Annotated in this window: 108 protein-coding genes, 3 rRNA genes and 1 riboswitch (2 of these 112 cut by a window edge); of the genes, 22 read left to right on the top strand and 89 right to left on the bottom strand. The window is 74.0% G+C overall.

The genetic code is table 11. The features are described 5' to 3' along the window. Window positions 1–576, bottom strand: partial view of a branched-chain amino acid aminotransferase gene (locus JOF54_RS18735; protein WP_210058595.1) — the 5' portion only. 510 nt of this gene lie to the left of the window's left edge; only the first 576 of its 1,086 coding nucleotides appear in the window; it begins with the start codon at window positions 574–576; the stop codon falls past the left edge of the window. A 149-nt stretch (window positions 577–725) separates the two neighbouring features. Here JOF54_RS18735 and JOF54_RS18730 point away from each other — a divergent pair, with 149 nt between their 5' ends. Next, window positions 726–1,808, top strand: coding sequence for a 3-isopropylmalate dehydrogenase (locus JOF54_RS18730; RefSeq protein ID WP_210058593.1), 1,083 nt, complete (start codon window positions 726–728; stop codon window positions 1,806–1,808). A gap of 29 nt (window positions 1,809–1,837) precedes the next feature. Here the strand turns inward: JOF54_RS18730 and JOF54_RS18725 are convergent, their stop codons facing one another. Continuing rightward, window positions 1,838–1,993, bottom strand: a complete 156-nt coding sequence (locus tag JOF54_RS18725; protein WP_210058585.1) for a hypothetical protein — start codon at window positions 1,991–1,993, stop codon at window positions 1,838–1,840. Window positions 1,994–2,145: 152 nt separating this feature from the next. Here JOF54_RS18725 and JOF54_RS18720 point away from each other — a divergent pair, with 152 nt between their 5' ends. Together JOF54_RS18720 and JOF54_RS18715 are read left to right on the top strand one after the other, a co-directional pair. Next, window positions 2,146–2,709, top strand: a complete 564-nt coding sequence (locus tag JOF54_RS18720) for an O-methyltransferase (RefSeq protein WP_210058583.1) — start codon at window positions 2,146–2,148, stop codon at window positions 2,707–2,709. 79 nt (window positions 2,710–2,788) lie between these two features. Beyond that, window positions 2,789–3,325 (top strand): hypothetical protein, encoded by a 537-nt coding sequence (locus JOF54_RS18715; protein ID WP_210058581.1) that lies wholly within the window; start codon window positions 2,789–2,791, stop codon window positions 3,323–3,325. Here the strand turns inward: JOF54_RS18715 and JOF54_RS18710 are convergent. The 12 genes from JOF54_RS18710 to hisF form a co-directional block, all read right to left on the bottom strand. Further along, complete coding sequence (locus JOF54_RS18710) at window positions 3,322–4,218, bottom strand: NAD-dependent epimerase/dehydratase family protein (RefSeq protein WP_307804372.1); 897 nt, start codon at window positions 4,216–4,218, stop codon at window positions 3,322–3,324. The genes JOF54_RS18715 and JOF54_RS18710 overlap by 4 nt on opposite strands. Window positions 4,219–4,344: 126 nt before the next feature. Further along, entirely contained in the window at window positions 4,345–5,364 is a 1,020-nt protein-coding gene (gene ilvC / locus JOF54_RS18705) for a ketol-acid reductoisomerase (RefSeq protein ID WP_210059706.1), read from the bottom strand. A 122-nt stretch (window positions 5,365–5,486) separates the two neighbouring features. Continuing rightward, the gene (ilvN, locus tag JOF54_RS18700) at window positions 5,487–6,032 is read right to left on the bottom strand and encodes an acetolactate synthase small subunit (RefSeq protein ID WP_425560605.1); all 546 of its coding nucleotides are present in this window, start codon (window positions 6,030–6,032) and stop codon (window positions 5,487–5,489) included. A 58-nt stretch (window positions 6,033–6,090) separates the two neighbouring features. Next, window positions 6,091–7,845: an acetolactate synthase large subunit gene (locus JOF54_RS18695; RefSeq protein WP_210058579.1), complete on the bottom strand. Its 1,755-nt coding sequence runs from the start codon at window positions 7,843–7,845 to the stop codon at window positions 6,091–6,093. 297 nt (window positions 7,846–8,142) lie between these two features. Next, complete coding sequence (locus tag JOF54_RS18690; RefSeq protein WP_307804371.1) at window positions 8,143–9,081, bottom strand: aminoglycoside phosphotransferase family protein; 939 nt, start codon at window positions 9,079–9,081, stop codon at window positions 8,143–8,145. 98 nt (window positions 9,082–9,179) lie between these two features. Continuing rightward, window positions 9,180–10,355 (bottom strand): winged helix DNA-binding domain-containing protein, encoded by a 1,176-nt coding sequence (locus JOF54_RS18685; protein WP_245361098.1) that lies wholly within the window; start codon window positions 10,353–10,355, stop codon window positions 9,180–9,182. A 15-nt stretch (window positions 10,356–10,370) separates the two neighbouring features. Continuing rightward, window positions 10,371–11,312 carry a hypothetical protein gene (locus JOF54_RS18680; RefSeq protein WP_210058575.1) on the bottom strand — a complete coding sequence of 314 codons (942 nt, stop codon included), beginning with the start codon at window positions 11,310–11,312 and terminating at the stop codon, window positions 10,371–10,373. Between the two features lie 8 nt (window positions 11,313–11,320). Further along, window positions 11,321–13,048 (bottom strand): dihydroxy-acid dehydratase, encoded by a 1,728-nt coding sequence (ilvD, locus tag JOF54_RS18675; RefSeq protein ID WP_210058573.1) that lies wholly within the window; start codon window positions 13,046–13,048, stop codon window positions 11,321–11,323. 68 nt (window positions 13,049–13,116) lie between these two features. Further along, window positions 13,117–14,322: a glycosyltransferase 87 family protein gene (locus tag JOF54_RS18670; RefSeq protein WP_210058571.1), complete on the bottom strand. Its 1,206-nt coding sequence runs from the start codon at window positions 14,320–14,322 to the stop codon at window positions 13,117–13,119. Further along, window positions 14,319–14,741: an HIT family protein gene (locus JOF54_RS18665; RefSeq protein WP_210058563.1), complete on the bottom strand. Its 423-nt coding sequence runs from the start codon at window positions 14,739–14,741 to the stop codon at window positions 14,319–14,321. Before JOF54_RS18665 ends, JOF54_RS18670 begins: the two co-directional genes overlap by 4 nt. After that, window positions 14,738–15,700, bottom strand: coding sequence for a 2-hydroxyacid dehydrogenase (locus JOF54_RS18660; RefSeq protein ID WP_210058554.1), 963 nt, complete (start codon window positions 15,698–15,700; stop codon window positions 14,738–14,740). The genes JOF54_RS18665 and JOF54_RS18660 overlap by 4 nt, the downstream gene beginning before the upstream one ends. Before the next feature lie 14 nt (window positions 15,701–15,714). After that, window positions 15,715–16,488, bottom strand: coding sequence for an imidazole glycerol phosphate synthase subunit HisF (gene hisF, locus JOF54_RS18655; protein WP_210058552.1), 774 nt, complete (start codon window positions 16,486–16,488; stop codon window positions 15,715–15,717). A 69-nt stretch (window positions 16,489–16,557) separates the two neighbouring features. Here hisF and JOF54_RS18650 point away from each other — a divergent pair, with 69 nt between their 5' ends. From JOF54_RS18650 to JOF54_RS18640, 3 genes are all read left to right on the top strand, one after another. After that, window positions 16,558–18,069, top strand: coding sequence for a TldD/PmbA family protein (locus JOF54_RS18650; protein ID WP_307804369.1), 1,512 nt, complete (start codon window positions 16,558–16,560; stop codon window positions 18,067–18,069). Then, entirely contained in the window at window positions 18,066–19,487 is a 1,422-nt protein-coding gene (locus JOF54_RS18645) for a metallopeptidase TldD-related protein (protein WP_210058550.1), read from the top strand. Before JOF54_RS18650 ends, JOF54_RS18645 begins: the two co-directional genes overlap by 4 nt. A 72-nt stretch (window positions 19,488–19,559) precedes the next feature. Then, window positions 19,560–19,976: a hypothetical protein gene (locus JOF54_RS18640; protein WP_210058548.1), complete on the top strand. Its 417-nt coding sequence runs from the start codon at window positions 19,560–19,562 to the stop codon at window positions 19,974–19,976. A 9-nt stretch (window positions 19,977–19,985) separates the two neighbouring features. Here JOF54_RS18640 and JOF54_RS18635 read toward each other — a convergent pair whose 3' ends face one another. Both JOF54_RS18635 and JOF54_RS18630 read right to left on the bottom strand, forming a co-directional pair. Next, window positions 19,986–20,645, bottom strand: coding sequence for a response regulator transcription factor (locus tag JOF54_RS18635; RefSeq protein ID WP_210058546.1), 660 nt, complete (start codon window positions 20,643–20,645; stop codon window positions 19,986–19,988). Beyond that, window positions 20,630–22,159 carry a sensor histidine kinase gene (locus tag JOF54_RS18630; protein ID WP_210058544.1) on the bottom strand — a complete coding sequence of 510 codons (1,530 nt, stop codon included), beginning with the start codon at window positions 22,157–22,159 and terminating at the stop codon, window positions 20,630–20,632. The genes JOF54_RS18635 and JOF54_RS18630 overlap by 16 nt, the downstream gene beginning before the upstream one ends. Window positions 22,160–22,306: 147 nt before the next feature. Here JOF54_RS18630 and JOF54_RS18625 point away from each other — a divergent pair, with 147 nt between their 5' ends. Beyond that, entirely contained in the window at window positions 22,307–22,921 is a 615-nt protein-coding gene (locus tag JOF54_RS18625) for a calcium-binding protein (protein ID WP_210058542.1), read from the top strand. Between the two features lie 112 nt (window positions 22,922–23,033). Here JOF54_RS18625 and JOF54_RS18620 read toward each other — a convergent pair whose 3' ends face one another. Beyond that, window positions 23,034–24,974, bottom strand: coding sequence for a S8 family serine peptidase (locus tag JOF54_RS18620; RefSeq protein WP_210058524.1), 1,941 nt, complete (start codon window positions 24,972–24,974; stop codon window positions 23,034–23,036). 275 nt (window positions 24,975–25,249) lie between these two features. Between JOF54_RS18620 and JOF54_RS18615 the strand changes: the two genes are divergently transcribed. Continuing rightward, the gene (locus tag JOF54_RS18615) at window positions 25,250–25,879 is read left to right on the top strand and encodes a response regulator (protein WP_210058522.1); all 630 of its coding nucleotides are present in this window, start codon (window positions 25,250–25,252) and stop codon (window positions 25,877–25,879) included. Next, window positions 25,876–27,171 (top strand): sensor histidine kinase, encoded by a 1,296-nt coding sequence (locus JOF54_RS22075; RefSeq protein ID WP_210058520.1) that lies wholly within the window; start codon window positions 25,876–25,878, stop codon window positions 27,169–27,171. Before JOF54_RS18615 ends, JOF54_RS22075 begins: the two co-directional genes overlap by 4 nt. Here the strand turns inward: JOF54_RS22075 and JOF54_RS18605 are convergent. The 6 genes from JOF54_RS18605 to JOF54_RS18580 all read right to left on the bottom strand — a co-directional run bounded on the left by JOF54_RS18605 (window position 27,114) and on the right by JOF54_RS18580 (window position 33,262). After that, window positions 27,114–30,041: a DEAD/DEAH box helicase gene (locus JOF54_RS18605; RefSeq protein ID WP_245358196.1), complete on the bottom strand. Its 2,928-nt coding sequence runs from the start codon at window positions 30,039–30,041 to the stop codon at window positions 27,114–27,116. The two genes, JOF54_RS22075 and JOF54_RS18605, sit on opposite strands and share 58 nt — an antisense overlap. 12 nt (window positions 30,042–30,053) lie before the next feature. Beyond that, window positions 30,054–30,965 (bottom strand): diacylglycerol/lipid kinase family protein, encoded by a 912-nt coding sequence (locus tag JOF54_RS18600; protein WP_210058517.1) that lies wholly within the window; start codon window positions 30,963–30,965, stop codon window positions 30,054–30,056. 6 nt (window positions 30,966–30,971) lie between these two features. Further along, window positions 30,972–31,901, bottom strand: coding sequence for a twin-arginine translocase subunit TatC (gene tatC, locus JOF54_RS18595; RefSeq protein ID WP_307804368.1), 930 nt, complete (start codon window positions 31,899–31,901; stop codon window positions 30,972–30,974). A 16-nt stretch (window positions 31,902–31,917) separates the two neighbouring features. Continuing rightward, on the bottom strand, window positions 31,918–32,259 hold the full coding sequence (tatA, locus tag JOF54_RS22155) for a twin-arginine translocase TatA/TatE family subunit (protein WP_210058515.1): 342 nt from the start codon (window positions 32,257–32,259) through the stop codon (window positions 31,918–31,920). A 63-nt stretch (window positions 32,260–32,322) separates the two neighbouring features. Continuing rightward, a complete protein-coding gene (locus JOF54_RS18585; protein WP_210058512.1) occupies window positions 32,323–32,553 on the bottom strand; it encodes a hypothetical protein in 231 nt (76 codons plus the stop codon). A gap of 265 nt (window positions 32,554–32,818) precedes the next feature. Beyond that, on the bottom strand, window positions 32,819–33,262 hold the full coding sequence (locus tag JOF54_RS18580; RefSeq protein WP_210058510.1) for an Hsp20/alpha crystallin family protein: 444 nt from the start codon (window positions 33,260–33,262) through the stop codon (window positions 32,819–32,821). Window positions 33,263–33,368: 106 nt separating this feature from the next. Between JOF54_RS18580 and JOF54_RS18575 the strand changes: the two genes are divergently transcribed. Continuing rightward, window positions 33,369–33,683, top strand: a complete 315-nt coding sequence (locus tag JOF54_RS18575) for a MerR family transcriptional regulator (protein ID WP_210058507.1) — start codon at window positions 33,369–33,371, stop codon at window positions 33,681–33,683. Window positions 33,684–33,685: 2 nt separating this feature from the next. Here the strand turns inward: JOF54_RS18575 and JOF54_RS18570 are convergent, their stop codons facing one another. Both JOF54_RS18570 and JOF54_RS18565 read right to left on the bottom strand, forming a co-directional pair. Further along, window positions 33,686–34,660 (bottom strand): helix-turn-helix transcriptional regulator, encoded by a 975-nt coding sequence (locus JOF54_RS18570; protein WP_210058505.1) that lies wholly within the window; start codon window positions 34,658–34,660, stop codon window positions 33,686–33,688. Further along, a complete protein-coding gene (locus JOF54_RS18565; protein WP_210058502.1) occupies window positions 34,657–35,637 on the bottom strand; it encodes a helix-turn-helix transcriptional regulator in 981 nt (326 codons plus the stop codon). Before JOF54_RS18565 ends, JOF54_RS18570 begins: the two co-directional genes overlap by 4 nt. An 80-nt stretch (window positions 35,638–35,717) precedes the next feature. Here JOF54_RS18565 and JOF54_RS18560 point away from each other — a divergent pair, with 80 nt between their 5' ends. After that, entirely contained in the window at window positions 35,718–36,857 is a 1,140-nt protein-coding gene (locus tag JOF54_RS18560; RefSeq protein ID WP_210058500.1) for a DUF3866 family protein, read from the top strand. A 144-nt stretch (window positions 36,858–37,001) separates the two neighbouring features. On the opposite strand, the gene JOF54_RS18555 is transcribed toward JOF54_RS18560, so the two are convergent. From JOF54_RS18555 to JOF54_RS18445, 23 genes are all read right to left on the bottom strand, one after another. Beyond that, entirely contained in the window at window positions 37,002–38,012 is a 1,011-nt protein-coding gene (locus JOF54_RS18555) for an FKBP-type peptidyl-prolyl cis-trans isomerase (protein ID WP_210058498.1), read from the bottom strand. A 57-nt stretch (window positions 38,013–38,069) separates the two neighbouring features. Next, complete coding sequence (gene pafA, locus JOF54_RS18550; RefSeq protein WP_210058497.1) at window positions 38,070–39,446, bottom strand: Pup--protein ligase; 1,377 nt, start codon at window positions 39,444–39,446, stop codon at window positions 38,070–38,072. A 43-nt stretch (window positions 39,447–39,489) separates the two neighbouring features. Continuing rightward, a complete protein-coding gene (locus JOF54_RS18545) occupies window positions 39,490–40,245 on the bottom strand; it encodes a pseudouridine synthase (protein ID WP_307804366.1) in 756 nt (251 codons plus the stop codon). Further along, window positions 40,242–41,024: an SMC-Scp complex subunit ScpB gene (gene scpB / locus JOF54_RS18540; RefSeq protein WP_210058496.1), complete on the bottom strand. Its 783-nt coding sequence runs from the start codon at window positions 41,022–41,024 to the stop codon at window positions 40,242–40,244. The genes JOF54_RS18545 and scpB overlap by 4 nt, the downstream gene beginning before the upstream one ends. After that, on the bottom strand, window positions 41,024–41,878 hold the full coding sequence (locus JOF54_RS18535; protein WP_210058495.1) for a segregation and condensation protein A: 855 nt from the start codon (window positions 41,876–41,878) through the stop codon (window positions 41,024–41,026). Before JOF54_RS18535 ends, scpB begins: the two co-directional genes overlap by 1 nt. Continuing rightward, window positions 41,875–42,264: a hypothetical protein gene (locus JOF54_RS18530; protein ID WP_210058494.1), complete on the bottom strand. Its 390-nt coding sequence runs from the start codon at window positions 42,262–42,264 to the stop codon at window positions 41,875–41,877. Before JOF54_RS18530 ends, JOF54_RS18535 begins: the two co-directional genes overlap by 4 nt. Beyond that, window positions 42,249–43,082 carry a ParA family protein gene (locus JOF54_RS18525; RefSeq protein ID WP_210059700.1) on the bottom strand — a complete coding sequence of 278 codons (834 nt, stop codon included), beginning with the start codon at window positions 43,080–43,082 and terminating at the stop codon, window positions 42,249–42,251. Before JOF54_RS18525 ends, JOF54_RS18530 begins: the two co-directional genes overlap by 16 nt. Window positions 43,083–43,340: 258 nt before the next feature. Further along, window positions 43,341–44,270, bottom strand: coding sequence for a site-specific tyrosine recombinase XerD (locus tag JOF54_RS18520; RefSeq protein ID WP_210059699.1), 930 nt, complete (start codon window positions 44,268–44,270; stop codon window positions 43,341–43,343). Between the two features lie 78 nt (window positions 44,271–44,348). Further along, window positions 44,349–45,464 (bottom strand): alanine dehydrogenase, encoded by a 1,116-nt coding sequence (ald, locus tag JOF54_RS18515; RefSeq protein ID WP_210058493.1) that lies wholly within the window; start codon window positions 45,462–45,464, stop codon window positions 44,349–44,351. Between the two features lie 140 nt (window positions 45,465–45,604). Then, window positions 45,605–46,231 carry an NINE protein gene (locus JOF54_RS18510; protein ID WP_210058492.1) on the bottom strand — a complete coding sequence of 209 codons (627 nt, stop codon included), beginning with the start codon at window positions 46,229–46,231 and terminating at the stop codon, window positions 45,605–45,607. Window positions 46,232–46,341: 110 nt separating this feature from the next. Then, window positions 46,342–47,016: an NUDIX domain-containing protein gene (locus JOF54_RS18505; RefSeq protein WP_372443496.1), complete on the bottom strand. Its 675-nt coding sequence runs from the start codon at window positions 47,014–47,016 to the stop codon at window positions 46,342–46,344. After that, window positions 47,013–48,680 (bottom strand): CTP synthase, encoded by a 1,668-nt coding sequence (gene pyrG / locus JOF54_RS18500; RefSeq protein WP_210058491.1) that lies wholly within the window; start codon window positions 48,678–48,680, stop codon window positions 47,013–47,015. The genes JOF54_RS18505 and pyrG overlap by 4 nt, the downstream gene beginning before the upstream one ends. 11 nt (window positions 48,681–48,691) lie before the next feature. After that, the gene (locus JOF54_RS18495) at window positions 48,692–49,759 is read right to left on the bottom strand and encodes a glycosyltransferase family 4 protein (RefSeq protein ID WP_210058490.1); all 1,068 of its coding nucleotides are present in this window, start codon (window positions 49,757–49,759) and stop codon (window positions 48,692–48,694) included. After that, window positions 49,746–51,353 (bottom strand): lipid II flippase MurJ, encoded by a 1,608-nt coding sequence (locus tag JOF54_RS18490; protein ID WP_210058487.1) that lies wholly within the window; start codon window positions 51,351–51,353, stop codon window positions 49,746–49,748. The genes JOF54_RS18495 and JOF54_RS18490 overlap by 14 nt, the downstream gene beginning before the upstream one ends. A 22-nt stretch (window positions 51,354–51,375) precedes the next feature. Beyond that, window positions 51,376–52,248: a hypothetical protein gene (locus JOF54_RS18485; protein WP_210058485.1), complete on the bottom strand. Its 873-nt coding sequence runs from the start codon at window positions 52,246–52,248 to the stop codon at window positions 51,376–51,378. Window positions 52,249–52,250: 2 nt separating this feature from the next. Continuing rightward, window positions 52,251–53,177 (bottom strand): copper transporter, encoded by a 927-nt coding sequence (locus JOF54_RS18480; protein ID WP_210058483.1) that lies wholly within the window; start codon window positions 53,175–53,177, stop codon window positions 52,251–52,253. Continuing rightward, window positions 53,174–54,355 carry a putative cytokinetic ring protein SteA gene (steA, locus tag JOF54_RS18475; protein ID WP_210058481.1) on the bottom strand — a complete coding sequence of 394 codons (1,182 nt, stop codon included), beginning with the start codon at window positions 54,353–54,355 and terminating at the stop codon, window positions 53,174–53,176. The genes JOF54_RS18480 and steA overlap by 4 nt, the downstream gene beginning before the upstream one ends. A gap of 88 nt (window positions 54,356–54,443) precedes the next feature. Then, entirely contained in the window at window positions 54,444–56,141 is a 1,698-nt protein-coding gene (recN, locus tag JOF54_RS18470) for a DNA repair protein RecN (protein WP_210058479.1), read from the bottom strand. Continuing rightward, window positions 56,138–57,142, bottom strand: a complete 1,005-nt coding sequence (locus JOF54_RS18465) for an NAD kinase (protein ID WP_307804364.1) — start codon at window positions 57,140–57,142, stop codon at window positions 56,138–56,140. Before JOF54_RS18465 ends, recN begins: the two co-directional genes overlap by 4 nt. 48 nt (window positions 57,143–57,190) lie before the next feature. After that, window positions 57,191–57,967: a TlyA family RNA methyltransferase gene (locus tag JOF54_RS18460; protein WP_210058475.1), complete on the bottom strand. Its 777-nt coding sequence runs from the start codon at window positions 57,965–57,967 to the stop codon at window positions 57,191–57,193. Between the two features lie 3 nt (window positions 57,968–57,970). Further along, window positions 57,971–58,156, bottom strand: coding sequence for a hypothetical protein (locus JOF54_RS18455; RefSeq protein WP_210058473.1), 186 nt, complete (start codon window positions 58,154–58,156; stop codon window positions 57,971–57,973). Beyond that, window positions 58,153–58,791: a polyhydroxyalkanoate synthesis protein PhaF gene (locus tag JOF54_RS18450; RefSeq protein ID WP_210058471.1), complete on the bottom strand. Its 639-nt coding sequence runs from the start codon at window positions 58,789–58,791 to the stop codon at window positions 58,153–58,155. The genes JOF54_RS18455 and JOF54_RS18450 overlap by 4 nt, the downstream gene beginning before the upstream one ends. Continuing rightward, on the bottom strand, window positions 58,791–59,675 hold the full coding sequence (locus tag JOF54_RS18445; protein ID WP_210058469.1) for a GAF domain-containing protein: 885 nt from the start codon (window positions 59,673–59,675) through the stop codon (window positions 58,791–58,793). Before JOF54_RS18445 ends, JOF54_RS18450 begins: the two co-directional genes overlap by 1 nt. Window positions 59,676–59,915: 240 nt before the next feature. Between JOF54_RS18445 and JOF54_RS18440 the strand changes: the two genes are divergently transcribed. Next, complete coding sequence (locus JOF54_RS18440) at window positions 59,916–60,563, top strand: mycothiol-dependent nitroreductase Rv2466c family protein (protein WP_210058466.1); 648 nt, start codon at window positions 59,916–59,918, stop codon at window positions 60,561–60,563. Between the two features lie 24 nt (window positions 60,564–60,587). Here the strand turns inward: JOF54_RS18440 and JOF54_RS21645 are convergent, their stop codons facing one another. After that, on the bottom strand, window positions 60,588–61,229 hold the full coding sequence (locus JOF54_RS21645) for an alpha/beta hydrolase (RefSeq protein ID WP_210058464.1): 642 nt from the start codon (window positions 61,227–61,229) through the stop codon (window positions 60,588–60,590). A gap of 124 nt (window positions 61,230–61,353) precedes the next feature. On the opposite strand from JOF54_RS21645, the gene JOF54_RS18430 reads away from it, so the two are divergent. Continuing rightward, window positions 61,354–62,724: a glucose-6-phosphate dehydrogenase gene (locus tag JOF54_RS18430; protein WP_210058462.1), complete on the top strand. Its 1,371-nt coding sequence runs from the start codon at window positions 61,354–61,356 to the stop codon at window positions 62,722–62,724. A gap of 1 nt (window position 62,725) precedes the next feature. Here the strand turns inward: JOF54_RS18430 and JOF54_RS18425 are convergent, their stop codons facing one another. Further along, window positions 62,726–63,463 carry an MBL fold metallo-hydrolase gene (locus JOF54_RS18425; protein ID WP_210058460.1) on the bottom strand — a complete coding sequence of 246 codons (738 nt, stop codon included), beginning with the start codon at window positions 63,461–63,463 and terminating at the stop codon, window positions 62,726–62,728. Beyond that, window positions 63,460–64,272, bottom strand: coding sequence for an alpha/beta hydrolase (locus tag JOF54_RS18420; RefSeq protein ID WP_210058458.1), 813 nt, complete (start codon window positions 64,270–64,272; stop codon window positions 63,460–63,462). The genes JOF54_RS18425 and JOF54_RS18420 overlap by 4 nt, the downstream gene beginning before the upstream one ends. Window positions 64,273–64,362: 90 nt before the next feature. On the opposite strand from JOF54_RS18420, the gene JOF54_RS22065 reads away from it, so the two are divergent. Further along, the gene (locus tag JOF54_RS22065) at window positions 64,363–65,589 is read left to right on the top strand and encodes an FAD-binding domain-containing protein (RefSeq protein ID WP_210058456.1); all 1,227 of its coding nucleotides are present in this window, start codon (window positions 64,363–64,365) and stop codon (window positions 65,587–65,589) included. A gap of 84 nt (window positions 65,590–65,673) precedes the next feature. Here the strand turns inward: JOF54_RS22065 and JOF54_RS18410 are convergent, their stop codons facing one another. The 3 genes from JOF54_RS18410 to JOF54_RS18400 all read right to left on the bottom strand — a co-directional run bounded on the left by JOF54_RS18410 (window position 65,674) and on the right by JOF54_RS18400 (window position 68,539). Continuing rightward, the gene (locus JOF54_RS18410) at window positions 65,674–66,159 is read right to left on the bottom strand and encodes a pyridoxamine 5'-phosphate oxidase family protein (protein ID WP_210058454.1); all 486 of its coding nucleotides are present in this window, start codon (window positions 66,157–66,159) and stop codon (window positions 65,674–65,676) included. Window positions 66,160–66,248: 89 nt separating this feature from the next. After that, entirely contained in the window at window positions 66,249–67,694 is a 1,446-nt protein-coding gene (locus JOF54_RS18405; RefSeq protein ID WP_210058453.1) for a CYTH and CHAD domain-containing protein, read from the bottom strand. A gap of 56 nt (window positions 67,695–67,750) precedes the next feature. Continuing rightward, window positions 67,751–68,539 (bottom strand): aldo/keto reductase, encoded by a 789-nt coding sequence (locus JOF54_RS18400; protein WP_210058451.1) that lies wholly within the window; start codon window positions 68,537–68,539, stop codon window positions 67,751–67,753. A gap of 83 nt (window positions 68,540–68,622) precedes the next feature. Between JOF54_RS18400 and JOF54_RS21640 the strand changes: the two genes are divergently transcribed. Further along, window positions 68,623–68,985 carry a DUF2256 and DUF3253 domain-containing protein gene (locus tag JOF54_RS21640; RefSeq protein ID WP_210058449.1) on the top strand — a complete coding sequence of 121 codons (363 nt, stop codon included), beginning with the start codon at window positions 68,623–68,625 and terminating at the stop codon, window positions 68,983–68,985. Between the two features lie 3 nt (window positions 68,986–68,988). On the opposite strand, the gene JOF54_RS18390 is transcribed toward JOF54_RS21640, so the two are convergent. After that, on the bottom strand, window positions 68,989–69,984 hold the full coding sequence (locus JOF54_RS18390) for an HAD-IIA family hydrolase (protein WP_210058447.1): 996 nt from the start codon (window positions 69,982–69,984) through the stop codon (window positions 68,989–68,991). Then, a complete protein-coding gene (locus JOF54_RS21260) occupies window positions 69,981–71,447 on the bottom strand; it encodes a hypothetical protein (protein WP_245358194.1) in 1,467 nt (488 codons plus the stop codon). The genes JOF54_RS18390 and JOF54_RS21260 overlap by 4 nt, the downstream gene beginning before the upstream one ends. A gap of 255 nt (window positions 71,448–71,702) precedes the next feature. Here JOF54_RS21260 and JOF54_RS18380 point away from each other — a divergent pair, with 255 nt between their 5' ends. Together JOF54_RS18380 and xylB are read left to right on the top strand one after the other, a co-directional pair. Next, window positions 71,703–72,731, top strand: a complete 1,029-nt coding sequence (locus JOF54_RS18380) for a zinc-dependent alcohol dehydrogenase family protein (RefSeq protein ID WP_210058445.1) — start codon at window positions 71,703–71,705, stop codon at window positions 72,729–72,731. A 135-nt stretch (window positions 72,732–72,866) separates the two neighbouring features. Continuing rightward, entirely contained in the window at window positions 72,867–74,300 is a 1,434-nt protein-coding gene (gene xylB / locus JOF54_RS18375) for a xylulokinase (RefSeq protein WP_210058443.1), read from the top strand. Between the two features lie 130 nt (window positions 74,301–74,430). Here xylB and rrf read toward each other — a convergent pair. The 20 genes from rrf to JOF54_RS18275 all read right to left on the bottom strand — a co-directional run bounded on the left by rrf (window position 74,431) and on the right by JOF54_RS18275 (window position 97,880). After that, a 5S ribosomal RNA gene (rrf, locus tag JOF54_RS18370) occupies window positions 74,431–74,547 on the bottom strand. A 127-nt stretch (window positions 74,548–74,674) separates the two neighbouring features. Next, window positions 74,675–77,795 (bottom strand): 23S ribosomal RNA (locus JOF54_RS18365). Between the two features lie 341 nt (window positions 77,796–78,136). Beyond that, a 16S ribosomal RNA gene (locus tag JOF54_RS18360) occupies window positions 78,137–79,655 on the bottom strand. The 16S, 23S and 5S rRNA genes sit together here, the layout of an rRNA operon. Before the next feature lie 768 nt (window positions 79,656–80,423). Further along, window positions 80,424–81,698 carry a tyrosine--tRNA ligase gene (gene tyrS / locus JOF54_RS18355; protein ID WP_210058441.1) on the bottom strand — a complete coding sequence of 425 codons (1,275 nt, stop codon included), beginning with the start codon at window positions 81,696–81,698 and terminating at the stop codon, window positions 80,424–80,426. Between the two features lie 64 nt (window positions 81,699–81,762). Then, window positions 81,763–83,193 carry an argininosuccinate lyase gene (argH, locus tag JOF54_RS18350; protein ID WP_210058439.1) on the bottom strand — a complete coding sequence of 477 codons (1,431 nt, stop codon included), beginning with the start codon at window positions 83,191–83,193 and terminating at the stop codon, window positions 81,763–81,765. Window positions 83,194–83,198: 5 nt separating this feature from the next. Next, window positions 83,199–84,422, bottom strand: a complete 1,224-nt coding sequence (locus JOF54_RS18345; protein WP_210058437.1) for an argininosuccinate synthase — start codon at window positions 84,420–84,422, stop codon at window positions 83,199–83,201. After that, entirely contained in the window at window positions 84,419–84,988 is a 570-nt protein-coding gene (locus JOF54_RS18340; protein ID WP_210059696.1) for an arginine repressor, read from the bottom strand. Before JOF54_RS18340 ends, JOF54_RS18345 begins: the two co-directional genes overlap by 4 nt. Window positions 84,989–84,990: 2 nt before the next feature. After that, a complete protein-coding gene (gene argF, locus JOF54_RS18335) occupies window positions 84,991–85,938 on the bottom strand; it encodes an ornithine carbamoyltransferase (RefSeq protein WP_210058435.1) in 948 nt (315 codons plus the stop codon). After that, window positions 85,935–87,173, bottom strand: coding sequence for an acetylornithine transaminase (locus tag JOF54_RS18330; RefSeq protein WP_210058433.1), 1,239 nt, complete (start codon window positions 87,171–87,173; stop codon window positions 85,935–85,937). Before JOF54_RS18330 ends, argF begins: the two co-directional genes overlap by 4 nt. Then, window positions 87,170–88,177, bottom strand: a complete 1,008-nt coding sequence (gene argB / locus JOF54_RS18325; protein ID WP_210058431.1) for an acetylglutamate kinase — start codon at window positions 88,175–88,177, stop codon at window positions 87,170–87,172. Before argB ends, JOF54_RS18330 begins: the two co-directional genes overlap by 4 nt. Further along, window positions 88,174–89,349, bottom strand: a complete 1,176-nt coding sequence (argJ, locus tag JOF54_RS18320; protein WP_210058429.1) for a bifunctional glutamate N-acetyltransferase/amino-acid acetyltransferase ArgJ — start codon at window positions 89,347–89,349, stop codon at window positions 88,174–88,176. The genes argB and argJ overlap by 4 nt, the downstream gene beginning before the upstream one ends. Then, on the bottom strand, window positions 89,346–89,753 hold the full coding sequence (locus JOF54_RS22060; protein WP_210058427.1) for an ACT domain-containing protein: 408 nt from the start codon (window positions 89,751–89,753) through the stop codon (window positions 89,346–89,348). Before JOF54_RS22060 ends, argJ begins: the two co-directional genes overlap by 4 nt. Continuing rightward, the gene (gene argC, locus JOF54_RS18310) at window positions 89,750–90,787 is read right to left on the bottom strand and encodes an N-acetyl-gamma-glutamyl-phosphate reductase (RefSeq protein WP_210058426.1); all 1,038 of its coding nucleotides are present in this window, start codon (window positions 90,785–90,787) and stop codon (window positions 89,750–89,752) included. The genes JOF54_RS22060 and argC overlap by 4 nt, the downstream gene beginning before the upstream one ends. Window positions 90,788–90,868: 81 nt before the next feature. Beyond that, entirely contained in the window at window positions 90,869–93,376 is a 2,508-nt protein-coding gene (gene pheT / locus JOF54_RS18305; RefSeq protein WP_210058425.1) for a phenylalanine--tRNA ligase subunit beta, read from the bottom strand. Between the two features lie 64 nt (window positions 93,377–93,440). Then, window positions 93,441–94,550 carry a phenylalanine--tRNA ligase subunit alpha gene (gene pheS / locus JOF54_RS18300; protein WP_210058424.1) on the bottom strand — a complete coding sequence of 370 codons (1,110 nt, stop codon included), beginning with the start codon at window positions 94,548–94,550 and terminating at the stop codon, window positions 93,441–93,443. Between the two features lie 98 nt (window positions 94,551–94,648). Then, the gene (locus JOF54_RS18295) at window positions 94,649–95,431 is read right to left on the bottom strand and encodes a TrmH family RNA methyltransferase (RefSeq protein WP_245360916.1); all 783 of its coding nucleotides are present in this window, start codon (window positions 95,429–95,431) and stop codon (window positions 94,649–94,651) included. 92 nt (window positions 95,432–95,523) lie between these two features. After that, entirely contained in the window at window positions 95,524–95,910 is a 387-nt protein-coding gene (gene rplT / locus JOF54_RS18290; protein ID WP_210058423.1) for a 50S ribosomal protein L20, read from the bottom strand. 51 nt (window positions 95,911–95,961) lie between these two features. Then, entirely contained in the window at window positions 95,962–96,165 is a 204-nt protein-coding gene (gene rpmI, locus JOF54_RS18285; protein WP_210058422.1) for a 50S ribosomal protein L35, read from the bottom strand. Between the two features lie 121 nt (window positions 96,166–96,286). Further along, window positions 96,287–97,018 carry a translation initiation factor IF-3 gene (gene infC / locus JOF54_RS18280; protein ID WP_307804358.1) on the bottom strand — a complete coding sequence of 244 codons (732 nt, stop codon included), beginning with the start codon at window positions 97,016–97,018 and terminating at the stop codon, window positions 96,287–96,289. A 328-nt stretch (window positions 97,019–97,346) separates the two neighbouring features. Further along, on the bottom strand, window positions 97,347–97,880 hold the full coding sequence (locus JOF54_RS18275; RefSeq protein WP_307804357.1) for an SseB family protein: 534 nt from the start codon (window positions 97,878–97,880) through the stop codon (window positions 97,347–97,349). Window positions 97,881–97,989: 109 nt separating this feature from the next. Between JOF54_RS18275 and JOF54_RS18270 the strand changes: the two genes are divergently transcribed. Then, complete coding sequence (locus JOF54_RS18270; protein ID WP_210059764.1) at window positions 97,990–98,469, top strand: hypothetical protein; 480 nt, start codon at window positions 97,990–97,992, stop codon at window positions 98,467–98,469. A 10-nt stretch (window positions 98,470–98,479) separates the two neighbouring features. On the opposite strand, the gene JOF54_RS18265 is transcribed toward JOF54_RS18270, so the two are convergent. The 4 genes from JOF54_RS18265 to pnuC all read right to left on the bottom strand — a co-directional run bounded on the left by JOF54_RS18265 (window position 98,480) and on the right by pnuC (window position 100,965). Then, a complete protein-coding gene (locus JOF54_RS18265; protein ID WP_210058418.1) occupies window positions 98,480–98,983 on the bottom strand; it encodes a PH domain-containing protein in 504 nt (167 codons plus the stop codon). Next, entirely contained in the window at window positions 98,971–99,834 is an 864-nt protein-coding gene (hisG, locus tag JOF54_RS18260; RefSeq protein ID WP_307804356.1) for an ATP phosphoribosyltransferase, read from the bottom strand. Before hisG ends, JOF54_RS18265 begins: the two co-directional genes overlap by 13 nt. Before the next feature lie 62 nt (window positions 99,835–99,896). Beyond that, window positions 99,897–100,166: a phosphoribosyl-ATP diphosphatase gene (locus tag JOF54_RS18255; RefSeq protein WP_210058416.1), complete on the bottom strand. Its 270-nt coding sequence runs from the start codon at window positions 100,164–100,166 to the stop codon at window positions 99,897–99,899. A gap of 79 nt (window positions 100,167–100,245) precedes the next feature. Then, window positions 100,246–100,965 carry a nicotinamide riboside transporter PnuC gene (pnuC, locus tag JOF54_RS18250; RefSeq protein WP_210058414.1) on the bottom strand — a complete coding sequence of 240 codons (720 nt, stop codon included), beginning with the start codon at window positions 100,963–100,965 and terminating at the stop codon, window positions 100,246–100,248. A 97-nt stretch (window positions 100,966–101,062) separates the two neighbouring features. Next, window positions 101,063–101,190, bottom strand: a riboswitch (FMN riboswitch). A gap of 102 nt (window positions 101,191–101,292) precedes the next feature. Here pnuC and JOF54_RS18245 point away from each other — a divergent pair. Further along, window positions 101,293–101,655, top strand: a complete 363-nt coding sequence (locus JOF54_RS18245) for a VOC family protein (protein WP_245360870.1) — start codon at window positions 101,293–101,295, stop codon at window positions 101,653–101,655. A gap of 188 nt (window positions 101,656–101,843) precedes the next feature. On the opposite strand, the gene mshC is transcribed toward JOF54_RS18245, so the two are convergent. The 5 genes from mshC to JOF54_RS18220 form a co-directional block, all read right to left on the bottom strand. After that, on the bottom strand, window positions 101,844–103,088 hold the full coding sequence (gene mshC / locus JOF54_RS18240; protein WP_210058409.1) for a cysteine--1-D-myo-inosityl 2-amino-2-deoxy-alpha-D-glucopyranoside ligase: 1,245 nt from the start codon (window positions 103,086–103,088) through the stop codon (window positions 101,844–101,846). Between the two features lie 148 nt (window positions 103,089–103,236). Beyond that, the gene (locus JOF54_RS18235; RefSeq protein WP_210058407.1) at window positions 103,237–104,037 is read right to left on the bottom strand and encodes an SCO1664 family protein; all 801 of its coding nucleotides are present in this window, start codon (window positions 104,035–104,037) and stop codon (window positions 103,237–103,239) included. Window positions 104,038–104,068: 31 nt separating this feature from the next. Further along, complete coding sequence (locus JOF54_RS18230; RefSeq protein WP_210058405.1) at window positions 104,069–104,653, bottom strand: DUF3090 domain-containing protein; 585 nt, start codon at window positions 104,651–104,653, stop codon at window positions 104,069–104,071. Between the two features lie 21 nt (window positions 104,654–104,674). Continuing rightward, on the bottom strand, window positions 104,675–105,412 hold the full coding sequence (locus JOF54_RS18225) for an MSMEG_4193 family putative phosphomutase (RefSeq protein ID WP_210058403.1): 738 nt from the start codon (window positions 105,410–105,412) through the stop codon (window positions 104,675–104,677). After that, the gene (locus JOF54_RS18220; protein ID WP_307804353.1) at window positions 105,409–105,975 is read right to left on the bottom strand and encodes a flavin reductase family protein; all 567 of its coding nucleotides are present in this window, start codon (window positions 105,973–105,975) and stop codon (window positions 105,409–105,411) included. Before JOF54_RS18220 ends, JOF54_RS18225 begins: the two co-directional genes overlap by 4 nt. 131 nt (window positions 105,976–106,106) lie before the next feature. On the opposite strand from JOF54_RS18220, the gene JOF54_RS18215 reads away from it, so the two are divergent. After that, a complete protein-coding gene (locus JOF54_RS18215) occupies window positions 106,107–106,940 on the top strand; it encodes an undecaprenyl-diphosphate phosphatase (RefSeq protein ID WP_210058401.1) in 834 nt (277 codons plus the stop codon). Window positions 106,941–106,943: 3 nt separating this feature from the next. On the opposite strand, the gene JOF54_RS18210 is transcribed toward JOF54_RS18215, so the two are convergent. Next, complete coding sequence (locus JOF54_RS18210) at window positions 106,944–107,993, bottom strand: LLM class F420-dependent oxidoreductase (RefSeq protein WP_210058399.1); 1,050 nt, start codon at window positions 107,991–107,993, stop codon at window positions 106,944–106,946. A 57-nt stretch (window positions 107,994–108,050) separates the two neighbouring features. Between JOF54_RS18210 and JOF54_RS18205 the strand changes: the two genes are divergently transcribed. Further along, window positions 108,051–109,037, top strand: a complete 987-nt coding sequence (locus JOF54_RS18205) for an aldo/keto reductase (RefSeq protein ID WP_210058397.1) — start codon at window positions 108,051–108,053, stop codon at window positions 109,035–109,037. A 51-nt stretch (window positions 109,038–109,088) separates the two neighbouring features. Here JOF54_RS18205 and JOF54_RS18200 read toward each other — a convergent pair whose 3' ends face one another. From JOF54_RS18200 to JOF54_RS18190, 3 genes are all read right to left on the bottom strand, one after another. Then, a complete protein-coding gene (locus tag JOF54_RS18200) occupies window positions 109,089–109,712 on the bottom strand; it encodes a hypothetical protein (RefSeq protein ID WP_210058395.1) in 624 nt (207 codons plus the stop codon). A gap of 86 nt (window positions 109,713–109,798) precedes the next feature. Then, entirely contained in the window at window positions 109,799–109,996 is a 198-nt protein-coding gene (locus JOF54_RS18195; RefSeq protein ID WP_210058393.1) for a DUF5703 family protein, read from the bottom strand. Between the two features lie 22 nt (window positions 109,997–110,018). Further along, window positions 110,019–111,332: a M20/M25/M40 family metallo-hydrolase gene (locus JOF54_RS18190; protein ID WP_245358191.1), complete on the bottom strand. Its 1,314-nt coding sequence runs from the start codon at window positions 111,330–111,332 to the stop codon at window positions 110,019–110,021. Window positions 111,333–111,389: 57 nt separating this feature from the next. On the opposite strand from JOF54_RS18190, the gene JOF54_RS18185 reads away from it, so the two are divergent. Further along, window positions 111,390–111,885, top strand: the start of a protein-coding gene (locus JOF54_RS18185; protein WP_210058388.1) for an MFS transporter. 818 nt of this gene lie beyond the right edge of the window; 496 of the gene's 1,314 nt are visible here — the first part of the coding sequence; its start codon is at window positions 111,390–111,392; its stop codon lies beyond the right edge, outside the window.

Below are 111,885 nucleotides of genomic sequence, written 5' to 3'. Positions count from 1 at the left end.
CGCTGCCCGGGCGTAGGTGGTCGAGATCCAGATCGAGACCGGGTGCACCCCGCGGGCGAAGTAGGCCCCGGCCGGGCTGGCGATGCAGCAGTAGGTGACGCGCTGCGCCGGGCGGACGCCCAGGAAGGCCTCGGAGGCGAACATGAACGGGCGCAGGTAGAGGCTCTGCTCGCCGTGCACGGGCACCCACGCCCGGTCGGCGGCGACCAGGGCGTCGATGCTGGCCAGGAAGTCCTCCGCCGGCAGCACGGGCAGCGCCAGCCGCTCGGCCGAGCGCGCCATCCGGGCGGCGTTCTGGTCGGGCCGGAACAGGTGCACGCTGCCGTCGGCGTGCTGGTAGGCCTTGAGGCCCTCGAAGATCTCCTGCGCGTAGTGCAGCACCGCGGTGGCCGGGTCCAGGCTGAACGGGCCGTAGGGCACGACGGCGGAGTCGTGCCAGCCGTCCGAGGCGGTCCAGGTGGCCACGGCCATGTGGTCGGTGAAGCTGAGGCCGAACCCGGGGTCGGCCAGGACGGCTCCGCGCTCGGCGTCCGTGCGCGGGTGCGGGTTGGCGCGGAGCTCGAACTGAAGACTCACGGGGCTGCTTTCGACGAGGGCGGCTGCGGGGACGGGGACACCGCGGGGACGGGGGCTGCCCGGACGCCCGGAGAGCCCGGGCGAGACGCTAGCAGGAAGCGCCCTGAGACCCGGCCGGTGACGCCGGGGCGGCTCGCTACGATGCCGCGATGAGCGCTCCGACCCCCGCGACGTCCGCCCGCACCCCCGTGAATCTCGCCGTCATCGGCGGCGACGGCATCGGCCCGGAGGTGGTGGCCGAGGGCCTCAAGGTGCTCGACGCGATCACCGGTCCGGGGACGTTCGCCACCACGCGCTACGACCTGGGCGCCGCCCGCTGGCAGCGGACCGGGGAGGTGCTGCCCGACTCCGTGCTGGGCGAGCTGGCGCAGGCCGACGCGATCCTGCTCGGCGCGGTCGGCGCCGCGCCCGGCGCCACCGACGTGCCCAGCGGGCTGCTCGAGCGCGGCCTGCTGCTCAAGCTGCGCTTCGCCTTCGACCACTACGTCAACCTGCGGCCCAGCCGGCTCTACCCCGGGGTCCCGACGCCGCTGGCCGGCGACGTCCTCGACCGCGGCGAGATCGACTTCCTCGTCGTCCGCGAGGGCACCGAGGGCCTCTACTGCGGCAACGGCGGCACAGTCCGGACGGGCACCCCGCACGAGATCGCCACCGAGGTGAGCGTCAACACCGCCTTCGGCGTCGAGCGGGTCGTCCGCGACGCGTTCGAGCGCGCCACCCGCCGCCGCAACAAGATCACCCTGCTGCACAAGCACAACGTGCTGGTCAACGCGGGCGGCCTGTGGCGCCGGCTCTTCGAGTCCGTGGCCGCCGAGTACCCGGGCGTCACCACCGACTACCTGCACATCGACGCCGCGATGATCTTCCTGGTCACCGACCCGCAGCGCTTCGACGTCATCGTCACCGACAACCTGTTCGGCGACATCGTCACCGACCTCGCGGCCGCCGTCACCGGTGGCATCGGCCTGGCGGCCAGCGGGAACATCAACCCCGACCGCACCTTCCCCTCGATGTTCGAGCCCGTGCACGGCTCCGCACCCGACATCGCGGGCCAGGGCATCGCGGACCCGACGGCGACGATCCTCTCGGTCGGTCTGCTGCTGGAGCACCTCGGGTTCGCCGAGGAGGCCGCGCGGGTGGAGAAGGCCGCCGTGGCCGACATCGCGGCCCGCCGGGGACAGCCGCGCCGCTCGACGAGCGCCGTCGGCGACGCGATCGCCGCCGCCGTCTGACCGGCTGAGCACGCCGGGCCGCCGTCCGCTCAGGCGGAGGGCCGGCCGGGCTCCGCGCTCTCGAGCTGGCGGGCGATGACGGCGGGCAGCACGGGGTGCGGCCGGCGCGGCCGGCGGCGGGGCCGCTCGGCGTCCGCCGGGCGGGCGCTCTCCTGCGCCCAGGTCTGGGGGTACATCTCGTACACGGTGCTGCTCCTCGCGGGGCGGGCACCGGCCCTGCTGGACCGGTCTCCTCGAGATGCTAGGGGGTCCTAGGAGTTCGGGACAGGTCGTGCACGGCGGATACCACATCGTGGACCCGCCGTGCCGCAGGCGCGGGGCTGGCACACTCGACGAGGTGAGCGCACCCCCCGACCTGCCCGAGCTGGTGGTGCGCGCCCTGCGGATGTCGCTGGAGCGCGGCTACGTCCAGGCCTCGCGGTCCGAGACCGGCCGGCTGCTGGCCACCCTCGCCGCCACCCGCAGCGGGACCATCGCCGAGTGCGGCACCGGCTGCGGCGTCGGCGCCGCCTGGCTGCGCAGCGGCGCCCCGAAGACCACGCGGGTGATCACCGCGGAGCTGGACCCCGGTCTCGCGCACGGGGTGATGACGATGTTCGCCGGCGACGACATCGACGTCATGCACGCCGACTGGGGCAGCCTGCGCGAGCACGCCCCCTTCTCGCTGATCTTCCTCGACGCCAGCAGCGCCCGGGAGTGGCCGCGGGAGGAGATCGTCGCCCTGCTCGACGAGGGCGGCATGATCGTCCTCGACGACTTCACCCCCTGCCCCACGTGGCCGCCGCTGGTCCGCGGCCGCGTCGACACGCTGCGCCTGGACTGGCTGTCCGACGAGCGCTTCACCAGCGTCGACGTGATGGTCGCCGAGGACACCTCGGTCCTGGTCGCCGTCCGCCGCTGAGCGCTCGCCCCGCCTCCGGGCGGTGTCCACGGCACCCGCGGTCACCCGGGCGCCCACCCGCGTCGGGCATCCTGGGGGCATGGCGACGCTGCGCAGGAGCAAGGCCGTCCGCGTCCTCGGCGGGACCGCCCTGATGCTGGCCTTCGTGGCCGTGGTGCTCGCGCTGCTGGTGCGGCAGGCCGGGGACTGGGGCGTGCCCTACTTCTCGTTCACCTCCGACAACGGCTCGCCCTGCCGCAACGACCTCACCGGCTTCACCTGCGAGCCGCTGACCCTCGCCGACGTCCAGCTCTTCGGCGACCTCGACCTGCCCGAGGACACCGTGGTGCTCGCCGGCAGCTACCGGGCCACCCACGACTACCGGATGAGCGCCCAGCTGCGGGTGCCGGCGGCGTCGGCGGGCCGCGCGGGGTCGGCGCTCCGCGAGGCCTTCGGCCCGTGCCGCGACGGCGTCTCCACCCCGCTGGTGACGACGGGACTGCGCAAGGTCTGCGCGATGGCCAGCGAGGAGGGCGCCGACGCCTCCGGCGAGCTGCCGAGCCGGCTCTTCGCCGTCGGCTCCGGGCTGGACCGGTCGGGCGACCGGCTCATCGCCCTCTCGGTCCGCTCCCGCTAGGCGGGAGGCAGCGGCGCCGGCTCCACCGGCAGCAGGTGCTCCGCGCGGAAGCCGAGCAGCGTCCGGGCCCGGGTGAGGTCGATCGGCACCTCGCGGCCGGCGAAGGACCGCAGCCGCGGCACCCCGGGGGCGTGCCGGTCCAGCAGGTCGTCGGTCGGGTAGGGCACGTTCGTCTCGTCGGCGGCCACGAAGACGGCGTGCGCGCCGCGGGCCCGGCTCAGCAGGGACAGCTCGACGGCGCGGGCGGCGTCGCGGACGTCGAGGTAGGACCAGCCCTCCGTCGCGCCGTGGTCGAGGTTCTCCACCGCGGCGGCCGCGTGCTCCAGCAGCACCTCCCGCGGGGCCGTCATGGGGAAGCGCAGGGCGGTGACGTCGGTCCCCCAGTGCCGGGCGGCCATCTCGGCGGTGCGCTCGTCGGTGAACTTGCTGAGCGAGTAGGGGTCGTCGAGGTCGGCCGGCAGCCGCTCGTCCAACGGGTAGTAGGCCGGGCGGACGTCGTGGGAGTTGAAGGGGCCGCCGTAGGCGTTGATGCTGCTGGCGATCACCGCACGGCGCACGCCCCGCTCCCCCGCGTGCGCCAGCACCGTGAACGTGGAGACGACGTTGGTGGAGAACACCGTCGTCCAGTCAGCCAGGTCGGGGCTGGGGATGGCGGCCAGGTGCACGACCAGCTCGACGCCCTCCAGCGCCTCCTCCACCGCCGCGTCGTCGCGGGTGTCGCCGTGCAGGACGCGCTCGGCGGCGACCTCGGGGGCGTCGTCGCGCGGCAGCGAGAGGGCCGTGACGCGGGCGCCCAGCCCGCTCAGCCGCTCGCAGGTGGCGGAGCCGATGCGGCCCTCCGCCCCGGTGACGAGGATCCGGCGGCCGGCGAGGTCGGAGGCGGGGGTGCTCACGCGGACGATCCTGCCAGGCGCGCGAGCGGGTGCGCAGCACCCCCTGGCCCGCCCCCGGCCGGCCCCGGACGCGCACGAGGCGCCCTCCCCGGTCGGGGAGGACGCCTCGGCGTCAGCGGGCCGCGGTCAGCGGGCCGCGGTGCCCTCGACGTAGTCGTCGTCGTGGCTCTTGACCCAGGCCATCAGCTCGCGGAGGTCGTGGCCGACCTTCTCGATCGGGTGCGCGGCACCCTGCTCGCGGAGCTTGAGGAACTCCGGCGCGCCGGCGTCCTGGTCGTCGATGAACCGCTTCGCGAAGGCGCCGTTCTGGACGTCGGTGAGGACGGCCTTCATGTTCTCCTTGACGCGGGCGTCGATGACGCGCGGCCCGGAGACGTAGTCGCCGTACTCGGCGGTGTCGGAGACGCTCCAGCGCTGCTTGGCGATGCCGCCCTCGTACATGAGGTCGACGATCAGCTTGAGCTCGTGCAGGCACTCGAAGTAGGCGACCTCGGGCTGGTAGCCCGCCTCGGTCAGCGTCTCGAAGCCGGCCATCACGAGGGCGGACGCGCCGCCGCAGAGGACGGCCTGCTCGCCGAAGAGGTCGGTCTCGGTCTCCTCGGTGAAGGTGGTCTTGATGCCGCCGGCGCGCAGGCCGCCGATGCCCTTGGCGTAGGCCAGGGCGAGGTCCCACGCCTTGCCGGTCGCGTCCTGCTCGACCGCGACGAGGACGGGGACGCCCCGGCCCTCGGCGTACTCGCGGCGGACGAGGTGGCCCGGGCCCTTGGGGGCGACGAGGGCGACGTCGACGCCCTCCGGCGGGTTGATGAAGTCGTAGCGGATGTTGAAGCCGTGCGCGAAGAACAGCGCGTCACCGGGCACCAGGTTGGGCTCGATCGCCTCGGCGTAGAGCTTGCGCTGCGAGGGGTCGGGGGTGAGGACCATGATCAGGTCCGCCTCCTCGCAGGCCTCGAACGGCGTGAGCACCCGCAGGCCCTGGGCCTCGGCCTTGGCGCGGCTCTTGCTGCCCTCGGGCAGGCCGACGCGGACGTCGACGCCGGAGTCGCGCAGCGACAGCGCGTGGGCGTGGCCCTGGCTGCCGAAGCCGAGGATCGCGACGTTGCGGCCCTGGATCAGGGACAGGTCGGCGTCGGAGTCGTAGAACATCGTTGCTGGCACTGGGGAGCTCTCCTTGGAAGTCACGCAGGCGGGTCCTGCGGGTGGGTCGTGCGGGTGGCGGCTCGGGCCGCCGACCATCTTGGCCGATGGCGCGCCGTCGTCGGACCAGGTCAGACGGCGTGGACGGCCTTCGTGCGCTCGGCGCGGCCGGCCCGGTCCGTCATCGAGCGGTTGCCCCGGCCGAGGGCGACGAGCCCGGACTGGACGAGCTCGCGGATGCCGTAGGGCTCCAGCAGGCTGAGCATGGCGGCCAGCTTCTCGGGCTTGCCGACCGCCTCGACGGTGAGGATCTCGGCCGTGACGTCGACGACCTTGCCGCCGAACAGGCCGATGACCTCGATCAGCTGACCCCGGGTCTCGGCGGTCGAGCGGACCTTGACCAGGATGAGCTCGCGGCGGACCGCGTTCTCCTCCAGCTCGACGATCTTGAGCACCTCGATCAGCTTGTTGAGCTGCTTGGTGATCTGCTCCAGCACCTGGTCGTCGACGGTCACGGCGAGGGTGATGCGGGACATCGTCGGGTACTCGGTGGGCCCGACGGCGAGGGACTCGATGTTGTAGCCGCGCCGCGAGACCAGCCCGGACACCCGGGCCAGGACGCCGGGCTTGTTCTCGACCAGCACGCTCAGCGTGTGCGTCGACAGCTCCCCGCTCACAGTTCCAGCCCTCGCTCGTCCGCTGCGCTCACAGGACCGCTGAGCTCGTTCGCTGCGCTCACAGGGTCTCCCCGTCCCAGATCGGCGCCATGTCGCGCGCGACCTTGATCTCGTCGTTGCTGGTGCCGGCGGCCACCATCGGCCACACCATGGCGTCCTTGTGGACCACGAACTCCACGACGACGGGCGCGTCGTCGATCGAGAGCGCCTTGTCGATCACGGCGTCGACGTCGTTCGGGTCCTCGGCGCGCAGCCCGACGCAGCCCATCGCCTCGGCGAGCTTCTGGAAGTCGGGCACGCGGTTGGTCTTGAGGTCGGTGTTGGAGTAGCGGCTGCCGTAGAACAGCGTCTGCCACTGCCGCACCATGCCGAGGCTCTGGTTGTTGATCACGGCGATCTTGACCGGGATGCCCTCCAGGGCGCAGGTGACGAGCTCCTGGTTGGTCATCTGGAAGCAGCCGTCGCCGTCGATCCCCCACACGACGCTGTCCGGCTTGCCCACCTTGGCGCCCATGGCCGCCGGCACGCAGTAGCCCATCGTCCCCAGACCGCCGGAGTTGAGCCAGCGGCCGGGCAGCTCCCAGGGCAGGTAGTGCGCCGACCACATCTGGTGCTGGCCCACGCCCGAGGCGTAGTAGGCGTCCGGGCCCGTCATCTCGCCGATCCGCTTGATGACGTGCTGCGGCGACAGGCTGCCGTCCTCGGGCATCTCGAACCCGGTCGGGTAGCGCTTCTTGAGGTCGGTCAGGTAATGCACCCACTCGCCGATCTCGGGGTGGGTGTCGGTGCTGCGCAGCAGGGTCACCAGCTCGGCGATGACCTCCTTGCAGTCCCCGACGATCGGCACGTCGGCGGTGCGGTTCTTGGAGATCTCGGCCGGGTCGATGTCGGCGTGGATGACCTTGGCGCCCGGCGCGAAGCTGGACAGCTTGCCGGTCACCCGGTCGTCGAAGCGGGCGCCCAGGGTGATCAGCAGGTCGCTGCGCTGCAGCGCGCCGACCGCCGGCACCGTCCCGTGCATGCCCGGCATGCCCATGTTCTGCGGGTGGCTGTCGGGGAAGACGCCCAGCGCCATCAGCGTCGTGACGACCGGGATGCCGGTGAGCTCGGCCAGCTCCTTGAGCTCCTTGGCCGCGCCGGCCTTGACCACGCCGCCGCCCACGTAGAGCACGGGGCGGCGCGAGGCGGTGATCAGCTTCGCGGCCTCGCGGACCTGCTTGGTGTGCGGCTTGGTCACCGGCCGGTAGCCCGGCAGGTCGAGGGTGCGGGGCCACTCGAACCCGGCGCTGGCCTGCAGCGCGTCCTTCGTGATGTCCACCAGCACGGGCCCGGGGCGTCCCGTCGAGGCGATGTGGAACGCCGACGCGATGGCGGCCGGGATGTCCGCAGCCTCGGTGACCAGGAAGCTGTGCTTGGTGATCGGCATCGTGATGCCGCGGATGTCGGCCTCCTGGAAGGCGTCGGTCCCGATGGAGGGGCCGGCGACCTGGCCGGTGATGGCCACGATCGGCACCGAGTCCATGTGCGCGTCGGCGATCGGGGTGACGAGGTTGGTCGCGCCCGGTCCGGAGGTCGCCATGCAGACGCCCACCTTGCCGGTGACCATCGCGTAGCCCTCAGCCGCGTGCCCGGCGCCCTGCTCGTGCCGGACGAGGATGTGCCGGACCTTCGTGGAGTCGTAGAGGGGGTCGTAGGCCGGGAGGATGGCTCCGCCGGGGATGCCGAAGACGACGTCGGCCCCGACCTCCTCGAGGGACCGGACGAGCGACTGCGCTCCGGTCAGCTGGTCGGCGGTGCTCTGCGGCTCGGACATCGGCTGCTCCTCGGCCTTGCTGGGTCCCGACCGGACCCGGGGTGGATGTTACGCCTGTGCTACGCGGACCTCTCCCGACCGCTCACGGCCAGAAAAAAACCCCCGACCGCCCGGAGGCAGACGAGGGAGCGCGTCGGGAGTCAGGTGGACTCAGCCGACACGCTGGCTAACTACGAGGATCTGGGTGCGAGGCACGAGCACACTCTAGGCCGCTCCCCCGCCCCAGCCCAAGGCCCCCCACCGCCGTCTTGCCATGCGGAAGGACCGTCGGGCCTCCTAGCAGTTCCGGCCCGGCCCTCAGAGCAGCAGCGCCGCGGTCCGCAGGAACGGCGCGGCCGCCCGCTCGGCCCCGAAGGAGCGCACGTAGAGCCCGGTGGAGACGCGCTCGAGGAAGCCCCACGCCCAGATCCGGTCGGCGTCGACGCCGCTGCGCTCGGCGAGCAGCGTGCACCAGCCCTCGAGCCGGCGGCGGGCGCCGGGGCCCTCCAGGTGCGCCGACCAGTCGCGCAGCGCGACGCCGAGGTCGTAGGCGCGGTCGGCGACGAAGCCGTCGGGGTCGACGAAGCACCAGCCCGACGCCGCCCCGGCCCGCGGTCGCGGCACCCGGAGCAGGTTGCCGGGGTGCGGGTCGCCGTGCACGACGACCAGCTCGGCCGGGTCGACGACGGCGAGCCGGCGGGCGTGGTCGAGCGCGGTGGTCAGGACCCGCTCGTCGGCCGGTGCCCCCTGCTCCACCCAGAGCCGGGCGACGAGGTCGTGCAGGCCGCCCGCCTTGTCCAGGGGCGGGTCGGGATGGCCGGCCGGCGGCAGCCAGGCCTCGGCGAGGGTGTCGGCCAGCAGCCGGAGCTGCTCGGCCGGCGGCAGGGCCGACTGCGCAAGGCTGGGGCCGAGCGCCTCGAGCAGCAGCGCGTGCCGGGCCGGGTCGTGCGCCAGCAGCCGGGCGTACCCGTGCCCGTCGGCCCGACGCAGGGTGGCGGCCTGGGCCGCGAGCGCCGGGTCGGGGAGGGCGAGCTTGAGCACGGCGTCGGCCCCGTCGGCCGTCCGGGCCCGGACGACGTAGGAGCTGCTGCCGCCCGGGACCGGCCGGCCGGGGGTCAGCGACCACTGCTGCGCCAACGCGTCGACCGCCGCGGGCAGCCCGGCCTGCCAGGCCCGGCCGACCTCGCCCAGGCTGGCCACCCGGGCGCGGGTCAGCGGCTGCAGCCGGATCGGACCGGAGGGGTACGGCGGGTCCACCGGCCGAGGGGCTGGCACGTCCTCCGGCTCCGGCACCCGCCGACCGTACCGGTCGGGGCCACCGGCGACGAGCCGGTGACCGGGGCGGCGGCTCCGGCTCAGCCGGTCGGGCCGCCCAGCAGGCGGGCCTGGACCCGGCCCGGGAAGCGGACGCTGAACCGGGTGCCGCCGAGCACCTCGGCGAGGGCGGCCAGCCGCTCGGCCAGGGCGTCGCGGCGGGCGGGCGGCACCGGCTCGAAGTAGTGGGTGACCAGGGTGCCGTCCTTGCGCTGGGCCCAGGCGCCGACGACGCGGCCGTCGACCCACAGCGTCGGACCGGCGTTGCCGTTGCGGTCGAAGGCGTCGGCAGCGGTCGCGGGCAGGTACCAGTCGCGCTCCTTCCAGCCCATCGTCGTCGGGTCGAGGCCGGGCAGCGCCGCCACCCACGGCTCCGGCTCGGGCGAGACCTCGTCGTCGGCCGCCAGCCAGCCCCGGCCGCCGTCGAGCTCGACGGGCACGGCGCCGCACGCGGCCAGCGCCCGCGTCGTCGTCGCCCCGGTCCAGCCCGCCCACCACTGCAGGTCGGCGGTGGTGGCGGGGCCGAAGCGGCGCAGGTAGTGGTCGGCCAGCACGGCGGCGGCGGGCTCGGGCTCCTGCTCCCCCAGCCCGCCCGGCAGCCAGTCCGGCGCGAGGGCGTAGCGGTAGGCCCCGTTGACCCAGCTGCCCGTCGGCGCGGCGCGCAGCACGTCGCCGGCGAAGCCGAGGGTCAGCAGCACCCGGGTGTGCGCCGCCTGGGTCGCCACGTCCTGGCTGGCCGAGGGCACCCGCAGCGGACGGGTCAGGGCCGGCACCCGGCGGCCGACGTCGCGGGCGGTGCTGGGTCCGTGCCGCTCCAGGTCGTCGAGCACGAGGTTGCGCGCACCGGCCAGCCAGTCCTCCGGGTCGGCGACGCCGGAGGCGGCGAGCATGGCCAGCGTCCGGCGCCGCTCGGGGCCGAGCAGCCGCCGGGTGGCCGCCGCGTGCACCGTCCGGACGACCTCCGGGGTGCCCACCCAGAGGGTGCGGCGCATGGCGTGGTGCCGGACGAGGCTGCGGTCCTCGTACAGGGCGGTGGCGACGGCGGCGAGCGAGGGCGTCGCCATCCGCACCGCCGCGGACAGGTAGACCGTCACCGGGTCGGAGGAGTGCAGGGCCACCAGGTCGTCGACCAGGGCGGGCAGGTCGTCGGTCCGCCGCCGGGGCAGCAGCCGGTGCCGCTCCGCCAGCCTCGCCCGCCGCTCCGGACCGCCGATCATCCGCACGGGGCGACTCTAGGCGCCGGCCTCGACCGGGGTCGCGACGTCCACCCAGGTCCAGGGCTCCGTCCCCGGCCGGTGCAGCGCGGCGTCCAGCTGCTCGACCCCGACGCCCGGGGCCGGCGCGGCGAGCCAGACGCCCTGGTCGGTCCAGTGCCAGGCCAGCCGGGGACCGCCCGCCCCGGCGGTGGCCGCGTGCAGGGCGCGGGCGACGGCGACGTGCAGGACGGTGCTGAGGTACGTAGCGTGGCCGCGGTGGACGAGGGTGGTGACCTCGGTCCCCAGGACCAGGCGGACCCGCGTCCGCACCGCCCCGCCCTCGGGCACCAGCGTGACGTCGTCCAGCCGCACGGGCAGCGCGGGCCCGACGAGGCGGGCGAGGTCGGCCACCTGGCCCGCGAGCGACGCCGCGTCCTGCTCGACGTGGCTGTCGTGGAAGACCAGCGCGGCCAGGTGGTCCTCGGGCCGGAACCCGGGCCGCCACCAGTCCGCCTCGGAGAGGCCCGCGAGCACCGTGTCGACGGTCACCGGCTCCCCCGCGTCGGCGACGGCCTCGACGAGGTCGGCCGGGTCGGGCACCCGGGGCGCCAGCAGGCCGAGGTCGCCCAGCGCCGCCACCAGCCGGTCGAGCTCGCGCCGGCCGTCGGCCGAGAGCTCGACCGCGGGCGGCCGGTCGCGGTCACCGGCGACCACGACGCGCTCGACAGCCGCCGGGCGGGCCGGGGACGGCGGCGCGGCGGCCCGACGGGCACGGGCGAGACTGCGGGCGGCCATCACCAGCAGCGCGGCCAGCGCCGCGGCTGCGGCGAGGAACGGGAACGCCCGGTCCAGGGCCGAGCGGCCACCTGCGCCCGACGCCTCGGCGGCCAGCCCGACGCCGACGAGGTAGCCCCCGGCGACCAGCGCGCAGACCACCTGCAGACCGGCGACGAGCAGCTCGCCCCGCCGCCGGTCCACGGGTGACCTCAGGAGCAGATGGCGCCGACGTTGGCCGACTGGACGAGCTTGGCGTACTTGGCCAGCACGCCCCGGCGGACCGGTCGCGGGGTGGGCGTCCAGACCGACCGGCGACGCTCCAGCTCGGCCTCGTCGACCTCGAGCTCCAGGGTGCCGCCGGCGACGTCGAGGACGATCGCGTCCCCGTCCTCGACCAGGGCGATGGGACCGCCCTCGGTCGCCTCGGGGGCGATGTGGCCGACGCAGAGCCCGGTCGTGCCGCCGGAGAAGCGGCCGTCGGTGATGAGCATGACGTCCTTGCCGAGCCCGGCGCCCTTGATCGCCCCGGTGATGGCGAGCATCTCGCGCATGCCCGGACCGCCCTTGGGGCCCTCGTAGCGGATGACGACGACGTCGCCCTTGCCGACGGTGCCGTCCTCCAGGGCGTCCATGGCCGCCCGCTCGCCGTCGAAGACCCGCGCGGTGCCGCGCCAGACGTCGGTGTCGAAGCCGGCGCTCTTGACCACGGCGCCCTCCGGCGCGAGCGAGCCGCGCAGGATGGTGATGCCGCCCGTGGCGTGGATCGGGTTGCTCAGCGCCCGCACGATGGTGCCGTCGACGTCCGGCGGGGCGATGTCGGCGAGGTTCTCGGCCATCGTCTTCCCGGTGACGGTCAGGCAGTCGCCGTGCAGGAGGCCGGCGTCGAGCAGGGCCTTCATGACCACGGGCACGCCGCCCACCCGGTCGACGTCGTTCATCACGTAGCGGCCGAAGGGCTTGAGGTCGCCGAGGTGCGGGACCTTCTTCCCGACCCGGACGAAGTCGTCGAGGGTCAGGTCGACCTCGGCCTCGGCGGCGATGGCCAGCAGGTGCAGGACGGCGTTGGTGGAGCCGCCGAACGCCATCGTGACGGCGATGGCGTTCTCGAACGCCTCCTTGGTCATGATCTGGCGGGCGGTGATGCCGCGCCGCAGCAGCTCGACGACGGCCTCGCCGCTCTGCCGGGCGTAGATGTCGCGGCGGCGGGCGACGGCGGGCGGGGCGGCCGAGCCGGGCAGCGACATGCCGAGGGCCTCGGCCGCGCTGGCCATGGTGTTGGCGGTGTACATGCCGCCGCAGGCGCCCTCGCCCGGGCAGATGGCCTTCTCGATCTCGGTGACCTCCTCGCGGGTGATGAGCCCCTTGAGGCAGGCGCCGACGGCCTCGAAGGCGTCGATGATCGTCACGTCCTTGTCGCCCACCCGGCCGGGCATGATCGAGCCGGCGTAGAGGAAGACCGAGGACAGGTCGAGGCGGGCCGCGGCCATCAGCATGCCGGGCAGCGACTTGTCGCAGCCGGCCAGCAGGACCGAGCCGTCGAGCCGCTCGGCGCTCATCACCGTCTCGACGGAGTCGGCGATCACCTCACGGCTGACCAGGGAGAAGTGCATGCCCTCGTGGCCCATGGAGATGCCGTCGGACACCGAGATGGTGCCGAACTCCAGCGGGAACCCGCCCGCGGCGTGCACGCCGTCCTTGACGGCCTTGGCCAGCCGGTCCAGCGACAGGTTGCAGGGGGTGATCTCGTTCCAGCTGGAGGCGACGCCGACCTGCGGCTTCTCCCAGTCCTCGTCGCCCATCCCGACGGCGCGGAGCATGCCGCGCGAGGCGGTGGCCTCGAGGCCGTCGGTGACGACCCGGGAGCGCGGCTTGATGTCGACGCCGGCGCTGGCGGTGGGAGGGGCTGCGGTGTCCGGGGTCGTCGTGTCGGCGGTCATGGCGTCACGCTAACCCCCGCCGCGGACAGCCTCCGTCCCGATCCGCAGTCCGGAACCGCGCGGGCCGCTCAGCGCCCGGCGGGCACGGCCCCGGGCCGCGCGGCGCGGGCGCGGACGACCAGCTGCCAGGCCAGGCCGACGACGAGGACGACGCCCAGCACGGGCCCGAGGTTGGCGACCAGCTGCTGGAGGGCGTCGAAGCTGCGCTCGCGGCCGCCTCCGTAGGGCAGCACGGCCAGCGGCAGGCAGGCGCACACCCACAGCACCCAGGCCCCGGCCAGCAGCCGGGCCCAGCGCGGGATCCCCGAGCGGACGACGGCGACGGCCATCGGCAGGATCCAGACGTAGTGGTGGGTCCACGACAGCGGCGAGGCGAGGCAGGTGCACAGCCCGACCAGCGCGACGGCGAACACCTGCTCCCCGCGCCGCCACCAGTGCGCGGCGACGAGGGTGCCCAGCAGGGCCACGGTGCCGGCGACGGCCAACCCGAGCAGGGTGGTCGTGCGCGAGGTGTCGCCGAGGCGGAAGAAGACCCCGAGCAGCGACTGGTTGCCGGTGTAGAGCGGCGACGCCGTGCGGGTGTCGCCGCCGGAGAGGCCGAAGAAGAACTCCAGCGTCTCCGAGGTCAGCAGCAGGGCGCCGATGCCGGTGAAGACGGCGAAGCTCACGACCCCGGTGACCGCGACCCGGCGGCGGCCGGCGAGGAAGGCGAAGACCACGAACAGCATCGGCGTCAGCTTGATCGCCGCGGCGAGCCCGATGAGCGTGCCCTGCGGGATGCGCCGCCGCTCGCCGGGACGGTCGGGCAGCAGGTCGGCGACCACGAGCGCCATCAGCAACGTGTTGACCTGGCCGTAGCCCAGCGTCGTCCGGATCGGCTCGACGGCCAGCACGACGGCGACGCCCAGCAGGCCGAGCACCCAGCCCCGCGGCACCCGGCAGCGGCGCAGCACCGACTGCTGGGCGCCGACGAGCGCCAGGGTCCAGACGACCTGCCAGAAGACGTAGGGGCCGAACGCGAGCGGCACCATCAGCACCGCCGCGATCGGCGGGTAGATGAAGTAGAGGTTCCAGAACGGGGTGGTCGTCTCGAAGATGTTGCCGCCGGCCAGCATGTCCTTGACGGCGTAGACGTAGACCTGCAGGTCGATGGTCGAGGGCTGCCAGGGCCACGCCTTGCCGTAGGAGATCACCCAGGGCAGGACCAGCAGGGCGGCGACGAACGGCGGCAGGACCTCGACCAGCAGCAGCCCGGCGCGGCGGGCGCGGGTCACCGGGACCCGGTCAGCCGGGCGTGCACGGCGTCGAGGTCGGCGTCCAGGTCCTCGGCCGGCGCGGCGCCCCGGTCGCCCAGCAGGTGGGCCAGTCCCGGTGCGGCGGCGTAGCGCGGCAGCAGGTGGACGTGCAGGTGCGGCACCTCCTGGCCGGCCACCGGGCCGGCGGAGGAGAGCAGGTTGAGGCCGTCGGCGCCCAGCCGGTCGACGAGCAGCCGCGCCGTGGCGTCGACGCAGGGGCCGATCTCGGCCAGCGCCGGCGCGCCGTCCAGCAGGCTGTCGACGTGCCGGCGCGGGACCACGAGGGTGTGCCCGCGGTGCAGCGGCGCCAGGTCGAGGAAGGCGACGGCGTGCTCGTCCTCGTGCACCCGCCGCGCGGGCAGGTCGCCGGCCACCACGGCGCAGAAGACGCAGCTCACGCCGAGCCGCCGGTGGTGATGACGTTCTCCAGCGGCTCGCCCGCGGCGAACCGGCGCAGCTGCGCGGCGATCAGCCGGTCCGAGCGCGGCCAGAAGGCCGAGCTGGCCCCGCCGACGTGCGGTGCGACGAGCACGCCCGGGATCTGCCACAGCGGGTGGTCCGGGGGCAGCGGCTCCGGGTCGGTGACGTCGAGCGCCGCCCGGATCCGGCCGGTGCCGGTCTCGGCGACCAGCGCGTCGGTGTCGACGAGCTTGCCGCGGGCGACGTTGACCAGCAGGGCGTCGTCGGGCAGCAGGGCCAGCTCGGCCGCGCCGATCAGGCCCTCGGTCTGCGGGGTGTGCGGCGCGATGACGAAGACCACCTCGGCGCGGGGCAGCACCGCGTGCAGGTCGTGGACCGAGCGGACCTCGGGCTGGCCGTCGCGGGCCCGGCGCGCGAGCCGGGTGACCGAGGCCACCTCGAACCCGGCGAGGCGGGCGTCGATGGCCTCGCCGATGTGGCCGTAGCCGATGATCAGGACGTGCTTGTCGGCCAGCGACGAGCCGAACCGGCCCTTCCAGGTGCCGGTGGTCTGCTGGCGGGCGTAGACGTCGAGGTGCCGCCCGCTCGCCAGCGCCAGGGCCAGCGCCATCTCGGCGGTGCTGGCGTCGTGGACGCCGGCCGCGTTGCACAGCTGGACGCCGTCGGGCACCCGCGGGACGTAGTTCTCGACGCCGGCGGTGAGGGTCTGGACGACCTTCAGGCTGGTCATCTCCTCCGCGCGGCGGAGCACCTCGGGCCCCTTGAGGTAGGGCACGACGAGGAACTCGACGTCGGCGACGCTGTCGGGCCAGGAGCCGTCGTCCAGGAAGCAGTCGACGCGCACGCCGTCGGGCAGTCCGCCGGTCCGGGCCTCCGCCTCGGCGAGGTCGGCGTAGGGCAACCACGCGACGGGGGGGTTCTGACGCGACTCCGACACCGACGAGCTCCTGTTCACGCGGCGCCGAGGCGCACGGGGTGGCCGGCGTCCCGGATCGCCATCTTGACCTCCGAGATCCGCACGGTACCAAAGTGGAACACCGTGGCCGCGAGCACCGCGTCCGCCCCGGCGGCCACCGCAGGCGGGAAGTCCGCGGCCCGGCCGGCGCCCCCGGAGGCGATCAGCGGCACGTCCACCACGGCCCGCACGGCGCGGATCATCTCGAGGTCGAAGCCGTCGGTGGTGCCGTCGGCGTCGATGGAGTTGAGCAGGATCTCCCCCACCCCGAGCTCGGCCGCCCGGGCCGACCACTCGACGGCGTCCACCCCGGCCGCCTGCCGGCCGCCGTGGGTGGTGACCTCGAACCCCGACGGGGTGGCCGCCGAGCGCCGGGCGTCGACGGAGAGGACGAGCACCTGGTTGCCGAAGCGCTGGGTGATCTCGCGGATCACCTCCGGCCGGCGCATCGCGGCGGTGTTGATGCTCACCTTGTCGGCTCCGGCCCGCAGCAGGGCGTCGACATCGGCGACCGAGCCGACCCCGCCACCCACCGTCAGCGGGATGAGCACCGTCTCGGCGGTCCGGCGGACCACGTCCAGGGTGGTCCGCCGGCCCTCGACGGAGGCGGAGACGTCGAGGAAGGTCAGCTCGTCAGCGCCCTCGGCGCCGTACACCGACCCCAGCTCGACCGGGTCGCCCGCGTCGCGGAGGTCGGCGAAGTTGACGCCCTTGACCACCCGGCCCTCGTGGACGTCGAGGCAGGGGATGACCCGGACGGCGACCGACATGGCGACCAGCCTAGGGGGAACGGGTCCTGTCACCGGCCACGTCTACAGTGCTGCCCGTGCCCGAACTGCGTGCTGACCGTGCCTGAGCTGGACCCCGGCTTCCTCGCCCTGCCGCTCGACCGGCTGCGCGACGCGGCCCTGTCGCGGGCCCAGGAGCTGGGCTGCAGCCACGCCGACGTGCGGGTCGAGCGGCTGCGCGGCGGCCACCGCAGCCTGCGCGACCGCGCCCTGGAGGCGGCCGAGGACAGCCAGAGCCTGGGCCTCAGCGTCCGCGTCGTGCACGACGGCGTCTGGGGCTTCGCCGCTGACGTGACGCTGACGGCCGAGGGCGCCGCCCGGCTGGCCGAGCGGGCCGTCGTCACGGCGAAGGTGTCACGCCCGCTCACCCCGCAGCGGGTCGAGCTGGCCGACGAGCCGGTGCACGCCGACGCCCGCTGGGTCTCGGACTACGCGGTCAACCCCTTCGACGTCGACGAGTCCGAGCGGCAGGCCCGGTTGCTGGCGCTGGTCGAGCCGCTGCTGGCCGCCGAGGGCGTCACCCACGCCGGCGCGGAGCTGTCCTGGGTGCAGGAGAACAAGTACTTCGCCAACCTGGCGGGCACGACGACGACGCAGCAGCGGGTCCGGATCCAGGCCCAGCTGACCGCCGTGCACGTGGGCCCTGAGGGCTTCGCGACCATGCGGACGCTGGCGCCCCCGGCCGGGCGCGGCTGGGAGTACCTGACGGGCACCGGCTGGGACTTCGACGCCGAGGTCGCCGAGCTGCCGTCCCTGCTCGCCGAGCACGTCGCCGCCCCGTCGGTGGAGGCCGGCCGCTACGACCTGGTGATCGACCCGTCGAACCTCTTCCTCACCATCCACGAGTCCATCGGCCACGCCACCGAGCTGGACCGCGCCCTGGGCTACGAGGCGGCCTACGCCGGCACCTCGTTCGCCACCTTCGACCAGCTCGGCTCCCTGCACTACGGCAGCCCGGTGATGACCGTGACCGGGGACCGCACGGTCCCGCACGGCCTGGCCACCGTCGGCTTCGACGACGAGGGCGTGGCCCAGCAGGAGTTCGACATCGTCCGCGACGGCACCCTGGTCGGCTACCAGCTCAACCGGCAGATGGCGGCCGAGAAGCAGCTGGGCCGCTCCAACGGCTGCGCCTTCGCCGACGCGGCCGGCCACATCCCCATGCAGCGGATGCCCAACGTCTCGCTGCAGCCGGCGCCGGACGGGCCCTCCACCGAGGAGCTCATCGGGGGCGTCGAGCACGGTCTCTATGTGGTCGGCGACAAGTCCTGGTCGATCGACATGCAGCGCTACAACTTCCAGTTCACCGGCCAGCGCTTCTACGCGATCGAGGACGGCCGGCTGGCCGGGCAGGTCCGCGACGTGGCCTACCAGGCCACCACCACCGACTTCTGGCGCTCGATGGAGGTGGTCGGCGGTCCGGAGACCTACGTGCTGGGCGGCGCCTTCAACTGCGGCAAGGGCCAGCCCGGCCAGGTGGCCCCGGTCTCCCACGGCTGCCCGTCCGCGCTGTTCCGCGGCGTCAACGTGCTCAACACCGCCGCCGAGGGGAGCCAGGGATGAGCGACACCACCAGCACGGGCGCCGCCACCGCGCAGGAGCTGGTCGAGGCCGCCCTGGCCCGGACCACGCTGCCGGCCGTCGTCCGCCTGACCGAGCGCTGGGAGGCCAACCTGCGCTGGGCGGCCAACGAGCTGACGACCAACGGCGAGATGCACGGCCGGACGCTGACGGTGGTGGCCACGGCCCCGGTCGAGGGCGGCACCGCCGTCGGGACGGTGAGCCAGGAGGTCGCCGGGACCGACGAGGTGGCCGCGGTGGTGGCCGCCGCCGAGCAGGCCGCGCGCAGCGGCCCGCCGTCGGAGAACGCCGCCCCGCTCGTGACCGGCGACCCCTCCCAAGGCTTCGACGAGCCGCCGGCCACCACGGGGATCGAGGTGCTGGGCCGGCTGGCCCAGAGCCTGGGCGAGGCCTTCGCGGCCGCCGCCGGGGCGGGGCACCTGCTCTACGGCTTCGCCGAGCACGTCGTCACCACCACCTACCTGGGCTCGACGACGGGGCTGCGGCTCCGCGGTGTCCAGCCGACCGGCCGCTTCGAGCTCAACGGCAAGACCGCCGACCTGAGCGCCTCGGCCTGGGTGGGCGCGCCCTCGCGGGACTTCACCGACGTCGACGTGGCGGCTCTCTACGGCGAGCTGCGCACCCGGCTGGGCTGGGCCGCCACCCGCATCGACCTGCCCGCCGGCCGCTACGAGACGCTGCTGCCGCCCGGGGCCGTCGCCGACCTGCTGATCTACCTGCTGTGGACGGCGAACGCCCGCGACGCCGAGGAGGGCCGCAACGTCTTCTCCGCCGGCGACGGCCGCACCCGCCTGGGCGAGCGGCTGGCGCCGCTGCCGCTCACGCTGCGCTCCGACCCGGCCCAGCCGGGGCTGGAGACGGTCCCGTTCGTCGACCAGCTGCAGTCCGGGGACGGCACCTCGTGGGTGTTCGACGTCGGGCTGCCCGTGCCGGCGACGACCTGGGTCGACGGCGGCGTGCTGACCGAGCTGGTCCGCAACCGGGCGCAGGCCACCGCCACCGGCACCGCGCCGACCCCGCCGGCCGACAACCTCGTCGTCACCGCCGACGGCCCGGACGGGCCGGGCACCGGGGCGACGCTGGAGGAGATGGTCGCGCGCACCGAGCGCGGGCTGCTCGTCACCTGCCTCTGGTACATCCGCGAGGTCGACCCGGAGCGGCTGCTGCTGACGGGGCTGACCCGTGACGGCGTCTACCTCGTCGAGGACGGCGAGGTGAAGGGCGCGGTGAACAACTTCCGCTGGAACGAGTCGCCGGTCGAGCTGCTGGGCCGGATCAGCGAGGTCGGCGCGTCGGAGGCGACGCTGTGCCGGGAGTGGAACGACTTCTACAACCGCACGGTCATGCCGCCGGTCCGGGTGCCGGACTTCAACATGTCGACGGTGAGCCAGGCCTCCTGAGCCGGCCGCGGATGAGAGCTCTCTCATCCGCGTCTCCTGGGCCTCTCACCCCCGACCGGTGGAGTGGGGTCCATGCCGATCTCCAAGAAGTCCTGGGTCGTCGTCGGGGGCACCGCGACCGCCTTCGCCCTGGCCCCCCTCGCCGCCGTCGCCGTCCCCTCGGTCCTCGACCAGCCGGTGAGCAGCCGCGGCGTCGTCGTGGCCGCCGCCGTCCCCGGTCCGGCCGCGGACCCCGACCCCTCGGTGGGTCCGGGCACCGCGGACGCCGGGGACAACCCGACCGTCAGCCCGGCCAGCCCCAGCACCCCGGGCTCGGCGGCCGACACGGCCCCGACCGCGGTCACCCCGCCCACCCCGGTCTCGCCGGTGACGGCGGCCTCCCCCGTCTCCCCGAAGTCGCCCGTCTCCCCGAAGTCCCCCGTCTCCCCGAAGTCCCCCGTCTCCCCGAAGTCCCCGGTCAGCCCGGCGTCGCCCGACACCGCGGGCTGACGGGCGCGGTCAGCGCCCGAGCCGGTAGCCCGCCCCGCGGACCGTCTCGATGAGCTGGCTCCCGATCTTGTTGCGCACGTAGCGCACGTAGACGTCGACGACGTTGGACCCCGGGTCGAAGTCGTAGCCCCACACCCGGGACAGCAGCTGCTCCCGGCTGAGGACCTGGCCGGGGTGCTGCAGGAACATCTCGAGCAGCGCGAACTCGCGCGCCGAGAGCTCGACCCGGGCGTCGCCCACCGAGGCGATCCGGGTCCGGACGTCCAGGGACAGCGACCCGTGGCTGAGCACGGTCGACGGCGTCGTGACGCTGTCCCGCAGCCGGATCCGGACCCGGGCCAGCAGCTCCTCGAAGCGGAACGGCTTGGCCATGTAGTCGTCCGCCCCGCCCTCCAGCCCCGCGACCGTGTCGGTCACCGAGTCGCGCGCCGTGAGGATGATGACCGGCAGGCTCGAGCCCTGCCCGCGCAGCGCCTCCAGCACCTCGAAGCCGCTCATCCCCGGCAGGCCGATGTCGAGGACCATGAGGTCGAACTGGCCCGAGGCCGCGTGCTCGAGCGCCAGCCGGCCGTCCCCGGCGACCGTCGTCGCGTGCCCGGCGGCACGGAGGCCCTTGTCGACGAACGCGGCGATCCGCGCCTCGTCCTCGGCGATCAGGATGGCTGCCATGCCGGCTCCTTGCTGGTGGTGGGCGTGGTGGCGCTGACGGCGCCGGGCTGTCGGGGCAGCACGAGGGTGAACGTGGACCCGCGGCCGGGGGCGCTCTCGAGGTCGACCCGGCCGTGGTGGGCCTCGGCGATGGCGCTGACGATGGCCAGCCCCAGCCCGGCTCCCGGGTCGGGCCCGCTCGGGCGCTGGGAGCCGCGGCCGAAGCGCTCGAAGACCGTGCTCTGCTCGGCCGGGTCGATGCCGACGCCCTCGTCGCGCACCCAGAGCAGCAGCTCGTCCCCGCGCACCCGGCCGCCGAGGGCGACGACGCCGCCGGGCGGGGTGAACTTCACCGCGTTCGCGGCCAGCTGGACCAGGGCCTGGGTGACGCGCTGCGGGTCCACCCAGGCGACCTCCTCCGGCGAGTCGTCCAGCGTCCAGCGGCGGTCCCCCAGCGTCGTCACCTTGTCGAAGACCGAGAACAGCAGCTCGGCCACCCCGGTCGGGGTGAGCCGGACGAAGTCGGGGCGGCGGGCCTTGGCCAGCACCATGAGCTCGTCGACCAGCCGCTGCATGCGGTCCAGCTCGTCGATGGCCAGGTCGCGGGTGCGGGCGACGTCGTCGGGGTCGGCGGTGTCGACGAGCTCCAGGTGCCCGCGGACGATGGTGATCGGGGTCCGCAGCTCGTGCCCGGCGTCGTCGAGCATCCGCCGCTGGGTGTCGAAGGAGGCCGACAGCCGGTCGAGCATCGCGTTCATCGTGTGGCCCAGGTCGGCGACCTCGTCGTGGCTCGACAGCTGCTCGGCCGGGATCCGGTCGCTGAGGTCGGTGTCGCTGATCCGCTGGGCGGTCCGGCGCAGGGCGCGGAGCGGGGAGAGCAGCCGCCCGGCCACCTGGTAGCCGACCAGCGCCACCACCCCGAGGGCCAGCAGGCAGACGACGGCGTAGGTGAGGTGGGTCCGGTTGACCGGCGCCAGCGCGGCCCGGACGTCGACGGCGGCGACGTAGTGGCCGAGGCCGGCGGAGCCCTCCACCTGGATCGGCACGGAGATGTAGGCCATCCGCGGGTGGGCCGCGGTGCGGATCTCGCGGACCGCGACCGGCTGGCCGGGTTCGGCCGCCGAGGCCGCGCGCACCAGCTCGGGGTCGGCGGCCAGGCTCAGCTGGAAGGCGTCGCTGGAGGTCGGCACCCAGGCCACCTCGCCGTCGACCAGGCCCATGATCCCCTCCCCCGGGTCGGGCACCGAGCGCTTGATGGCCACGAACAGGACGTCGCTGGGACCCCGGATGACCCGGCCGGCCCCGCCGTCGGCGGCCAGGGCCGAGACCGTGTTGATCTCCTCGTTCTCCTGGCTGAGGGCCTTCTGGATCCCCTCGAAGGTGGAGTGCCGCGCCAGCAGGTAGGAGACGGTGCCCGCGCTGACCATCCCGAGCGCGGTGGTGACGAGGACGGCGGAGAGGATCCGCATCCGCACCGAGACCCGGCGGGGCGGCCTCCGGCGGCGGGCGGGCAGCTCGGCGCCGGTCTCGGTCATCGGACCAGCATGCCGCACGCGGGGCCGCCAACCGGCCCCTGACCAGGTGAGGATCTTCTCATCGCGCCCTCACGACGGTCTCACGGCCGGCCGGTGGAGTACTCCCATCGCCACCACGGCCACCCCGGCCCATCCCAGGAGGACACCATGAACGCCACCACCACCGCCCGCATCCGCCGCAGCCTCGCCGCCGGCAGCATCACCCTGCTGGGCGCCTCGGCCCTCTGGCTCGGCGCCACCGGACCGGCAGCGGCCGCCACCTACACCTGCCACGGCGCGAAGGCGACGATCGTCGGCACCGGCGCCAGCGACGAGATCGAGGGCACCTCGGGCCGCGACGTCATCGTCGGCCTCGGCGGCTCCGACGAGATCGACGGCAACGGCGGGAACGACATCATCTGCGGCGGCAGCGGCAACGACGAGATCGACGGCAGCGGCGGCGACGACTGGATCGACGGCGGCGCCGGGCACGACGAGATCGACGGGGAGTCGGGGAACGACACCCTCTACGGCAGCACCGGCAAGGACGTGCTCGAGGGCGGCTCGGGCAAGGACCGCCTCGACGGCGGCACCAACAACGACCACCTGCAGGGCGACTCGGGCGCCGACAGCCTCTTCGGCCGCTCGGGCCACGACCTGCTCGAGGGCGGCACGGCCAGCGACAAGCTGAACGGCGGCGCCGACAGCGACTCGATCCACCAGCGCTACGCCTCCGAGCGCACCGAGGACCGCTGGGAGTCCCGCTACGGCCGCGACGACTGACTCCCGCGCCGGGGCCGACCCGGCCGACGCACCCACGGCTCCGCCGGACCTCGTCCGACGGAGCCGTGGCGCGTTCCCGGTCGACGTCCCCGTCGTCCCCGGGAGAGCGGGGTCAGCCCGGGTAGCGGATCTCCCGGGTGACCACGCCGCTGGTGCCCGAGACGTTCCGGGCCTGCACGGCGAAGGTGTAGGTCTCCCCCGGGACCAGGCCGCCGAAGAAGGCGTCGGCCGTGGTGGTCTCCGTGCGGGTGGCCTCACCCCAGAGGTCGGGCCCGGTGCGGGTGACCGTGTACTCGACGTAGCCGTTCCAGGGCGCGTCGTTGGAGGTGACCTGGACGAGGATGCCGCCGGAGTCCAGCTGCAGCGAGACCACCACCGTCGGGTCGGACGGCGGCGAGGGGGCGAACCGCAGCTCGGCGGCCGGGCTGGGCGTCCCGGTGCCGGCCTTGCTGAGCGCGGCGACGAAGAACGCGTAGGTGCCGTTGGCCTCGAAGAACAGCCCGTCGGCCTCGAGGCCGAGGGTGAGCGTGCGCGCGCCCGCTGCGGCCCGCCCGCACTGCGGCCCCGGCCAGGAGTTGAAGACCTGGACGGGACTGGCGCAGACCAGGTAGCCGGTGAGCGGGGCGCTGCCGCGCTCGGCCGGCGGCGACCAGGTCGCCGTCGCGGTGTCGGCGGCGTCGTCGACGGTCCAGCTCACCTGCACCGGGGCTCCCGGGGCGACCGGGTCGGCCACGTGCAGCAGCCGGTCCGGTGACCCGCGGAGGTCCCGGACGACGCCCGTGGTGGCCTCGGCGGTCAGCGCGGCGGCGACGGCCCGCGGCGAGGCCCGGCGGTGGTTCTCCAGGTAGCGGGCGACCGCGCCGGTGGCGTGCGCGGCGGCGAAGGACGTGCCGCTGACGGTGCCGGAGGTCGTGGCGATGTCCACCCCCGGCGCGAAGAGGTCGAGGCAGCGGCCGAAGTCCGAGGTGGCGGCCCGCCGGTCGGTGATGTCGGTCGCGCCGACGGTGAGCACGCCCGGGACCCGGGCCGGGCTGTAGCGGCAGGCGTCGTCGCGGACGTTGCCCGCCGAGGCGACGACGGGGATGCCGGCGGCGACGACCCGGCGCACCGCCCGGTCCCCCAGGCCGAACGCGTGGCCGGCGCCGCTGAGGTTCACCACCACCGGGCCGTCGGGGCGGTGCCGCAGCGTCCAGTCGAGCGCGGCGAGCACCCGGCTCCAGGAGCCGGTGCCCGAGCAGTCGAAGACGCGCAGCGGCACGACCGCCACCCGGTCGGCCACCCCGGTGCGGTCCCCCGCCACGATCTCGGCGACCCGCGTGCCGTGGCCGCCGCAGTCGCGGGCGTCGCGGTCGTCGTCGACGAAGTCGTGGCCGGGCCGCACCCGGTCGCCGAGCTCGGGCACGGCGTCGACGCCGGTGTCGAGGACGACCGCGGTCACGCCCTCGCCGTCGCTGTCGAAGCGGTACACCGGACCGCCGGGCTCCTGGGGGTCCAGGGTGACCGGGGTGCGGGAGGACAGCCGCAGCACACCCCAGTTCGCGACCTCCTCGTGGGACAGCGCGCCGGGCAGGCAGCCCGGGCAGGCGTTGGCGATGATCTTGCGGTCCGGCGTCACCGTGAGGACGCCGCGCTGGGCCCGCAGGGTCCGGGCCTGCCGCGGCGTCAGCTGCGCCGCGAACCCCTCCAGCACCTCGCGGTAGCGCCGCGTCACCGTGCCGCCGTCGGCCTCGGCCCGCCGGGCCGCCCGGGACGCCGCCCGCGCGGTGGTGGCCTCCACCAGGTAGGTGGTGCGCCCACCCGTAAAGGCGGCGGCCGCCGGGTCCGCGGTCTCCGGGGCCGCGGTCGTCGCGACCGGGGCCGGCGGCGCCGGGACCGCCGGCGCGGCCGCTGCCGGCAGCAGGCCGGCCTGGCCCAGCGCCAGCGCCGCGGTGAGCGCCAGCCCCCCGGCCAGCCGGCCGACCCTGCCGGTGCGGCCGTCCGCCGACGTCCGGTCCTCAGGCTCGCCGGCTCTGCCCTGGGAGCGGTCGCGCCCGCCCTCGGTCCTCGTGCTCATCGGTCCTCCTGATCGCGGGCGTCGTCGCCCAGCGCCCTGCCCCCAGAACGCGAGCTCCAGCCAAGCAGCCGGTCCGCGGGCCCGTCGATGCTGCGACCGCCCCCTCTCCGGACGACAGCCGTGTCCCTCGATCGGAGGAACGCCGGTCCGCCGTGGACGCCGTGCTTGCCGCCGCGGGCGATCCGGGTGATCCTCTCCTGGGCGCAGCCCTCCCGCGGCGACGCGGGCCGTCCCCCGGCGGCCCGGTCCGGCCGGGAGGGACGGACAGGAGCGCGATGATCACCGCGGTCGTGGGTGACGACCACCCGGTGGTGCGGGAGGGCGTCGTCCGGATGCTCGCCGCCAGCGGCGAGGTCGAGGTGCTCGGCGAGTGCGGCGACGGCGGCCAGCTGCTGGAGCTGGTGCGGCGGCTGCGACCGCAGGTGGCGGTGAGCGACTACCGGATGCCCGGCCTCGACGGCGCCGCGGTGGCCGAGGCCGTCCGTGACGAGGGCCTGGGCACCCGGGTGCTCGTGCTCTCGGCGTACACGGAGGCCTCGATCGTGTTCACCGCGCTGCAGCGCGGCGCCGCCGGGTTCCTGTCCAAGGAGGCCGGCCGGCGCGAGGTCCTGCAGGCCATCCGCGACGTCGCCGCCGGCCGGGACGTCGTCGCCCCCGAGCTCGCCGCCGCCCTCGTCGGGGAGATCAGGCTGCGCTCCGACACCGGACGGCCCCGGCTCAGCGGGCGGGAGCGCGAGGTGCTCACGGCCATCGCCGCCGGCAAGAGCGCACCGCAGATGTCGGTCGAGATGCACCTCGCGCTGTCCACGGTGAAGACCCACATCCAGCGCCTCTACGAGCGGCTGGGGGTGGCCGACCGGGGCGCGGCCGTGGCCGAGGCCATGCGCCGCGGGATCATCTCGTGAGCCTCCCGGCGGCGCCGCTCGCCGCCGGCGCCGGCCTGCAGTCGCTCACCACCGGGTCGGCCCGGGTCACCGCGCTGCTCCGGCTCCCGCTGGTCGGGCTCGCCCTGCTGGTCGGCCCCGTCGTCGACGAGCCCGCCCTCGCCCGGACGCCCTACCTCGCCGTCCTCGGCGCCTTCGCCGGCTGGGCGCTGCTGGTGCTCGTCTGGTCGTTCGGGCGGCCCGCCCCGCGCTGGGCCGGGCCGCTCACCACGGTCGTCGACCTCACGGCGGTGGTCACGCTCGCCGCCCTCTCCGGCGGGGCGACGTCCTACCTGACGCCGATCTTCTACGCCTACCCGGTGCTCGTCGTGTTCCAGTACCGGCCGCTGCTCAGCGGGGTGGTCAGCGGCTCCATCGCCCTGGCCTACCTCGCCGTCTGGCTGGAGAACCTCGGCCGCTCGGGCGGGCCCTCCCTGCCCGGGGTGGTCTGGCTGCACTTCGGCCTGCTCAGCTGGCTGGCGCTGTGCAGCACCGCGCTGACCGTCGTGCTGACCCGCCGCTCGCGGGCGGCGGTCGACCTGCTGACCCTGCAGCAGCGGGTGACGGCGGAGTCGCTGGCCGCGGTCCAGCGCCACGACGCCGCCCTGGCCGAGCAGCTGCACGACGGCCCGCTCCAGGAGCTCATCGCCGTCCGTCGCAACCTGGAGCAGCTGGACGAGACCGACGGGACGCCGGGCCTGCGCGCCCAGCTGGTCGCCCAGTCCGACGACCTGCTGCGCAGCACCATCCGGTCGCTGCGCGGGACGGTGACCTCGCTGCACCCGCAGGTCCTCGCCCAGCTGGGACTGGCTCCCGCCCTCCGCGAGCTCGGGGGCCAGGTGGCCAGGCGCAGCGGGCTCCGGGTGCACGTCGACGCCGTGGACGCCGGCGCGCCCGGGACGACGCCGACCGAGGAGGCCCTCGTCTACGGCGCCGCCCGCGAGCTGCTGGGCAACGTCGAGAAGCACGCCCACGCCGGCGAGGTGCACGTCCGGCTGAGCCGGCACCCGGCCGGCCTGCGGCTGGAGGTGCAGGACGACGGCGTCGGGCTGAGCCCGACGGCGACCCGCGACAAGGTCGCCACCGGGCACATCGGCCTGGCCTCCTACACGACCCGGCTGGCCGCGTCGGGCGGTCGGCTGGTGGTCGGCACCGCACCGGGCGGCGGCACGCGGGCCGTCGTCACGCTGCCGTCGCCGGCCGGGTCGGCCCGGGCTCAGGGCAGGTCGGCGCCGCTCAGGTCGTCGGCCGGCTCGTCGTCGTCCGCGGAGTAGGTGACGACGCCGCGGCGCATCGACCGGACGACCTCGTGGGCCACCTCGCGCAGCGGGCCCGGCCCGGCGGCGTCGGCGATCTGCCCGGCGAAGTCGGTGACCTGGCGGACCCAGCGGACGAAGTCCCCCGCGGTGAGGTCGGTGTCGGAGAGCACCTGCGCCAGGGATCGGCCGGCGGCCCAGCCGTAGGCGATCTCGCTGAAGCCCATGTCGGGCTCGGGCGCCCGGGGCAGCCGGGCGTCGCGCTCGACGAGGGAGACCGTGCGCCAGATGCGGCGCACCTCGGTCATCGCCTCGTTGCTGGCGTGGTCGGGCATCCGCGGCCGGCGGGCGCCGTCGTCGCTGCGGCGGGCCTGGAAGACCAGCGACGACAGCACGGCGGCCAGCTGGGGCGCGGAGAGGTCGTCGAAGACGCCGTCGCGGATGCACTCGGCGGCGACGAGGTCCAGCTCGGCGTAGATCCGGGCGAGCATCCGGCCGGCGTCGGTCACCCGGCTCTGGCCGTCGCCGCTGAGGTAGCCCTGCGACTCCAGGACCAGGCAGATCTTGTCGAAGTGGGTGGCGATGGTGTTGGTCCGCGTGGCGGCCCGCTCCTGGGTGCGGGCGTTCTCCCGCTCCAGCCGCAGCGCGCGCTCGGCCCAGCGGGCGTGCGCCTCGCGGTCGGGGCACAGGTGGCAGGGGTGCCGGCGCAGGGTGTCGCGCAGCGTCGCGATCTCCTCGACCAGGTCGCCCTCGGCCGCCGGACCGCGACGGCGGGTCGGCGTCAGGTCGACCTCGGCGAGCTTGCTGCGGAAGGCCGCCGACAGGTTGCGGCGCGAGGCCGGCTCCTTCGGGTTGAAGTGCTTGGGCACCCGCATCCGGCCGACGACCACCGGCGGCTGCGGGAAGTCGGTGACCGAGAGCCGGCGGACCTGCCGGTCGTCGGTCATCACCATCGGGCGGGGGCCCTGGTTCTCGACGCGCGTGCTGGGGTCGATGACGACGACCCAGCCCTGGCTCTTGCCGCTCGGCACGCGCAGGATGTCGCCCGGCTTGAGGGTGAGCAGCACCTGGACCGCCTCGGCCTGCCGGTCGGTCCGGCGCTCGCGGGCGGCGGCGGCCTCGAGCTCGGTGACCTCGGCCCGCAGCCGGGCGTACTCGGTGAAGTCGCCCTTGTCGCACTGCGCCTGCTCGAGGTACCCGCGGATGGCCTCGGTGTTCTTGGCCAGCGAGCGGGCGAGCCCGACGACGGAGCGGTCGGACTGGAACTGCGCGAAGGACTGCTCGAGCAGGGTCCGGGCACGCTCGCGCCCGACGCTGCCGACGAGGTTGACGGCCATGTTGTAGGTGGGCGCGAAGGACGAGCGCAGCGGGTAGGTGCGGCGCGAGGCCAGGCCGGCGACGGCGCGCGGGTCCAGCCCGGGCTGCCACAGGACGACGGCGTGCCCCTCGACGTCGATCCCGCGGCGGCCGGCGCGGCCGGTCAGCTGGGTGTACTCACCGGGGGTGATGTCGGCGTGGGTCTCGCCGTTGTACTTGACGAGCTTCTCCAGCACGACGCTGCGGGCCGGCATGTTGATGCCCAGGGCCAGCGTCTCGGTGGCGAAGACGACCTTGATCAGGCCGCGGACGAAGGCCTCCTCGACGCACTCCTTGAACGCCGGCAGCATCCCGGCGTGGTGGGCGGCGATCCCCCGGACCAGCGCCTCGGCGAAGCGGTCGTAGTCCAGGGCGCGCAGGTCGGAGGGGCTGAGCCCGGAGACGTGCCGCTCGAGGATGGCCGAGATCTCGACCTGCGCCTCGCGGGTGGTGAGCCGCACGCCGGAGGCGAGCAGCTGGCGGACGGCGCCGTCGCAGCCGACCCGGCTGAAGATGAAGACGATGGCGGGCAGCAGCCCCTCGGAGTCCAGCTGCTCGACCATCTCGGCCCGGCTGGGCGCGGCCAGCGAGCGGGGCCGGCGGCCGACGGCGTCGGTGCGCACGCTCTCGTTGCGGGAGCGGGCGGCCCCGCCGCCGTACGCGCCGCTGCCGTAGGCGACGGTCCGCTTGCCTTTGCCGTTGCGCCCGCGGGGGCGCCGGGAGTCGTCGCGCACGTAGCGGGACTCGTCGCGGGCCACCTTGACCAGGGCGGGGTTGACCTCGGGCTCGCGGCCCTTGGGGGCGGCCACCGCGGTGGGGGCGTCGTCGGCGAAGAGGTCGTAGATGGTGCGGCCCACCATCACGTGCTGGAACAGCGGGACCGGCCGGCGCTCGGAGACGACGACGGCCATCTCGCCGCGGACGGCGGAGAGCCACTCGCCGAACTCCTCGGCGTTGCTCACCGTGGCCGAGAGGGCGACCACCTGGACCGACTCCGCCAGCCCGATGATCACCTCCTCCCAGACCGCCCCGCGGAACCGGTCGGCGAGGTAGTGCACCTCGTCCATCACCACGTAGCCGAGGTTGGCCAGCGTCGAGGAGCGCGCGTAGATCATGTTGCGCAGCACCTCGGTGGTCATCACGACGACCGGGGCCTCGGGGTTGACCGAGGAGTCACCGGTCAGCAGGCCGACGTTGGCCGACCCGTGCCGGCGGACGAGGTCGGCGTACTTCTGGTTGGAGAGCGCCTTGATGGGCGTGGTGTAGAAGCACTTGCGGCCCTCCTCGAGGGCCAGGAAGACGGCGAACTCGCCGACGATCGTCTTGCCCGCCCCGGTGGGGGCGGCGACCAGCACGCCGGAGCCGTTCTCGACGTGGGTGCAGGCCTCGCGCTGGTAGTCGTCGAAGGCGAAGCCGTAGCCGTCGGCGAAGCGGGTCAGCAGGGGGGAGGACTGCCGGTCCCGGAACCTGCTGTAGGCCTCCGCCGGGCTGCGGGGAGCGCTGAGGTCGTCGTCCATCGCGGGGTTGGCCATGATGGACCCAAGTTACCGGGCGGTCGAAACCACCAGCGGGAGGACCTCCGGGGCCACGACGGCGTCCACCGGCACGTCGCCGAGCTGCTCGCCGTCGCCGAAGGTGACCAGCGGGGCGCCGTCCGCGGTCTCGCCGTCGACGCGGACGACGCGGGCCCGCAGCTGCTCGACGCACGGGTGCCGGGCGAACCGCCCCGAGGTCATCTGCGGCAGCAGCCGGAGCAGGGTCGCCCGGTGGACCGGGTGGATGACGGTGACGTCGAGCCAGCCGTCGGCCGGGTCGGCGGCGGGGCAGATCCGCATCCCGCCGCCGTAGCTGCTCGTGTTGCCGACGGCGACGAGCATGGCCTCGAGCTCGCGCGGGGCGCCGTCGAGGACCAGCCGGTACCGCAGCGGGGAGAAGACCCGCAGCTCGGCGAGGGCGGCGACGGTGTAGCGGCTCGAGCCGCGCGGGAAGGCCATCACGTTGGCGCGGCGGTTGACCAGGGCGTCGAAGCCGGTGGCCAGCACGGCGCCGACGTGGCGGCCGGCCACCGTCATCAGGTCGAGGTCGCGCCGGCTGCCGTCGGCGACGACACCGGCAGCGGCCACCGGGTCGTCGGGGTCCAGCCCGACACCGCGGCAGAGGTCGTTGCCGCTGCCCGCCGGCACGAGGCCGAGGAGGGTGGGCGTGGCGCTGGCCTGGTCGGCGCAGGCGTTGACGCCGAGGTGCATCATGCCGTCGCCGCCCATCACGGCCAGGACGTCGGCCCCGCCGGCCACGGCGGCGGCCATCGTCGCGCGGGCGTGCGCGTAGTCGGTGCTGGGGACGACGGCGACCTCGTCGCCCGACGCCTCGAGGCGGGCCCGGACGCCGGGCAGCGCCCGGCCCGCACGGCCCCGGCCGGCCGTCGGGTTGACGACCAGCACGATCCGTCGGGGCACGGGTCGCTAGCTCCCGCTGCCCCGGGTGCCGTCCGCGTCGTCGTCGTCGGCGTCGAGCTGCTTCAGCGCGACATCGTTCTCGACGCCGGACGCGAGCAGGCTGTCACCGTCGACGGCGGCCCGCCGGGCCTTCCGCCGGTCGAGGATGTGGGCGATGATCTCGGCCGCCAGGAACAGGATCGTCATGGGCGCCGCGAGGGCCAGCATCGAGAACGGGTCGGTCGACGGCGTCGCCACCGCACCGAAGACGAAGGTGCCGAAGATGACGTAGGTCCGGTACTTCGAGAGGTACCGGGCCGGCACCACGCCGAGGATGTTGAGCATCAGCACGACCAGCGGGATGAGGAACGCCGCCCCGAAGACGAGCATGATCCGCATCAGGAACGACAGGAACTGGTTGATGTCCTGCAGGTTGGTGACGCCGCCCTCGGTGAAGCCCAGCAGCACGCTGATGCCCTTCGGCATCACGATGTAGCCGACGGCCACCCCGGCGCAGAAGAGCGGCGTGGCGGCGCCGATGAAGAGCATCGCCCACTTCTTCTCCTTGGCCAGCAGGCCCGGGACGATGAACGACCACAGCTGCCACAGCCAGACCGGCGAGGTGAGGATGACCCCGGCCAGCGCCGAGACCTTGATCGCCAGGGTGAACGGCGAGGCGATGCCGTTGTTGACCACCTGCAGCGTCGCCTCGGGGTTCTTCGCCTTGAGGTCGGCAGCGGCCTGGTAGTACGGCGAGAGCAGGACGTCGATGAGGTCGCTGCGGAAGAACCAGGCCGCCGTCGTGCCGATCACGATGGCGAGCGCAGCCACGACGAGCCGGTAGCGCAGCTCTTTGAGGTGCTCGAAGAGGGTCATCGACCCGTCGGCGGGCGCGGCCGGGGGCCGGAGCCAGGCCAGGCTGAGCTTCAGGGGCCGGCCCTTGATCGTCAAGGACACGGTCGGGTGCTACCGGTCAGACGTCGCGACGGACGTCGGAGTCCGCCGAGCCGTTGGCCGGGCGCGACACCGGGTGCTGGACCTGCTCCGGGTCGCTGTAGGGGGCGCCGTTCACGCCGGTGCCGGGCTGGGCGTCGAACGAGCCGGTCGTCCCCGTGGTGCCGGTGGTGCCGGTGATCTCCGGGTCGCCCTTCTGCTCGCCCTTGAGACCCTTGGTCTCCTCCTTGAACTCCTTGAGGGCGCGGCCGGTGCTCTTGCCGAGACCGGCGAGCCGCGACCCGCCGAACAGCAGCAGCACGACAGCCAGGATGATCAGCAGCTCAGGGGCGCCGAGTCCGGCGATGGCGAGCACGTTCATGTTTCCTCTTCTCCGATGCGGCACTGCACGCGCCCGACGAACCGTCGTCCGGCGCCTTCGTCCTCATCGTACGTCGCGCACCTCGCGGGTCGGGCCGTTCGGGCCCGCGGGCCGCGGAGCGGTCTCCGGAGCGCCGACCTGGGCCAGCAGGTCCCCCAGCCGGGCGGCCTGGTCGCCCAGCACCGCCACCTCGCTCAGCAGGTCGGAGGTCTTGTGGGCGAGCCAGACGGCGTAGCCGACCAGCACGGCCAGCGCACCCAGCGCGAGGACGAGGACGAGGACCACCCAGAGCACCCGCGCAGTCTAGAGGTGCGAGCACGGGACGGGGTTGTGAGGACTTCGACCGCGTACTCCCGGTCGAAGTCCTCACAACCCTTCGGCTACCTCGAGCCTCGACCCGCACCGGGCCGCGCGCCTCCGTCGAGAGGAGGAGCGGGGTGGACATGCTCTTCGTCCACCCCGGCGACGACGTCGACGGAGGGCCGGAGCGCGGTCCGCGCCCGAGCGGAGCGAGGGCAGAAGGCCCAGCGCGGTCCGCGCCCGAGCGGAGCGAGGGCCATCAACGCTGCAGGACCTTGTGCCCCTCCCCCTCGACGACCCGGGACTCGTCGGACGACGTCACCGCGATCTTGCGCGGCTTGGCCTTCTCGGCGACGGGGATCTGCAGGCGCAGGACGCCGGCGTCGTAGGAGGCCTGGATGTGCTCGGTGTCGAGGTTGTCGCCGAGGATCAGCTGGCGGCTGAAGACGCCGCGGGGCCGCTCGGCCGCCACCAGCTCGGCGATGCCCTCACGGGCGGGCCGGTCGGCGCGGACGGTCAGCACGTTGCGCTCGACGTCCAGGTCGATCGAGTCGACGTCGATGCCGGGCAGGTCGAACTCGACGGCGAAGGTGTCGCCCTCGCGCCAGGCGTCCATGGCCATCAGGGCCGGCCGGGCCGGGGTGCCGAACACCTGCTGGGTGAGCCGGTCGAGGTCGCGGAACGGGTCGGTGCGCATCAACATGGGGGTCTCTCCCTTCTCAGATGTGGATGATGTGGTGCACCCGCCACCAGATCTGTGGTGACGGCTACAGATTGTTTATAGCATCAGTGCCGGATAGTCTTCAAGCGTGGCTGCAGGAGAATCTGGGTCGGACTCCGGGGAGGACGCGCGCGGCGTCTACGGCATCACCGTCGCGGCCGAGCTGGTCGGCACCGGGGTGCAGAACCTCCGGCTCTACGAGCGCCGCGGCCTGCTCACCCCCGGTCGGACCGCCGGCGGCACCCGGCTCTACAGCCGCGACGACGTCACCCGGCTGGGCCGGATCACCGCGCTGCTGGAGGCCGGCCTGAACCTGGCCGGCGTGGCCATGGTGCTGGACCTGCAGGACGACCTGGCCGACGCCCGGCGCGCGGCCGACGACCCGGCCCCGACGCAGGGCTGAGCTCAGTCCGCCGCCGGGGCGAAGAGCGCCGCGTACTGGTCGAGCGCCTCCTGGGCCGCCTCGGCCGCCGAATCCCCGGCCCCGGCCGGGGCGACGACACTGCCCCCGCCGCGCAGGCCCAGCAGCAGCCCGCGCAGCCAGCCCGGGTCGCGCACCCGCAGGGTCACCGTCAGACCCCCGTCGGCGCGGGCCGACGTCGCCTCGGTCGGGTAGTACTCCGCCACCCAGGTGGCCTCGGGCGCGAGGTCCAGGGTGACCAGCGGGGCGTCCTTGAGCGTCTCGAACCAGCCCTTGCTGAGGTCCTTGAGGACGACGTCGTGGGGCTCGACGGGCACGTCGGTCACCTCGACCGCCGCGATCCGGTCCAGCCGGAAGGTCCGCAGGCCCACCGCGGAGTGGCACCAGGCCTCCAGGTAGCCGTAGCCCTCGAGGACGAAGACGCGCAGCGGGTCCACCCGGCGCCGGGTGGTCTCGGCGCGGGAGGCGTTGTCGTAGGTGAGGTCGAGCTGCAGGCCGCGCTGCAGGCCCTCGCTGACCCGGACCTGGATCTCGTCCTGGCCGGCGGTGACGCTGACGCTGGCCTGGTCGGTCGGTGCCGAGCCGGACGCGGCCTCGAGCTTGCGCAGGGCGCGGTCGACGGCGGCCCGCTGGCCGGGTCCGGCGATCTCGCGCAGCGTCCGCAGGCCCAGCACCAGGGCGAGGGCCTCGTCGGTGGACAGCCGCAGCGGCCGGGTGAGGTAGTCGGCGTTGCTGAGGTGGATGACGCCCTCGCCGTCGACGGCGTCCATGTCGATGTCGATGAGGTCGCCGGGGGTGAGCCCGGGCATCCCGCACATCCACAGCACGGCGAGGTCCTCGCGCAGGGTCCGGACGCTGATGCCGAAAGCCTTGGCGACGTCGGCCATGGCGGCCCCGTCGTGCTCGCGGAGGTAGGGCACGAGGCTGAGCAGCCGGCGCACCTGGGCCTGGGAGGTCATGCCGCCCCGCTCGTCGCCGGCTGCGCCGCCGTGCGGGCGACGGCGGCCAACCCCTCGACGACGCGCTCGCGCAACGTGACCGGCTCCAGGACCACGACGTCGGCGGCGTAGCGGCAGATCTCCTCGGCGGCCGAGCCCAGGTCGGAGAAGGCGACGACGTGCACCTCGAAGCCGGCGGGCAGCGCGACGTCGGTGCGGCCGGGCCGTCCGCGGCGACGGAGCCCGGGGGCCCGTCCGGCCCGCAGCGCGAGGACGGCCTCCTCGGTGGGCTCGCGCGGGGCCAGCGCGCGGGCGAGCGAGCGCAGGTCGAGGTCGGCGGGCACCTCGTAGGCGCCCGGCTTGGACTCCCGGCGCGGCAGGTCGGCCATCCGCGAGAGCTTGAACATCCGGGTGGCGTCGCGGTCGACGTCGCGGCCGATGACGTACCAGCGGCCCTTCGAGGACGTCATGCCCCAGGGCTCGAGGGTGCGGCGGCTGCCGTCGCGGTAGGTGAAGCTCATCCGGATCCGCTCCAGCACCGCGACCCAGAGGGGCTCGAACCCGGGCTCGGTCGCCTGCACCGACGGCTCCAGCGACGCGAGCAGCGACGGGTCGGGCTCGACGCCGGCGGCCCGCAGCTTGGCGATCGCGCTGCCGGTCGACTCGGCCATGCTGGCGTGCTGCCAGACCCGCGCGGCGACGCCCACCACCGACGCCTCCTCGGCGTCGAGGTCGATCGGCGGCAGCTCGAACTCCCCCGGCAGGATCCGGTAGCCCGGCTCGTCGTCGAAGAGGGGGTCGAAGGTGCCCACCTCGATCGGCACGCCGAGCGCGCGCAGCTCGTCCTTGTCGCGCTCGAAGGTCCGCTCGAAGGCGGCGTCGGTCAGGTCGTGGTAGCCCTCGACGGCCTCGCGGATGCGGCTCTTGGGCACGAAGCGGCCGGAGACCAGCAGGCAGATGGTGAGGTTGAGGATGCGCTCGGTCTTGCGCGGTGCCATGCGTGCGTTCTCCTCACCCGCTCGGGGGCCACGGGTCGCCGCTAGGTTAACAGCCGCCACCCACGGCATAGGGTCGGCGCATGATCATCTGGGCCGACGGCCGGGTCAGCGCGGTCCGCGGGGGCTGGCCGGGGGCGGTCGAGCTGGTCGTGGAGCGCGCCGACGGCACCGAGGTGCGGGCGCTGGCCTACACCGCGCTGATGGCCGCGCCCCTGGTCGGGGACCGCGTGCTGCTCAACGTCGCGGCGCTCGAGCGGGGCCTCGGCACCGGCGGCTACGCGCTGGTGATCGCCGCGCTCACCCCGGACGGCGACCTGCGCGGCCAGCCGCCGCAGCCGGCCGGCCACCTCGTCAAGGCCCGCTACCTGCCCCAGCAGGCGATGGTGGCCGGCGCCGACGAGCAGGGCTCGCCGCACCACGCGCTGCTGGCCGACGCCGACGACCTCGACGGCCTCCCGGTCGTCGTCGCCGACCTGCACTCCGCGCTCGCCCCCGCCCTGCTCGCCGTGGCCCACGACCGGCCCGGCACGCGGGTGGTCTACGTGATGAGCGACCAGGGCGCGCTCCCGCTGGCCTTCTCCCGCACGGTCGCCGCGCTCCGCGAAGCCGGGCTGCTGGCGGCGACGGTGACGGTGGGCCAGGCCTTCGGCGGCGACCTGGAGGCGGTGACGGTGCACTCCGGCCTGCTGGCGGCCCGGCTGGCGCTGGGCGCCGACCTCGTGGTGCTCAGCCAGGGACCGGGCAACCTGGGCACCGGGACCCGCTGGGGCTTCTCCGGCGTCGGCGTCGGCGAGGCGGTCAACGCCGCCGCGACCCTGGGCGGCCGCCCGGTCGGCTCGCTGCGGATCTCGACGGCGGACGCGCGGCCGCGCCACCGCGGGCTCTCCCACCACAGCGTCACCGCCTACGGCCGGGTCGCCCTGCTGCCCGCGGACCTGGCGGTGCCCGACTTCGCGGGGGCCGGCGCGCTCGACGGGATCGAGGGGCTGGACGCGGTGGTCGCGCTGGCCCCGGAGGTGGAGGCGGCCGCCGCGGCGCTCACCCGGCACCGCGCCGTGCGGGTGCCGCTCGCCGGCCTGGACGTGGCCCTCGCCGGCTCCCCGGTGCGGCTGACGACGATGGGCCGCGGCCTCGACGGCGACCCGGCCTACTTCCTCGCCGCGGCCGCGGCCGGCCGGCACGCGGCCGCGCTGGTGGACACCGCTCCCCCGTCGGTCTGACGCGAGCCGGTCGGACCTCCGCGGCCTGAGCCTGTCGGACCTCCGCGCCCTGAGCCTGTCGGACCTCCGCGCCCTGAGCCTGTCGAAGGGCCTTCGACGAGCTCAGGCAGCGGTGGTCGGCTCAGGCAGCGGACAGGCTCTGGACTACTGGCCGGCCTGGGTGAAGAGCAGGTCGACGACCATGACGAGGGTCTCGCCCTTCTCCACCTTGGGCTGGGCGTTGCCGTCGGGGTAGCCCTTGTCCGGGGGGATGACGAGCAGCACGCGGCTGCCGACGGTCTGGCCCTCCAGGCCCTCCTGCAGGCCGGCGACGAGGCCTGAGAGCGGCGAGCTGCCCGGCTTCTGGCCGTAGGACTCCTCGACGAGCCGGCCGTCCTGCCAGATCTGCCAGCGGTAGGCGAAGGTGATGGTGTCGCCGGCGCCGACCTTCTTGCCGTCGCCCTTGATGAGCGGCTGCACGACGAGCTTCGACGGCGGGTCGGTCTTCGGAATCGTGATGACGGGCTTGTCGAGCGGCCCGGACACGGTCGGCAGACCGGCCGCGGGCTTCACGGCCGTCCCGGTGGGCTCGCTCAGCTGGACGTCGACGATGTCGACGACGAAGACGAGGGTGTCGCCCACCTCGATGCCGGCCTGCGCGTTGCCGCCCGAGGCGTCGTAGCCGTCGGAGCCGGGCATCGCGATCAGCACCCGGCTGCCCTTCTTCTGCCCCGTCAGGCCCTTGCTGAAGCCGGGCACGACCTGGTCGAGGGAGAAGGCCACCGGCTTGCCGGCGCTGAACGACTCGTCGAACTTCTTGCCCGTCCGGCCGTCGACGCCGTAGTAGTTGACCTCGACGGTCTGGCCGGCCCCGACCACGGCGCCGTCGGAGCTGTCGAGGACCTTGGTGCGCGTCTTGTCGATCGCGTAGGGCTTGTCGATCGTCACCTTCGGGGTCTTGCCGTACGCCCCGCTCACGTCCACCTTGGCGAAGTCCTTCGACGTCGGCACCTTGGCGGGGGTCGCGCTGGGCGTCGCCGACGCGCTCGCCGAGGCGCTCGGGACCGCGCTGGCGGAGGCGTCGGTCGACGGCTCGCCGTCACCGCCGCAGGCCGCGAGGAAGAGCGAGCCGCTCAGGGCGAGGACGAGCAGGGACGTCTGGGGGATCGCACGCACCGGACGACCTTACCCGGCCCGGCTGGGCGCCACCTGTGCGCGCGAGCGGGGCCGGGCTCAGAAGGTGGGCCGGCGCATGGAGGCGATCAGCCGGTCCACCCGCTCGTCGACCGCGACGAACGGGTCCTTGCAGAGCACCGTGCGCTGGGCCTGGTCGTTGAGCTTGAGGTGCACCCAGTCGACCGTGTAGTCGTTGCGGCCCTCCTGGGCGGCGCGGATGAAGTCGCCGCGCAGCTTGGCCCGGGTGGTCTGCGGCGGCACCGACTTGGCCCGGAAGACGGCCGGCTCCGTCGTCACCCGGGCGGCCTGCCCGCGCTCCTGCAGGATGGAGAACAGCCCCCGGCCCCGGCGGATGTCGTGGTAGGCCAGGTCGAGCTGGGCGATCCGCGGATCGGCGAGGCTCATCTGGTGCTTGGCCGCGTAGCGGTCGAGCAGCTTGAGCTTGATCGCCCAGTCCACCTCGGTGTCGATGAGGGCCAGCTTGTCCTCCGCCACGGCGCGCAGCGTGCGCTCCCAGAGGTCCAGCACCCGGTCGATGACCGGCGTGCCGAGGTCGCCGCGCGCGACGAACTCGGCGACCTTCTCGTAGTACTCGGTCTGCAGCTCCAGCGCGGAGATGCGGCGGCCGTTGGCCAGGGCGACCTGGACCTGGCCGGTGCGGTCCCGGCTCATGTCGCGGATGGCCCGGATCGGGTTCTCCAGGGCGAAGTCGCGCATCGGGACGCCCGCCTCGATCAGCCGCAGCACCAGCTCAGCCGTGCCGACCTTGAGCAGCGTCGTCGTCTCGCTCATGTTCGAGTCGCCGACGATCACGTGCAGCCGCCGGTAGCGCTCGGGGTCGGCGTGCGGCTCGTCCCGGGTGTTGATGATCGGCCGGCTCCGGGTGGTCGCGGAGGAGACGCTCTCCCAGATGTGCTCGGCCCGCTGGCTGACGCTGTACTCGGCCCCGCGCGCGGTGTGCAGGACCTTCCCGGCCCCGCAGATCAGCTGGCGCGAGACCAGGAAGGGCACCAGCACGTCGGTGATCTTGGAGAAGTCCCCCACCCGGCTGATCAGGTAGTTCTCGTGGCAGCCGTAGGAGTTGCCGTGGCTGTCGGTGTTGTTCTTGAACAGGTAGATGTCACCGGTGATGCCCTCGCTGGCCAGCCGCTGCTCGGCGTCGACGATGAGGTCCTCGAGGATCCGCTCGCCCGCCCGGTCGTGGTTGACGAGCTGGACGAGGTCGTCGCACTCGGCTGTGGCGTACTCGGGATGGGAGCCGACGTCGAGGTAGATCCGCGAGCCGTTGCGGAGGAACACGTTGCTGCTGCGCCCCCAGGTGACCACCCGCCGGAACAGGTAGCGCGCCACCTCGTCCGGGGTCAGCCGGCGCGTCCCCCCGGACGTGCAGGCGACGCCGTACTCGGTCTCCAGGCCGTAGATCCGGCGGTCCATCGCCCTCCTCGCCTCGCCGTGGGGTGCTGCCCGGGGACCGGGGTCAGCTGCTGATCAGGTCGAGCAGGCCGCCGAGCTCGTCCCGGGTGAGGTCGCGCAGGTCCCCGCTCTTGAGGGTGCCCAGCCGCACCGGGCCGATCCCGGTCCGCGAGAGCTTCCGCACCGGGTGGCCGACGGCCTCCATCGTACGGCGGACGATGTGGTTGCGGCCCTCGTGCAGGGTCAGCTTGACCAGCGAGCGGTCCTCGGCGGTGGAGACGAGCTTCACCGAGCTGGGCCGGACCGGGCCGTCGTCCAGCACGATGCCCTCGCGCAGCCGCTTGACCGTCGCCGGGTGCATCTGGCCCGCGACCTCGGCCAGGTAGGTCTTGGGCACCTCGAAGGACGGGTGCGCCAGCTTGTGGGCGAAGTCGCCGTCGTTGGTGAGGATGATCAGCCCGTCGGTCTCGGTGTCGAGCCGGCCGACGTGGAAGAGCCGGTTCTGCTTGCCGGGACGCTTGCCCTCGAGCAGGTCGTTGAGGTTGCGGCGGCCCTCGGGGTCGTCCATCGTCGAGACGACGCCGCGCGGCTTGTTGAGCACCAGGTAGAGGTGCCGCCGGGGCGGCGGGATGCGGGAGGCGTCGACGCGGATGGTGTCGCGCTCGGGGTCGACGCGCAGCCCCTGCTCGGTGACCACGCGGCCGTTCACCTCGACCCGGCCCTCGCTGATCATGATCTCGCAGGCCCGGCGGGAGGCGAGGCCCGCCGCGGCGAGCACCTTCTGCAGGCGGATGCCGCCCTGGTCGTCGTCGTTGTTCACTGCTGGTCCTCAGGTCGGTCGTGCGTGGTCCCGGCGGTCGCCTCGGCGGGCGCGTCGGGGATGTTCTCGTCAGGGGTGCCGGCGTCCGCGGTGCCGGCGTCGGGGGTGCCGGCGTCGGGGGACGGGACGGCGGCGAGCTGGCCCAGCTCGGCCTCCAGGGCCGACGCGTCGGGCAGGTGCGGGGCCAGGGCGGGCAGGTCGTCGAGGGAGCGCAGGCCCATCCGCTCCAGGAAGTGGCTGGTGGTGGAGAAGACGACCGCGCCGGAGTCGACGTCGTGGCCGGCCTCCTCGATCAGCCCGCGCGCCAGCAGGGTGCGGATGACGCCGTCGACGTTGACCCCGCGGACCGCCGACACCCGGCCCCGGGAGATGGGCTGGGTGTAGGCGATGACGGCGAGCGTCTCCAGCGCGGCCTGGCTGAGCCGGGACTGCTGGCCCTCCAGGACCGTGGCCGCGATGAGGTCGGCGTGCTCGTCGCGGGTCCAGTAGCGCCACCCGCCGCCGACCTCGCGGAGCTCGAAGCCGCGGTGGGTCTCGTCGTAGAAGCGGACGAGGTCGGCCAGCGCCTCGCGGACGACCGGCTCGGGGGCGCCGAGCGCCGCGGCCAGGTCACCGGTGCGCCGCGGCTCCTCGGCGACGAGCAGCAGCGCCTCCAGGGCCCCGCTCACCTCGGCGGGGGTGGGCACGTCCTCCGCGACCAGCGAGGGCTGGGCCGGGCCCGGCTCCGCGGTCGCGGGGTCGCCGGCCGGCGTGCCGGCGGCGGTCGTGCTCTGGCTCATCAGGGTTCCTCGCTGGGGGTCGGGGGGACGTCGAACTCGTCGGAGATGTCCAGCTCGCCCTCGTTCGACCCCGTCCAGCGTACGGTCAGCTCGCCCAGGGCGGCGACCTGCTCGAACGCGACGGCGCCCTCGCGGAACAGCTCCAGCAGGGCGAGGAACCGCGCGACGGTGGTGATCCGGTCCGGGGAGTCCCCCGTGAGGGCGCGGAAGGTGAGCGCTCCGGTGCGGCGCAGCCGGTCCACCACCAGCCGGGCCTGCTCGCGGACGCTGACCGCGGGCGCGTGCAGGTGCGCCAGCGAGACGACGTCGGCCTGCTTGGGCGCCAGCGCCTTCGCCGCGAGCGCCGCGAAGGCCTCGGGCGTGATCGTCAGCACCACCTCCGGCAGCAGCCGGGCGAAGCGCGGCTCGAGGGCGACGTCGCGCGGGAACCGGCGGGCCTGCTCGTCCAGGGTCGCGGCCAGGTGGCCCGCGACCGTCTTGAAGGCGCGGTACTGCAGCAGCCGGGCGAACAGCAGGTCCCGCGCCTCCAGCAGCGCGAGGTCCTCGGGGTCCTCGACCTCGCCCGAGGGCAGCAGCCGGGCGGCCTTGAGGTCCAGCAGGGTCGCGGCGACGACGACGAACTGGCTGGTCTGGTCGAGGTCCCAGTGCGCGCCGGCGGCCTTGATGTGGCCGATGAACTCGTCGGTGACCCGCGACAGCGACACCTCGGTGATGTCCAGCTTGTGCCGCGAGATCAGCTGGAGCAGCAGGTCGAAGGGGCCCTCGAAGTTGGTGAGGTGCACGTGGAAGCCGGGCGGCCGTCCGCCGTCGGGCGCCGTCGCGGTGCCGCGGGACCGGTCCGGGGCGGCCGTCACGGCGGGGACAGCCGCCGGACGAGCTCGGACTGCGCCCCGTGGGCCTGCAGGTCAGCCACCAGGGCGGCGATGGCCTCCCGGACGATCCGCCCGCGGTCGACGGCCATCCCGTGCTCGGCCCGCAGGGTCAGCCGCGCCTGCTCGAGGGCGACGAGCTCGTCGCTGCTGACGTAGACCGTGATCTTCTCGTCGTGCCGCACCCGGCCGGAGCCGCGCACGGGCCGCCCGGCGCCCGGGGGCCGCGGGGCCTCGGCCCTCGGCGCGTCCTGCTGGGGCCCGTCGGGTGCGGGCCGGTCGGTGCCGGGGTCGGCGGGGGCGGGCGGCTCGGGGGCCTGGGTGGGCCGGAACAGCTCCGACGCCCCCGGCAGGCTCACCCGGCGTGGCATCGGGCCAGCACCTCCCGGGCCAGGTTGCGGTAGGCCTCCGCCCCGGGCGAGCTGGTCGCGTAGGTGGTGATCGGCTCCCCCGCCACGGTGGTCTCGGGGAACTTCACGGTCCGCCGGATGACGGTGTGGAACACCCGCTCGCCGAACGCCTGGACGACGCGCTCGAGCACCTCGCGGCTGTGCAGCGTCCGCGGGTCGTACATGGTGCCGAGGATGCCGAGGATCTCCAGCCGCGGGTTCAGCCGGTCCTGCACCTTGGTGATGGTGTCGTTGAGCAGCGCGATGCCGCGCAGGGCGAAGAACTCGCACTCCAGCGGCATGATCACCTTGTCCGCCGCCGTCAGCGCGTTGACGGTCAGCAGCCCCAGGCTGGGGGCGCAGTCGATGAGGATGACGTCGTAGCGGTCGCGGACCTTCTCGAGCACCCGCAGCAGCGTCTGCTCGCGCGCCACCTCCGAGACCAGCTGGATCTCCGCGGCCGAGAGGTCGATGTTGCTGGGCATGATGTCCAGGCCGGGCACGTTGGTGCTGTCGATGACCTCGTCGACGCCGGTGTCCCGGGTGAGCAGCAGGTTGTAGACGCTGCGCTCGAGGGTGTGCGGGTTGACGCCCAGCCCGACCGAGAGCGAGCCCTGCGGGTCGAAGTCGACGAGCAGCACCTTGCGGCCGAGCTCGGCCAGCGTCGCGCCCAGGTTGATCGTCGTCGTGGTCTTGCCGACGCCGCCCTTCTGGTTGCACAGCGCGATGATCATGGCCGGGCCGCCGGTGGGCGGCGGCGGCTCGGGCAGGTCGGGCCAGGGCCGGCCGGTCGGGCCCATCACGGGCTCGGGGATCAGCGGCTCCTCGGTGACCGGTGCGCCGGGCACCCGGAACTCTTCGGTGCGGGCGCCGTCCTCGGCGGGGTCGAAGAGCGACTCCACCCCGGCGGTGCTGACCGGGGGCTGCCCGACCGACGGGTGACCGCCGGCCTCGTCGGGCTGCTGCACTCGGGTCCTCCTCGGGTCTGCGTCGGCCTGGTCGGGCGGGGGCACGACCGGGCCGGGGCGGGCACCGTCCGGCGCGCGCTCCGGGTGAGCCTAGTACGCGCGCGGGTGGGAGGTCAGGTACACCTCGCGCAGGTGGTCCACCGTGACGAGGGTGTAGATCTGCGTCGTCGTCACCGACGCGTGGCCCAGCAGCTCCTGCACCACCCGCACGTCGGCGCCGCCGTCGAGCAGGTGGGTGGCGAAGGAGTGCCGCAGGGTGTGCGGGGAGACCTCGGTCCCCAGCCCGGCCCGGCCGGCCACCTCCTGCAGCACGGCCCAGGCGCTCTGCCGCGACAGCCGGGCGCCCCGGGAGCCGAGGAACAGCGCGGGCGAGCCCGCCCCGCGGGCCGCGAGCGCCGGCCGGCCCCGGACCAGGTAGGCGGTGAGCGCGGCCCGGGCGAACGAGCCGAGCGGGACCAGCCGCTCCTTGCGGCCCTTGCCCAGCACCCGCAGGCCGGCGGCCGGGTCGTCGAGGGCCCGGCTGACCTCGTCGACGTCGAGGCCCACCGCCTCGGAGATGCGGGTGCCGGTGCCGTAGAGGACCTCGAGCAGGGCGGCGTCGCGCAGGCCCAGCGCGGTGTCGGTGGGCGGCACCGCGAGCAGGGCTTGGACCTGGTCCACCCTCAGCGCCTTGGGCAGCCGGCGGCCCGGCGTGGGCGGTCGCACCTCCGCGGCCGGGTCGGTGGCGCTGACCCCCTCGTCGACGGCGAACCGGTGCAGGCTGCGGACGGCGACGACGGCCCGGGCGACGCTGGCGGGCGCGAGCGGGGCGACGGCCCAGCCGTCCCCGTCGTCGGCGGGCACCCCGGCGCGCAGCCGCATCGCGTGCTCGGCCACCAGCGCCGGCGTCACGGCCGCCGGGTCGTGGACGCCCTCGCCGGCCAGGAAGGCGGTGTAGCGCCGCAGGTCACGGCGGTAGGCCTGCAGCGTGTGCCGCGACACCCCGCGCTCGACCACGAGGTGGTCGAGGTAGGTCTGCACCAGCCGGGCGACCGCCCCGTCCCCGCCGGCCGGGACCGGGGCGGGGACGGCGTCGGGCTCGACCGCGACCACCGGCGGCTAGGCCAGGACGTCGGCGAGCTCGCGGTGGCCGACGCCGTGCGAGGCGGCGACCGGGGCGCTGACCAGCGCGCCGTCATGGGTGTTGAGGCCGAGGGCGAGCGCCGGGTCGGCCCGCAGCGCGTCCTGCCAGCCGCGGTCGGCGAGGCTCACCGCGTAGGGCAGCGTGACGTTGGTGAGCGCGTAGGTGGAGGTGTGCGGCACGGCACCGGGCATGTTCGCGACGCAGTAGAAGATCGAGTCGTGCACGCGGAAGGTCGGCTCGGCGTGCGTCGTCGGCCGGCTGTCCTCGAAGCAGCCGCCCTGGTCGATGGCGATGTCGACGAGGACGCTGCCCGGCTTCATCCGCGCCACCAGGGTGTTCGTCACCACCGTCGGCGCCTTGGCCCCGGGGACCAGCACGGCGCCGATCACCAGGTCGGCGTCGAGCACGGCGCGCTCCACCTCGAAGGCGTTGGAGGCCACGGTCTGGAGGTGGCCCTGGTAGATCTTGTCGGCGTCGCGGAGCTTGTCGATGTTGCGGTCGAGCAGCAGCACCTCGGCCTGCATGCCGAGGGCGATGGCCGCGGCGTTCATGCCGGAGACGCCCGCGCCGATGACGACGACCTTGGCCGCGTAGACCCCGGACACGCCGCCCATCAGGGTCCCGCGGCCACCGCCCTGGGCCATCAGGTGGTAGGCGCCGACCTGCGGGGCGATCCGGCCGGCGACCTCGCTCATCGGGGCCAGCAGCGGCAGGGCACCGCTCGGCAGCTGCACCGTCTCGTAGGCGATCCCGGTGACGCGGCGCTCGAGCAGCGCCTGCGTGCACTCCTTGTTGGCGGCCAGGTGGAGGTAGGTGAAGAGCAGCTGGCCCGGCTGCATCCGCGGGTACTCCTCGGGCACCGGCTCCTTGACCTTCATGATCATCTCCGCGTCGCCCCAGACCTGATCATGGTCGGCGACGATCTTGGCGCCCGCCGCCGCGTACTCGTCGTCGGGGATGGAGGAGCCGAGCCCGGCGCCCGCCTGGATGATCACGTCGTGCCCGTGGCGGACGAGCTCGGTCACCCCGGACGGGGTGATCGCCACCCGGTACTCGTGGTTCTTGATCTCGGTCGGGACTCCTACCAGCATGCGGTCTCGCACTCCTCAGGTCGGCTCGGGTGGCCGCGTCGTCGCGTGCCTGAGCATAGATCCCCCACCGCCCCGGGCCGCGGGCGGCACGCCCTCCCGCTGCGCCCGCGGGGCCGGGCCCGCGGAGCCGGGCGCGACGGTCAGCGCAGCGGGATGCCGCGGCGGTCGGCGGCGAAGCTCGGCGAGCCGACGAGGATGAGGATCCCCTCGACCACCGACCACACCCAGACCAGCGGGGCGAGGATGCCGAGCGAGAGCACCGTCAGCAGCAGCTGCAGGACGGCCACGCCGCTCCGGCCGAGGTAGAAGTTGTGCACGCCGAAGACCCCGAGCAGCAGGCCGAGGACGCCGGCCCCCACCCGCGACTTCTGGGCGGCGTAGAGGCCCTGCTGGTAGGCCAGCTGCCGCGGGTCGGGCTGCAGGGCCCAGGACACGGCCGGCGCGGTCTCGTACGGGTTCGGGGCGGCCGGAGCCCAGTCCTGCGGCTGCGGCGGCCAGGGCGCGGGCACCGGGTGGCGCTGCGGGGGTGCGGGCGGCCAGGCCGGGGCCGGGGTGCTCGCCGTCAGCGGCACCCAGGACGGCCGGTGCTGAGTCGACGGGTCCTGGGTCACGGGCAGCTGGACGGTGGGCTCGGCGGCCGAGGGCGCCCAGCGGGGCGTCGCCGGACCGGTCGGGTGCAGCGGCACCGTGGGCTCGGTGCCGGACGGGGTCCAGCGCGGTGCGGTCGGCCCCGGCGCGGTGGGCTCGGGGTTCGAGGGGTGGGTCATGCGGGCTCCCAGGGGACGGACGGCCCTCCCCGCCGGAGGACACACCCACGATAGGCGGCCTCCGGAGCGCCCAGGCGTGCCCCGGCGCGAGCGGGCCGAGCGGGCCGGGCTCAGCGACGGGTGGCGGTGACCAGGTGCTCGCGGGCGGGCCAGGGTGCGTCGGCGGGCCGCAGCGGGGTCCAGCCGCGGGCGCGGGCGGCGTCGGCGGCCAGCACCCCGGAGACCAGGCTGGGGTTGTGCAGCCGACCGGCCAGGACGGCGTCGACGAGGTCGGACAGCGGGGCCCAGACGACGTCCATGTCGGCCTCCTCGCCCTCGCGGACGAAGCCGTCCGGCGCCGGCGCACCGCGCAGGTCGCGGGCGAGGTAGACCCGGATCGACTCCCCGACGATGCCGGGGGTCGAGAACTGGTCGACGAGGACGTGCCACTTCCCCGCGGCCAGGTCGACCTCCTCGGCCAGCTCGCGCTGGACGGCGGCCAGGTAGTCCTCGCCCTCGACGTCCAGCAGGCCGGCGGGCGGCTCGACCAGCCGGTGCCGGACGGGGTGGCGGTACTGGCGCACGAGGGCGACCCGCTCCTCGGCGTCGAGGGCGATCACCGCGACCGCGCCGGGGTGCTGGAGGTACTCGCGCTGGATGAGCGAGCCGTCGGGGGTGCGGACGTCGTCCTGCCGGAAGTCGGCGATGTGCCCGTGGCCGAGGACGGTGCTGCCCTCGACCGGCCAGGCCAGCGGGACGTCGACCAGCTCGGCCGGGGACAGGACGACGGGGGCGCCGTCGCTCACCGGCGGCCGTCCACGGGGAGCCGGGTCGCCAGCTTGCGGTCCAGCGCCGCCTCGACCAGCCCCGCGAACAGCGGGTGCGGCCGGGTGGGCCGCGACTTCAGCTCGGGGTGGGCCTGGGTGGCGACGAAGTAGGGGTGCACGTCGTCGGGCAGCTCGACGAACTCGACGAGCCGCGAGTCCGGGGAGGTGCCGCTGATGACCAGGCCGGCCTCCTCGAGGCGGTCCCGGTAGGCGTTGTTCACCTCGTAGCGGTGCCGGTGCCGCTCGGTGACGTCGGTGGTCCCGTAGCGCTTGGCCACCACGGAGCCGGCCAGCAGGTCGGCGGGGTAGGAGCCGAGCCGCATGGAGCCGCCCAGGTCGCCGCCGCCGTTGACGATGGCCACCTGCTCGGACATGGTCGCGATCACCGGGTGCGGGGTCTCGGGGCTGAACTCGGAGCTGTCGGCGCCCTCGAGCCCGGCCAGGTGGCGGGCCACCTCGATGACCATCACCTGCAGGCCGAGGCACAGGCCGAGGATCGGCACCTGGTGCTCGCGGGCGTAGCGGACGGCGCCGACCTTGCCCTCGACGCCGCGGATGCCGAACCCGCCGGGGATGACGATGCCGTCGACGTCGGCGAGCGCGCGGGCCGCGCCCTCGGCGGTCTCGCAGCCGTCGGACTGCACCCAGCGGATCTGCACCCGGGCCCGGTTGGCGAAACCGCCGGCGCGCAGCGCCTCGCTGACCGAGAGGTAGGCGTCGGGCAGGTCGATGTACTTGCCGACCAGCGCGATCACCACCTCCTCCTTCGGGTGGTGGACGCGCTCCAGCAGGTCGTTCCAGCGGGTCCAGTCGACGTCGCGGAAGCGGAGGTCGAGGCGGCGGACGACGTAGGCGTCCAGGCCCTCGGCGTGCAGCACCTTGGGGATGTCGTAGATGCTCGGCGCGTCGACGCAGGCGACGACGGCCTGCTCGTCGACGTCGCACATCAGGGAGATCTTGCGCTTGACCGACTCGGGGATCTCGCGGTCGGAGCGGCAGACGACGGCGTCGGGCTGGATGCCGACCTGGCGCAGCGCGGCCACCGAGTGCTGGGTGGGCTTGGTCTTGAGCTCGCCGCTGGGGCCGATGTAGGGCACCAGGGAGACGTGCAGGAAGAAGACGTTCTCGCGGCCGACGTCGTGGCGGACCTGGCGGGCGGCCTCGAGGAAGGGCAGCGACTCGATGTCGCCGACGGTGCCACCGATCTCGTGGATGACCACGTCGATGTCCGGCCCTCCCATGGCCAGCATCGAGTCCTTGATCTCGTTGGTGATGTGCGGGATCACCTGGACCGTGTCGCCGAGGTAGTCCCCGCGGCGCTCCTTGGCGATCACCGAGGAGTAGACCTTGCCGGTGGTGACGTTCGCCTCGGCCGAGAGGTCGACGTTGAGGAAGCGCTCGTAGTGCCCGACGTCCAGGTCGGTCTCGGCGCCGTCCTCGGTCACGAAGACCTCGCCGTGCTGGAACGGGTTCATGGTGCCGGGGTCCACGTTGAGGTACGGGTCCAGCTTCTGCATCGAGACGCTGAGGCCGCGGGCCACCAGCAGCGAGCCGAGGCTGGACGCCGTCAGGCCCTTCCCGAGCGAGGAGGCGACCCCGCCGGTGACGAACAGGTGCTTGGTGTACTTCTCGCGTGCTCCCACGGGCCTCCAGCCTACGTGCCCGGACGGCTCCTGGTCGAATGGCCCGCCGCCCGCGCGGCGACGAGGTCGGCGTAGGTGGCCGCGAGGTCGCGCGCGACCTGGTCCTCGTCGGGCCAGCCGGCCGCCTGCACGGCCCCGGCCGCCGCCAGCGCCGAGCGGCGCGCGGGGTCGTCCACCAGGGACCGGACGGCGTCGGCGGCGGCGTCCGCGTCGTCGGACGGGACGAGGACGGCGGCCGTGCCGACCAGCTCCTCGATCCCGCCCACCCGGGTGCTGACCAGGGGCAGCCCCGCCAGCAGCGCTTCCTGGGCCACGAGCGCCCGCGCCTCCCAGGTGGAGGTCAGCAGCATCAGGTCGGCGGCGGCCAGCAGCGAGGCGACGTCGTCGACGGCGCCGAGCAGCCGGACCCGGGTGCCCTCCCGGGCCACCCGGTCCGCCAGCACGTCGTGGAGCGGGCCGCCGCCGGCGACGACGAAGGTCACGTCGGGCCGGTCGGCGAGCCGGGCGGCCACGTCGAGCACCAGGCCGAGGTTCTTCTGCGGGGCGAGCCGGCCGACGGTGGCCACGAGGACGTCGTCGGGGCCGAGGCCGAGGTCGTCCCGGTACCGGTCCCGCGGGACCGCGGGCGCGGCCAGCCGGGGCGCCGCCACCGGGCCCAGCGCCGCGTGCCGCGCCCCGGCCGCCCGGGCCACCGCGACGAGGTCGGAGCTGGCACCGAGGGTGAGGTCGGCACCGCGGGCGACCAGGGCCTGGAGGGCGCGGCCGACCCGGCCGGCGGCACCGCCCGCGAGCACCGCGTTGTGCCAGGTCACCACCAGCGGGATCCCCCGCAGCCGGGTCCAGGGCAGGGCGGCGGCCCCGGCCTTGTAGCCGTGGGCGTGCACGAGGTCGACGCCGCGCAGCCGGGCGAGCCGGCGGGGCGGCCCGCCGTCGAGCCCCGCCAGGTCGTGGGCGGCCGCGGTGGCCGGGGGGCAGAGCACCGTCACCTCGTGGCCGAGGGCGACCAGCCGGGGGGCGAGGTCGGCGACGTGCCGGCCGATCCCGCCCGTGCTGGCGCCCAGCACCTCAACGACACGCACGGGGCACCTCCTCGGGGACGGGTCCGGCCGCCGGGCCCCGCAGCCGGCCGAGGCCGGTGAGCAGCGACCGGTCGAGCAGGGCGGTGACGCCGGCGTAGACGGCGGCGCCGAGCAGCGCGACACCGGCGCCGCCCAGCAGCGCGACGAGCAGGCCGGCGTCGGCGAGCCGGGACGCGGGCCACCAGCAGGCCAGCACGGCCACGACGGCGGCGGCCAGCCCCACCAGCAGCGGCCGGCCGAGGGCGACCCCGACGCCGCGGCGGTGCAGGGCGACCCAGCCGACGACGGCGCCGACGGCCATCCCCAGCGAGACGCTGCCCGCCAGCGCAGGCACCAGGGCGGGGCCCGGCACGACGAGCCGCGCCACCGCGACCGCGACGATGACGGTCCCCCAGGCCAGCCCGGTGGCCAACCCGGCGGCCCGGGCCCGGTGCTGGGCCAGCAGGGTGCGCGAGGCCAGGCCCAGCAGGGCGAAGCCGACGACGGCGGGGGCGAAGGCGGCGATCGGCGCGGCGAGGGCCTCGGTGCGGCCCGAGCCCGGGCCCAGCACGAACACCCGCGCGACCGGGACGGCGGTGCCGGCCAGCAGCGCCGCTCCGGCCCAGGCCAGCACCACCACCGACGGCGCGGTGCCGGCGAGCACCCGGCGGACGGCGTCGGCGCCCTCCCCCGCGGCCACCGCGAGGCGCGGGAACACCGTCTGCAGCAGCGGGGCGACGAGGACGGCGTAGGGCAGCAGGTAGAGCGCGCCGGCCCAGGTGTAGCGGGTCAGCGCGCCGGGGTCCCCGCTGCGCTGCGCCGCCCAGCTGGTCAGCAGCACGCTGAGCTGCTGCAGCACCAGCCCGACCAGGCCGGCGCCCGCGATCCGCAGGATGACGCCGCGGTCGCCGTCGGCGAAGCGGAGCCGGGGCCGCAGCCGCAGCCCCAGCCGGGCCAGCGGCACCAGGGTGCAGGCGGCGAGGGCGACCACGCCCAGCGTCGTCCCCCAGCCCAGGACGGCGGTCGAGGCGGTGGTCAGGGCGCCGAGGTCGTCGCGCGCGGGCGGCGGGGCGACGGCGGCGAAGGTGAGGTAGGCCGCGACGACGACGAGGCTCGAGACCAGCGGGGCGCTCGCCGCGGCCAGGAACCGGGAGTGCGCCTGCAGCACCCCCGCGCTGACCACGGCGAGCCCGTAGAACCAGACCTGCGGGGCGAAGACCACGAGCAGGGCGGCGACCGTCCCGGCGCTGCCGGGGCAGCCGGGCGAGGCCAGCAGCCGCGCGTAGAGGGGGGCGCCGAGCAGCGCCACCAGGGCCGCCGGGGTGAGCAGCAGCAGGGTCCAGGTGACCAGCGCCGACACCGTCCGCGCCGTGTGCGCGTCGCGGCCCGCGGCCACGTGCCGGGCGACGACGGGCACGACCACCCCGGCCAGCACGCCGCCGGCGACGATCTCGAAGAGCAGGTTGGGCAGGGTGTTGGCCGCGTTGTAGGCGTCGCCGAGGCAGGTGTCGCCGACGGTCTTGGAGAACACCACCGAGCGGCCGAACCCGACCAGCCGCGAGGCCAGGGTGAGGCCGGCCAGGCTGAGGGCGACCGAGCCGGCGCCGGCCCTCACGGGTGGCGGCCCGCGCGCCGGCTCACGGCCGGGGCGCCGGCCGGCCGAGCCGGTCCAGCCGGCGCAACCACGGCGTCGCCTCGATGACGGCGGTGAAGCTGACCCGCTCGCTGGCCGCGTTCAGCGCCGCGACGCCCAGCAGGGCGCCGAACCGGGCGGGCCGGGGCAGCGTCGCGACCGCCGCGGTGGCCAGCCCGGCGCCGAGCGCGTTGGCACCGCAGTCCCCCAGCATCGAGCGGCCCGCGAGGTCGGCTGGCAGCACGCCGGCGACGGCCCCCAGCACCGGGGCCAGCCCGGGGGCGGCCGGCCGGCCGGTCCCCGCGGCCAGCCCGAGCCCGAGGAGCGCGACCACCTTGGCGGCCCGGCCCGGCCGCAGGTCCAGCAGGTTGACGAGGTTCGCGGTCCCGGCGACCAGGGCGGTGTCGAGGCCGACGTCGAGCAGCCGGCCGGGCACGGGCCGGCCCGCCGGTCGGGCGCCGGGGTCGCCGTCCAGCAGCACCGCGGCGACGGCGCCGCTGAGCCCGACCCCGACGACCTTGAGCAGCCCGGTGGTCACGGTGCCGGCGCGCAGGGCGCGGAGGTGGCCGCGGAACCCGCGGGCCTGGGCCGAGCCGTGCAGGTCGTCGTGGGCGCCGACCAGCCCGGAGCCGAGCACGGCGAGGGCCGCGGCGGCGGTGGCCCGGGGGGCGGTGCCGGGGGCGGCCAGGGCCAGCCCGGCCAGCACCGCGGCGACGGCGACGGGGCCCTCGGCCAGCGTCACGGGGTCACCGGCGTGGTTGGGCCGCCACCAGCGGTGCCCGGCGACGTCGGCGGGCGGCCGGCGGGTGGCCAGCGTCGCGCCGGCCGCCGCGGCCCCGGCGGCCGCGAGGGCCGGGAGCAGGGCGCGGGCGGGCACGGTCAGCGCACCGGCAGGGTCGGCAGCGGCGCGTCGGCGCGGGTCAGCGCGCCGTAGTGGCCCTGGCGGCCCAGCAGCTGCTCCTGGCCGGCCAGCACGGTCGTGGTCACCCCGCTCGGCAGGTCGGCCACGTCGACGGTGCTGACCAGGTCGGCGGCGTCGTCGTCGGTGCGCGCGGCCAGCACGTCGGTGCCGGTGATGCTCTCGCTGTTGGGTCCGGCCAGCACCAGCCCGGCGGCGTGGAAGAGCAGGCCGACGTCGGCCTGGACGTGCGCCTGCAGCAGCTCCGGGGCGGGCTGGGGGTCCGACGCCGGCGCCGCGACGACGACGACCAGCTCGGCGCGCCGGTTGGAGCCCTCGCTGAGGGTGGCCAGCCCGGCGCCCTGCAGGGCGTCGCCGATGCCGACGGCCAGCTCGTCGCGCTCCTGCGGCGCCTGGGCGGCGATGGAGAAGCCGAGCGCGCGGCCGAACCTGGTCGCCGGCGTCATGTCCTCCTGCAGCCCCAGCTCCTCGGTGTAGGCGCCGACGGCCTCGTCGACCACCTCGGCCTTGGTCGGGTCGAACACGTCCGGGTCGACGCGCACCGTGCGGACGACGGTGCCGCCGGCCGCGGTGACGCCGTCGGTGAGGGCCTGGACGACGGGGTTGGGGGCGTCGGGCATGGCGACCACGGCGACGCCGACGCCGGTCAGCGCGCCCAGCGCGAGCTGCTGGCCCGCCCGGCCGGCCCAGGCGTCGCGGTACTCGTCGAGGGCGTTCACCCGGTCCAGCTCGCCCCGCAGCGCGGTGACCTGCTTGCGGTCCTGGGCGGCCTGCTCGTTGAGCCCGGCGCTCACCGACGGGCTCAGCGAGACGCCAACGGCGATGCCCACCGCCAGGGCCAGGAACACCGCCATCAGCGACACGATGTGGTAGCGGAAGTTGATCACGTGAGCAGTTCCTTCACGAAGTAGACCAGGTCGCGCAGCCGGGCCACGATCACGCTGCCGACGGCCAGGCCGACGTCGGTGAACGACAGCGCGGTGACCAGCGCCAGCAGGCCGGCCAGCACCAGGAGCACGAGGTGCCAGCCGCGGATCTGGCTGCGGTAGATCCGCGAGACGCCCTTGGCGTCCACGAGCTTGGGGCCGACCCGCAGCCTGGTCAGGAAGGTCGACGCCATCCCCGAGCGGCCCTTGTCGAGGAACTCCACGAGCGAGGCGTGGGTGCCCACGGCCACCAGCAGGCGGGCGCCCTTGGTGTCGGCGAGCAGCATCGCGGCGTCCTCGCTGGTGCCGAGCGCCGGGAAGACGACGGCCTCCAGCCCGAGGTCGTGCACCCGCTCGACGCCGGGCGCACGGCCGTCGCGGTAGGCGTGGACGATGATCTCGGCCCCGCAGCGCAGGGTCGCGTCGGAGCAGGAGTCCATGTCGCCGATGATCATGTCCGGCTTGTAGCCGGCCTCGACGAGCGCGTCGGCGCCGCCGTCGACGCCCATCAGCAGCGGCTTGTACTCCGAGATGTAGGGCCGCAGGGCGTCGAGGTCGCTGCGGTAGTCGTAGCCGCGGACGACGATCAGCACGTGCCGGCCGTCGATCTGGGTGCGGATCTCGGGCACGCCGATGCCCTCGAGCAGCAGCTCCTTCTCCTCGCGGAGGTAGCGCATGGTGTTCTCGGTGAAGGCGTCGATCTGGTCCGAGAGGCCCTCGCGGGCGACCTGCAGCCGGGACTCCAGCAGGTCGGTGGTCATCAGCGTGCCCTCGGCGACGACCGCGCCCTCCGGGTCGAGCAGCAGCCCGGCGTCGAGGGTGATCCGGTCGCCCTCGCGGACCGCGGTGAAGACGTCCTCGCCCGCGTCGTCGACCAGGGTGATGCCGGCCTCCAGCAGGATCCCCGGACCGAGGTTGGGGTAGCGGCCCGACACCGAGGGCACGGCGTTGACGACGGCGCTCACCCCTGCCGCGACCAGCGCCTCGGCGCTGACCCGGTCCAGGTCGCTGTGGTGGATGACCGCGATCTCGCCCGGCTGGAGCCGCTTGGTGAGGTTCTTGGTGCGCCGGTCCAGCCGCACGACCCCGCCGATCTCGGCGGGGGCGCCACGTCGGCGGAGCGGTGCGGGGAGTCTCATGTCGGGCCCAATCCTCGCACGCAGCGACCGCCCGACCCGTCCTGCGACGCGGCCCGCCGGGACCTCGCGCCGACCCCCGGGTGGCGGCTCAGACGGGTCGCCGGGAGGCCGCGGCCAGCTCCACGAGCTCGCCGGCGTGCGCCAGCGCGGAGTCGGTCGTCTCCAGCCCGGCCATCATCCGGGCCAGCTCGGCGGCCCGCTCCTCCTCGGCGACGGGCAGCACCCCGCTGGTGGTGACCTGGCCGTCGTCGGACTTGACGACGACGTAGTGCTGGTCGGCGAACGCGGCCACCTGCGCCAGGTGGGTGACCACGACGACCTGGGCGTGCCGGGCCAGCGCGGCCAGCCGTCGCCCGATCTCGACGGCGACCCGCCCGCCGACGCCGGCGTCGACCTCGTCGAAGACGAGCGTCTGGTGCTGCGCGTCGGCCGCCAGCACGACCTCCAGGCCCAGCCGGACCCGCGACAGCTCGCCGCCGGAGGCGACCTTGGCCAGGCTGCGGGGCTCGCTGCCGGGGTTGGCGCTGAACAGCAGCTCGACGTGGTCGGCGCCGTGCGGGCCCAGCTCGGCCGGGGTGAGGTCGAACAGCAGCCGGGCGTGCGGCATGGCCAGCGCGGCGAGCTCGGCGAGCACCCGCTCGCTGAACGCCGCGGCCGCCCGGGTCCGCGCCCCGGTGACCTGCCCCGCGAGGCCGGCCAGCTCGGCGTCGAGCACGGCGAGCCGCTCGGTGAGCGCGGCGATCCGGTCGTCAGAGGAGTCGAGCGTGGACAGCCGGGCCGCCGCGTCGGCGGACCAGGCGATCACCTCGTCGACGGTGGCGCCGTACTTGCGGGTGAGGTTCTGCAGGGCCGAGCGGCGGCCGGCGATCCACTCCAGCCGGCCGGGCTCGGCGTCCAGCCGGTCCAGGTAGCGGGCCAGGTCGGCGGCCACGTCGCCGAGCGCGTAGCTCACCTCGGCCAGCCGGGCGGCCAGGGCGGCGACCTCGACGTCGGACTGGCCGTCGAGGGCCTTGCGGGCCACGCCGACCTCGGTCATCGCCCCGCCGGCCTCGTCGTCCCCGCCGGCCAGGGCGCCCAGCGCGGTGGTGGCCACCAGCCGGAGGTCGTCGGCGGACTGCAGGCGCTCGGCCTCGGCGGCCAGGGCGACGTCCTCCCCCGGCTGCGGCGCCACCTTCTCGATCTCGATGAGCCCGAAGGTGAGCAGGTCGGCCTCGCGGGCGCGGGCCTGGGCCTGCTCGCGCAGCTCGGTGAGCTCGGCCAGCGCGGCCCGCCGCTCGACGAACCGGCTCCGGTACTCCCCCAGCAGGGCCGCGAGCGGCGGCCCGGCGAAGCGGTCGAGGATCTCGCGCTGGCGCTCGGGCGCGGCCAGCCGGACCTGCTCGGACTGGCCGTGGATGGTGATGAGGCGGGAGGTGACGTCGGCGCAGACCGCGGCCGGCACGCCGGAGCCGCCCAGGTAGGCCCGCGACCGGCCGGCCGCCGTCAGGTGCCGGGCCACGAGCAGCTCGGGGCCGCTGGCGCCGTCGTCGAGCTCGCCACCGGCCTCCTCGACCCGGGCGGCGACCGCGGGATCGACGCCGCGGAAGCGGCCCTCGACCCGGGCCCGCTCGGCGCCGTTGCGGACCGCCCGCGGGTCGGCCCGCTCGCCCAGCAGCAGCCCGATGCCCGTCACGACCATGGTCTTGCCGGCGCCGGTCTCCCCCGTCACCACGGTGAAGCCGGGGTGCAGGGCGATCGTCGCGTCGCTGATCACGCCGAGGTCGGTGATCCGCAGCTCCTCGATCACGGGCTGGACCAGGCGCGGCGGGGCTGCAGCACCGACTCGCGCTCGGACTCCGCGGCCCCGCGCCAGCCCTCGACCCGCAGGCCGAACTTGTTGACCAGCCGGTCGGTGAACGGGGCCTCCGAGAGCCGCGCGAGCCGCAGCTTGTGCGGCCCCTGGCGGACCTCGATCTCCATCCCGCTGCGCAGCTCGGCCGAGCGCCGCCCGTCGCACCACACCACCCCGAACGTGGACGAGGCCTCGATGAGCTCGATGACCACCGTGGACGTCGGGCCCAGCACGAGCGGCCGGGCGAAGAGCGCGTGGGCGCTGAGCGGGACCATCAGCAGGGCGTCGACGCCGGGCCAGATCACCGGGCCGCCGGCGGAGAACGCGTAGGCCGTCGAGCCGGTGGGGGTGGCCAGCAGCACGCCGTCGCAGGCCCACCGCGAGAGCGGCCGGCCGTCGACCTCGACGACGACCTCGAGCATCCGCTCGCGCGCCGCCTTCTCGATCGAGACCTCGTTGATGGCGTAGGAGGTCCAGACGACCTCGCCGGACGTGCACTCGCGCAGGGTGACCTGGACCGTCGAGCGGACCTCGACCGTCCAGGAGTGCTCGACGATCCGCTCCACGACGCTGTCGATCTCCGACGACTCGGCCTCGGCGAGGAACCCGACGTGGCCGAGGTTGACCCCCAGCAGCGGCAGGTCGGAGGTGAGCACCCACTCGGCGCCCCGCAGGATCGTGCCGTCGCCGCCGAGCACCACGAGGAGCTCGACGCCGGAGTCGGCCGCGACCGGCTTGGTCAGCACCGTGACGGCGTCGGCCAGCCGGGGGTCGATCTGGTCCAGGTCGTCCTCGGGCAGGGCCGAGACGATGCCGTGGGAGTAGAGGCCCTCGATGAGCCGCGTCGCCGCGTCGATCGCGGCGGGCCGGCCCATGTGGGTCAGCACGCCCACCCGACGCGTGGCGCCGCCGGCGGGTGGCCCGTCGGCCCGGGTCGCGTCGCTGGCCTCGGTCACGGGGTCGAGCATAAGTGGCGGGTCCGACAGATCGGCCGCGGCGACCGCTCAGCCGGGCGCGGCGGCGGTGCCGGCGGCGACGTCGACCGGCCGGGCCGGTGCCGCGCGGGCCAGCAGCACGAAGAACTCGCGGTTGCCGGCCGGGCCGGGCAGCCGGCTGGGCCGGACGGCGTGGGCGTGCCAGCCCTGGCCGGCGGCGGCGGCGAGCACCGTCTGCACGGCCTCGCGGTGCAGGGCGGGCTCGCGGACCACCCCGCCGCTGCCCAGCCGCTCGCGGCCCACCTCGAACTGCGGCTTGACCATCAGGAGCATCCGTCCCCCGGGACGGGTGACCGCGGCCAGCGGCGCGACGAGCAGCGTCAGGGAGATGAAGCTGACGTCGGCGACGACGAGGTCCACGGGCTCCCCGTCCAGGTGTCCGAGGCCGAGGTCGCGCAGGTTGGTCCGCTCGCGGACCACCACCCGGGGGTCGGCGCGGAGCGCGGGCACCAGCTGGTCGGTGCCGACGTCGACGGCGTAGACGGGCGCGCAGCCGCGCTCCAGCAGGACCTGGGTGAAGCCGCCGGTGGAGGACCCGGCGTCGAGCGCCCGGCCGCCGACGGCCAGGCCGAGGTCGTCGAGGGCCCCCAGCAGCTTGTGCGCGGCACGCGAGACGTAGGGGTCGGCGTCAGCGCCGAGGTCGGCGTCGGCGCGGACGACGGCGGACGGCTTGGTGACCACGGCGCCGTCGACCCGCACGTCACCGGCGAGCACCATCGCCGCCGCCTGGCTGCGGGAGCGGGCGAGGCCGCGGGCCACCAGCAGCCGGTCGAGCCGGTCGGCCACCGCTCAGCGCGCGGGGATGGCGGGGTGCAGCACGCCGTGCAGCACCTCGTGGACCCGGCTCAGCCGCTCGTGGTGCAGCTCCAGGGGCTGCGCGTCCAGGTCGGCGACCAGGGCCAGCGCCTCGGCGACGGCGGGGTGGTCGACGGCCGGCGGGGCCGGGGCCGCGTCGGGCGGGGTCGGCTGGCTCACGCGCCGGCGTCCGCGTCGGGGTCGGGGACCCCGGTCGGGGTGCCGGCCTCCTCGGCCAGCCGCTGGGCGGCGCCCGGCCGGGTGCTGGTGGCCCGCCCCGGGCCCGGCGCGCGGCGGGCGGCGGGCGCACCGGCCGCGTCCCCTGCGGTCGTCGCCGCCTTCGTCGCCGTCGCCGTCTTCTTCGCCGTGGCCGCCTTCTTCGCGGCCGCCGTCTTCTTCGCGGCGGGGCGCGGCGTCGTGGGCTCCGGGGCGGCCGCGGCGGCGGCCTTGCGGGCGGTGGCGTTGCGGGCCCGCGGGGCACCGGTGGTCGCCGCCTTGTCCCGGGCCAGCTGCGCGCGCAGCTCGGCGATCTCCTCGCGCACCTCGTCCAGGTCCTCGGAGCGGACGAAGCCGAGCCGGCTGGCGACCTTGGTCACCTCGGCGGCGACGAGGTTCTCCAGGAGCTCGCGGTTGGCCCGGCTGGCGCCCAGGATCTCGTCGGTCAGCTTGGTGACCCGCTTCTCGGCGTCGTCGACGACCTCTTCCAGCCCGGCCTGGGCCAGCAGCCCGCGAGCGGCGGCACGGGCGCGCTCGCGGGTGGCGCGGGACACCCCGTTCACCAGGTTGACGTACGTCTGCACGGCCTCGACCACCATCACGTTGCTCCTCGCCTGGACGGCTCTCCCCGAGCTGTCAGCGCCCACGCTAGTACGTCGGGCCGACGGTCCCCCGGCTCAGCCGCCGCACCGCCGGGGCCGGCGTCGTCCGCCGGCGCGTCGACGACGGCCCGGGCCACCGCCGCGAGGTCGCGCTGCTCGGTGCGGGCCATCAGCGACAGCACCGCCAGCGCCTCCTCCGGCCCGACCCCCTGCCCGTCCACGAGCACGGCGACGGCCCGGTCCAGCGCGGCGCGGTCGGCCCCGGCCAGCCGGGCCCGGCCCGCCCGGCGCTCCTCGTCCGCGCCCAGGGCCTCGGCGCAGGCCCGGGCGGCCGTGGCGGCCCAGCGCGCGGCCAGGTGCCGCTCGCGGTCGCCGAAGGCCGCGGGGCCGGCGGCGTAGACGCCGACGTGGCCGAGCACCTCGCCCGGCACCCCCAGCGGGACGCAGAGGGCGCTGCGGACCCCGGTCGCCCCCACCCGGGCGGCCAGCCCCGGCCAGCGGGGCTCGGCCGCCAGGTCGGCGCTCAGCACCACCCGCCCGCTCGTGACGGCGTCCGGTGCGGGCCCCTCGGCCAGGTCGCGCTGCAGCCGCTCCACCGCGTCCGCACCGGGGCCGACGACCGCCTGCTCGCGGCCGCCGTGGGGGCGGGCCACCACGAGCACGACCCCGTCGGCCTGCGGGACCAGGTCCCTGGCCCGACCGACCAGGTGCTCGAGCACCCCGGACAGCGTCGGCTCGGCCAGCCCGAGCATGCCCAGCACCCCGGCCAGCCGCTCGGGCGAGGGCGGCACGGGCGACCCCGGCGCGGCGGCGTCCTCGTCGAGGGCCGACGCCGCCGTCGGGCCGCGCTCTCCCTCGGCACCCTTGTCGAACACGTGCATCCACTCCCCCGAGAAGACTGCGTGCGCTGCTCCCGACGGCTCCGCCGGGTCACCGGCGGCCCGGACGGGGCCGCCGTGCGCCCGATCGTAGGCGGCCGGGCTCCTGTGCGCAGGCCTCCGGGTGCGCCCGGCGCGGGGCGGCGCGGGAACATGAGGGGCGCGGGGCGGCGTTGCGCCCTGCAGACCCACGCCGACGGCCCCGGACGTCCCGGCCCGCCCCGGCCCCACGAAGGAGAACCGATGACCAGCACGGTCGAGACGACGACCTTCCCCTCCGACGGCACCCGACGGGACAAGGCCGACTTCTGGTTCGACCCGCTCTGCCCCTTCTGCTGGATCACCTCGCGCTGGATCCTCGAGGCCGAGAAGGTCCGCGACATCGACGTGCACTTCCACGTGATGAGCCTGGCCGTGCTGAACGAGGGCCAGGACATCCCCGACGACTACCGCAAGATGCTCGAGCAGGCCTGGGGTCCGGTGCGGGTCGCCATCGCCGCGGCCGCGCAGGAGGGCGACCAGATCCTGGCCCCGCTCTACGCGGCGATGGGCACCCGGATCCACAACCAGGGCAACAAGGACCTGCCCGCGGTGGTCCGCGAGTCGCTGGCCGAGCTGGGACTGCCGGCCGAGCTGGCCGCCGCCGCCGACACCACCGAGCACGACGACGCCCTGCGGGCCAGCCACCACGCCGGCATGGACAAGGTCGGCCAGGGGGTCGGCACGCCGACGATCCACGTCAACGACACGGCCTTCTTCGGCCCGGTCATCACCCGCATCCCGCGCGGTGAGGAGGCCGGGAAGCTGTGGGACGCCACCGTCACGCTGGCGGGCTTCCCGTACTTCTTCGAGCTGAAGCGCGAGCGCACCGACGGCCTGCACTTCGACTGAGCCGTCCCCGCGGCCGTCCGGGGCTCAGGCCCCGGGCAGCCGCGCCCGCAGGAAGACCGCCAGGTCCTCGACCTCGGCCGGGGACACGTCGTGCCCGAGCCCGGGGTACACCCGGCGGGTGAGCGTCGTGTGCCCGGCCAGCCACCGGTCGGTGAGCGCCACCAGCGGTGCGGGGACCAGCCCGTCGGCGTCCCCGCGCCCGCTGAACACCGGCGGCCGGCGCCGGGCCAGCTCGGCGTCGCCTCCCACCGGCAGCGGGCTGGCGAAGCCGGAGAGCACGACGCCGTAGGCGAACAGCTCGGGCCGCAGCCGCATGGCCTGCAGGCCCACCGACGAGCCCTGGGAGAAGCCGAGGACGCCCAGCGAGGGGTGCCCGGTCAGGCCCGCCGCCCACCTCGCCACCCGCTGGGCCGCCTCGTCGACCTGCTCGACCCGCAGGCTGGCGTCGAGGGGGAACCAGCCGTAGCCGCTGCGCACCCGCAGCGGTCCGCGGACCGAGGCCAGCACCAGCTCGGGCGGCAGCCGGTCGCGCACCCCGGCACCCATCTGCTCGTCCATCCCGTGGCCGTGCAGCAGCACCAGCAGCGGTCGGCCGGCCCGTTCGTCGGCCGGGGCCGACCACCACACCTGGCCGGGGTCCAGCGGCGGGGGCGCGCTCGTCGTCACCACCCCAGCCTGCCAAGGGACCTCCGCCGGCGCGGGGCGGGGTCTCGGTACGGTGAGCCCAGACCGACCCCGACCGCTCCCGACCGGGCGCGGCAGCCGGGTCGGCTGGGAACGAGGACGTCCGATGAGCAGCCCGATCCGCACCTTCCTGCTGCTCGGCGCCAGCGGCGACCTCGCCGGGCGGCTGCTGCTGCCGGCGCTGGCCGACCTCCTGGAGGCCGAGCCCGACCGCCGCGACCTCGTCCTCGTCGGGGCCGGCGCGGAGGACTGGGACGACGCGACCTGGCAGGACCGGGTCCGCACCTCCTTCGGCGCGGCCGAGGTCTCCCCCGCGACGCTCGACGCGGTGCTGGCGACCACCCGCTACCAGCAGACCGACGTCACCGACGGGGGCGCCCTGAGCACGCTGCTGGCCTCCTGCGACGCGCCGCCCGCCCTCTACTTCGCCCTGCCGCCCGCCGTGACCGTCAAGGCCTGCACGGCGCTGCTGGACGTCGAGCTGCCCGAGGGTACCGTCCTGGTTCTGGAGAAGCCCTTCGGCACCGACCAGGCCAGCGCGGCCGACCTCAACCGGCTGCTGACCCGGCTGGTGCCCGAAGCACAGGTGCACCGGGTCGACCACTTCCTGGGCCGCTCGACGGTGCTCAACCTGCTCGGGCTGCGGTTCGCCAACCGGCTGTTCGAGCCGGTCTGGAACAACCTGCACGTCGAGCGGGTCGACATCGTCTTCGACGAGCAGCTGGCGCTGGAGAACCGGGCGCGCTACTACGACTCCGCCGGGGCGCTGATGGACATGATCCAGTCCCACCTGCTGCAGGTGCTGGCCCTGGTGGCCATGGAGCCGCCGGCGGCGGTGGACGAGACCGACCTGCGCGACGCGAAGGCGCAGGTGCTGCGGGCCTGCCGGGTGCGGGGCGGCGACCCGACGACAGCCGGCCGGCGTGCCCGCTACACCGCCGGGCAGGTCGAGGGGCGCGACGTCCCCGACTACGCCGCCGAGCCGGGGGTGGACCCCGACCGGGGCACCGAGACCCTGGCCGAGCTGGTGGTGGAGATCGACAACGGCCGCTGGTCCGGGGTGCCCTTCCGGCTGCGCTCGGGCAAGGCGCTGGGCGTCAAGCGCAAGGAGGTGCTGGTGACCTTCAAGCCGGCGGCGCACGTGCCGGTCGGGCTGACCGGCGACGCCCTGCCGGACCGGCTCCGGCTGGTCATGGGCCCGGACCGGATCACCCTCGGGCTCAACGTGAACGGGCCCGCCGACCCGCTGGAGCTCGACCACGTGGAGATGGACGTCGAGCTGGGCGCCGGCCGGCTGCCGCCCTACGGGGAGGTGCTCGCGGGCGTGCTGGACGGCGACCCGCTGCTGTCGGTGCGCGGGGACACCGCGGAGCAGTGCTGGCGGATCGTCGACCCCGTCCTGCAGGCCTGGCGCGCCGGCGACGTGGCGCTCGAGGAGTACCCGGCGGGCTCCGACGGCCCGGCCGGCTGGTCCTGACCTAGGACCTGGTCCGGCGGGCCCGGGCGACGGCCGCAGCCACCCCGCCGGACCAGACCTCCCCGTGGCCGGGGAGGACGTGGTCGACGTCGAGGTCGGCCAGCGGGCCCAGGGAGGTCCGCGCCTGCTCGGTGTCGTGGGTGGCCGACGGCGCGATGACCCGGGGCCCGCGGCGCCCGTTGTAGGGGTCGAGGGTGACCAGGGCGTCGCCGGTCAGCAGCGCCCGGCGCCCGGGCAGGTGCAGGACGCACTCGCCGTCGGTGTGACCGGGCGTGTGCAGCACCTCCATCCCGCCGGGCAGCGGCAGCGGCCCGGGGAGCAGCGACTGGTCCGCCCGCACCCCGGGCACGCGCAGGGCGCCGGCGGCGACCATCGAGGCGAGCACGGGCAGGCCGCGCGGGTGGGTGAGCGGGTGCAGCAGGCGCGGCTGCTGGGGCCGGTAGCGGTAGGGGTGCCGGGTCAGGTGGTGGTCGCCGGGGTGCGCCCACACGGGGACGCCGTGGCGCTGCTGGAGGTGCCGGGCGAAGCCGACGTGGTCGAAGTGGCCGTGGGTGATGACCAGGCCCCGCACCTCGTCGACGCGGCGGCCGGCCAGCGCGATGGCCCGCTCCACGAGCGGCCAGGTGGACGGGAAGGCGGCGTCGACGAGCGTGATGCCGTCCTCGCCCTCCACGACGTAGCAGTTGGTGTGCGCGTGGGTGACCGCGTGCACGCCCTCGACGACGTCCAGCGCGATCACGCCGCCACCTCCGGGTCGGCCGCGCCCCGCCGCACCTGGTCGAAGAAGGTCAGCACGTCGACGAGGCCGGCGTCCCAGAGCCCCCACTCGTGCTCGCCGGGCGGGTAGGCGGTGGTCACGGGTACGCCTGCCGCGGCGCAGGCGGCCGTGAAGGTCCGGTTGCCCTCCAGCAGGACGTCCTCGGTGCCGCAGCTGAGGTGCAGCGCCGGCAGCGCCGCCGGGTCCGCCCGCCGGACGAGCTCCAGCAGGTCGTCCTCGGGCGCCAGCACCCGCTGGGGGCCGAGGATCCGGGTGAGCATCCGGTGGTCCGGCGAGGGCGGCAGGTCGCCGCTGCGGACCAGCGCGCCGAGGTCCAGCACGCCGGACAGGCTGGCCGCGGCCGCGAAGCGGTGGGGCTGGCGCAGCGCCAGCTTGAACGCGCCGTAGCCGCCCATCGAGAGCCCGGCGACGAAGGTGTCGGCGCGGGCGGTGGAGACCCGGAAGAAGCGGTCCACCAGGGCCGGCAGCTCCTCGCTGACGAAGGTCCAGAAGGCGCCGCCGGTGTGCTCGTCGGCGTAGAAGCTGCGGTGCACCTGCGGCATCACCACCGCCCAGCCCAGCTCGGACACGTAGCGCTCGACCGAGGTCCGGCGCAGCCAGGTGGTGTCGTCGTCGCTGAGACCGTGCAGCAGGTAGAGGACCGGCGGGGGCTCGCTGCCCGCCTGGCCGGTCAGCCCGATCTGGGTGGTCGTCGGCTGGGGCAGCAGCACCGTCATCGACGTGCTGAGGGCCAGGGCGTCGGAGTAGAAGTCGCAGCGCAGGTGGGCCATGGCCCGATCCTGCCGCACCTCCCCCGGCCGCTGCCGCCGGGTCGCGCTCGGCCGGCCGGGGCTGTCGGAGGCGGCTGGCACACTCGCGGCGTGCCCCTCCTCCCCGCCCCGCCCCCGCCCCGCCCCCACGCCGGCGCCGCCGAGGCGTGGGTCGCCGAGCACCTCGGCGACCTGACCCTGGAAGGTCCCGACGGGGTGGTCGCCGGCGGCTTCCGGGGCGGCCAGGCCGCGGCCGACGCCGCCCTCGCGGGCCTGGACGTCGCCGGCTACGCGCGGCGGCGCAGCCAGGTGCTGCCGCCCTCGGCCCGCGGCGCCAGCCGGATGTCGCCCTACCTGCGGCACGGCCTGCTCACGCTGCCCGCCGTCTGGTCGGCGGTGCGCTCGGCGCCGCAGCAGGACCGCAGCCGCTACCGCGACGAGCTGCTGTGGGCCGAGTACGCCCGCCACCTCTACGCGCGGGTGGGGACGGCGAACGGGCAGGCGCTCCGCCGGGAGCAGCCGAGCGCCGGGGCTGCCGTCTGGACCGGCGAGCCGTGGCCGCAGGAGATGGCGTGCATGGCCGCCGTCACCGACGAGCTGCACCGCGACGGCTGGCTGGTGAACCAGACCAGGATGTGGCTGGCCTCGCAGTGGACGGTGCGGGCCGGGGCCGACTGGCGGGTCGGCGAGCAGGAGATGTACGCGCACCTGCTCGACGGCTCGCGGGCGTCCAACCGGCTGGGCTGGCAGTGGACGACGGGCACCGGCAGCGGGAAGGCCTACGGGTTCAGCCGCTGGCAGGTGGAGAAGCGGGCGCCGTCGCTCTGCCGGCGCTGCCCGCTCGCGGACCGGTGCCCGGTGCAGGAGTGGCCGGACGCCCAGCCCGGGCCGGCGGTGGACGGGCCCGACCTGGGCCGCGGGCCCGTGCCGGCGGGACCCGCCGAGGTCGAGGGCGGGGGTGCCGAGGAGGTGTGGCTGACGGCGGAGTCCCTGGGCGACGACGACCCGGCGCTGGCCTCGGACCCCGACCGGCCGGCGGTCTTCGTCTTCGACGAGCCGCTGCTGCGGCGGCTGCGGCTCTCGGGCAAGCGGCTGGTCTTCCTCGCGGAGTGCCTGGGCGACCTGGCCGAGCGGCGGCCGCTGGAGGTGCGGCGGGGCTCCGTCGCCGACGAGCTGGCCGGGCGGTCGCTCGCCGCCACCTGGACCCCCGTGCCGGGCTGGGCCCGCCGGTCGGCGCAGCTGCGACCTGTCGAGGTGCACCCGTGGCCCTGGCTGGCCCGCCCGCGGACGGCGACGCTGCGCTCGTTCAGCGGGTGGCGGAAGGACCTGAAGGTCTGAGGCGGAGGCCGGGGGGCTGGGCGGGGTCTCGAGGTCGGGGCGCCGGGACGGCGCCACCCGGTCGACCGGGTGGCGCCGGACAGCTCAGAGCTGGACGGTCTCGTTCTCCGAGCCCTCGTAGCGCTGGCCCGTCGTCTTGGCCTTGACGAAGCTGAGCACCGAGGCGACGGTGCCGCCGGGGGTGTCCCAGTACTCGCCCGTGTGGCCCTCGACCTTGATCAGGACGACCTCCGGGTCCTCCGGACCCTGCGGCAGCCAGGCCTCGACCCAGGCGTTCCACAGCTCCTTGGCCTTGGCCACGTCCTCGACGACCTGGGCCTCGCCGTCGATGGAGATCCAGGTGTCGTTGGAGCTCAGCGTGACCCCGACGTGCGGGCGGGCGGCGATGTGGGCCACCACGCTCGAGGAGCGCTCGGCGAAGAACCAGAGGTCGCTGTCGTCCTCCACGTGCTGGGCGGACATCGGACGGCTCACGTAGTGGCCCTCGTCGTCGGTCGTGGTGAACATGGCCACCTTGATGTCCTTGGCCAGCTCGACCAGCTTGGCCGCGCCGTGCTTCTCGTCACTCATCGGCTTCCTCTCTCCGGCGGGCACCGGGCGGCGCCCCCGTGCCTCCGAGCCTGCCACGGGCGCCCGCGCCGGGGTCCGGTGGGCCGCCCTCAGCCGGCCCGGCGGCGCACCCGGCGCCGGACCCGGGACGCCCGCCGGCGCTCGCCCGCCAGCAGCAGCCCGTAGGTGAAGCCGTTGTGCCCCCGCCGACCGCCCGCGGCCGACCCGGCCCGCAGCAGGAACGCCTCGCTCACGACGCTGTCCTGGTGCTCGCCGAGCAGGGTCTGCAGCTTCTCGGCGCGGCGCGCGTGCCGGGCCGCGCGGGGCCACGCCGGCTCGGCGAGCTCGGCCGCGTAGCGGGCCCGCTTGGCCGCCTTCCGCGCCCGGTGCAGCCGCTCCTCCTGACGAGGGCCCGGGCTCTCACCGGCCGCAGTCCGGAGCCGCTTGCGGGCTGTGCGACCGGCGCCGGTGACGTAGGGCCGGACGGCGTCGGCGGGGGCCGAGGCGCCCTCGAGGAAGGGCGGCTCGGTGCGCCAGCGGACGAGGGACTCGAGCAGGCCCAGCAGGCGCGACCCGGCCAGCTCGGCCTCGGCCCGGCGCAGGTGCTGGGCCCGCTCGCGGCCGAGGGTCGCGTCGACGTCGGCCACCACCGGGCCCAGGACCAGCTCGGGCGGCAGGGCCGCCAGCTGGCGGGCCAGTCGCGCCGCCAGCACCTCGCGGTCGCGGACCTGGCCGAGCAGGCCCGACCACCAGACGAGGTCGGCCTCCAGCCGGGCGGTGGGCTCGGGGTCCAGCAGGTCGGCGAACACCCGCAGGGTGCTCCGGAGCCGTCGGATCGCGACCCGGGTGCGGTGCACCCGGGGCTCGCCGAGCCGCAGCGCGAGGTCACCCCGGGCGATCTGGTCGCACTGCTCGCCGACGTAGCGACCGACGAGGTCGGCGAGGGTCTGCGTCCCGGGCGCGGGGGCGACCGCAGCCAGCCCCAGCGCGTCCTCGAGCGGCCCGGACGGGCCCGCCGGGCGCGCGCCGAGCTCCCGCAGCCGCGCCACCACCCGGTCGGCGGTGCCGTCGTCCCCGGGACGCACCACCACGGTGCGCCAGTGGTCCAGCCGGCTCACGTGGCCCAACGTCGTGCTGCTGGTCCGCTCGTCGGCCACCTCGGCCCGCAGATCGCCGTCCGCGCCGACGAGCCGCGTCACCGTCTGCTGCGTGGTGACCTCGGCGACCGGACGCAGGGCGTGCCCGCGGGTGAGCCCGAGCGACGCGGCGGCCAGCGCGGCCGGCGGCGTCCGGGCGCTGGACGCACTGGCCAGCTCCGCCGGCTCGCTGCCCGCCGGCAGCCGCAGCAGCCAGCCCGCGTCGACGGGTCCGCTCCGGCGTCGCAGGCTCACCCCGCCCGCGGCCAGGTCGCCGTCGTCGGTGTCGAGGTACTCGTCGGCCAGCGCGTGCTGGACGACCTCCACCGTGCCGTCGGGCCCGGCCAGGTCGGCCAGGTCGGGCAGCAGCAGGTCGTCCGGGGCGGCGAGCACCACGGGGCGTGCGTCCGTGCGGGTCATGATCGGCCCTGGGTCCTGTCTGGTCGGGGTGGAGAGGCGGGACGTGGTGGTGGTGCTCAGCCGCGGGCGAGGCCGTCGACGGCCTCCACCTGCTCCACGGTGAGCGGCACCCGGACGGCCTCGGCGTTGGCGATGATCCGCTCCGGCCGCGAGGACTTGGGGATGACCACGAAGCCGTGGGCCACGTGCCAGGCGATGACGACCTGCGCCGGGGTCACCCCGTGCTCGGCCGCGATCCCGCCCAGCACCGGGTCGTCGAGGTCGGTGGCCTTGAGCGGGCTGTAACCCTCCAGCACCACCCCGCGCTCGCGGAGGCCGTCCACCTCGGCGACGTCGTAGAGCAGCGGGCCCCACTTGATCTGGTTGACCGCCGGCGCGACGCCGACCGCCGCGGTGATCTCGTCGATCTGCGCCAGCGAGTAGTTGCTCACGCCGACGCTGGTCACCAGCCCGTCCTGCTGGGCCCGCACCACCTCCTGCCAGACCTCGGGCGCCGCCTCGCCGCCGGGCGGCCAGTGCACCAGCCACAGGTCGACGTGGTCCAGGCCCAGCTTGGTCAGGCTCTCCTCGATGGTCTGCCGCTCCCGGCCGCCGTGGTCGGGGGGCAGCTTGGTGGTGACGAAGACGTCCTCGCGCGCCAGCCCGGCGGCGGCGAGGGCGCGGCCGATGCCGGCCTCGTTGCCGTAGCCGGTGGCGGTGTCGAGGTGCCGGTACCCCGTCTCCAGGGCGGTGCCGACTGCCGCGGTGACGTCGTCGTCGCTGATCTGCCAGGTCCCGAAGCCCAGCAGCGGCATGGACACCGGGCCGAGGGAGACGGCCGGCAGGCCGTAGTTGTCGTCGCTCATGCGCTCACCGTAGCGACCACCTCCGACAGCCCCGGCGGCGCCGCGGCCGAGCGGGGCGCGGCCGGCCGCGGCACACTGGTCGGGTGCCCCCGCCGAGCAAGCCGTGCCGCTCCTGCGGCCGCCGCATCACCTGGCGGAAGAAGTGGGAGCGCGACTGGGACGAGGTCCTCTACTGCAGCGCCGGCTGCCGCTCCCGGGGGGTGAGCGAGGCCGACCGCGCGCTCGAGGAGCGGCTGCGGACCCTGCTGCGGACCGCGCCGAAGGGCGTCGGCGACGTCGACGTGGCCCGCGCCGTCGACGCGGACGACTGGCGCGCGCAGCTGGAGCCCGTGCGCCGGGCGGCGCGGCGGCTGGTCGCGGCCGGCGAGGCCGAGATCGTGCAGGGCGGGCGGGTGGTCGACGGCTCGACCGCCGCCGGCCCGGTCACCGTCCGCCGGCGGCGCTGAGGCTCAGCCCAGCCCGAGGACGGCCAGCACGGCGTCGACGTCCAGCGGCCGGCCCGCGTCGGCCGCCCGCCAGGCCAGCCGGGCCGCGGCCCGCAGGGGGTCGAGCGGGTCCTCCGGTGCTCCGTCGAGGGTGATGCTCTGCCCCTCGACCGTGGCCGTCAGCGGCCCCACCGCGCAGCTGTCGCCCTCCACCCGGGCCTCCCGCGGGGGCTGCAGCAACGCCCGCAGGTCGGCGCCCAGGTGCGTGGGCCGCGACCCGTCCGGCGCCTCCAGCAGGTCGCGCGGGCCGTGCGACCCGCTGAGCACCAGCAGGCTGTCCAGGCCGGCCGCGACCGCGCCGGCGATGTCGGTGTCGAGCCGGTCGCCGACGAAGACGGGCCGCTGCGCCCCGGTGCGCCGGACCGTGTCGTCGAGCAGCGGCCGGTGGGGCTTGCCGGCGACCTCGGGACGGACCCGGACGGCCAGCTGCACGGCGGCCACGGCGGCGCCGTTGCCGGGCACCAGCCCGCGGTCGGTGGGCCGGGTCGGGTCGTCGTTGGTGGCCACCCAGTGCGCCCCGCGGTTGATGGCGATGGCCGCCTCGTTGAGCTCCTGCCAGGCCAGCGCGAAGCCGAAGCCCTGGATCACCGCGACCGGGTCGTCGTCGGCGGAGCGCAGGGCGACCAGGTCCTGCTCGGCCAGCGCGGCGAGCACGCCCTCACCCCCGACGGCCAGCACCCGCGCTCCCGCGCCGAACCTCTCGCGCAGCAGCCGTGCCGCCGCCTGGGCGGAGGTCACGACGTCCTCGGGCCGGGCCGGCACCCCCAGGGACACGAGGTGCTCGGCCACCACCCCGGGCGAGCGCGCCGCGTTGTTGGTGACGTAGCCGAGCGCGACCCCGCGCCGGCGCAGCTCGGCCAGGCCCTCGGGAGCGCCCTCGACGGCCACCGGCCCGAGGTAGACCACGCCGTCGAGGTCGAACAGGGCCGCGTCGTAGCCGTCGACGAGCGCCGCGGTCACCGGCCGTCCCGGTCGGACCCGGGCCCGTCGGTCCCGTCGTCGTCCGGGCCGTCCTCGTCGTCGTCCTCGTCGAAGTCGATGAGCAGGCCGTCGATCTCGTCGACGCGCAGCGCGGCGTCGGTCTCCTGCTCGGGGTCGAGCTTGGCGGCGGAGACGAACCAGCGCCGCGCCTCCTCGCGCTCGCCGTCCAGCAGCAGCGCCTCGGCGTAGGCGTAGCGGAGCCGGGCGACGGCGACCTGCAGGCCAGGCCGCACGGTCTGGCTCTGGACCGCCTGCTGCAGCAGCCGGCGGGCCTCCGCACCCTGGCCGAGGTCGCGGCGGGCTCCGGACTCGACGATGGTCATCTCCACCCGCAGCGCCGGGTCGAGCTCCAGGTGATCGGCCTCGCGGGCGAGCTTGAGAGCGTTCTCGGGCCGGCCCAGCGCCCGCTCGCAGTCCGCCATCACCGGCAGGTAGTCGTGGGTGCCGGTCATCCGGCGCAGCGCGCGGTACTCGCTGAGCGCGACGTCCCAGCGCCCCGAGGCGTAGGCGGTCTCGGCCGCCGCCTCCCGGACCAGCGGCAGCCGGGCGGCCCGGCGGCGGGCGGCCTCGGCGTGCCGGTAGGCCAGCTCGGGGTCGGCCTCGATCATCTGGCCGGCGACGACCAGGTGGGACGCGACGATCTCGGCCAGCTCCTTGGGCAGCCCGCGCAGCTCGGCGCGCGCCGCGCGGTGCAGCTCGCGGGTGTCGACGCCCTCGGGGATCGACGGCTCGTCGGCCCGGCGGGCCAGACCCGGACGCGGCGGCTCGTCGCGGCGCGGCGGCCGGCGGTCGGCGCCGGGCCGGTCGGGACGGCCCCCGCGCTCAGGCCGGCCGCCCCGCTCGCCCCGGTCGGGACGGTCGCCCCGGTCGGGACGGTCGCCGCGGGGCGGTCCGCTGCGCGGGGGACGGTCGTCCCGGCCACCGCGGGCGGGGCGCTCGTCCCACGGCCGCGGGTCGCGGGTGCCGCGCGCGCCGCGGCTCTCGGTCGGGCGACCCGAGGCCGGACGGGCGGCGGCGGGCCGGTCGGAGCGCTGGGGCCGGTCGGAGCGGGGGCGGTCGTCCCGGGACCGGTCATCACGGGCACCGCGGTCGTAGCGGTCGGTGCGCTCGGGGCGACCACCGCGGTCGTCCCGCGCGGGGCGGTCCGCCCGCGGTGCGCGGTCGTCGCGGCCCCAGCGGTCGTCACGCGGTGGGCGGTCGTCGCGCCGGGCGTCGCCGCGGTCGGGCCGCTGCCCCCGGTCGGGACGGTCGCCGCGGTCCGGGCGGTCGGCGCCAGCCCGGCCCTCGGGTCGGGGTCCGCGACGGACGGGACCGCTGCGGTCGGGACGACCGGCGGCGCTGCCGTAGGGGCGGGAGCCGCCGGGACGTCCGTCGCGGCGGTCCCCGTCACCGCGGCTGGAGCCGTCGGGGTCGCGTCGGTCAGGGCGGTTCGGCTGGTCCACCGTCCAATCCTCCTCGTCCGCCGTCCCGGTGGCAAAGCGGGCGGGCCGGGCGGGCCGGCGACGACCACCTCGCGGTGCCGCCTCCGGACGGCGCAGCCGCTGCGGTGCCGGTGGCGCCCTGCCCCCGGCGCGTGCGTTAGCCTCCGCGGGACAGCGCGGCGCCGTGGCCCGCCGTCGACCGAGGGTGGTGACCAGGATGATCTCCAGGGCGTGCTCAGGGGGTCCGGAACGGACCCGGACCGGGACGGACGAGCGGTGAGGGCGGTCGTCTTCCACGAGCCGGGACGGTTCTCGGTCGAGGAGGTGCCCGACCCCGTCGCCGGTCCGCGCCAGGTCGTGGTCCGCGTCGAGGCGGTCGGCATCTGCGGCACGGACGTGCACGTGCTGGACGGCGAGTTCGCCCCCACCCGGTACCCGATCATCCCGGGCCACGAGACCTCCGGGGTCGTCGAGCAGGTGGGCTCCGAGGTGCACGAGGTCGCCCCCGGCGACCGCGTCTCGGTGGACCCCACCCTGTTCTGCGGCGAGTGCCAGTTCTGCACCGCCGGCCGCTCCAACCTCTGCGAGCGCTGGGACGGCTCCGGTGTGGCCCGCACCCACGGGTCGACCGCCGAGCTGACCGTCGCACCGGTCCGCAACGTCCACCGGCTGCCGGACGGCGTCGACCTCGCCCTCGCCGCCCTGGTGGAGCCGCTGTCCTGCGCCATCCACGGCTACGACCTGCTGCCGCGACGGATGGGCGAGCACTACCTCGTCTACGGGGCCGGGACGATGGGGCTGATGATGGCCCAGCTCGCCCCGCGCGCGGGTGCCGCCTCGGTCACCGTCGTCGACCGGCTGCCCGGACGGCTGGCCACGGCTCGTCGGGTGGGGGTCGAGCGGGTCGCCACCTCCGCCGACGACGTGCAGCGCGCCGGCGGGTGGGACGTCGTCATCGACTGCACCGGCGCTCCGGCCGCCATCGAGGACGGTCTCTCCCGGGTGCGCCGCGGCGGGACCTTCCAGCAGTTCGGGGTCGCGCCGGCCGACGCGCGGGCGACCTTCTCGCCGTTCCGGATCTACAACGACGAGATCTCCGTCGTCGGCTCCATGGCCGAGCTGCGCTCCTACGCCCGGGCCGTCGAGATGTTCGCCGCCGGCGCCCTGGACGCCGCCGCCATGGTGAGCCACGCCTTCCCGCTCGAGGGCTACGGCGACGCGGTCGCGATGTTCCGCCGCGGCGAGGGGCGCAAGCTGCAGATCCGGCCCGGCTCCCAGAGCGCGGTGGAGCTGGACGGCGTGTGACGCGGGCGACGCGGACGCGGGTCGCTCCCTGTCCCGCGACCGGCGCGTCGGCACCGGGGATACTGCAACCCTTCACCGAGCGCGGCCCGGCGGCACCCGTCGGACCGGCTCACGCACCCGACCAGGAGAGATGACGTGACGTACGTAGCCGGGGTGGACTCCTCCACCCAGTCGGTCAAGGTGGTCGTCTGCGACGCCGAGACCGGCGCCGTGGTCCGCACGGGCCGAGCCCCCCACCCCGACGGCAGCGAGGTGAGCGCGCAGGCGTGGCTCGACGCCTACCGCACCGCCACCGCCGACCCGGCACTGCTGGAGGGCGTCGAGGCGCTGTCGGTCGGCGGGCAGCAGCACGGCATGGTTACCCTGGACGAGTCCGGCGAGCTGGTCCGCGACGCCCTGCTGTGGAACGACAACCGCTCCGCCCCCGACGCCCGTGACCTCATCGACGAGCTCGGCGGGGGTGCTGCGTGGGCCGACGCCGTCGGCTCCGTGCCGGTGGCGTCGATGACCGTGACCAAGCTCCGCTGGCTCGCCCGGGCCGAGCCCGAGCACGCGGCGCGGACGCACGCCGTCGTCCTGCCGCACGACTGGCTGACCTGGCAGATCGGCGGCCGCTCCTTCGAGCCGACCACCGACCGCGGTGACGCCTCCGGCACCCTCTACTTCGACGCGACGTCGGGCCGGTACCGCGACGACCTGGTCCGCCGGGCCCTGGGCCACGACCTCGTGCTCCCCCGGGTCGCCCGGCCGGACGAGGTGGTCGGCCACACCCCCGAGGGCATCGCCATCGCGGCGGGCACGGGGGACAACATGGCCGCCGGCCTCGGCCTGGGCCTGCAGGAGCACGAGGCCGTGGTGTCCCTGGGGACCAGCGGCACCGCGTTCACCCGCAGCAGCCGCCAGACCCACGAGCCGACCGGCACCGTCGCCGGCTTCGCGGACGCCACCGGCGCTTTCCTCCCCCTGGTGTGCACGCTCAACGGCGCGCGCAACCTCGTCGCCGCCGCCGAGCTGCTCGGCGTGAGCCTGGACGAGCTGAGCCGCCTGGCCCTGTCCGCCGAGCCGGGCAGCGACGGGCTCACCTTCCTCCCCTACCTGGAGGGCGAGCGGACACCGCCGCTGCCGGACGCCCGCGGTGAGCTGTCGGGGATGACGCTGAGGAACATGACGCCGGCCAACGTGGCCCGCGCCACCATCGAGGGCGTGCTGTGGAGCCTGGCCTACGGGGTCCAGGTGCTCCAGGAGCAGACGGGGCCCGTCACCGCCATCACGCTCACCGGCGGCGCCTCCCAGTCCGACGCCGTCCGCCGGATCGCGCCGGCGGTGTTCGGGCTGCCCATCCGGGTGACGGACACCTTCGAGAGCGTCGCCGTCGGGGCTGCCCGGCAGGCGGCCTGGGCCCTCACCGGTTCCCTGCCCGAGTGGCCGGTCCCGGTGCTCAGCGAGCACGAGCCCACGACCGCTGACCAGGTGGCGGCCGTGGAGCTGAGCGAGCGCTACCGCGCCGTGCTGCTCGACCGGCACCCCTCGACGTCCGCCGTCGCGGTGTCGACGGAGAACGCCGGCTGAGCTCACCGGTCCGAGAACGACAGAAGGGGGAGGCGCTGGTGCGCCTCCCCCTTCTTCTCGTCTGCACACGTCTGAACGCAGAAATACTTCAAGCCCGACCCCCCGAAAGGGGTCAGGCTTGAAGTGTGTTGTCCGGCGACGTCCTAGTCTCCCACACGGTCCCCCGTGCAGTACCATCGGCGCTGAAAGGCTTAACTTCCGGGTTCGGAATGGGACCGGGTGTTTCCCTAACGCAATGATCACCGAAACTCTAAAGAGATGACGCGCAACCCTCCCGCACACAACCAGCCCCACCCGAAGGTGGAACCAGTGGTGCTTGGAGGGTTCCCGACCGTATCTCGAGAACCTCACAGTGGACGCGTAGCATCTTTGTAGAAAACAAGCCCTCGGCCTATTAGTATCGGTCAGCTCCACACATTACTGTGCTTCCACATCCGACCTATCACCCAGTGATCTGCTGGGGGCCTTACCAGGTTACCCTGTGGGAGCCATCATCTTGGAGCGTGCTTCCCGCTTAGATGCTTTCAGCGGTTATCACTTCCGAACGTAGCCAACCAGCCGTGCCCTTGGCAGGACAACTGGCACACCAGAGGTTCGTCCGTCCCGGTCCTCTCGTACTAAGGACAGCTCTCCTCAAGACTCCTACGCGCGCAGCGGATAGGGACCGAACTGTCTCACGACGTTCTAAACCCAGCTCGCGTGCCGCTTTAATGGGCGAACAGCCCAACCCTTGGGACCGACTCCAGCCCCAGGATGCGACGAGCCGACATCGAGGTGCCAAACCATGCCGTCGCTATGGACGCTCGGGCAAGATCAGCCTGTTATCCCCGGGGTACCTTTTATCCGTTGAGTGACGGCGCTTCCACATGCCACCGTCAGATCACTAGTCCCGACTTTCGTCCCTGCTCGAGGTGTCCCTCTCACAGTCAAGCTCCCTTGTGCACTTACACTCGAAACCTGATTACCAACCAGGCTGAGGGAACCTTTGGGCGCCTCCGTTACCTTTTAGGAGGCGACCGCCCCAGTCAAACTACCCATCAGGCACTGTTCCTGATCCAGATAATGGACCTAGGTTAGATATCCAGAACAGCCAGAGTGGTATTTCAACGTTGACTCCACAACCACTGGCGTGGCCGCTTCACAGTCTCCCACCTATCCTACACAAGCTGTACCGAACACCAATACCAAACTATAGTAAAGGTCCCGGGGTCTTTCCGTCCTGCTGCGCGTAACGAGCATCTTTACTCGTAGTGCAATTTCGCCGAGTCCATGGTCGAGACAGCGCCCAAGTCGTTACGCCATTCGTGCAGGTCGGAACTTACCCGACAAGGAATTTCGCTACCTTAGGATGGTTATAGTTACCACCGCCGTTTACTGGCGCTTAAGTTCAGTGCTTCGCCTTGCGACTAACACTTCCCCTTAACGTTCCAGCACCGGGCAGGCGTCAGTCCGTATACATCGTCTTGCGACTTGGCACGGACCTGTGTTTTTAGTAAACAGTCGCTTGGGCCTGGTCTCTGCGGCCTCCCACGCTTCCCACAGCAAGTGTGGTCACATGGTCGGCCCCCCTTATCCCGAAGTTACGGGGGCATTTTGCCGAGTTCCTTAACCATGGTTATCTCGATCACCTTGGTATTCTCTACCTGACCACCTGAGTCGGTTTAGGGTACGGGCGGCTCTACAACTCGCTCACGAAGGTTTTCTAGGCAGCATAGGATCACCCACTCGACAGACCGTGGTCTGTCCAGCCGTCATGTCTGAGGCACAAGAGGTGCGGATTTACCTACACCTCGCCCTACGCACTTAGCCCGGGACTACCATCGCCCGGGATGGGCTACCTTCCTGCGTCACTCCGCAGCTTGCCTACTACAAGATCGGGTCGCAGACTCATCGAAGCTTCACCCGAAGGATCCACCCGACTTGCGTGCTTAGCATCACCTGATTCGGCACGGGCGTCATAGCGCCGGTACGGGACTATCAACCCGTTGTCCATCGACTACGCCTGTCGGCCTCGCCTTAGGTCCCGACTTACCCAGGGCAGATTAGCTTGACCCTGGAACCCTTGGTCTTTCGGTGGAGGAGTTTCTCACTCCTCATTCGCTACTCATGCCTGCATTCTCACTCGTGTGCTCTCCACGGCTGGATCACTCCGCCGCTTCATCGCGCACACGACGCTCCCCTACCCATCCACACACCTGGACCCACAAGGGGCCGAGTACACATGTGAATGACACAGCTTCGGCGGATTGCTTGAGCCCCGCTAAATTGTCGGCGCAGAACCACTTGACCAGTGAGCTATTACGCACTCTTTCAAGGGTGGCTGCTTCCAAGCCAACCTCCTGGTTGTCTCCGCAGCTCCACATCCTTTTCCACTTAGCAACCGCTTAGGGGCCTTAGCTGGTGTTCTGGGCTGTTTCCCTCTCGACTACGAACCTTATCGCCCGCAGTCTCACTGCCGCGCTCTCACTTACCGGCATTCGGAGTTTGGCTAATTTCGGTAAGCTTGTGGGCCCCCTAGACTATCCAGTGCTCTACCTCCGGCAAGAAACACGCGACGCTGCACCTATATGCATTTCGGGGAGAACCAGCTATCACGGAGTTTGATTGGCCTTTCACCCCTATCCACAGCTCATCCCCCAGGTTTTCAACCCTGGTGGGTTCGGGCCTCCACGACGTCTTACCGTCGCTTCACCCTGGCCATGGATAGATCACTCCGCTTCGGGTCTAGAGCACGCGACTCAATCGCCCTATTCGGACTCGCTTTCGCTACGGCTTCCCCACACGGGTTAACCTCGCCACGTACCACTAACTCGCAGGCTCATTCTTCAAAAGGCACGCCGTCACATCCACACCGAAATGTGTTTGCTCCGACGGATTGTAGGCAATCGGTTTCAGGTACTATTTCACTCCCCTCCCGGGGTACTTTTCACCTTTCCCTCACGGTACTTGTCCGCTATCGGTCACCAAGGAGTATTTAGGCTTAGCAGGTGGTCCTGCCAGATTCACACCGAATTTCAGGGGTTCGGTGCTACTTGGGGTAACGCTCAGCAGTGATCGTCTTACGTCTACAGGGGTGTTACCTTCTATGCCGGACCTTCCCAGAGTCCTTCGACTTCAACGATCATTTCTTACTGCTTAGTCGCTTGACAGCACGACCAGAACGGCCCCACAACACCACATGCGCAACGCCTGTCAGCTATCACACGCATGAGGTTTGGCCTCTTCCGCGTTCGCTCGCCACTACTTACGGAATCACTGTTGTTTTCTTTTCCTGTGGGTACTGAGATGTTTCACTTCCCCACGTTCCCTCCTACCGCCCTATATATTCAGGCGGAGGTCGCCGGACATTACTCCGGTTTCTTTCGAGGTTTCCCTATTCGGAGATCCCCGGATCGAAGCTCGTTTACCAGCTCCCCGGGGCTTATCGCAGGTTACAACGTCCTTCATCGGCTCTTGGTGCCTAGGCATCCACCGATTGCCCTTAGTAGCTTGTTAATTACTACAAAGATGCTCGCGTCCACTGTGAAGTTCTCAACACACGGGCGGAAACCAGACCCGACCACACCCTTCCGGGCGGCCGGCGTCGGTCCGCACTGAAAGCCACCCACCGAAGTGAGCGAACCCTCAGGACCTAACAGCGTGCTCAGGCCCAGACACCCAACCCTCGAGGTTCCACTCCCCCACACCCGAAGGCGCAGAAGTTGTACTGACGAGAATCAGACGACCAGGCTTAATAGTCAATGTTCCACATTCCGGTGCCCGACCAGCTGCAGACGAACGCTGCAGAACTGGCCGACATGGACACACCACGACGGGTGCGCCATATGGCTCCTTAGAAAGGAGGTGATCCAGCCGCACCTTCCGGTACGGCTACCTTGTTACGACTTAGTCCTAATCGCCAGTCCCACCTTAGACGGCTCCCTCCACAAGGGTTGGGCCACCGGCTTCGGGTGTTACCGACTTTCATGACTTGACGGGCGGTGTGTACAAGGCCCGGGAACGTATTCACCGCAGCGTTGCTGATCTGCGATTACTAGCGACTCCGACTTCATGGGGTCGAGTTGCAGACCCCAATCCGAACTGAGACTGGCTTTTTGGGATTCGCTCCACCTTGCGGTATCGCAGCCCTTTGTACCAGCCATTGTAGCATGCGTGAAGCCCTGGACTTAAGGGGCATGATGACTTGACGTCATCCCCACCTTCCTCCGAGTTGACCCCGGCAGTCTCCTATGAGTCCCCGGCATTATCCGCTGGCAACATAGGACGAGGGTTGCGCTCGTTGCGGGACTTAACCCAACATCTCACGACACGAGCTGACGACAGCCATGCACCACCTGTATACCGACCTTGCGGGGGCTACATCTCTGCAGCTTTCCGGCATATGTCAAACCCAGGTAAGGTTCTTCGCGTTGCATCGAATTAATCCGCATGCTCCGCCGCTTGTGCGGGCCCCCGTCAATTCCTTTGAGTTTTAGCCTTGCGGCCGTACTCCCCAGGCGGGGCACTTAATGCGTTAGCTTCGGCACGGAGAACGTGGAATGTCCCCCACACCTAGTGCCCACCGTTTACGGCGTGGACTACCAGGGTATCTAAGCCTGTTTGCTCCCCACGCTTTCGCTTCTCAGCGTCAGGTAATGCCCAGAGAACCGCCTTCGCCACCGGTGTTCCTCCTGATATCTGCGCATTCCACCGCTCCACCAGGAATTCCGTTCTCCCCTGCATCCCTCTAGTCCGCCCGTATCAAAAGCAGGCTCAGGGTTAAGCCCTGAGTTTTCACTTCTGACGCGACGGACCGCCTACAAGCCCTTTACGCCCAATAATTCCGGACAACGCTCGGACCCTACGTATCACCGCGGCTGCTGGCACGTAGTTAGCCGGTCCTTCTTCTGTAGGTACCGTCAGTCACCCTTCGTCCCTACTGAAAGCGGTTTACAACCCGAAGGCCGTCATCCCGCACGCGGCGTTGCTGCATCAGGCTTGCGCCCATTGTGCAATATTCCCCACTGCTGCCTCCCGTAGGAGTCTGGGCCGTATCTCAGTCCCAGTGTGGCCGGTCGCCCTCTCAGGCCGGCTACCCGTCGAAGCCTTGGTGAGCCATTACCTCACCAACAAGCTGATAGGCCGCGAGCCCATCCCTGACCGCCGGAGCTTTCCACCACCCCCCAGGAAGGGAACGATGAATATCCAGTATTAGCAGCTGTTTCCAACTGTTATTCCAGAGTCAAGGGCAGGTTGCTCACGTGTTACTCACCCGTTCGCCACTCGTGTACCCCCGAAGGGGCCTTACCGTTCGACTTGCATGTGTTAAGCACGCCGCCAGCGTTCGTCCTGAGCCAGGATCAAACTCTCCGTTGAAAAATATCGCAAAACCAACCAGCACCGAAGTGCCGGCCAGCAGTAGCGTCAAAAACAACGAGTTCAACCTCTGACAGAACCCATTGCTGGGTCAATCATCAATCAATCTCAAAGGAATCCGCCCCAACCACACCCAACACCCACCCCCACAACATGAGGACGAACATCAGACACAGCCAGGCACGGGTTTCTATAGTGCATATTTTGGCATTGACTTTAAGCACGCTGTTAAGTTCTCAAGACTCGCTCACACACCGCACCGGACTTTTCATTTCCCGGCTTGGGGCGACTCGTAATACTTTAGTGCGGCTCTTTCCTTGAGTCAAATCGACTTCCGGGCCGAACTTCCTGCTCCAAATCCCTTCCCGACATTCATCAGGAGCTGCCACCAAGTGGGCCGACAGATCCCTTTCAAAGCCGATCTGGGTTTTGGTCCCTCGTGGCCGGCCACCGGATCTTTCCCGATGTCCTGCACCCTCAGGGCTTGGACTACGTTACGCGGAGGTGACGCTGGCGTCAAATCCGGCTCCGGAGCCCGGGTCGTGCTCCCCTCGGGGCAGCCAGGCGACCCGGATCCGACGGCTCGAGGAGCGCGACCAGACCCGGACGACGACGACCGAGGAGGTTGGCCCCCGGTCGGCCACCGGACCTGGCGAACCAGATCTCGTGGTGTCCTGCATCCCGTGGGGCTTGGACTACGTTACGTGCCGACCGGGCCCGCCTCAAATCGACGGGCTGTGGTCTGCCTCACAGGGAGGGGCCGGACCGTCAGGGCGCGTCGACGAGGGTCACCGCACCCACGGTGCGCTTGCCCCGCCGGGCGATCACGAAGCGTCCGTCGAGCAGGTCGTCGGCCCCGATCACGGCGTCCACGTCGGCCACCTTGACGTTGTTGATGTAGGCCCCGCCCTCGGTGATCGCGCGTCGCGCCGCCCCCCGGGAGGCCACCACCCCGCTCCGCTTCAGGACGTCGACCACGGACGGCATCCCGTCGGCGGCCGGCAGCTCAGCCCCTCCCAGCTCAGCCACCACCCCGGCCAGCACCGCACCGGGGAGGTCGCGCAGGTCGGACCGGCCGAACAGGGCCGAAGCCGCCGCCACCGCCGCGTCCCGCTCCTGCGGTGAGTGCACCAGCGCGGTGACGTCGTCGGCCAGCACCTTCTGGGCCGCCCGGAGGTGCGGCTGCTCCGCCGTCTGCCGGGCCAGCTCCTCGATCTCCTCGTGGCTGCGCCGGGTGAACACCTTGAGGTACTCCACGACCTTGGCGTCCTCCGCGTTGAGGAAGAACTGGTGGAACGCGTAGGGCGAGGTGAGGGCCGGGTCCAGCCAGACGGCTCCCCCCTCCGTCTTGCCGAACTTCGTCCCGTCGGCCTTGGTCATCAGCGGGGTCGCGAGGGCGTGCACCCGGGCGTCGTCGGCCCGTCGGACCAGCTCGACACCAGCGGTGATGTTCCCCCACTGGTCCGAGCCGCCGAACTGCAGCGAGCAGCCGTACCGGCGGTGCAGCTCCAGGTAGTCCAGGGACTGCAGGAGGACGTAGGAGAACTCGGTGAAGGAGATGCCGTCGTCCAGCCGTTTGCGGACGACGTCGCGCGCCAGCATCCGGTTGACCGGGAAGTGCTTGCCGATGTCGCGCAGGAAGTCCAGGACCGACATCTCCCCGGTCCAGTCGAGGTTGTTCACCACGGTCGCGGCCGCGGGTCCGTCGAAGTCGAGGTACTGCTCCACCTGGCCGCGGATCCGCTCCACCCAGCCAGCGACGACCTCCTTGGGGTTGAGCGTCCGCTCCCCCGAGTCGCGCGGGTCGCCGATCTGCCCCGTCGACCCGCCGACCAGCATCAGCGGCCGGTGGCCGGCCTCCTGGAGGTGGCGGGCCACGATCAGCTGGACCAGGTGGCCGAAGTGCAGGCTGGGCGCCGTCGGGTCGAAGCCCACGTAGAAGGTCACGGGTCCCGCCTCGAGCGCGGCCGCGAGGGCCTCCTCGTCGGTCGAGTTGGCCAGCAGGCCCCGCCACTTCAGCTCGTCCAGCACCGCGCTCGTCACGAGGAGCCACCCTACTGAGTGCGGGCCGCCGCCACCTCCGGGTTCCGTCCCCCGACAGCCCCGTTCAGCGCGCCGACGGAGCCGCCGCGGCCCAGTCGGCGAGCCGGTCCCGGACGGCCTCGACCTCGGCGAGCTGCTCGCGCACCCGCCGGGTCGCGGTCCCGCCCCGGCCGTCCCGGGAGTCGATCGATCCCGCCACCGTCAGCACGTCGAGCACCCCCGGCCCGAGGTCGGGCGAGATCTCGGGCAGCATCGCCGGCGTGAGGTCGGAGAGCTCGATCCCCCGCTCCTCGCAGTACCGGACCGTCGCACCGGCCACGTGGTGCGCCCGGGCGAAGGGCACCCGCTCCCGGACCAGCCAGTCGGCCACGTCGGTGGCGAGGGAGAACCCGCGCGGGGCCAGCGCCGCCAGCCGCTCGGGGTGGAAGGTCAGCGTCGAGACCATCCCGGCCACGGCGGGCAGCAGCACCAGCAGCTGGTCCAGGGAGTCGAAGACCGGCTCCTTGTCCTCCTGCAGGTCCCGGTTGTAGGCGAGCGGGAGCCCCTTGAGCGTGGCCAGCAGCCCCGTCAGGTTGCCCAGCAGCCGGCCGGCCTTGCCCCGCGCCAGCTCGGCCACGTCCGGGTTCTTCTTCTGCGGCATGATGCTCGACCCGGTCGACCAGGCGTCGGAGAGGGTCGCGAAGCCGAACTCGTGGGTGCACCAGAGGATGACGTCCTCGCTGAGCCGGGAGAGGTCCACCCCCACCTGGGCGAGCACCCAGGACGCCTCGGCCACGACGTCGCGGGCCGCGGTGCCGTCGATGGAGTTGGCCACGCTGCCGGCGAAGCCCAGCTCGGCGGCGACGGCCTCCGGGTCGAGCCCGAGCGAGGTCCCGGCCAGCGCGCCCGAGCCGTAGGGGCTGAGCGCCAGCCGCCGGTCGAGGTCGACCAGCCGGTCGACGTCGCGGAGCAGCGGCCAGGCGTGCGCCAGCAGGTGGTGGGAGAGCAGCACCGGCTGCGCGTGCTGCAGGTGCGTCCGCCCGGGCATGGGCACGCCGAGGTGCCGCTCGGCCTGGGCCTGCAGGGCGCCGACGACGTCGAGCACCTCGGCGGCCACCCCGCGCAGGCTGTCGCGCAGGTAGAGCCGGATCAGCGTCGCGATCTGGTCGTTGCGGGAGCGGCCCGCCCGCAGCCGGCCGCCCAGCTCGGGACCCACCCGCTCGACCAGCCCCCGCTCGAGGGCCCCGTGCACGTCCTCGTCGGTGGGGGCCGGTCCGAAGGCACCCGAGGCGACGTCGGCCCCCAGGGCGTCGAGCCCGGCGAGCATGCCGTCGAGCTCGTCGTCGGTGAGCAGCCCGGCGGCGTGCAGGGCCCGGGCGTGCGCCCGCGACCCGGCGAGGTCGTGGGGCGCCAGCCGCCAGTCGAACTGGGTGGACCGGCTGAGTGCGAACATCGCCTCGGCCGGACCCCCCGCGAACCGGCCGCCCCAGAGCCGGCCCTCGTGCTGCTCCGCCATCCCGCTCAGCCCAGCGTCCCGCCGGGGCGGGCGGTCGACAGGTCGTCACGACGGGCGGCGAGCTTGCTCGACATCCCGTAGATCTCGATGAACCCGCGGGCCTGGGACTGGTCGAAGCTGTCGCCCTCGTCGTAGGTGGCGAGGTTGAAGTCGTACAGGCTGGTGCCGCTGCGCCGCCCGGTCACCGTCGCGCGGCCGCCGTGCAGCGTCATCCGGATCTCGCCGGTGACCGCGGACTGCGCCTCGTCGATGAAGGTGTCCAGCGCCCGCTTGAGCGGGGAGAACCACTGGCCGTCGTAGACCAGCTCGCCCCAGCGCTGGTCGACGCCGCGCTTGTAGCGGGCCAGCTCGCGCTCGACGGTCACGTTCTCCAGCTCCATGTGCGCGGTGATCAGCGCGATGGCGCCCGGGGCCTCGTAGACCTCGCGGCTCTTGATGCCCACCAGCCGGTCCTCCACCATGTCGAGCCGGCCGACGCCCTGGGCGCCCGCCCGGGTGTTGAGCTGCTGGATGGCCTCCAGCACCGACACCTTCTGGCCGTCGATCGCGACGGGCACGCCGGCCTCGAAGGTGACCGTCACCTCGTCGGCGTCGCGGGGCACCGTCGGGTCGGCGGTGTAGTCGTAGACGTCCTCGATCGGGCCGTTCCAGATGTCCTCGAGGAACCCGGTCTCGACGGCCCGGCCCCAGACGTTCTGATCGATGGAGTAGGGCGACTTCTTGCTCTGGTTGATCGGCAGCCCCTTCTCCTCGGCGTAGGCGATGGCCTTCTCGCGCGTCCAGGCGTAGTCGCGGACGGGGGCGATCACCCGGAGCTCGGGGGCGAGGTTGGCGATGCCGACCTCGAAGCGGACCTGGTCGTTGCCCTTGCCGGTGCAGCCGTGGGAGACCACGGTGGCGCCGTGGGCGCGGGCGGCCTCGGCGAGGTGCCGCACGATGAGCGGCCGCGAGAGCGCGCTGACCAGCGGGTAGCGGTCCATGTAGAGCGCGTTGGCGCGCAGCGCCGGCAGGCAGAAGTCCTCGGCGAACTCGTCCTTGGCGTCGACGACCACCGACTCGACGGCGCCGCAGTCGAGCGCGCGCTGGCGGATCAGCTCCATGTCCTCCCCGCCCTGGCCGACGTCGACGGCGACGGCCACGACCTCCTGGCCGGTCTCCTCGGCCAGCCAGCCGATGCAGACGCTTGTGTCGAGGCCGCCGGAGTAGGCGAGGACGATCCGATCGCTCACGGGTTCTTTCCTTTGCTGTCGTTCGAGGGGTGCTGCGGGACAGGGGTGCCGGACGGCGCGGTGCGCTCGCCACGGCTCATGGTGAGCAGCCGGTCGGCGAGCGCGGCGCCGCCGTCCGGGCTGCGGGTGATGAGCAGGATGGTGTCGTCGCCGGCGATGGTGCCCAGGATGGACTCCCAGCCGACGCGGTCGATGGCCGAGGCGAAGTACTGGGCGGCACCGGGAGGCGTCCGGAGGACGACGAGGTTGGCCGAGGGCTCCGCCGAGACGAGCACCTCGCCGCACAGCCGGGTCAGCCGGGCCTCGAAGGTGGCGAACTCCCCGACGTGGGGGGTGCGGTCGCCGCCGTCGCCGGGGACGGCGTAGACCAGGTGGCCGCCCGCCCCGCGCACCCGGAGCGCGCCGACCTCGACGAGGTCGCGGGACAGGGTGCCCTGGGTGACCTGGACGCCCTCGGCGGCGAGCAGCTCGGCCAGCTCGGTCTGCGAGCGGACCTGGTGGGCACCCAGCAGGGCGATGATCCGCGCGTGGCGGGCGGTCTTGGTCAGCGGGCCGGCGGCGGTCATGGTCACGCGTCCTCCCCCGCCGCCCAGCCCGCCAGCAGGACGAGGACCGCCTTCTGCACGTGCCGGCGGTTCTCCGCCTCGTCCCAGACGACCGACTGCGGGCCGTCGATCACGGCGGCGTCGATCTCCTGGCCGCGGTAGGCGGGCAGGCAGTGCAGGACCAGCGCGTCCGGGGCGGCGTGGGCCAGCAGCGCCGCCGTGAGGCTGTACGGGCGGAAGACCGCGGTCCGGTCGACCCCGTCGCCCTCCTGCCCCATCGAGACCCAGGTGTCGGTGGCGACGACGTCGGCGCCGGCGACGGCGGCGACCGGGTCGTCGAGCACCGCGACGCTGCCGCCCGTGGTGGCGGCGACCGCGGCCGCGCGGGCCACGACGTCGGCGAGCGGCTGGAACCCGGCCGGGGCGCCGACGCGCACGTGCAGGCCGGCGGTCGCCCCGCCCAGCAGGTAGGAGGCCGCCATGTTGTTGGCGCCGTCGCCGACGTAGGCCAGCGTCTGACCGGCCAGCCGGCCGCGGTGCTCCCGCACCGTCAGCAGGTCGGCGAGGATCTGGCACGGGTGGAAGTCGTCGGTCAGCGCGTTGACCACCGGGACGCCGGCGTGCGCGGCCATCGTCTCCAGGTCCGCCTGGGCGAACGTGCGCCAGACGACGGCGGACGCCTGCCGGCCGAGCACCCGGGCGACGTCGGCCACCGACTCGCGGACCCCGACGCCGGCGAGACGCGCGTCGACGACCATCGGGAACCCGCCCAGCTCGGCCACGCCGGCGGCGAAGGAGGCCTGGGTGCGCAGCGTCGGCTTGTCGAACAGCACGGCCACGCTCTGCGGCCCGGCGAAGGGCTTGAGGCGGTACGGCTCGGCCTTGAGCGCCGCGGCCAGGTCCAGCGCCGTCGCCTGCTCGGCGGGGGTGAGGTCGTCGTCGGCCAGGAAGTGCCGCAGGGTGCCGGTCATGCCGCCACCCCCCGGCTGGCGTCGAGCAGCCCCGGCAGGGCGGCGGTGAAGGTGTCCAGCTGGGCCGCGGTGGTGATCAGCGGCGGCGCGAGCCGCAGCACGTCGGGCCGGGGCGCGTTGACGACGAAGCCGGCGTCCAGGGCGGCGTCGCTGACCGCGGCGGCGACCGGCTCGGTGAGCACGATGCCCCGCAGCAGGCCGCGGCCGCGGACGCCCGCGACCAGCGGGTGGCCGAGCGCGGTGACCGTGGAGGCCAGGTGCTGCCCCATCGCCGTCGCGTGCTCCAGCAGCCCGTCGCGCTCGATGACCGCGATGACGGCGAGGCCCGCGATGGCGGCGACGGGGTTGCCGCCGAAGGTGCTGCCGTGGCTGCCCGGCTGCAGCATCGACGCGGCCCGGCCGCGGGCGATGCAGGCGCCGACGGGGAAGCCGTTGCCCAGCCCCTTGGCCATCGTGACGACGTCGGCGCGGACGCCCTCGGCGACGTGGGCGAGCCAGGCGCCCGTGCGGCCCATGCCCGTCTGCACCTCGTCGACCCAGAGCAGCGCGCCGGCGGCGTCGCAGAGCTCGCGGGCCCGGGCCAGGTAGCCCTGCGGGGGCTCGACGATGCCGTTCTCGCCCTGCAGCGGCTCCAGCACCACCGCGGCGACGGTGTCGTCGACCGCGGCGGCCAGGGCCTCGGCGTCCCCGTAGGGCACGAAGACGACGTCGCCCGGCAGCGGCTCGAAGGGCGCCCGGTACTTCGGGTTGTGGGTGATCGCCAGCGCCCCCAGGCTCCTGCCGTGGAAGGCGCCCTCGGTAGAGATGATCTTGGTCCGGCCCGTCATGCGGGTGAGCTTGAAGGCGGCCTCGTTGGCCTCGGTGCCGGAGTTGGTGAAGAACACCCGGGCGTCACCGGGGCCGTCCGGGTCGACCATCGCGGCCAGCCGCTCAGCCAGCGCGACCTGCGCCGGGGTGGCGAAGAAGTTCGAGACGTGGCCCAGGGTGGCGATCTGCCCGGTGACGGCGGACAGCACCGTCGGGTGGGCGTGCCCGAGGGCGTTGACGGCGATCCCGGCCAGCAGGTCGAGGTAGCGGCGTCCCTCGGCGTCCCAGACGTAGGCGCCCTCGCCGCGGACGAAGACACGCTTGGGCAGGCCGAAGGTGTTCATCACCGCGTGCTGGTAGCGGTCGAGGACCGCGCTGGAGGTGCTGGGCACCCCGGCCAGCTCGGCGGGGATCGTCAGGTCGCTCATGCTGCCCCTCCGGGCGTGGGGAGATCGGCGGAACCGAAGTCGCCGTTGGCGTACTCGTGCGGGGGGATGGGCTCCGAGGCCGGGAACACCCGGCTGCCCAGGCGGACCAGGCCGTCCTGGGTGACCATCGTGCCGATCCCGGCGTTGGTGAAGATCTCCAGGAGCAGGGCGTGCGGGACCCGGCCGTCGGTGACGGTCGCGCGGGTGAGGCCGCCCTCGACCGCGCGCAGGCAGGCCTCCATCTTCGGCACCATGCCCGAGGAGAGGCTGGGCATCAGCTCGCGCAGCTCCGAGGCCGACAGCTCCTGGATGACGTCGGTGCTGGCGGGCCAGTCCCGGTAGAGGCCCTCGACGTCGGTCAGCACGACCAGCCGGTCGGCCTGCAGCGCCACGGCCAGCGCCGCCGCGGCGGTGTCGGCGTTGACGTTGTGCACGACGCCGTGGACGTCGGGCGCGATCCCGGCGACGACCGGGACGCTGCCGGAGTCGATGAGGCCCTGGACGGCCTCGGTGCGGACGTCGACGACGTCGCCGACCAGGCCGAGGTCCACCTCCTCGCCGTCGACGACGGTGCCCCGCCGCTCGGCGGTGAACAGGCCGCCGTCCTCGCCGGAGAGCCCGACGGCGACGGTGCTGTGGCTGTTGATCAACCCGACGAGGTCGCGGCCCACCTGGCCCACCATGACCATCCGGACGATCTTCATCGCCTCGGGGGTGGTGACCCGCAGGCCGCCGCGGAACTCCGAGGGGATGCCGAGCCGGCCGAGCATCGAGGAGATCTGCGGTCCGCCGCCGTGCACGACCACCGGGTGGATGCCGCAGCGCTTCATGAACACGACGTCCTGGGCGAAGGCGCGCTTGAGCTCCTCGTCGACCATCGCGTTGCCGCCGTACTTGATCACCACGGTCTTGCCGGCGTAGGTCTCCAGCCAGGGCAGGGTCTCGGTGAGGATCGACGCCTTCTCGACCAGGGTCATCGGCGGGGTCGGGTGCAGCTCGCTCATGTGGAGTACTCCGCGTTCTCGCGCACGTAGTCGTAGGTGAGGTCGTTGGTCCAGACGGTGGCCGAGCGGGGCCCTGCGCGGAGGTCGATCTTGACCTCGACCGAACGCCCGCTGAGGTCGACGCGGTCGCGCGGCTCGCCGATGCTGCCGTCGACGCAGACCTTGACGCCGTTGAAGGAGACGTCGAGCCGGTCGGGCTCGAAGGCCGCCGACGTGGTGCCCACCGCGGCCAGCACCCGGCCCCAGTTGGGGTCGCCGCCGAAGACGGCGCACTTGAACAGGTTGCTGCGGGCGACGGCGCGGGCGACCTCGACGGCGTCGTCCTCGGTGGCCGCGTGGGTGACGGTGACCGCGATCTCGTGGGCGGCGCCCTCGGCGTCGGCGAGCAGCTGCAGGGCGAGGTCGCGGCAGGCCTCGTCGAGGGCGGCCTGGAAGTCGACCGGGGCGGGCCGGACGCCGGAGGCACCGCTGCTCATGAGGATGACGGTGTCGTTGGTGGACATGCAGCCGTCGCTGTCGACCCGCTCGAAGCTGCGCCGGCAGGCGCTGGCCAGCTGGTCGGGCAGCAGCGCGGGGTCCACGAGCGCGTCGGTGGTCAGCACCACGAGCATGGTGGCCAGGCCGGGCGCGAGCATCCCGGCGCCCTTGGCCATCCCGCCGACCGACCAGCCCTCGTCGACGTAGCTGACCTGCTTGGCGCGGGTGTCGGTGGTCATGATGGCCTCCGCCGCGGCGGACCCGCCGTCGGCGGTGAGGGCCCCGGCGAGGGCGTCGACGCCGGCGGTGAGCCGGTCCATCGGCAGCCGCTCCCCGATCAGCCCGGTGGAGCAGACGGCGACGTCGATCGCGCCGACGGGCGGCGCGGCCGGGTCGGCCGCGGTGAGGGCGGCGGCCACGTGCTCGGCCGTGCGGTGGGTGTCGGCGAAGCCGTCGGGGCCGGTGCAGGCGTTGGCGCCGCCGGAGTTCAGCACGACGGCGCGCAGCCGGCCGTCGGCCAGCACCTGCTGGGACCACAGCACGGGCGCGGCCTTGACCCGGTTGGTGGTGAAGACGGCGGCGGCGACCTGCTCGGGCCCGGTGTTGACGACCAGGGCGAGGTCGGGCTTCCCGCTGGCCTTGAGCCCGGCGGTGGTCCCGCCGGCGACGAAGCCGGCGGCGGCGGTGACGCTCATGCGTCCTCCTCGGGGCTGATGGTGTGGCCGGCCTGCTCCCACACGGCGACGGCCTCGTCGGCCTGGGCGCTGGGCACGAGCACCCAGTCGGTGTCGAAGGTGGACTCGGCGAGGATCGAGACGCCGGCCGCGGCGAGCGGCTCCAGCAGGCCCGCGAGCACGCCGACGAGCGAGTGCTCGAGCGGGCCGTCGACGCTGAAGGCCACGAAGGGGCCGACGGCGGTCACGGTGCCGGGCAGCGCCTCCCAGGCGCAGACCACCGACAGCTCGTCAGCGGTCCGGGTGACGCTCCAGTAGGGCGCGGGGTAGGCGTCGTCGAGGGCCCAGCGCGGGACGGCGGCGTGGGCGGGCAGCTGCGCCTGGCCCAGCTCGACGTCGTGCCGGGTCAGCTCCCAGGCGGTCACGGGGCGACCCCCGCGGTGCTCAGACCGGTGGTCTCGGGCAGCCCGAGCGCGAGGTTCATGCACTGGACGGCGCCGCCGGCGGTGCCCTTGGTGAGGTTGTCGAGCGCGGCGACGGCGACCAGCCGGCCGGCGGCCTCGTCGACGGCGACCTGCAGGTGCACCGCGTTGGCCCCCAGCACCGACTGGGTCTGCGGCCACCGGCCCTCGGCCAGCACGTGCACGAACGGCTCGTCGTCGTAGTCGGCGGCGTAGGCGGCCCGCACGGCGGCGAGGTCGGCGCCGTCGGCCAGCGGGGCGGTGCAGGTCGCGAGGATGCCCCGCGACATGGGCACCAGGACGGGGGTGAACGAGACCGAGGGGTCGGCGGCGCCGCAGACCCCGAAGTTCTGCAGCATCTCCGGCACGTGCCGGTGGGTGCCGCCGACCCCGTAGGCGCTGGCCGAACCCATCAGCTCCGCGCCCAGCAGGTGCGGCTTGAGCGACCTGCCCGCCCCGGAGGGACCGCTGGCGGCGACGACGACGGTGTCCCGCGCGTCGGTCAGCCCGTGGTGGATGGCGGGCAGCAGGGCGAGCGTGGCACTGGTGGGGTAGCAGCCGGGGACGGCGATCCGCCGGGCACCGGCGAGAACCGCCCGCTGACCGGGCAGCTCGGGGAGCCCGTAGGGCCAGCTGCCGGCGTGCGGGGAGCCGTAGAACCGCTCCCAGGCGGCCGGGTCGGTGAGCCGGAAGTCCGCGCCGCAGTCGACGACCAGCGTCTCCGGGTCGAGCGCCTCGGCGACCGCGGCCGAGGCGCCGTGCGGCAGGGCGAGGAAGACGACGTCGTGGTCGGCCAGGTTCTCCGTCGTCGTCGCGACGACCGTCAGGTCGGCCAGCGCCACCAGGTGCGGCTGCGCGTCCCCCAGCGGGGTGCCCGCGCTGGAGCCCGCCGTCAGCGCACCGATCTCGACCTCGGGGTGCCCGAGCAGCAGCCGGAGCAGCTCGCCCCCGGCGTACCCCGTGGCTCCCGCCACCGCCACCTTCACCGTCACCTGCATGACTATGCCAGGTCTCGCATGGCTATGTCACATCGGGGTGGGGTGGACCCGCTCGGCGGACCGGCGCCGGGCGGTCGCGCCTCACTCGGTCCGCTGGACCGCCCCGGTGTCCTGCGCCGCGCGCGCCACGGCCGCGTCCCGGGCGGCGCCGGTCTCGGCGTCGGTCAGCGTGCGGTCGGCCGCCCGGAAGCGCAGGGCGAAGGCGAGGGACTTGCGTCCCTCGCCGATCTGCGGGCCCGTGTAGATGTCGAACAGCTGCACCGACTCGAGCAGCTCCCCCGCGCCGGCCTCCAGCGCCGCGGCGACGTCGGCGGCCGGCACCGAGGCGTCGACGACGAGGGCGACGTCCTCCTTGGCCACCGGGTGCGAGGACAGCGGGACGATCCGGCCCACCGCCGGCGCCCCGGCGACGAGGACGTCGAGGTCGATCTCGAGGGCTGCGGTGCGCGGCGGCAGGCCGAAGGCGGCGATGACGCTCGGGTGCAGCTCGCCCGCGTGCCCGAGGACGACGTCGGTCCCGGGCAGCACGACGGCGGCGCAGCGCCCGGGGTGCCAGGGGGCGACGTCGGCGGCCCGGCGCTCGAGCTGCAGGCCCACCGTCGCCCCGACGAGGTCGGCGAGGGCCAGGGCGTGGGTCCAGCCCGCGCGCTCGCCCGGGGTGTCCCAGCCGGGCCGGCGCCAGGCGCCGGTCAGCACGGCGGCGAGGTGCCGCGGCTGGTCGCCGAGCGCCTCGTCCATCGCCTCCAGGTCGGCCGCGGAGGGCCGCCCGCTGACCGACGGCCGCGGAGCCGCCGTCCGGGGCTCCGGGGCGAAGAACACCGCACCGGTCTCGAAGAGGGCCAGGTCGTCGTTGCCCCGGCTGGTGTTGCGGGTGACGGCGGCGAAGAGACCGGGCAGGACCGACGTCCGCAGGTACGGGCTCGTCTCGGCCAGCGGGTTGAGGACGCGGGTGAGCCGACGCCGGCGGTCGTCGGCCGGCACCCCCATCCGGTCCAGGTCCTCGGCCGCGGTGAAGGGGAAGCTCAGCACCTCGACGAAGCCGGCGCCGGCGGCCGCCGCGGTGACGGCGCGGCGGGCCCGCTGCTCCGGGGTCAGGCCCCGGCCGACAGGGGCCGGCGGCACCGCCAGCGGGATGTTGTCGTAGCCGACCAGCCGGCCGACCTCCTCGACGTAGTCGTAGGGGTCGGTGAGGTCGGGGCGCCAGGTCGGCGCGGTGGCCCGCAGGCTCGCGCCGTCGACGACGACCGCGGCCCCGACGCTCTCGAGGTGGCCGACAACCTGCGCGGTGGTCAGCGCGACGCCGAGGACGCGCGGGGCGAGGTCGGCGTCGAGGACGGTGGTCGCGCCCGGCGGGACCGAGCCGCTGACCGTCTCCCCGGCCTCGAGGGTGCCGCCGGCCAGCTCGACCAGCAGCGCCGCGGCGCGGTGGGCGGCGGCGTAGGCCGCGCCCGGGTCGACGCCGCGCTCGAAGCGGCGGGACGCCTCCGACGTCAGCCGGTGCCGGCGCGAGGTGCGGGCGAGGGTCAGGGCGTCGAAGTGCGCCGCCTCCAGCACCACCGACGTCGTGGACGCCGACAGCTCGCTGGACGCGCCGCCCATCACGCCGGCGAGGCCGATCGCGCCGGAGTCGTCGGCGATCACGAGGTCGGCCGGGTCGAGGCTGCGCTCGACGTCGTCGAGGGTGGTCAGCCGCTCCCCCGGCGTCGCCTGCCGCGCGACGAGGGCGCCGGCCAGCCGGTCGGCGTCGTAGGCGTGCAGCGGCTGCCCGGTCTCGAGCATCACGTAGTTGGTGATGTCGACGGCCAGCGAGATCGGCCGCATGCCGGCCAGCTGGACGCGGCGGGCCAGCCAGCGCGGGCTCGGCCGGGTGGGGTCGATGCCGGTCACAGTGAGGGCGACGAACAGCGGGCAGCCGTCGGACTCCCGGCGGACCGGGTGGCCGTCGGCGACCTCGGCGGGCACGGGCCGGTCGACGGGGTCGGTGAAGGTGGTGCCGGTGGCCTGCGCCGCCTCCCGCGCCAGCCCGCGCAGCGAGAGGCAGTACCCGCGGTCGGGGGTGACGTCGAGGTCGAGGACGGTCTCGCGCAGGTGCAGCACCTCGGCGGCGTCGGCGCCGGGCACCAGGTCGGCGTCCTCCAGCACGATGATGCCGTCGTGGTCCTCACCCAGGCCCAGCTCGCGGGCCGAGCAGATCATCCCGTCGGAGACGTGGCCGTAGGTCTTGCGGGCCGCGATCGCGAAGTCCCCGGGGAGCACGACGCCCGGCAGGGCGACGACGACGAGGTCGCCGGCGCCGAAGTTGTGCGCGCCGCAGACGATGCCACGGGAGGCCGGCTGCTCGCCGTCGGCGGGGTCGTTGTGGTCGCCCACGTCGACACGGCACCAGTTGATGGTCTTGCCGTTCTTGTGCTGCTCGGGCTCGGCCGAGAGCACCCGGCCGACGACGAGCGGGCCGGTGACGTCGGCACCCGCCTGCTCGACGGCCTCGACCTCGAGGCCGGCGCGGACGTAGGCCTCGGCCAGCGCGCGGCCGTCGAGGTCGGCGGGCAGGGCGGCGTACTCGGCCAGCCAGCTGAGCGGGGCCTTCATGAGGCGGTCTCCCGGGTGTCGTTGTGGGTGCGGGGCGGGGCGGCGGTGGTGCCGGGGACGGCCGTCATCGGGCCACTCCCAGCAGGGAGCGGCTGAACCGCACGTCGCCCTCGACCATGTCGCGCATGTCGGCGGCGTCGTTGCGGAACATCAGCGTGCGCTCCACGCCCATGCCGAAGGCGAAGCCGGAGTAGACGTCGCTGTCGATGCCGCAGGCGGCCAGCACGCGCGGGTTGACGATGCCGCAGCCGCCCCACTCGATCCAGCCCTCGCTCTTGCAGGTGCGGCAGGGACGCTCCGGGTGGCCGACGGAGTCGCCGTGGCAGACGAAGCACTGCAGGTCGACCTCGGCCGACGGCTCGGTGAAGGGGAAGTAGTGCGGGCGGATCCGGGTCCGGGTGTCGCCGAACATGGCCTTGGCGAAGTGGTCGAGGGTGCCGCGCAGGTGACCCAGGGTGATGCCCTTGTCCACCACGAGGCCCTCGAACTGGTGGAAGACGGGGACGTGCGTCGCGTCGAACTCGTCGGCCCGGTAGACCTTGCCGGGGCAGATGACGTAGATCGGCGGCTCGCGGTCGAGCATGGTGCGGGCCTGGACCGGCGAGGTGTGGGTGCGCAGCACGAGGCCGCCGTCGGCCGGCTCCACGAAGAAGGTGTCCTGCAGGGTGCGCGCCGGGTGGTCGGGCACGAAGTTCAGCGCGTCGAAGTTGAGCCACTCCGCCTCGAGCTCGGGGCCCTCGGCGACCTCCCAGCCCATGGCGACGAAGACGTCCTCGACCAGGGCCATCAGGCCGGTGATGGGGTGCACGGCGCCGACCGGGTGCGGCTGGACGGGCAGGGTCACGTCGACCCGCTCCTCGACCAGCGCCCGCTCGAGCTCGGCGGCCGAGACCTCGGCCTCGCGCGCCTTCACGGCGGCGTTGATCTGCCCGCGGGCCTTGCCGACCCGGGCCCCCGCGTCCTTGCGGGCCTGCGGCGGCAGCGCGCCGATCTCCCGGTTCGCCAGGGCGATGGGCGAGCGCTCGGCGGCGTGCGCCAGCCGGGCCTCCTTGAGCTCGGCCACCGTCGTGGCCGCGGCGAAGGCCGCCAGCGCCTCGGCCACCATGGCCTCGACCTGCTCGGCGTGCAGCGGTGCGACCTGGACGGGGTCGTAGCTCTTGTTCGGCCCGGACATGGGCTCCCCTCGGGGTGAGACGGCAACCGGGACAGTCTAGGAAGCCGCGGCACCCCGGGGCGAACCGGTTGCGGCGGGTGGACCGCCGCAGAGCGGGCTCAAGAGCCGGCGCGCTGCGCGGTGGCGGTGGCGTAGAGGAAGACGGCGGCCGCGGTGGAGAGGTTGAGGCTCTCGGCCTGGCCGTACATGGGCAGCGCGACGAGGGCGTCCACCAGGTCGGCGTGCTCGGGCGGCAGACCCCACGCCTCGTTGCCCATCACCCAGAGCACCGGGCGGCTGAGGCCGCCGGTGCGGGCGAGCTCCTCCACCGAGTCGCTGCCGCCGCCGTCGGCGCCGTAGACGGCCATCCCGGCGGCCCGGGCGCGGGCGACGGCGGTGGGCAGGTCGACCTCGACGGCGACGGGCAGGTGGAAGACGCTGCCGGTGCTGGCGCGGACGGTCTTGGCGTTCCAGAGGTCGACGGAGTCCCGGCTCACCAGGACGGCGTCGGCCCCGAAGGCGTCGGCGCAGCGGACGACGGTGCCGAGGTTGCCGGGGTCGCGGACCTGGTCGCAGAGCACGACGAGGCGCGGGCTCCCGGCGAGCGCCTCCTCGAGGCTGACGTCGACGGCCCGGCAGACGGCGAGCAGCCCCTGCGGGGTCACGGTGTCGGAGAGGGTGGCCAGCTGGTCGTCGGGGACGGAACCGACGGGGACCCCGGCGGCGACGGCCTCGGCGAGCAGGTCCTGGTGCCGGCCGACCGCGCCGCGGGCGACCAGCAGGTCCTGGACGACGTCGGGGCGGCGGAGCGCCTCGGCCACGGCCTGACGGCCCTCTGCGAGGAACTCCCCCGCCTGGACCCGTTCCTTGCGCCGGAGCAGACGACGAGCCGACCGCACCAGCCCCTGCGAGGCAGGGGCCGGGGCGACCGGCTCGGCGGTGAGCCCGAGGGAGCTGCGCGGGGCGGGCTCCTCGTGCTCGTTCAGCTCGATCCTCAGGCCGCGGTCTCGGCGGCCGCGGTCTCGGCGGGCACGTGCTGACGGGCGATCTCGACCAGCGCGCGGAACGCGGTGGGGTCGGTGACGGCCAGGTCGGCGAGGATCTTGCGGTCGACCTCGACGTCGGCGGCCTTGAGCCCGGAGATGAACCGGTTGTAGGTCATCCCCTCGGCGCGGGCCGCGGCGTTGATCCGCTGGATCCAGAGCTTGCGGAAGTCGCCCTTGCGGGCGCGGCGGTCACGGTAGGCGTAGACCAGGGAGTGGGTGACCTGCTCCTTGGCCTTGCGGTAGAGGCGCGAGCGCTGGCCGCGGTAGCCCGAGGCCTGCTCGAGGACCTGACGGCGCTTCTTCTGCGCATTCACAGAACGCTTGACGCGTGCCATGGGGGTACTCCTTGACTGGGTGGGAAAGCGGTGCGGGAGGGAGGAGCCGGGTCAGCCGGCGTACTTGCCGAGCATCTTCTTGGCCTTGGCGGCGTCGCCCTTGGCCAGCACGGAGTCACCGGTGAGGCGACGCGTGCGCGAGCTCGGCTTGTGCTCGTTGAGGTGCATCTTCCCCGCCTGGCGGTGCATCACCTTGCCCGAACCCGTGATCCGGAACCGCTTCTTCGCACCGGAGTGCGTCTTCATCTTCGGCATCGTGCCGCTCCATTTCCGTGGCCGCACCGCGTGGTGCAGTCCTGCTCTGCGTCCCGGACGGGAACGTGATCCGCCCGGGCCTTGCGGGGCCACCCACCGGGGTGGGTGGCCCGTCCTTCGGTCAGACCTCGACGTCGGGGTCGAGGTTGTCCGCCGGCCCGCGTCGCCGCGGGGCGGTGGGGCCGGCGGCCGCGTGCTGCGCACGGATCTCCGCCAGCTGGTTGCGCTCCTCGTCCAGACCCGCCTGGCGCTCCGCCATCCGGCGGTCGCGCTCGACGGAGGCCTCGGCGCGCGCCTCGGTCTTCTTCTTGTGCGGGCCGAGCACCATCAGCATGTTCCGGCCGTCCTGCTTCGGCGAGGACTCGACGAAGCCGAACTCGTCCACGTCGGCCGCCAGCTTCTTGAGCAGGTTGTAGCCGAGCTCGGGACGCGACTGCTCGCGCCCGCGGAACATGATGGTGATCTTGACCTTGTCCCCGGCCTTGAGGAAGCGCACGACGTGACCCTTCTTGGTCTCGTAGTCGTGGCTGTCGATCTTCGGCCGGAGCTTCATCTCCTTGATCACCGTGTTGGTCTGGTTCCGACGGCTCTCACGGGCCTTCTGGGCGTTCTCGTACTTGAACTTCCCGTAGTCCATGAGCTTGGCCACCGGGGGCCGGGCCATCGGCGCGACCTCGACCAGGTCGAGCTCCGACTCACGCGCCAGGCGGAGTGCGTCGTCGATGCGCACGATCCCCACCTGCTCGCCGGCGGGGCCGACGAGACGGACTTCGGGGACACGGATGCGATCGTTGATCCGCGGTTCGGTGCTGATATGTCCTCCAGTTGGTTGTGGATGGTCGACCTCGCACACCACCGGACCTGCACACGGGCGCGGAAACCCGAAAAGGGCCTCCGCGCACGCGAAGACCCCAGCACCACGGGACGGCAGGTACGCCGTTCCGGTGGACCGACCCCACGACCGTCGCTCCGAGGAGCTGTCGTCGTGCGGGTGGGAGATCGGGTCTCCGCTTGCAGATCCGGCGAGGAGCCAGATCGGTCGGCGCCCACGCTACCACCCCGGGGCCTCCCGGGCCCAGCGCGCGCAGCGTCCGGGGGTGAGCCCTGGTGCCGACGGTGGTACAACGCCCGCGGGGACCCCGATCTTCCCGGGCGCGCGACCCCGTCCGCGGGTCCGGCGCTCAGCCGGCGGCGGGGTCGGCGCCGTCGGCCTCCACGAGCCAGCCGAACTCCCCCGGCGCGGTCTCGACCAGGCGGCGGCCGGCCGCGAGCGACTCCAGCACCTCGCCGTCGACGACCAGCGGGTGCGGACCGGCGAAGTCGACGAGCAGCGCGGCGACGCCCTCGGCCCGCGCCGTCTGGGCGGCCTTGTCGAGCGTCACCGCGACGGGCCGGGCGTCAGCCTGCCAGGCGTGCAGCGCGTCCAGGCCGGTGAAGCCGAGCAGGGCGCGGCGGCCGTCCGCGGCCTGCAGCATCACCACCGACATCTCCGCCTCCTTGTCCGAGGCCAGCCCGCCGACGGTCTCGCCCAGCCGGGTGGCGGTGGCGACGACGGGCACGAGCAGCCGGTCGGTGCACAGCACGGCGACGGCGCGGAGGTAGGCGGCCGGGTCCGCGCCACCGACGGCCGCGGCGAGCGCCCGCCGCGTGGCGGGGTCGGCGACCCCGGCGTCACCGGGGAACGGGGAGGGTGCGAGCTGGCGTTCGTGGTCCACCGGACCACCGTACGGGAGCCCGGACCCCGGCCTCCGGGCCCGCGGAGCCGGGGTGCAGCGGGTGGTCACCCCGATCGGCCGGGGCGGTCCGCTGTGGCAGATTGGCGGGATGCCAGCCGAATCCGCCGTGCTCCTCCCCCTCGCCGCTGGGCTCACCCTGCTGGGCCTGGTGATCGCCATCCTCGCCGGACGCCGGGGCCGCAAGGGCCGGATGGTCCAGGGGATCGGCCTGGCCCTGCTGCCGCTGGCCCTCTACCTGAGCGGCCTCCTCGGCCTCGTCTGGGACGCCGTCGTGGCGGTCGGGCGCTGGGCCTCCAGCACCGTCCTCTCGCCGACGATCTGGGCCGGCTTCGCCCTCCTCGCCGTCTGCGTCGTCCTCTGGGTCGTGGGCGGGGTCGTCGCCCGCCGGACCCCGAAGCGCACCCGCGCCGAGCGCGGCGCGACCGCCCCGGCCGCCGGTGCCGGGACCACGAAGGCCGTCAGCGGCCGCAAGCCCGCCGGCCCGGCCGCCCAGCAGCGTCAGGCCCCGGCGCAGGACGACGACATGGCCGAGATCGAGGCCCTGCTCAAGTCCCGCGGGATCGAGTGAGCCCGCGGGCTCAGCGGGTCGTCCAGTAGCGCTGGCGGCGGCGGAGCTCCTCCACCCCGACCTGCGCGGCGGCCCCGTCGCCGTACTGCAGGGCCATCAGCTGCCGCTTCTCGGCGTCGAGGTCCGCGCTGAAGGCGCTGCCGTCGGCCGGCGTCAGCAGCACGAAGGCCCAGGGGTCGCCGCGGCGCAGCACCACCTGGTGCACGCGGTCCCAGGGAACGGTGTGCGTCCGCAGCCCGTTGCGGAACCACAGCCCGGACTCGTCCGCCCGGACGACGCTCAGCGCCAGGGCCACCATCACCCCCACCAGCAGAGCCAGCACCCCCAGCAGGGTCAGCCGCTGCGAGGTGGTGAACAGCACCTGGATGTCGTCCGGCAGGGCGAACCAGCCGTAGAGCGTGACCAGCACCAGGGCGACCGCGAACGAGGCGGCGACCAGCCGGAGCCGGCGGGGACGGATGACGAGCGTCGACGGGGCGACGGCGTCGGGGGCGGGGCGCACTAGATCCGGCACGCGGCGATGTCGGTGACCAGGATGGCGCGGGCGCCGAGCTCCCAGAGGTCGTCCATCACCTGCTGGGCGTCGGGCTTGGGCACCATGGCCCGGACGGCGTGCCAGCCCCGCTTGGCCAGCGGCGCGACCGTCGGCGACTCCAGGCCCGGCGTGATCGCGCAGGCAGCCTCGACCACCTCGGCGCTGACGTCGTAGTCCATCATCACGTAGTTGCGGGCGACCAGGACACCGTTGAGCCGGCGGACCAGCTGGGACAGCCCGGGCGGCTCGGGGGCGTCGGTGCGCCGGATGAGGATGCCCTCGGACTGCAGGATCGGGTCCCCGAACAGGGAGAGACCCGCCTGCCGCAGGGTGGTGCCGGTCTCCACGACGTCGGCGATCACGTCGGCGACGCCCAGCCGGATGGCGGTCTCGACCGCCCCGTCCAGCTTGATCAGCCGGGTGCTGACGCCGCGGTCGGCCAGGTAGGTCTCGACCAGGCCCGGGTAGGAGGTGGCGAGCCGGAGGCCCTGCAGCTTCTCCACGCTGAGGTCGGCGTCGACGGGCGCGGCGAACCGGAAGCGGCTGCGGCCGAAGCCCAGCGGCATCACCTCGGTGGCCGGGGCCCGGGAGTCGAGCAGCATGTCGCGGCCGGTGAGGCCGACGTCGAGGGTGCCCTCCCCCACGTACACGGCGATGTCGCGCGGCCGCAGGTAGAAGAACTCGACGCCGTTGGCCTCGTCGAAGAGGACCAGCTCCTTGGGCTCGCTGCGCTGGGCGTACCCGGCCTCGCGGAGCATCGCGGACGCGGACTCCGACAGGGAGCCCTTGTTCGGGACGGCGATCTTGATGGTCGGGCGGGCAGGGCTCACCCGGTCATCCTAGGTGGACGGCCCCCGCGGGCCCGGGCGTCGGGAGAGCGGTGAGACCGGGCTCAGAGGTGGGCGTAGACGTCGTCGAGGTCGAGGTCGAGGGCGATCATCATCGTCTGCAGGTGGTAGAGCAGCTGGCTGATCTCCTCCGCCGCGTCCGCCTTCGACTGGTACTCCGCGGCCATCCACACCTCGGCGGCCTCCTCGACGACCTTCTTGCCGATGGCGTGGACGCCCGCGTCGACGCGGGCCACCGTGCTGGAGCCCGGGGCCCGCTCGGCCACCTTGGCGCTGAGCTCGGCGAACAGGGACTCGAAGGTCTTCGTGGTCACGCGGGGCAGCCTAGTGGCCGGCGCGCGGCGACTCCGGGGCCGATGTCGACCCCGACGTCCCCGCACGCCGACCGGTCGGTCAGCCGACGGTCTCCGACACGGGGTCGGCGACCCCGGCGGGGACCGCCTCGGCGCCCTCGGTCCGCTGGATCCGGACCCACGAGATCAGCCCCAGCACGCAGAACGCGCCGTAGACGATGTACATGATCGCCGAGGGGTAGAAGCCCGCCACCAGCAGCAGCGGGATGCCGACCACGTCGACGAGGACCCAGATCACCCAGAACTCCGTCCAGCCCCGCGCCATCCCGTAGGTGGCCAGGATCGAGCCGGTGAGGATCCAGGCGTCCGCGAGCGGACCCCACGACCCCAGCGCCTCGAGGACGAAGTAGAACGCCGTCGTCAGCACGACGGCGGCGACCAGCAGCTGGAGGCGCTCGGCGCCGGTGGCCCAGCGCGGCCTGACGGCCACCCCGCCCCCACCGTGGCTGCGGCGGTAGCGGCTCCACTGGACCCAGCCGTAGACGCTGACGACCAGGAAGAAGACCTGACGGCCCGCCTGGCCCCACACGTCGTGCTGCTGGGGGGTGTCGAGGACGCCGCCGAGGGCGCTCCCGACGAACACGGTGAACAGCAAGATGTTGCCGATGATGCCGATCGGCCACGCGGCGACCTTGCGGCGCATGCCGAGCAGTGCGCTCGCCAGGCCGAAGACGTTGCCGATGACCTCCCGCCAGAGGATGCCGGGGCCGATGTCGATCTTGGCCTCCAGCAACCGCACCAGCAGTTCCGAGAATCCCATGGGATGTCCCTTCCACTCGTCCGGTCGCACGGTTGAACCCGGGGTGAAGAAGAGACGTCGGGGCGTGCGGGCAGGCGCCCGCGCGTCGTCGACTGCTCCCGTGTTCCTCCCATCCGGACTCTCACCGTCGGTCGTGGAGTTTCACCACATCAACCGGTCGCTGGCTGCGATCGGGTCGCGGACTTTCACCGCCGGCTCGGACTTCCACCGACCCCGGAACACGTGCGAGTTTGACAAACTCGTCAGCGACCAGTGTGGCACGCGCTCCTACGCCGGTGCGGCGGCTCTTGCCCCCCGGACGCCGCCGCTGCCAGGATCGGGCGTGTGATGGATCACGTCGGCATCCAGGTGGACGACCTCGCCGCGGCCCGCCGCTTCTACGACGCCGTGCTGGCGACCCTCGGCTACCGGATGCTGACCGACGTCGGACCCGCGGTGGGCTACGGCGCCGACCACGCGGTGTTCTGGATCGGGGCGGCGACCGACCGGATCCCCAACCGGCAGAGCCACCTCGCCTTCGCCGCGCCCAGCCGGGAGGCCGTCATCGCCTTCCACGACGCCGCGCTGGCCTTCGGGACCGCGAGCCTGCACGCCCCGCGGGTCTGGCCCGAGTACCACGCCGGCTACTTCGGAGCCTTCGTCCGCGACCCCGACGGCAACAACGTCGAGGCCGTGCACCACACCTTTTGATGGTCCTCGCTCCGCTCGGACGCGGATCGGGCTATAACCGCTGTCGACGTCGTCGCGCGTCGACGAAGAGCGTGTCGACGCGCTCCTCCTTTCGACAGCGGCGCCCGATCCGGGTGCCCCTCAAGAACGCAGATCGGCGACTGCCTCGGCGGAGTCCTCGTGCCCCTTCGACAAGTTCAGGGCCGGGGTCAGAGGGTTATTCCGAGGAGGGCCTCGACGGCACGGGCCACGGTCTGCGGGGCGTAGGCGTCGTCGCTCTCGACGACCGACGAGGCGCCGGCCCAGGCGTCGACGGCGGCCAGGGCCGCCGGGGCGTCCAGGTCGTCGGCGAGGGCGGCGCGGATCTGCGCGACGACGGCGTCGCCGTCCACCCCGGCGTCCAGCCGGACGGCCTCGCGCCAGCGGACCAGCCGCTCCTCGGCCGCCGTCAGCAGCTCCGGCGTCCACTCCCAGTCGTCGCGGTAGTGGTGGTCGAGCAGCGCGAGGCGGACCGCCATCGGGTCCACGCCGTCGCGGCGGAGCCGGGAGACGAAGACGAGGTTGCCGCGGGACTTGCTCATCTTCTCCCCGTCCAGCGCGACCATGCCGCTGTGCAGGTAGGCGCGGGCGAAGGGCTTGCCGGTGGCCAGCCGGCCCACCGAGGCGCTCATCTCGTGGTGGGGGAAGACGAGGTCGCTGCCGCCGGCCTGGACGTCGAAGTCCGGGCCCAGCAGGTCCAGGGCGATGGCGGCGCACTCGACGTGCCAGCCCGGGCGGCCGTCGCCGAAGGGCGAGGGCCAGGACGGGTCACCCTCGCGGTGCCGGAGCCAGACGAGGGAGTCCAGGACGCCCCGCTTGGCGGTCCGGTCCGGGTCGCCGCCGCGCTCGGCGAAGACCGGGCGGGCCGCCTCCTCGTCGAGGTGAGACAGCGAGCCGAACTCCGCGTCCTGCGCCTGGTCGAGGTAGAGATCGCCCGCGTGCTCGTCCTCGACGGCGTAGACGACGCCGCGGGCCTGCAGGTCGGCGACCAGCTCGACGATCAGCGGGACCGACTCGACGGCGCCCACGTAGTGGCTGGGCGGCAGGACGTTGAGCGCCTCCATGTCCTCGCGGAACAGCTGGGTCTGCTCGGCGGCCAGCGCGGCCCAGTCGACGCCGGTGGCGTGCGCCCGCTCGATCAGCGGGTCGTCGACGTCGGTGACGTTCTGCACGTACAGGACCTCGAGCCCGGCGTCGCGCCAGACCCGGTTCAGCAGGTCGAAGGAGACGTAGGTGTTGGCGTGCCCGATGTGGGTGGCGTCGTAGGGGGTGATGCCGCAGACGTACATCCGCGCGGTGCCCTCGGCCGGGCCGACGGGCACCAGCTCCTGGGCGGCCGAGTCGAACGCCCGCACCGCGGGCGACCCCTCCGGACGGTCGAGCTGGGGAACCGGTCCGGAGCGCCACGCCTGCATGGCGTCACCCTAACGGCGGGCCCGGACGGTCCCCGGCCACGCCCCCGGCGCCGGACGGCCCAACCCCGGACCGCCCGACCCCGGACCGCCCGACCCCGGACCGCCCGACCCCGGACCGCTCAGCCCCGGAACGCTCAGCCAGGAGAGCTCAGAAGGGCGGCCAGGGGATCGAGGGCCACTGGCCGCGGGGCCGGGGCAGCCGCCGCCGGTTCAGCAGCAGGTCGGCGCGCCGGACCAGGGCGGCGATCTCGAGCTCGTCCAGCAGCGCGGTCAGCTGCTCGGGCGCCTCGTCGCGCGCCTTCTCGACGGCCTCGAGCTCGACGTCGTGCAGGGTGCTACCGGCCCAGCCCCACAGCAGCGTCCGCAGCTTGTGGTCGGTGTGGAAGCTCACGCCGTGGTCGACGCCGAACACGCGGCCCTCGCTGGCCAGGATGTGGCCGCCCTTGCGGTCGGCGTTGTTGATGAGCACGTCGAAGACGGCCAGCATCCGCAGCCGGGGGTCGTCGGCGTGGATCACCGAGACCGGCCGGTCGTCGGCCCCGATGCCCTCCACGCAGGAGAACCACCCCTGGCTCGGCACGGCGGTGGTGGGCACCAGGTCGACGAGCTCGGCGACGGCGTCCGGCTCGCTCTCCACCCACGCCTGCAGCGAGCCGGGACCCATCGGCCCCTCGGCGAAGACGGTGACGGGGACGCAGTCGAAGCCGCCGATCCGCGACACCTCGTAGGCGGCGACCTCCCGCAGCCCGAGGGTGCGGTGCGGGAAGTCCCAGAGCGGGCGCTCGCCCTCCGTGGGCTTGTAGACCCAGCTGCTCGTGCTGCCCGAGGGCGTGCGCACCTCGGTGAGGAAGGTGGCGTTGGACGCCTCCATCAGGCGGCCGGTGATCTCCAGCTCGGCCTCGCCCAGCTCGTCGTGGGCGAGGGTGGCGTCGAGCGCCGGGTGGGTCATCGCGACGTCGTCGGGGCAGCGGGCGGCGTCATCAGAACAGCGGGCGCCGGTACCCGTTGGCCCGCGGGCAGATGTGCCCCTCGGGGTCCAGCGGCTGCAGGCAGAAGGGGCACGGCGGCCGGCCGGCGGAGACCAGCGCGTTGGCGCGGGCCACGAAGTCGCGGGCGTAGGAGGCGGTGATCTTGACGACGAAGACCTCGTCGGCGTTGACCTGCTCGCTCTCCTCGGTCTCCGCGGCGTCGTCGGCCGCGTCCTCGTCCTCCACGTCGACGTTGGAGAACAGCTCGATGACCACGCGGTCGATGGCCGGGTCCCACGCGATCGTCATGGTGCCGACGCGGAACTCCTCGGTGATCGGGGCGTCCAGGGGGTCGGTGTCGCGGGCCCGGGTGCTGGAGGGGGGCACGGCGGCCGCCCCGGTGCTGCGCCGGACCACCTCGTCGAGCACCCGGTCGAGGTGCTCGGCCAGCACGGACACCTGCTGCTTCTCACAGGCCACGCTGGTGATGCGGTTGCCCTCGCGGGCCTGCAGGAAGAACGCACGTTCCCCGGGCTGTCCGACGGTGCCGGCGACGAACCGGTCGGGTTCGTCGTAGCGGTGCACGAGAATCGCCATGTCACCACCCTAAGCAGGCGCTCAACGGGGCTCCCCGGCGGCAGGGTCGTCCGCTCCCCCGGCGCCCAGCCCGCCGCCGACCGCGGCGTCGTCGTCGGACCCAGCGGCCTTGGTCGGGGGCGGGGTCAGCAGCTTGCCGAGGTCGGCGTTGGTGGAGTTGACGGTCACGACGTAGGGCCGGCTGGCGGTGTAGCGGACGATCGACACCGAGGCCGGGTCGACGAGGATCCGCTGGAAGGCGTCGAGGTGCATGCCGAGCGCGTCGGCCAGGACCGCCTTGATGACGTCGCCGTGCGAGACGGCCGCCCAGACGGCGTCGGCCCCGTGCTCAGCCTCCATCGTGGCGTCCCAGCGGCGGATGGTGCCGACGGCCCGCGCGCTCATCTCCGTCATCGACTCCCCGCCCGGGAAGCGGACGGCCGAGGGCTGGGACTGCACCGTCGCCCAGAGCTTCTCCCCGCTCAGCTCCTTGAGCGTCTTCCCCGTCCAGTCGCCGTAGCCGCACTCGATGATGCCCTGCTCGCTGTGCACCGGGCACGGCTCGGCGCGCGCCCCGACCAGGGCCTGGGTGGTCTGGCGGCAGCGCCGCAGCGGGGAGGTGACGACGGCGCGCAGCGGGACCCCGGCCAGCCGGGTGCCGACGTCGGCGACCTGCGTGCGGCCGACGGCGTCGAGCTCGACCCCGGAGGACCGGCCGGCGAGGATCCCCGCGGTGTTGGCCGACGTGCGGCCGTGGCGGATGAGCAGGACGGTCGTCATGCCCGCAGGCTAGCCGGGTCGTCCGCGGGGCCGGCCCCCAGCGCGAGGTAGCGGCCGCGGAACGAGCAGAGCACGCCCCGCTCGTCGGGCTCACCCAGCTCGCTGTGCTCGACGACGCCGCGGACGAGCAGCGCCCAGCCGGCGTGCGCGGTCTCGGCACGGGTCGCGGTCACCGTCGCCCCCAGCCAGCCGACGGCGTCCTCCAGCACCGGACCCCAGGCGGTCTCGCGCCAGCGGCCGACGGTGAAGACCCCACCGGGCGCCGGGGCCTGGCCGGCGAAGACGTCGGCGAGCTGGCGGTGCGGGCCGGCCAGCAGGCTGACGGCGAAGCGGCCCGTCACGGCCAGCTGGTCGGCGAAGTCGGCCTCCTCGTCCAGCAGCCCCAGCACCTCGGGCGGGCGGCCGTCGGCCAGCAGCAGGGAGGAGATGGTCCAGCCGGTGGGGCGGCCGTCCAGCTCCGTCGTCCACACGCTCACCGGGGCGGGCATCCGGCCGCGCCAGCGGCGCAGCGGGTCGCGGTCGTCCGCCGGGGGCAGGAAGGGGTGGTCGCCGTGGATCGTCACCCCTTCCTTCTACACGTGTGGGCGGCATCACGTCCCCGGGCGGTCGAGCGCGCCGGTCCGGCCGGGGACGACCCCTAGGGTGGGTCGCCGGGCCCGCGACCGGGACCCGACGGGCGGGACGAGGAGCGGGCATGGGCTGGTTCGAGGCACTGGTGCTGGGCGTGGTGCAGGGGCTGACCGAGTTCCTGCCGATCTCCTCCAGCGCGCACCAGTCGATCGTCGGGCAGTTCTTCGGCGGCCAGGACGTCGGCGCCGCGTTCACCGCGATCACCCAGCTGGGCACCGAGGCCGCGGTCGTCCTCTACTTCCGCCGCGACATCGCGCGGATCATCAGCCGCTGGGTCGGCTCGCTCGCCGGCCGTGTGCCGAAGGACGACCCCGACGCCCGGATGGGCTGGCTGGTCATCATCGGCTCGGTCCCGATCGTCGTCCTCGGGCTGCTGTTCCAGGACGCCATCGACTCCGCGCTGCGGAACCTGTGGATCACCGCCGCCATGCTCGGCGGCTTCGGCGTGGTCATCGGCGTCGCGGACCGGCTGGCCCGCAACGCCCGGCCGCTCACCTCGCTGACCTGGGGCCACGGTGTCCTCTTCGGCCTGGCCCAGTCGCTGGCGCTGGTGCCCGGCGTCTCCCGCTCCGGGGCGACGATCAGCATGGGCCTGGCGCTGGGCTACACCCGCGAGGCCGCCGCCCGGTACTCGTTCCTGCTGGCCATCCCCGCCGTCGTCGGGTCCGGGGTGTTCAAGCTGGCCGACGTCGCCGGCGACCCGGTGCCACCGGCCTGGGGGCCGATCCTGCTGGCCACCGTCATCTCCTTCGTCGTCGGCTACGCGGTGATCGCCTGGCTGCTGCGCTACATCTCCACGCACACGTTCCTGCCGTTCGTGGTCTACCGGATCGGCCTCGCGCTGCTCGTCGCGGCGCTGCTGCTGGCCGGCGTGCTCGAGCCGCTGCCGCAGGGCTGACGCTCAGCCGACGGACGCGCGCTCGAACGCCTCCGCGAGCACCGTGAGGGCGGCCAGCTTCTCCTCCAGGCTCTCGCCGTACGGCACCACGGAGCAGGTGGTGACCCCGGACGCGGCGAGCAGCCGCAGCCGGTCGGCGATCCGGTCGCGGTCGCCCAGCAACGAGGTGGCGTCGATGAACTCCTGGGGCACCGCGGCCATCGCGTCGCGCTGCCGGCGGTCGAGGAACAGGTCCTGCACCGCGGCGGCCGCCTCGCCGTAGCCCATCCGGACCGCGAGGGCGTTGTAGAAGTTCTGCGTGCGGCTGCCCATCCCGCCGAGGTAGAGCGCCGCGTAGCCGCGGACGGGGTCGGCGCACGCGCGCGGGTCGGGGCCGACGACGAGCGGGAACGTGGGCACCACGTCGAAGCCCTCCAGCGTCTTCCCGACCTTCTCCCGGCCCGCCCGGACGGCCGCCAGCTGCTCGTCGGCGAAGTCGGGGGCGAAGAAGACCGCCAGCCAGCCGTCGGTCAGCTCACCGGCCAGCTCGAGGTTCTTCGGGCCGACGGCGGCGAGGTAGGTGGGGACCCGCTCGCGGACCGGGTCGATCGTCAGCTTGAGCGGCTTGCCCGGGCCGTCGGGCAGCGGCAGCGTGTAGTGCGCGCCCTCGTGGGCGACGGTCCTCCGCGCCAGCGCGAGCTCCAGGACGGCCAGGTACTCCCGGGTGCGGGCCAACGGCTTGTCGAAGCGGACGCCGTGCCAGCCCTCGGAGACCTGCGGGCCGGAGACGCCCAGCCCCAGCCGGAACCGGCCGCCGGAGAGCACGTCGAGGCTGGCCGCGGTCATCGCCGTCATGGCCGGGGTGCGGGCGGGGATCTGCATGACGGCCGAGCCGACGTCGATCCGCGACGTCTGGCCGGCCAGCCAGGCCAGCACCGTCGGGCTGTCGGAGCCGTAGGCCTCCGCGGCCCAGACGACGTCGAAGCCGAGCGCCTCCGCGTGAGCGGTGAGCCGCAGCTGACCCCGCGGGTCCTCCGCGCCGACGAGGTAGCCGAGGTTCAGACCGAGACGCATGGGGCCACCGTAGTGGCGTCCGGGGCGCTCCGGCGTGCGCCGGTTAGGGTCGCTGGCATGGAACTGCGGCCGGTCGGGACGAGCGGTCTGCGGGTGTCGCGGCTGGGCCTGGGGACGATGACCTGGGCCCGCGACACCACCGACGAGCAGGCCCGCTCGCTGCTGGAGATGTTCCACGAGGCGGGCGGGACGCTCGTCGACACGGCCGCGGCCTACGGGGCGGGCGACGCCGAGCGGCTCATCGGCCGGCTGGTGGCCGAGATGGGCATCCGCGACGACGTCGTGCTGGCCACCAAGGCGGGCTTCGTCATCCGCGACGGCGAGCGGATCGTCGACACCTCGCGCCGGGCCCTGCTCCGCGACCTCGAGGGCTCGCTGCGCCGGCTCGGCACCGACCACGTCGACCTCTGGCAGGTGCACGCGTGGGGCGACGCGCCGCTGGCCGAGACCCTGGACGCCGTCGACCACGCCGTCGCCGCGGGGATGGTCCGCTACGCCGGCATCTCGAACTTCGTCGGCTGGCAGACCGCGCAGGCCGCCACCTGGCAGCAGGCCTTCCCCGGCCGCACCCCGATCACCAGCGCTCAGGTGGAGTACTCCCTGCTGGCCCGCCGCGCCGAGGTGGAGGTGCTGCCCGCCGCCCGCGCCTTCGGGATGGGCTTCTTCCCCTGGTCGCCGCTGGGTCGCGGGGTGCTGACCGGGCAGTACCGGGCGGGGACGCCGCGCGGCTCGCGGGCCGCGACCGACCACTTCGCCTGGTTCGTCGAGCCCTACCTGGAGAACCGCAGCCGGGGCGTCGTCGAGGCCGTCGTCCGGGCGGCCGAGGGCCTGGACCTGCTGCCCCTGCAGGTGGCCCTGCTGTGGGTGCGGGACGCGCCCGGGGTCACCGCCCCGCTGCTGGGGGCGCGGACGCCCGGCCAGCTGGCCCCGGCGCTGGCCGCCGAGGACCAGGCCCTGCCGCACGAGATCGCCTCGGCCCTGGACGACGTCTCCGGCGGGCCCAACGCGGCGCGGCCCGCGGCGGTGGGGACGCGCGGGGCCTGAGCCGTGCGCGACTGTGCGCCGAGGGCCGTGCGGACGCCTCCTGCAGGACGCTCAGCGCACAGTGGTCGGCCCTTGCGCGGTAGTGGCTGCTTCGACGCCGGCCCGGAGGCCGTCATAGCTCACCTCAGCGGGGTGGGCGCGGCTGCGCAGGCTGCCGAGCGTCACCGACTTCTGCTGGTCGAACACCTCGTTGAGACGCTCTGTCGACAGCACGAGGAAGGTCCATTGGCTCACGTCGAGAGGGTCGGCGCTCAGCTTGTCCCGGTGGTGCAGGAGGCAGAACACGTAGACGTCGGCCTGCCGTCTGCGCTCGGAGGTGAGGTTGGTGTCGGCGTCCCAACCCAACGTCGGCTGGATCCCGAACACCGGGTTGAACGCCTTCGTCTGGTGCCAGGACTGGACGTAGGCGCTCGACTTGACCTCGATCCGGACACCTTCGGAGGTCTTGAGATCAGCGGCGTCCCACTCCTCGCGGACCGTGCCGACGATGCAGTCCAGCGCGGTCCCGACGATGAACTCCGCGAGGACGCCACGCATCGCGTTGCCGAGCAGGTCGGAGGAGGACCAACGCCAGAAGTCCAGCACGCTGGCCGGAACGGGCTCGCCGCCCCTGTGCAGCGGCTCATCTCCGGTCAACGGTGTCGCGCGACGTCGCGCCCAGCTCTCGGTGTCCATGCCGCAGTCTGGACGATCCCCGCTCAGCGAGTGCGCAGTTCCTCGACCTCGAAGCACGTCGGGGGTCGAGTTCCCGCGCTGTCGGCTCAGACCTGAGCGGGCTGGCGGATGATCTTGCGGCGGATCCAGATGTCGCGGGTGCCGTCGCGGTAGCGGCGCAGCCGGGTCAGCTCCCAGCCGCCGTACTCGGCCTGGTCGGTGAGCAGCTGGCGGACGGCACCCCGGGACAGGTGACGGCCCAGCCGGACCTTCTCGATCTCGTACTCCACGCCGCGCTTGGTCATCGCCGGACAGCGTAGTCCGGGCTCACGCCTGGTCGAGGAACCGGTCGAGGACGCGTGCCCCGAACTCCAGCGACGCCGTCGGGACCCGTTCGTCGACGCCGTGGAACATGCCGACGAAGTCGAGCTCGGGCGGCAGCCGGAGCGGGGCGAAGCCGAAGGAGCGGATGCCCAGCCGGTCCCACGCCTTGGCGTCGGTGCCGCCGCTCATCAGGAACGGGACGGCGCGGGCGCCCGGGTCCTCCGCGGCCAGGCAGGACTGCATCGCCTCGACCAGCGCGCCGGAGAACTCGGTCTCGACGGCGTCCTGGCGGGTGACGACCTCGTAGCGGACGCGGTCCCCGATCAGCTCGGTGATCGTCTCGTAGAACTCCTGCTCGCCGCCCGGGACGAAGCGGCCGTCGATGGCCGCCGTCGCCCGGCCGGGGATGACGTTGTGCTTGTAGCCGGCGTCGAGCATCGTCGGGTTGGCCGTGTTCGACATCGTCGCCCCGACCATCCGGGCGATGCTGCCGAGCCGGGCCAGCGTCTCCTCCACCGTGGCCGGGTCCAGCTCCACCTCGAAGGCCTCCGACACCGCCTCCAGGAAGGCCTGCTGGGCCGAGGTGATCCGGTGCGGCCAGGTGTGGGCGCCGACGCGGGCGACGGCGGCGCTGAGCGCGGTGACGGCGTTGTCGTCGTGCCGGAACGAGCCGTGCCCGGCCCGGCCGTCCGCGACGAGGTTCAGCCAGGCCAGGCCCTTCTCCGCGGTCTGCACCAGGTAGAGCCGCAGGTCGTCGCGGACGGTGAGGGAGAAGCCGCCGACCTCGCCGATCGCCAGCTCGCAGTCGGCGACGGTGTCCGGGTGCTCCTCGGCCAGCCAGTGCGCGCCCAGCCCGCTGCCCGCCTCCTCGTCGGCGGTGAACACCAGCCGGACCGGACGGCGCGGGGCGGCCCCGGCCCGGGCACGGGCCCGGACGACGCTGAGCACCATGGCGTCGAAGTCCTTCATGTCGACGGCCCCGCGGCCCCAGAGGCAGTCGTCGACGACCTCGCCCGCGAACGGCGGCACCGACCAGTCGTCGGCGTTCGCCGGGACGACGTCGAGGTGGCCGTGCACCAGCAGCGGGGAGAGCGAGCGGTCGACGCCCTCGGGCTCCCAGCGGGCGACGACGCTGGTCCGGCCGGGCTCGGGCTCGAGCAGCTCCGCCTCGATCCCCACCTCGTCGAGCAGGGCGGCGACGTGCTCGGCGGCGACCCGCTCCCCCGGCCCGGGCTGGTCGCCGTAGTTCGAGGTGTCGATCCGGATGAGGTCGCGGCACAGGGCCACCACCTCGGCGTCCGCGGCGTAGGCGTCCATGGCCGTCATCCTGTCTCACCGGGGCGGGCGGCCGGGCGGGGTGGGCCAGGATGGAGCGTGCCCACCTCCACCAGCCGCCGCTCCTGGGCGGTCTGGGGCGTGGCCGTCGCGGCCTACGCGGTGGCGATCTTCCAGCGCACCTCGCTGGGCGTCGCGGCGGCTCCGGCCACCGAGCGGTTCGGGATCGGCGCCTCGGTGCTCTCGACGTTCGTGGTGCTGCAGCTGGTCGTCTACGCCGCCATGCAGATCCCGGTCGGCATCCTCGTCGACCGCTTCGGCTCCCGGCTGCTGCTGGTGACCGGGGCGCTGCTGATGGCGCTGGGGCAGACGACGATGGCGCTGGCCACCACGCCCGGCACCGCCGTGCTGGCCAGGGTGGTGGTGGGCGCGGGTGACGCCATGACCTTCATCTCGGTGCTCCGGGTGATCCCGGCGTGGTTCCCCGCCCGCCGGGTGCCGCTGGTCACCCAGCTCACCGGCCAGGCCGGCCAGCTGGGCCAGGTGGCCAGCACGATCCCGCTGGCGGCCGCCCTGGCCGGTCCCGGCTGGACGC

This window comes from Microlunatus capsulatus, assembly GCF_017876495.1.
In the GTDB taxonomy this organism is placed as follows: Bacteria; Actinomycetota; Actinomycetes; order Propionibacteriales; family Propionibacteriaceae; genus Microlunatus; species Microlunatus capsulatus.
This window is presented reverse-complemented; position numbering and strand designations above follow the sequence as displayed.

Excerpts from the sequence above, each read along its gene's own strand:
- JOF54_RS18730 (WP_210058593.1), top strand. The coding sequence starts at position 726 with ATGAGCGCTCCGACCCCCGCGACGTCCGCCCGCACCCCCGTGAATCTC.
- JOF54_RS18715 (WP_210058581.1), top strand. The coding sequence starts at position 2,789 with ATGGCGACGCTGCGCAGGAGCAAGGCCGTCCGCGTCCTCGGCGGGACC.
- ilvC (WP_210059706.1), bottom strand. The coding sequence starts at position 5,364 with ATGTTCTACGACTCCGACGCCGACCTGTCCCTGATCCAGGGCCGCAAC.
- JOF54_RS18695 (WP_210058579.1), bottom strand. The coding sequence starts at position 7,845 with ATGTCCGAGCCGCAGAGCACCGCCGACCAGCTGACCGGAGCGCAGTCG.
- JOF54_RS18685 (WP_245361098.1), bottom strand. The coding sequence starts at position 10,355 with ATGATCGGCGGTCCGGAGCGGCGGGCGAGGCTGGCGGAGCGGCACCGG.
- ilvD (WP_210058573.1), bottom strand. The coding sequence starts at position 13,048 with ATGACCGCCGACACGACGACCCCGGACACCGCAGCCCCTCCCACCGCC.
- hisF (WP_210058552.1), bottom strand. The coding sequence starts at position 16,488 with ATGTCGGTCGCCGTCCGGGTCATCCCCTGCCTCGACGTCCACGAGGGC.
- JOF54_RS18645 (WP_210058550.1), top strand. The coding sequence starts at position 18,066 with ATGAGCGACACCACCAGCACGGGCGCCGCCACCGCGCAGGAGCTGGTC.
- JOF54_RS18640 (WP_210058548.1), top strand. The coding sequence starts at position 19,560 with ATGCCGATCTCCAAGAAGTCCTGGGTCGTCGTCGGGGGCACCGCGACC.
- JOF54_RS18635 (WP_210058546.1), bottom strand. The coding sequence starts at position 20,645 with ATGGCAGCCATCCTGATCGCCGAGGACGAGGCGCGGATCGCCGCGTTC.
- JOF54_RS18630 (WP_210058544.1), bottom strand. The coding sequence starts at position 22,159 with ATGACCGAGACCGGCGCCGAGCTGCCCGCCCGCCGCCGGAGGCCGCCC.
- JOF54_RS18625 (WP_210058542.1), top strand. The coding sequence starts at position 22,307 with ATGAACGCCACCACCACCGCCCGCATCCGCCGCAGCCTCGCCGCCGGC.
- JOF54_RS18620 (WP_210058524.1), bottom strand. The coding sequence starts at position 24,974 with ATGAGCACGAGGACCGAGGGCGGGCGCGACCGCTCCCAGGGCAGAGCC.
- JOF54_RS18615 (WP_210058522.1), top strand. The coding sequence starts at position 25,250 with ATGATCACCGCGGTCGTGGGTGACGACCACCCGGTGGTGCGGGAGGGC.
- JOF54_RS18605 (WP_245358196.1), bottom strand. The coding sequence starts at position 30,041 with ATGGCCAACCCCGCGATGGACGACGACCTCAGCGCTCCCCGCAGCCCG.
- tatA (WP_210058515.1), bottom strand. The coding sequence starts at position 32,259 with ATGAACGTGCTCGCCATCGCCGGACTCGGCGCCCCTGAGCTGCTGATC.
- JOF54_RS18580 (WP_210058510.1), bottom strand. The coding sequence starts at position 33,262 with ATGTTGATGCGCACCGACCCGTTCCGCGACCTCGACCGGCTCACCCAG.
- JOF54_RS18570 (WP_210058505.1), bottom strand. The coding sequence starts at position 34,660 with ATGACCTCCCAGGCCCAGGTGCGCCGGCTGCTCAGCCTCGTGCCCTAC.
- JOF54_RS18565 (WP_210058502.1), bottom strand. The coding sequence starts at position 35,637 with ATGGCACCGCGCAAGACCGAGCGCATCCTCAACCTCACCATCTGCCTG.
- JOF54_RS18560 (WP_210058500.1), top strand. The coding sequence starts at position 35,718 with ATGATCATCTGGGCCGACGGCCGGGTCAGCGCGGTCCGCGGGGGCTGG.
- pafA (WP_210058497.1), bottom strand. The coding sequence starts at position 39,446 with ATGGACCGCCGGATCTACGGCCTGGAGACCGAGTACGGCGTCGCCTGC.
- scpB (WP_210058496.1), bottom strand. The coding sequence starts at position 41,024 with ATGAGCCAGAGCACGACCGCCGCCGGCACGCCGGCCGGCGACCCCGCG.
- JOF54_RS18530 (WP_210058494.1), bottom strand. The coding sequence starts at position 42,264 with ATGCCACGCCGGGTGAGCCTGCCGGGGGCGTCGGAGCTGTTCCGGCCC.
- JOF54_RS18525 (WP_210059700.1), bottom strand. The coding sequence starts at position 43,082 with ATGGGCCCGACCGGCCGGCCCTGGCCCGACCTGCCCGAGCCGCCGCCG.
- ald (WP_210058493.1), bottom strand. The coding sequence starts at position 45,464 with ATGCTGGTAGGAGTCCCGACCGAGATCAAGAACCACGAGTACCGGGTG.
- JOF54_RS18510 (WP_210058492.1), bottom strand. The coding sequence starts at position 46,231 with ATGACCCACCCCTCGAACCCCGAGCCCACCGCGCCGGGGCCGACCGCA.
- steA (WP_210058481.1), bottom strand. The coding sequence starts at position 54,355 with ATGAGACTCCCCGCACCGCTCCGCCGACGTGGCGCCCCCGCCGAGATC.
- JOF54_RS18450 (WP_210058471.1), bottom strand. The coding sequence starts at position 58,791 with ATGGTGGTCGAGGCCGTGCAGACGTACGTCAACCTGGTGAACGGGGTG.
- JOF54_RS18445 (WP_210058469.1), bottom strand. The coding sequence starts at position 59,675 with ATGCACGTGTTCGACAAGGGTGCCGAGGGAGAGCGCGGCCCGACGGCG.
- JOF54_RS18440 (WP_210058466.1), top strand. The coding sequence starts at position 59,916 with ATGACCAGCACGGTCGAGACGACGACCTTCCCCTCCGACGGCACCCGA.
- JOF54_RS18430 (WP_210058462.1), top strand. The coding sequence starts at position 61,354 with ATGAGCAGCCCGATCCGCACCTTCCTGCTGCTCGGCGCCAGCGGCGAC.
- JOF54_RS18420 (WP_210058458.1), bottom strand. The coding sequence starts at position 64,272 with ATGGCCCACCTGCGCTGCGACTTCTACTCCGACGCCCTGGCCCTCAGC.
- JOF54_RS18410 (WP_210058454.1), bottom strand. The coding sequence starts at position 66,159 with ATGAGTGACGAGAAGCACGGCGCGGCCAAGCTGGTCGAGCTGGCCAAG.
- JOF54_RS18405 (WP_210058453.1), bottom strand. The coding sequence starts at position 67,694 with ATGACCCGCACGGACGCACGCCCCGTGGTGCTCGCCGCCCCGGACGAC.
- JOF54_RS18400 (WP_210058451.1), bottom strand. The coding sequence starts at position 68,539 with ATGAGCGACGACAACTACGGCCTGCCGGCCGTCTCCCTCGGCCCGGTG.
- argH (WP_210058439.1), bottom strand. The coding sequence starts at position 83,193 with ATGGCGGAGCAGCACGAGGGCCGGCTCTGGGGCGGCCGGTTCGCGGGG.
- JOF54_RS18340 (WP_210059696.1), bottom strand. The coding sequence starts at position 84,988 with ATGACCGCCGCCGGCCCGCTGACCAAGACCGCCCGCCACGCGCGGATC.
- argF (WP_210058435.1), bottom strand. The coding sequence starts at position 85,938 with ATGACCGGCACCCTGCGGCACTTCCTGGCCGACGACGACCTCACCCCC.
- JOF54_RS18330 (WP_210058433.1), bottom strand. The coding sequence starts at position 87,173 with ATGAGCGACCTGACGATCCCCGCCGAGCTGGCCGGGGTGCCCAGCACC.
- argB (WP_210058431.1), bottom strand. The coding sequence starts at position 88,177 with ATGAGCGAGCTGCACCCGACCCCGCCGATGACCCTGGTCGAGAAGGCG.
- argJ (WP_210058429.1), bottom strand. The coding sequence starts at position 89,349 with ATGAGCGTCACCGCCGCCGCCGGCTTCGTCGCCGGCGGGACCACCGCC.
- argC (WP_210058426.1), bottom strand. The coding sequence starts at position 90,787 with ATGCAGGTGACGGTGAAGGTGGCGGTGGCGGGAGCCACGGGGTACGCC.
- pheT (WP_210058425.1), bottom strand. The coding sequence starts at position 93,376 with ATGAAGGCCCCGCTCAGCTGGCTGGCCGAGTACGCCGCCCTGCCCGCC.
- pheS (WP_210058424.1), bottom strand. The coding sequence starts at position 94,550 with ATGTCCGGGCCGAACAAGAGCTACGACCCCGTCCAGGTCGCACCGCTG.
- rplT (WP_210058423.1), bottom strand. The coding sequence starts at position 95,910 with ATGGCACGCGTCAAGCGTTCTGTGAATGCGCAGAAGAAGCGCCGTCAG.
- rpmI (WP_210058422.1), bottom strand. The coding sequence starts at position 96,165 with ATGCCGAAGATGAAGACGCACTCCGGTGCGAAGAAGCGGTTCCGGATC.
- JOF54_RS18270 (WP_210059764.1), top strand. The coding sequence starts at position 97,990 with ATGCCAGCCGAATCCGCCGTGCTCCTCCCCCTCGCCGCTGGGCTCACC.
- pnuC (WP_210058414.1), bottom strand. The coding sequence starts at position 100,965 with ATGGGATTCTCGGAACTGCTGGTGCGGTTGCTGGAGGCCAAGATCGAC.
- JOF54_RS18245 (WP_245360870.1), top strand. The coding sequence starts at position 101,293 with ATGGATCACGTCGGCATCCAGGTGGACGACCTCGCCGCGGCCCGCCGC.
- mshC (WP_210058409.1), bottom strand. The coding sequence starts at position 103,088 with ATGCAGGCGTGGCGCTCCGGACCGGTTCCCCAGCTCGACCGTCCGGAG.
- JOF54_RS18235 (WP_210058407.1), bottom strand. The coding sequence starts at position 104,037 with ATGACCCACCCGGCGCTCGACGCCACCCTCGCCCACGACGAGCTGGGC.
- JOF54_RS18230 (WP_210058405.1), bottom strand. The coding sequence starts at position 104,653 with ATGGCGATTCTCGTGCACCGCTACGACGAACCCGACCGGTTCGTCGCC.
- JOF54_RS18225 (WP_210058403.1), bottom strand. The coding sequence starts at position 105,412 with ATGACGACCGTCCTGCTCATCCGCCACGGCCGCACGTCGGCCAACACC.
- JOF54_RS18215 (WP_210058401.1), top strand. The coding sequence starts at position 106,107 with ATGGGCTGGTTCGAGGCACTGGTGCTGGGCGTGGTGCAGGGGCTGACC.
- JOF54_RS18210 (WP_210058399.1), bottom strand. The coding sequence starts at position 107,993 with ATGCGTCTCGGTCTGAACCTCGGCTACCTCGTCGGCGCGGAGGACCCG.
- JOF54_RS18205 (WP_210058397.1), top strand. The coding sequence starts at position 108,051 with ATGGAACTGCGGCCGGTCGGGACGAGCGGTCTGCGGGTGTCGCGGCTG.
- JOF54_RS18200 (WP_210058395.1), bottom strand. The coding sequence starts at position 109,712 with ATGGACACCGAGAGCTGGGCGCGACGTCGCGCGACACCGTTGACCGGA.
- JOF54_RS18195 (WP_210058393.1), bottom strand. The coding sequence starts at position 109,996 with ATGACCAAGCGCGGCGTGGAGTACGAGATCGAGAAGGTCCGGCTGGGC.
- JOF54_RS18190 (WP_245358191.1), bottom strand. The coding sequence starts at position 111,332 with ATGGACGCCTACGCCGCGGACGCCGAGGTGGTGGCCCTGTGCCGCGAC.